The following is a 115,343-nucleotide window of genomic DNA, read 5'->3' on the forward strand; positions in this document are numbered from 1 at the left end:
GCGCCGTGCACCACACGGGAGTAGATGTCGCGCCCGTTCTCGTCGGTGCCCAGCCAGTGGTCGGCGCCGGGCGGCAGCAGGGTGCTTGCCGGGTCGGCCGCGTCCGGGCCGGTGCCGGTGAACAGGCCGGGCGCCAGCGCGGCCAGCAGGAGCAGGGTGCAGGCGGCGAGCGCCAGGATGACGCCGGGGCGCCAACGGGTGATGGCCACGGTTTCCTCCTCAGGCCCCTCGGGTGCGCAGCCGCGGGTCGATCAGGCGGTACGACAGGTCGACGGCGGTGTTGACGACGGTGTAGACCAGCCCGGCCACCAGCACGATGCCGATGACCAGCGGCAGGTCCTTGTTGCGGACGGCGGTGACGGCCAGCGTGCCCAGGCCCTGCCGGGAGAAGACCGACTCGACGACCACCGCCCCGCCGATCAGCGAGCCGGTGAGCCAGCCGACCAGCGTCGCCACCGGCAGCAGTCCGTGCCGCAGTCCGTGCCGCAGCCGGACGGCCGCCTCGCCGACGCCTCGGGTACGGGCGGTGGTGACGAAGGGCTCGTCCAGGGTCTGTTCCAGCCCTCGGCGGAGCACCCGGGCGATCACTGCGGCGGGTGCGGCCGCGAGCGCCAGCGCGGGCAGCACGAGGCCGTCGAGGCCGGGTGCGCCGAGGGCGGGGAACCAGCGGAGCTTGAACGAGAACACCCCGAGCAGCAGGGTGCCGAGCCAGAAGGCCGGCACCGCCACGCCCAGGCCCTCCAGCAGCGAGACCGGGGTGCGTACCCAGGGCCGGCGGCTGGCGCCGAGCAGGGCCGCCGGCACCGCGATCACGACGGTCACGACCACGGTGGCGGCGAGCAGTTGGAGGGTGGACCCGAGCTGCTGGCCGATCGCGGTGCGCACCGGCAGGTGCAGCACATACGAGTCGCCGAGGTCGCCCCGGAGGATGTGGGACAGATAGGTGAGGTACTGGAGCGCCAGTGGGCGGTCCAGGCCGTACTCCCGGACGATCTCGGCCCGCACCCCGTCGCTGTTGGCCCGGAGGCCGGTGAGCAGGTCGACCGGGTCGCCGGAGGTGAGGTGGAGGGCGAGGAACGCGACGGTCACCGCGCCCCACAGCACCAGGACGGAGCCGCCCAGCCGCCGGGCGACCGCGCCGATCACTGCGACAGCCAGGCGTCGGCGAAGTTGGGGAAGCTCTGCTGCTCGAAGACGACGCCGTGCACCTTCGCGGACGTGCCCAGCACATAGGCGTTGTTGAACAGGGGCAGGATCGCGGCGTCGTCGGTGACCTTCTGCTGGACCTCGGCGTAGAGGCTGCTCTGCTTCCGCGGGTCGCCCGCGGCCAGTGCCTCGGCGAGCTTCGCGTCGACGCCGGCGTCGTGGTAGCGGGCCGCGTTGTTGTCGATCTTGGTGGTGGGGATGTGCGCGCTGCCGAAGATCAGCCGCAGGGTGTCCGGCGAGAAGTTGTTGTTGCTGCTGTTGAGCAGGTCGTAGTCGCCCGCGAGGACGCGCTTGACGTAGCTGCCGGCGTCCAGGTTCTGGTTGCGCAGCTCGATGCCGAGCTGCTTGGCGGCGGCCTGGATCTGGGTGGCCAGGGCGATGTGCGGGCCGAAGTAGTCCCCGACGTAGAGGAAGTCGAGGGTCAGGCGCTTGCCGTCCTTGGTGCGGTAGTTCTCCGCGTCACGGCCGGTCCAGCCCGCCTCGTCGAGCAGGGCGGCAGCGGCCGCCGGATCGTAGGTGTACTGATCGGCGATGGCCTTGCTGTAGCCGGGCGTGGTGGGGGAGAGCGGGCCCCGGGCGACGGGGTACACGCCGAAGTAGAGCTTCCGGACGATCAGCGGCCAGTCGATGCCCGCCCGCAGGGCCTTGCGCAGACGGACGTCGCTGAGCGTGCCCTGCTCCGTGTTCGGGCTGTAGCTGAACGGGACACCGGGGGCGACGGCGCTCTGCACGGCGAACGCAGGGTCGGCCTTCAGCTTGGCGACGTTGACCGGGGCGATGGCCGAGGCGGCGTCCGCCTGGCCGCTCGTCAGGGCGCCCAGGCGCGAGGAGTTCTCGGGGACGACGCGGACGGTCAGGCCGTCCAGGTGTGCCGGGCCCTGGTTGGCCGCGCCCTCCGGCGCCCAGGCGTAGCCGTCGCGGCGCTGGTAGGAGATGCCCTGCTGCGGAGTGAATCCGGCGGCGCTGGTGAACGGCCCGGTGCCGACAATCTTCGAGCAGAGTGCCTTGGGGTCACCGGTCAGCGTGGCGGGGGACTCGATGCCGAGGCTGGGGGAGGCGAGCCCGGAGAGGAAGGAGGAGGCGGGGGCGGCGAGCGTGACCTCCACCGTGTGGTCGTCGACCACGGTGGCCGAGCGGTAGTTCTCGATCAGCTGCGCGGCACCCGCGGACTTGGTGGCCGGGGCCACCACGTGGTCCAGGTTGGCCTTCACGGCGGCGGCGTCGAAGGGCGTGCCGTCGCTGAAGGTGACGCCGGGGCGCAGGGTGAAGGTGTAGGTCCGCTGGTCGTCGGATATCTTCCAGGACTTCGCGAGCCAGGGGTGGATGGCGCCCTTGTTGTCCTGCCACACCAGCGAGTCCAGCACCGCCCGGGAGAAGAGCGCGTCCGCCTGTCCCTGGTGCGGGTCGAGGCAGGTCGGGCCGTAGGGGACGGCCAGGGTGAGGTTGCCCCCGGCCCTCGGCGAGCCGCCGGCGGCCGGGTGGGCGGCGTCCTTCTCGGTGCTGGAGCAGGCGGCGGCCAGCGGCAGGAGGGTGGTGAGGGCGGCGACGGCGACGCCCGGTCTGAACGTGAACCGCCGGATGCGGGAGGTTCGCAGTCGCTCGGCGGCGGGGGCGGTGTCGGGCGTGGCGGGGTCGGTCGTGGCAGTGCCGGGCAAGGCAGTGCCGGGCAGGGAAGTGTCGGGCGTGTGCATGGCAGGGCTTCTCTCCGAGGCGCGGGATCGGCGGCCTTGGCCACCGGGTTGACGTGTCGGGATCGCCGCGAGGGCCACCGCCCCCGCCCCTCGGTGAGCGCAGGGCGGTGCGGTGGCTCAACGCGGCGAAAGACACAGCGCGCTGTCGGTACGGGAGAGGTCGATCGCCCGGCGGGTGGCTGCGAGCAGCAGGCGCATGCCTGGCAGGCCACGGCTGGCGGACACTCCGTACTCCTCGGACTGCGGCTCCGGAACCGGAGCGTCGATGGACCGTCAGCGGTTGCGGTGAGCCATCTGTATCACCGGCCTGCTGATCTTTACAGTTAATCAGACTGAACTTACTTGTTCAATCCCTGTCCGGGCAGCGGGACGCAGGGCGCGGCGCAGCGCGTCGACCTGCGTGGCCAGCGAGTGCCGGCTCAGTGCCGCCTGCGGGTCCTTGATGTCGAAGCCGTGGTACGCCCCGGGGAACACGTGCAGTTCCAGCGGCACCCCGGCGCGGGTCAGCCGGAGGCCGAAGTCGATCACCTCGTCCCGGGACAGCTCCAGGTCCCCGACCGACAGGTAGACCGGGGGCAGTCCGGTCAGGTCGTCCGCCCTGGCCGGCGCGGCGTGGGCGGGCACATCGGGGTGGCCGGGCGGCAGCGGGTGCAGGTAGGCGCCCCAACCGGCCAGCGAGGCCGCCCGGTTCCAGGTGCGGGGGTCCAGCACGAGCCGGCTGGACGGTGTGGTGTGCCGGTCGTCCAGTACGGGGGCGTGCAGCAGCAGCAGGCTCGGCAGCGGGCCGCCGCCGTCGCGCAGCGTCAGCGTCAACCCGGCGGCGACCGCCGCTCCCGAGCTGCTGCCCGCCACCGCCACCCGCGAGCCGTCCACGGCCAGCCGGTCGCCGTTCCGGCGCAGCCAGTTCAGAGCCGTCAGGCAGTCCTGCCGTGCGGCCGGGTAGGGGTGCCGGGGTGCCAGCCGGTAGCCGACCGAGACCACCACCGCGCCCGCACCTTCGGCGTACAGGTCGCACAGCGGGTCGAACCACTCCAGCCGCTCGCCGGCGGTGAATCCGCCGCCGTGCACGAACAGCACCGCAGGCCGTTCCGGGGCGGGGCCGGTGGGCCGGTAGATCCGGACGGGCACCGGCGGCGCACCCGGGTCGAGCGGATCGCGCACCACCAGGTCCTCCCGCTCGGGCGCCGCCGCGCCGGGCCGCAGCGATGCCATGCCGGAAACGGGGGAGAGGAAGCCTCCCAGCAGTTCCGGGTCCAGTCGGGGGGCGATGTCCTGCATGGGTTCTGGCCTTCTTCCTGTGGTGGCGGCCGGACGATCGAGGGCGCAAAACTGAACTCATCAGTTCAAGTGAGTTGTAGCAGTAATCTGTGCGCTACCGTAGGTATGTGACCGAAAGTGGACGCTCGGCTGCGGGGCGCGGCCGGATCGACAAGCGCAGCGCCATCCTCGAAGCCGCCGTCAAGGTGTTCACCCGGGAGGGCTACGCCCAGGCGGGCATCGACGCCATCGCGGCGGTGGCCGGCGTGGCCAAGCCCACGGTCTACAACCACTTCGGTGACAAGGAGAACCTGTTCCGGATCGTGATGCGGGACGGCGCCGAGCGCACCTCCAGCCGCATCATCGCCGCCCTCGCGAGCCTCCCCGACGACGGCCAGGACCTGGAGGGCGAGCTGGAGCGCGTCGCCCACCGGGTGATCGAGTGTCAGCTCGGCGACGAGGGGTGGGGACTCCAGCGGCTGCTCTACGCGGAGGCGGCCCGGCTCCCCGACCTCTACGACCAGGTGGTGGCCCGGGGCTCCCAACCGGTGCTGGACGTCCTCTGCGGCCGACTCGCCGGCCTGGCCAACCGCGGTCACCTCGACTTCGACGACCCCGCCGTGGCGGCCACCCAGTTCATCGCCCTGGTCTCGGGCAATCTCCCCGGCCTGTCCGCGCTCGGCACCCGCCCCGTCGACCGCGCCGACCTCGACGCCGCCGTCCGCACCGGGGTGGACGCCTTCCTCCGCGCGTACGGCACCCAGCGCCGCCGCCGACCCCGCCGGGGCTGACCGGCCCGACGGCGCCGGACGCCGACCCGGCCACCCTCACCCCGGAGGGACCGGTGCTCGGGTGGGCCGACGCGCCGGCCGGACCGTCAGCGGGTGCCGAAGGTGTCGCACTGGTCCATGTCGCCGGTCTTGTACCCGGTGCTGAACCACTTCTGCCGCTGTGCCGAGGAGCCGTGCGTCCAGGTTTCCGGGGTCACCTTGCCCTCGTACTGCTTCTGGAGGCGGTCGTCGCCGATCGCCGCCGCCGCGTCCAGGCCCTCGTTGATGTCGGCGCGTGACAGCTTGCTGATCAGCGGGCGGCCGGTGGACTTCTGCGGGGTGGTGGTCGCGTGCTTGGCCCAGACCCCCGCGTAGCAGTCGGCCTGTAGCTCCAGCTTCACCGAGTCGCTGTCCGCGCCCTCGTCGTCGTCCGCCTCGTCCATGGTGCCCAGCAGGTTCTGGACGTGGTGCCCGTACTCGTGGGCCACCACATAGGACTGCGCGAACGGTCCACCGCTGGCCCCGTACTCGGTGCGCAGTTCCTCGAAGAAGGTGAGATCCAGGTACACCTTGTTGTCCCCGGGGCAGTAGAAGGGCCCGTCGTCGGACGACCCCTTGCCGCATGCCGTCGGCACCGTGCCGGTGAAGTAGACGGTCTTCGCCGGGGTGTAGCCGTCGAGTTCGCTGTCCCAGAAGTTCTGGAGGCTGTTGACCACCGCGGTGATGCGGCAGTCGTCCTTGGTGTTGGCGTCCGCGCCGGTGCGGCAGTCGGACTTCTCGACGGCCTTGGCCGGCGCCGCATCGGTGACCGAGTCGCCGGACAGCCCCACATCGTCCGCGTCGACCCCCAGCACCAGCGCGACCAGCAGTCCTATGACCCCCAGGACCCCGCCGCCGGCCGCGACCTTACCGCCGGATATTCCGCGCCGGTCCTCCACCTGGGAATTGTCGAGTTCTGCGTCATCGTCAAACTTCATCGCGTTCCACCTCGATAGGAGCACCAGCTGTGCGAAGTGGAACACTATCCGGAACGTGACAGTCCGTCGGTCATGGACATGGTCGATCAATCGGCAACTGCACAGGTCAACGGGCGAATCACCGGCGCTTCGTCACATCCGTTAACAAGAGGACGGGACCGCTGGTAAATCCCTGTGGTGTCCAGCCCGGAAATCCGTGGCGGGCGTCGACCGGTCTCCTCTCCTCAGGCCGAGAGCAGCATCGCGACCACCACCATGGCAAGCAGCCCGATGTACGACCAGGCGTAGGTACGGTCGGGGATCCGCGGCGGGCGCCGCCGCAGCACCGCGATCACCGGCAGGGCTCCGAGGAGCAGCGCCGAGGCGGCGCGGAGGTCGATGAGACCCACCAGGTGCAGATGCGCGTCTGCGGCGGCGGGGAGGGCTGCGGCGCTCAGGGAGACTGCGGTGGCCGGGAGCGCGATGGCGAGGGTGAGAGGGTTGGCCAGCGCGGTCGCCAGGTGCATCGTGTGCCCGGCACGCCGCATGGCGGGGACGGTCATGACGCTGCCTCCCACGCCGAGGAAGGCCGCGACCGCGCCGACCGGCACGCCGAGGACGGCCGGCAGCGGACGCGGAGCATCGGAGGCCGCCTCGGCCCGGGTGCGCGGGCGCAGGAAGCCGGGGCGCAGGAGCAGGTCGGCGATGGTGAGGGCGACGTACGCGACAAACGCCCAGCGGACCGGACCGGCCGGGGCGAAGCGCGTGGCGAGAGCGCCGGCCGAGGCACCGGCGGCCAGCAGGAGGAGCAGCGCGCCGCTGCCGCGGAGCGCGAGGAGCACCCGCCGTGGTGTGACGGCCGTCGCGAACCCCGCGTTCACCACCATCACCAGGGCCGAGGTGGCCGTGGCCACCCGCATCGCGTCCGCGCCGAGTGCGGCGTCCGCCCACACCACGACCGGCACCGCGACGAACCCGCCGCCGAACCCGAACAACACCGTGGTCACCCCGGTGAGGAGTCCGATCCCGATCAATGCCACAACATCCACAGACCCCACTCCACCAGCTGCGACAGACCTCTCGCATGCGATGGTCGGCATCATTCCTTCGCGTCTCGGCCAGTAGGGTGGCCAGGTGAAGAACGTCCCCCTGGCCGACGTCGACCACATCGACCGGGCCGTCCTGCCGATCGGCACCGACTACCCGCCCGGCCACGTACTGGACTGGCACGCCCACCGCCGCGCGCAGTTCCTCTACGGCGCCACCGGGGTCATGGTGGTCGACACCGCCGACGGCACCTGGACCGTTCCGCCCGAGCGCGCCGTACTGATTCCGGCCGCTACCCGGCACCGGGTCCGCATGCTGGGGGTGAGCACCCGGAGCCTGTACATCGAGCCGGATGCTGTCCCCTGGTGGCCCGCCACCTGCACGGTCGTGGACGTTCCGCCGCTGCTGCGCGAACTGCTCCTGGCCGCTGTCGACTTCGAGGTCGACTACAGCCTGTCCGGGCGCGAAGGCTGCATCGCCGCGCTCCTCCTGTACGAGATCGCCGAGCGCGCCCCGCTCCCGTTCCACGTCGGAATCCCCGCCGCCGCCGACCTCGCGAAACTCTGCCGCGAGTATCTGGCCGCCCCGGACGTCGGCGTCACCAACGCCGTCTGGGCCGCGAGGACGGCCATGAGCGAACGGGCCTTCACCCGGCGCTTCCGCTCCGAGACCGGTGACAGCCCCGCCGTCTGGCGGACCCGCGCCCGCCTGCTCGCGGCCGTCCCGCTGCTGCGCACCGCGTCGGTCAGCGAGGTCGGTGGCCGTCTCGGCTACGCCTCCCCCGCCGCGTTCACCGCCGCCTTCACGCGCGCCTTCGGCATGCCCCCGTCCCGCTTCGCCAGTAGCAGTGGAGTTCACGCGGGACACGACGGGCGATGAGGCCGAGGTTGAAGAGGACGCTGGGCCCGGCTGTCACCGCGACCAGTGCGCCCATGGCGTCGGCCCGGCGGTGATCAGCGGGTCGTGCAGATGGGCCAGGCACAGCGCCCCAGGCACAGCGCCCCAGCCACGGCGTCCTTCCGCAGGTCAGGACAGGAGCCACGCCTGGTTCTGGGTACCGGCGCACGGCTCGGTGTGAACCGTGTCGGAGTTGGTCACGTTGGCGAGGCAGTACGCCTGCGCATAGCCGAGCTTGATCGTGGCGTTGCGGTTCCCGGTGGCCGACACCAGCCAGGCCTGGTTCTGGGTACCGGCGCACGGTGCGGTATGGATCTTGTCGGTGTTGGTGTCATTGGTCAGGCAGTAGCCCTGCGCATAGCCCAGCCGGATCGTGGCGTTGCGGTTGCCGGTGGCCGACACCAGCCAGGCCTGGTTCTGGGTACCGGCGCACTGCCCGGTGTGGATCTTGTCGGTGTTGGTGTCATTGGTCAGGCAGTACGCCTGCGCGTAGCCGAGCCGGATCGTCTCGTTCGGGTCGCCGGTGCCGGCGGCGGCGCTGCCGGTCAGGCCCGTGGAAGCCATGACCAGGACCGCCGCAGCCGCTCCGGCGGTGCGGGTCCTGGTGCGGAGGGCGGCGGTGCGGAGGGTGGCGGTGCGGAGGGTTGCGGTGCGGATGCCGACGGACACAGGGCGACTCCCGGAAGCGGACAGGACCGTGCGGGCACGGGGGAGGGCCAGGCCCTCGCCCGCTGGGACACGGAGCGGATGCGCATCACCGTAGCCAGCGCATCGAGCCACGCCCGGGTGAGACCCGAGGACGCCACCCGCATGGCGCAGCACACCCCGGTTGCAGCAGGGAGCGGCGGGCACGGTGCCCGCCGCTCCCTGCTGGTCCGGGAAAGCCCGGCAGTACCGCGCCCCTCTGCCGGAGCGCCCGGGTCAGGGCGTCAGTCGGTGATCTCGATCTTTCCGCTCGGGGCCTCGGCGGGTGCGGCGGGCGCCGCAGGGGTGCCGGTGCCGCGTCGGGTGAGGTTTCCCAGGAGCTGTGCCAGGTCGACACCGGTCGTGGAGCTGAGCAGTTCGACGCCCTGGGCGACGTTGTCCGCGACCGTACGGGAGAGTTGGCTCGCCCCGTCGGTGGAGATCACCGTCAGCTTGTCCACGGCGGCCAGCGGCTCCGACGCCTTGGCCACCACCTCCGGCAGCACCTCGACCAGCATCTGGAGCACGGCCGCGTCGCCGTACTGCGCGAACGCGTCCGCCTTCTTCTGCATCGCCTCGGCCTCGGCGGACCCCTTGGCGGCGATGGCGGCGGCCTGCGCCTCGCCCTCGATCCGCACGGCGTCGGCCAGCGCCGCACGGTGCGCCTTCTCGCCCTCACCGGTCAGCCTGGCCCGCTGTGCGTCCGCCTCGGCCTCCTTGACCAGGGCGATACGACGCGCCTCCGCCTCCTGCTCCGCCTGGTAGCGGGCCGCATCGGCCGGTTTGCGGACCTGGGTGTCGAGTTCGCGGTCCGTCAGGGCGGCCCGCCGCTCGGCGACCTTCTCCTGCTCGGCGAGGATCTGCTGCTGGCGGTCGGCCTCGGCCAGCGGACCGGCGGCGTTCGCCTGCGCCTGGGCCTCGTCGGTCTGCGCCTTGATCTCGGCCTGCTTCAGGTACAGGGTCCGCTGGGCGATGGCGATCTCTTCCTCGGCCTTGAGACGGGCCTGCTCGGCGGCCCGGCGTGCCACCGCCTCCGCGATGTCTGCCTCCTGCTTGGCGCGCGCGGCCTCGGGGCGGCCCAGGTCCTCCAGGTACGAGCCCTCGGTGGTGATGTCCTGGATCTGGAAGGCGTCGAGCACCAGGCCCTGCCCGGAGAGGCTGGCCTCCGCCTCCTCCGCGACCTGCCCGGCGAAGGCGGCCCGGTCCCGGATGATGTCCTCGACCGACATCCGGCCCACGATGGAGCGCAGCGCGCCGGAGAGCACTTCCTGGGTGAAGCCGACGATCCCGTCCTGCTGCATCAGGAAACGCTGGGCTGCGGCCCGGATCGAGTCCTCCGTGCCGCCGACCTTGACGATCGCGACGCCTTCGAGGTTCGCCTTCACTCCGCGCAGGGTGACGGCGCCGCGCACGGCCACCGGGATGTGCCGACTGGACAGGTCGAGGCTGAACTTCTGCTGGACGAACGGCACCACGAAGACGCCACCGCCGACCACGACCTTCTGCCCGCTGTTGTCGGTGAAGACCCGTCCGGTCTCCGGGTCCGTGGCCTTCTTGCCGCGCCGCCCGGTGATGATGAACGCCTCACTGGGTCCGACGACCTTGTAGCGGCTGACGACCACGAGGGCGAGCAGGACGACGAGTACGACTATCCCCACCACCGAGGTGAGTACAGGGCTCATGACGAATTCCTTGCGTTGGCAGACAGAACAGACAGGGGGCGAGGCTGCGAAAGGCAGCGGTGCGGATCGGGACGGAACGGGTCAGCGTTCCACGGCGCGGACCGTGACGGACGTGGGCGAGAGCGTCGACTCCACCCAGACCTCGGTGCCGCGTGCCACGGGAACGATGCTTTTCGCCGCGTACTTCACCCGCTGGCCCGCAAGGTACACGAGCACCTCGCCGTAGCCGTCGGCCGGAATCCCGGTGATCACGGTCCCGGAACAGCCGACCAGATCAGCGCCGCGCGGCGCCCCGGCACCCCGGTCGCTCATCAGCGCCCGGCTCAGCCGCCACGTCAGCCACCCCGCCCCGGCCCCGGCGCCCACCCCCACCGCGATGGCGGCGGGCACCCCGAGCCCGGTGGTCCCCAGCACGATCGCCCCGGCGAACCCGAGCATCGACAGGAACCCGGCGATCACCGGCAACGACAACAGCCCGTCGAGCCCGCCGGCCAGCCCGTCGAAGACGCCCTCCATGACCCCGTCGAAGATCAGGGACACCAGGAGCAGCCCCAGACCCGCAAGGCCGAGCCCGAGAAACCAGCCCATCCGTACCACCCCGCGTCTCCGGAAAACCCTGAAGCCAGCCTGATGCTTTCACACGTGGGTGGTGCGGGTCATTGCCCGGGTCCAGCAGCCCTCGCCCGCCTCCGCTGCCGGGCTCTGCCCGATCCCTCGGCCCCGTCACCCGGTGAACCTTCGCCCTGCGGCCGGCACCGAGACGGCCGCCACGGCAGCGCTCCCGGGGCGGCCGCCGGCCCGATGTCGAACTCGGCGATGCCGCGCTGGCCCTGCTTCGGCGGTGATCACCCGTGCGGTCTGGGCGACGCCGGTGAGCACCGACCGGGCGTTGGCGCGGGTGCGCGACCACCCGACCATGCGATGTCGTCGACCGCCAGCCATGGTTCACCGGCCACGGCCGACGGGGTCACTCCGGTGAACGCCACGATGTCCCGGTGCAGATGGGACTGGTCGGCATAGCCGCTCTCCGCCGCGACCCGGGCCGCGCCTTCACCCGCAGCCAGGCGGTGGACGGCATGGTCGAAGCGGACCAGATTCGCAGCGCGCTTGGGAGGCAGGCCGACCTGCGAGTGGAACCGGGACCACAGGCGCTTACGGCTCCAACCGACCTCGGCCGCCAGTTCTACGACCCGGACCAGGCCGCGGCTGACGACGATTCGGTGCCAGGCCCAGGCCACCTCCGGGGCCACGGATGGCACCGCCGCACATCGGCGGGCGAGCAATGCGTCCGTCAGCGCGAAGCGTTGCTCCCAGGAGGAGGCATCGTCCAGTTGTTCACGGATCCGAGACGCCTCCCGGCCCCAAAGGTCGTCGAGGGCCACCACGGCACCGTCCAGGTCGGCCGGGGAGACACCCAGCGTCGCGCGTGCGACCACTGGGGACAGGCGCACCTGGACGCCCTCGAAGTTCTCCCCCCGCAGCCGGACCGCGCCTCGGCGCCCGGCCCCCGGCCCGGCGACGAAACTTCCCCGATGCCGACGCCCGGCGGCATCGTCCACGAAGGGCGAGCCGGAACCGAACTCCAGAGCCAGCATCACGGTGGGATGCGGGATCACCCTGAGGTCAACCGGGGTCAGGCCACGGTCGCGGAACCCAGCCATACGGACACCGGCCACCCTGCTGGGCCGCTCCGGACAGGCAACGTCCAACCAGGCCGTATGGTCGCGTTCCCCCGCGCCGGATCGCATCCTCGAATGCTACGCGAGCCGACTGTCCGGAACACTTGTCCAATCCATCCTGTGCCGCTCGAAAAGTCGTCGCCGACGCGCTCCAGAAGTCCTCGGACGTGCACCTCAACCCATCGGCTGGTGGCAGCAGGCGTCGTGGCACAGGGTGCGGCCGACCTCCAGCCAGGCGGCGTGCTCGGCGGGGCCGTGCCGGTGAGCGGGGTGGGTGGCGAGCAGGTCGGCCTGGTGGTGGGGTACGCCGTCGCGGACGGCCATGGGGGTGCGGACCAGGGAGGCGAAGTCGGTGAAGGGGTCGCCGTCGACCACGGTGAGGTCGGCGATCTTGCCGGGTTCGACGGTGCCCAGGTCGTCCTGGAGGCCGAAGAGCCGGGCCGGGACGGTGGTGGCGCAGTGCAGTGCCTGGGCGGGGGTGAAGCCGTGGGCGTGCAGGGCGCGCAGTGCCAGGTGCAGGTGGAGGCCGACCGGGACGAGGGGGGCGTCGGTGCCCAGCGCGAGGGTGGCGCCATGGGCGACGAGGGTGCGGTAGTCGCGGATCTCGGTGGCGAGGGCGTGCAGCTGCTGGGCGGTGGGGGCGGTTCTGGCGGCCTCGCGCACGGTGGCGGTGTCCCAGGGCGGCATAAGGGCGGTCACCCGCGGGTCGTCGGCGAGGGCGGGGTCCGCGCCGAGCAGCGGCAGGGCGGTGAAGGGGGTGGCGATGAGGGCGAAGGCGCCGTCCGCGTACTCCTGGAGCAGGTCCTGGTGGATGTGGCCGAGGGGCGTGGTGGCGTGCCCGTACTCCAGGCGCTGGGTGGCCTGGAGGTGGGTGGTCAGGTCCTGGCCGGCGTCGCGGCCGGGGAAGCACAGATGGCTGCCGCAGGGCACGCCGAGCCGGTGGGCGGCGCGGGCGGCCAGGGCCATGGTCCAGCCGGGCGCGCGGACGTAGGTCTTGACGAAGTCGGCGTCCAAGGCGGCGGCGCGTTGCATGGTGCGGCGGACTCCGGCGCCGGTGCGGTGGGCGCGGCCCATGCTGTACGCGACGCGGGAGCCGTCGATCAGTTCGGCGGTGGCCAAAAGCCGGGGGCCCGTCGAGCGGCCGGCCGCCAGGGACTCGCGCAACCGGGCGCCCTCGTAGGCGAAGCCGCCCATGGAGGCGGTGGTGGTGATGCCGTAGGCGAGCGCGAGCAGGTTCTGCCGGCCGCCGTAGATGTCGGGCCACGGGTGGGTGTGGCTGTCGAACAGGCCGGGGATGACGGTCCGGCTGGAGGCGTCGATGGTGCGGCCGGCCGGCCGGTGCGCGCGGTGCGGTTCGACGGCGGTGATCCGGTGGCCGGTCAGCACGATGTCCACGTCGTGCCGGGGGTGCTCGGCGGTGCCGTCCCACAGCTGGCCTGCATGGATGCGGACGGTGGTGCGGCGCGGCGGCAGGCTGCGGCGGGCGGTGAGGGCGACCGGGACGGTGCGCCGCTCGGTGCCCTCCCGGTCGGTCAGGCGCAGCCTGCCGTTGGAGAGGTAGAGCAGGGTGCGGGAGTCGGCGGCCCAGGTGGGGTGGTCGGCGGGCTCGTCGGTGAGTTGGCGTGGCGATCCGGCGGGGGCGCCCTCGGGAGTGACGGGCAGCAGCCACAGGGCGGACTCCAGGACGAGCGCCATCCAGCGGCCGTCCGGGGACCAGACGGGCCCGGCGGCGCAGCGGTCGGAGAGCGACTGGTGGCGGGCGGGCAGGTGGCGGGCGTCGGCGCCGGTCGCGGTGTCGATGACCCGGATGAGGTTGTACCCCTCGCGGAAGCGCCGGTTGAGCCGGTTGCGGTCGCAGAACGCCAGATACCGGCCGTCCGGGGACCAGCTGGGGGCGCCCGGTAGGCCGCCGCCGCCGAGCGGCGCGGCCAGGACCCGGTGGGTGCCGGTGGCCAGGTCGTGCAGCAGCAGGTTGCCGGTGGTGTCCTGGCAGGCCAGGCGGGTGCCGTCCGGGGAGAGGGCCGGGTGGACCCGGCCACCGGTGGCGAGCACTGTCTCGCTGCCGTCGGCGATGTGGTGGCGGTGGACGGCGGCGAGCCCGTCGCGGTCGGTGCAGTACAGGATGGAGCGGCCGTCCGGCGCCCAGGACGGCATCTGCAGGTAGCGGGCGGGGTCCTCCCGGACGAGCCTGCGCGGCGCGGCCCCGCCGAGGGGCATCAGCCACAGGTCGTTGAGCGCCGCGAAGGCGACGTGTCTGCCGTCCGGTGCGAGGGCGGGCAGGTGGATGCCGCGCACCCGGGCGGGCGCGGTGGAGTCCAGGTCGCGGCGCTTCGGCTGGTAGCGGGGGCGGTGTACCGGCTGGCGGGCGGTGAACGGGATCTCCTCGACCGTGTGCGAGGACAGACTGCGGACCCGGATGCGGCCGTCGGCGAGGTACAGCAACCGGTCCGCACCGATCCACTGGGGCGGCGCCGCGGCGAGGTCCTCGGTGGTGGTGACCGGTCGGCCGTCCACCATGAGCGCGGCGCCGGCAGCGGGCAGGGACGGGGAGTCGGTGGTGCTGGTCAGATGGAGGTGGGCGACGCGGCCGTCCGGGGAGAGGGACGGGCACAGCAGGCGGCCGGCGGCCACGGAGCGCAGGAGGGTGACCCGGCCGCCTTGGGCGGAGACCCGGGCGAGGGTCAGACCGCCGTCCGTCCCGCCGCCCGTCCCGGCGGCTGCGGCGCGGACGAACACCACCTGGCGGCCGTCCGGCGTCCAGGCGGGGTCGTAGTCCTCGTACGGGCCGCCGGTCAGGCGGGTCAGCCGGCCGCTGCGCAGCTCCAGGGTCCAGATGCCGTAGGAGCTTCCGGTGACCGCGTCGCCGCCGCGCTCGGAGGAGAACGCGAGCCGGGTGCCGTCCGGTGACCAGGCGGTGCCCCGGTCGTCCCAGGGGCCGCCGGTGAGCTGCCGCAGGCCGGTGCCGTCCGGCCGCATGGTCCAGAGGTGGAAGCCGCCGCCCCGGTAGGCGCAGAGCGCCACTGCCGAGCCGTCCGGGGAGAAGGCGGGGCGGGTCGGCTCCAGGTCCCAGTCCGTCAGCCGCACCGCTTCTCCGCCGTGGCGCGGGATCCGCCACAGGATGCCCTGCACCTCGGCGATCAGCCATGCCCCGGTCGGGCAAGCGGTGACGGACCCTCCCGTCGCGGCGGTGCGGACCAGGGTCGTACGACTTGTGTCGGCGGCGGACGCGGGCGGTGCGGCCGGGGGCGTTGCGGCGGCCAGTCCGGCGGCGGATGCCGCGTGCAGGGGAAGCCGCGCCGGCTGACGCCATGGGTCTCCACCACAGGTGCTCCTCACCGGGCAGGGGGCGGGCGGGTCGCGCGGCGGCGCTGAACCGGACTGGAGCGTTCCACCCGGGCGGCTCCCGCCAAACAACGGGTCGAGGCCGACGAACGGCTGAAGATATCGTCCGAGGGCCCGCAGAATGCGGGGGGAATTCGCATAGCAAATGGGTCGAGCCAGTTTTGGAAGCCTGCGCGGATTTCGCGAGGCTGCTTCTTGCGGTGACTTTATCCATAGGCGGTCGGGGAATTGAAGAACATTCTGGCCGAGGCGCGGGAAAGGCGGTTAGGGTGTCGCTCATGATGGACTCGTACGCTGACCCGGGAACTCCGGATCACCGAAGCGCGGCGCGTTACCTGTGGTGGCTGACCATGAGTCAGCGCCGACGGGTCGTGGGCGGCGCGGTGCTCGGTACCCTCTGGATGGTCTGCCTGATGCTGCCGCCGTACCTCATGGAGCGTGCGATCGACGACGGGCTTCAGCCGGGGAGGACCGCTGTCCTGGTCGGGTGGGTGGCCGCGCTGATCGGCGTCGCGCTGCTCAACGCCTGGCTGGGCATCATGCGCCACCGCACCATGACGCGAGTCCGGATGGACGCCACCTTCCGGACGTTGACCGACTCGCCCTGGGCATCCTCTGCTTCGCGCTGGCGCAGCTGCTGCTGGGCCGCTTCGCCCGGTACATCGGGTACCGCTTCGGTGAGCGGACCCTGGCGCGGATCCGCGAGCGATTCGTCGAGCGGGCACTCGCCCTGCCCGCCTCGGTGGTCGAGCGCGCGGGCGCCGGTGACCTGATGACGCGCGGCACCGCCGATGTCGCCACCGTCGGCACCACCCTGCGCGACGCCGGGCCCGAGGTCTTCGTCGCGCTCGTCCAGGTCGTCTTCATCCTGGCCGCCATGCTTGCGATCAACCTGCCGCTGGGCATCTGCGGGGTGCTCTGCCTGTCCGGGATCTGGTTCGCCACCCGCTGGTACCTGCGCCGTGCCCACGCCGGCTACCTCGCCGAGGGCGCCGCCGCCTCCGGGCTCGCCGAAGTGCTCAGCTCCACCGCCGCCGGGGCCCGGACGGTCGAGGCGCTGGGCCTGGAGGAGCGCCGGATCGCCGCCGCCGCCGAGGCGATCGAGAGCTGCCGCGTCACCCGCACCCACACGCTCCACCTGCGCAGCGTGCTCTTCCCGGTGGTCGAGTTCTCGTACATCGCCCCGGTCGCGGGCATCCTGCTGATCGGCGGGGCCCTGCGCGGCAGCGGCGCGGTCAGCGTCGGCGCGGTGATCTCCTGCGCCCTCTACTTCTGGAAGCTCGCCGAGCCGCTGGACAAGGTCCTGATGTGGCTCGACCAACTCCAGCGCAGCAACGCCTCCTTCGCCAGGGTCGAGGGCATCGGCCGGATCGAAGCGCCGGTCGTGACCGGCGGCGAGCAGCCCGCCGACGACCGGATCGACGTGGTCGGCGTCCGGTACGCCTACCAGGGGGAGCGGGACGTCCTGCACGGTGTCGACCTGACGGTCCGCCCTGGCGAGCGACTGGCGGTGGTCGGCCCCTCAGGTGCCGGAAAGTCCACCCTGGGCCGACTGCTGGCCGGAGCGGAGGCGCCGCGCACCGGCCGGGTGACGGTGGGGCAGGTGCCCGTCGCCGAGCTGGACCCGGCACAGCTGCGCCGCCATGTCGTCCTGGTCTCCCAGGAGCACCACGTCTTCCTCGGCACCGTCCGGGACAACCTCCGGATCGCCGCGCCCGGCGCCACCGACCAGGAGCTGCACGCGGTGCTGGCCGCCGTGGACGTCGACTGGGTGGATGAGCTGCCGGACGGGCTGGACACCGAGGTCGGCTCCGGCGGGCACCGCCTGGACGCCCAGCAGGCTCAGCAACTCGCCCTGGCCCGCGTGGTCCTGGCCGATCCGCACACGCTGATCCTGGACGAGGCGACCTCCCTGCTCGACCCGGCCACGGCCCGGCACACCGAGCGCTCGTTGGCGGCCGTACTCAAGGGCCGCACCGTGATCGCCATCGCCCATCGCCTGCACACCGCGCACGACGCGGACCGGGTCGCGGTCATGGACGGCGGCCGGGTGACCGAACTGGGCAGCCACGCCGAACTGTTGGCGGCCAACTGCGGCTATGCGGCGCTGTGGAGGTCCTGGCACGGCGCCTGACCGCGCACCTCACCCCTCTCGACCAGTAGCCGAAGCAGCACGGGAGCGAGCCCGCTCCCGAATGCGACCGCAAGGCCTGGCCGCGTTCCTACGCGGCCAGGCCCAGGCCCAGGACAAGGCCGGGGCTATGCCGACCGCAGGGTGAGCAGCGTGATCTCGCTCGGCGCGAAGACGCGGAACGGCGGCCCCCAGAAGCCGGCGCCCCGGCTGGTGTAGAGCTGGGTCCGCTCCCCGTGTCGGCTCAGGCCGTGCACCACCGGCTGGTCGATCCGGACCAGGAAGTTGAACGGCCAGATCTGGCCGCCATGGGTGTGTCCGGAGATCTGCAGGTCGATACCGGCGTCAGCGGCCTGTCCCACGTACTTGGGCTGGTGGGCGACGAGCAGGACCGGCTGGTCGGGGTCCGCCCCCGCCAGTGCGCCGTGCAGGTTCGCGCGGTGTCCAGCCAGGCCGGAGGACTCCGCCGTCACGTCGTCCACACCCGCGAGCACGAGGAGGTCCCCGCCGCGCTCCACCACGACATGGCGGTTGTGCAGCGGTTCCCAGCCCAGTTCCGCCATGCGGTCAAGCCAGCCCTGGGCCTCCCCGAAGTACTCGTGGTTCCCCGTGACGTACACCTTGGCCAGCCGCGACCGGATCGTCCCGAGCGGCGCGGACTGCTCCCGGCGCTGGGCGGGGGTGCCGTCGGCGATGTCGCCGGCGTGGACCACGACGTCGGCGTCGAGCGCATTGACCGCCTCCGCGACCCGCGCCGACCAGTCGGCCCGGTCGATCGGCCCGTAGTGGGTGTCGGCCAGTACGACGACACGCGTTCCGTCCAGACCCCCGCCGAGCCGCGGGACGACGAGGTCGAGCCGCTTCACCCGTGGTACGCGCATGGCCTCGTGGTGTCCCCAGGCCAGCAGTCCGGCCGAGACCACGGCCACGGCCACGGCGATGATCCTGGCCGGGCCCACGCCGCCGACGCCTAGCCCCATCAGTACGAGGTGCAGCAGCCCGCCCAGCGCCGACCAGGTGAACAGTACCCAGACCACCCCGAGAGCGCTGTCGGCCACGCGCGCCGCCCGGTCGGACCGCCGCTGCCCGTGGCCCGCGGCCATCAGGAAGGGGAAGGAGACCAGCCCGGCGGCGAAGACGAGCGTGCCGGTCAGGACGACCGGGAAAGGCCAGTCGACGCCGGAGGCGAACAGCGTCCACCAGGGCAGGAGGAACAGCACGGTGAGGACGAGGAGCACCACGCCCCCGCCCAGCCGCCTCCGAAGGGACCGCCGAGCGCTCGGCACCCCGGTTCCAGTCTCGGCCTCAGGGGGCGCGACGGCCACGACGGCCTCCGTCCCGCCGGCACCTGCCGACCGCGGGTCCGACTCCGACCAAACGGATTCGCCCTCTGACACTGCGCTGCCCCTCACATCCGCTGTCCGTCCGACCAGTCGCTCCCCATCATCCGCCACGCGGTGTGCGATGGGGCGGCCCGGGTCCTGCCGTACCCCTCAAGCGACGTGCCTCGGCAGGACCGGCGGACGGCACAATCCGACCGCTGGGGCACATGGAGCCGGCAGTGGCCTTCTGCCATTCCGCTTGCCATGCCCGCACGACATGGAATGATCACTCCAAGTAGCAGAAGAGGGACCATGGGTGACGGCCATCGGCAAGCCGGGGTGGGCGCGCAGGCTCCGGAACAGGTCGGCAAGAGGGTCGCGCGTTCCGTGGCTGCGACGCTCGCCGCAGCTGCCACGCTCACCCTCGGTACGCCGGGGGGCAACGCCTTCGCCATCGACCACGTCCACTGTGTCGGCGGGGAGAAACTTCGGCGGGTGGTGGGTCGACCGGGCCGACTTCTACGGCAGCTTCGGCCCAGGCGCACAACCAGCGGCGGAATCAGCCGCAACTGCTCTGCACCACGCAGCCAGACGCGCCCGCGACCGGGGGTTTCCACCCACCAGCTGGGCGGCCCATATCCACATGGGGGCCTGATCCCACCGGCCGAGCCCGGGACCCGGCGATGGCCGGGTCAACCGGGTCGTGCCCGCGATGGGTGCGCTGTCAGGGTGGGCGGCTGCTGACCTGCCGTCGGTCGGTTACTCCGGCTTGGTGGCCGGGGTGGGCGCCGGGGCTGTGGGCTCGGGTGTGGTGGCCGGGGTGCTGGCTGCTCGTGCGGCCTTGCGGCGGCGCAGTTTGCGGTGGACGGACCAGCCGATGGCCGCGAGGACGATCAGCAGGCCGATGAGCCAGGTCCACGGCATGGCCCACACGCTGGTCTGGCCGACGGCGGGGGCCGGGGGCGATGCGAGCGTGAAGATCGTCGTGTAGGGGGCGAGTTCGACCTTGGTGCGCAGTCGGCCGCCGGGCCAGACGTCCGTGAGCTTCTGGGTCAGCCGTACCGAGTTGCCGGGCAGCAGCAGCGGGACGTCGGCTGCCTCGGTGGTCTTGGCGAACGCCCCGAACAGGCCGTCCGTACGCAGGCTCTGCCGGGCCTGGAGCGGCACATTGCCGGTGTTGGCCACCGTGTAGCTGACCGTCGCCGTACCGGGGCCGGTCGGGTTCCAGCCTCCCTGGTAGTGCACCGAGAGGTTCTGCACCGCGAGGGTCGGATGCAGGGGCCCGGAGACCTGGAGGTACATCCGGATGCCGACCCGCCGGTCGACCAGGACGTTGTTGCCCTTGGTGTCGAGCGCGGTGCCGGACGAGGAGGCCACGATGCCGCCGACGTGGAAGCCGGGGGTGGCGTTCCTCGGTACGGCGACGGTGAACGGGACGACGACGCTGGAGCGGGCGGGGACCCGGACCACGGTCTTGGCCATCCGGATCCAGCTGCCCACATCGACCGACTTGCGGGCGGCCGGCAGCACGTCGAAGCCGCCGACCTGGGTGTTGAAGGCGTCGCTGGGATACACCGTCAGGCTGAGTGGCTTGTCGCCGAAGTTGTCGACCGCGACAAAGTCCTCGCGTGAACTGCCGGGCTTGAAGTCCTGGTAGGTGAGGGTGGGCCGGGTGTCGGGCTTGTGCTTGGTGGCTCCCTGGATCGACCAGGCGACCTGGTTCGGTGCGGGCTTGCCGGGCGAGGGGCTTGCCGTGGGGGAGGGGCTTGCCGTCGGGGACGGCGATGCCGGTGCGGCGGTCGCGATGCCCGCCGGCAGCACCGTCGCGCCCAGCAGCACCAGCAGCGCGAGCAAGCCCGCTACAAGGCATCGGAAGGAGCGGTCTTCCGGATGATCCGTGTCGGCGACGCGCTCTGCCAGCATCGTTGCCCCTTCTCTGCCGTGATGGTGGCTGTTGTGGTGGTGGGGTCCGGTCGGGGGTGGGGGGTCGCCTCCGACCGGACCCTGGTGTGGGGGGTTTAGATGGCGGTGAGGGTCATGGTGGCGGTGTAGGTGCCGGTCTTGGTGGTGGTGGGGGCGAGGAGGTTGAGGGTGGCGCCGATGTGGGCGGTGCCGTTGGCGGTGCCGACTCCGGCGGTGGCGAGTTGCTGGGATTTGGCGAGTCCGCCGTTGGTGCCGGGGTTGATGGTGGTGCCGGGGGTGACGGTCTGTCCGGTGGCGGTGTCGAGGACCTTGGGGGTCCAGCCGAGGTTGGTGGCGGCGATGGTGTCGCCGTTGGTGCTGGTGAAGTCGGCGACCTGGCCGACGACGTTCCAGCCGGGGCTGTGGGTGCGGGTGTCGGTGACGGTGACGGGGTTGATGTCGCCGCTGGTGGTGAGGGCGGTGGCGTCGCCGGTGAGGACGGGGGTGGGGAGGGTGACGGCGGCTGCGTTGTCGACGCTGATGGTGAGGCCGCCCTGCTGGGTGACGGTGGTGGTGATGTTCTCGGTGGTGCTGCCGTAGGCGATGGTGACGCCGATGGTGGGGGAGGTGGTGGTGCCGTTGCCGTCGGTCTGGTTGGCGGTGAGGGTGTGGCTGCCGGGGGCCAGGTCGGTGTTGGGGGTGCAGGTCCAGGAGCCGTCGGTGGTGACGGTGGTGGTGCAGACGGTCCTGCCGGTTTCGTCGGTGACCTTGATCGTGGCGCCGGGGGCGCCGGTGCCCGAGATCGCCGGGGTCTTGCCGCCGCTGATCGTCCCGTCACCCGGCGAGCTGATCACCGGAGCACCCGGAGCGTCCGGACCGGTCGACTTCACCGTGAAGTCCTTGCTCTGGTTGAGCAGCATGCTGGTCACGGCCACCGTGTGCCTGCCGGCCGCGAGCCCCTTGCCGTTGGGCGTGAAGGCGTAGCTGAAGTTGCCCGACGTGTCCGCCGTGACCGTGGCCAGCGGGTTTCCGTCGAGGGTCAGCTTCACCGGGTGGTCCGGCAGGAAGCCGGTGGAGGTGATGTTCACCATGCCGTTGGGCAGCACGGTGGTCGAGGGCGACAGTGTCAGCGTGTCCTCCAGCTCGCGCTGGGCGGCCTGCGCCTTGGCTGTCATCGGGTTCCCCGCCGCTGCGGCCGAGGCGAGAGCGGGCACGAACTTGCTGGCGTCCACCGTGCCCCAGCCAGATGCCACGTCATAGCCCGGTGCGGCGTAGTAGCCCGGGACGGTCTTGTAGGTGTTGTTGCCCGTGGTCACGTCGACCAGGCCGTTGGCCACCGGGTCCTTGGCGAGCCTCTGGTACAGCAGCTCGTTGATCGCGCCCAGCGGAGCGCCGTGGATCTGCGTCGCCATGGCGACCACGCCGGCGAACAGCGGGGCGGCCTCGGAGGTGCCGTTCTGGCTGTTCATCGTGATGTCCGGCAGCGAGCGCATCTTGCTGCCGCTGATGGAGGCGATGCCGTCCTGGTAGCTCGGCCGGGCGTAGATCTCCGACAGGCCGGCGCCCTCGATCGGGTCGAGGGGGAAGACGTCGTTGCCGCACGGCGGGCACGGCGCGGTGTGCGACGGCCGGCTGCCGCCGACCGCGGTGACCCACGGCGAGTCCGCCCAGGTCGCCGACGCCGGACCGGAGGAGACCGTGCCGCACTGCTTGGTCGCGGTCGTCAGGTTCTGCGCGGCGCCGCAGTCACCGGTGGCGTTGACGATCGGCACGCCGTAGGCCGCGGCCATGACCTCGCCGATGTCCTGCGCGGTGATCTCCTGCTTGCCACGGCTGTAGTCGGTCTCGCTGCTGCCGTCGCTGATGGACATCACGTCGGCCAGGTGGTTCTGGCTGACGAACTCCATGCCCTTGACGATCTCGGGCATCGCGACCTCGCTGGACGCGTCACCGACGATCTCGCTGTCGGACGGCGTCGCCACGATCAGGATCTTGGCGTACGGCGCCAGCATGTGCGCCGCCTCGACATCCAGCCGCAGCTCGCCCTGCCAGGCGCTGCACGAGCCGTACGAGCCGAGCGCCACCATGCCCGCCGGGCAGGTGCTGGGCAGCGAACCGCTCGGGTAGACCGTCTCGATCGTGGCGTGCGGCAGCCCGACCGTGTCGTCGAACGCGTTCATGGTGGCCTGGATGTTGGGGTCCTCCCAACCCTCCATCAGCGCGATCGTCGTGCCCGCCCCGTCGATGCCCTGCTTCCACAGGGAGTCGACGTGGTACGAGAAGATGTCCCGCAGATCGGCGCTGCCGTAGGACTGGGGGTTCCGGCCGCCGGAATTGATCTTGGCGGTGATCTTGTCGAGCGCCGTGGTCAGCGTGGCGATCCGGTCGTCCTTGCTGGGGCTGTCGCTCGTCGCCGACGTGCTGTGCGCGGTGCTGGCCAGGGCTGCTGTCGCATTGGACAGCAGCATGCCTATCGCCACTGCGGCACCTACCGCAGGGGCGATGGCCCTGCGTGGCACTTTCCGCATTCATGCCTCCGGAAGAATCGAATGACTGGTGGTGCTGATGGGGTCCTGCGACGCCGGATCTGTTCGATGCGCGGCGGTCTGAGGGGCGCTCGCCGGATCAGGACACGGCTGAGCTGTTGTGGTGGTGGGGTCCGGTCGGGGGTGGGGGGTCGCCTCCGACCGGACCCTGGTGTGGGGGGTTTAGATGGCGGTGAGGGTCATGGTGGCGGTGTAGGTGCCGGTCTTGGTGGTGGTGGGGGCGAGGAGGTTGAGGGTGGCGCCGATGTGGGCGGTGCCGTTGGCGGTGCCGACTCCGGCGGTGGCGAGTTGCTGGGATTTGGCGAGTCCGCCGTTGGTGCCGGGGTTGATGGTGGTGCCGGGGGTGACGGTCTGTCCGGTGGCGGTGTCGAGGACCTTGGGGGTCCAGCCGAGGTTGGTGGCGGCGATGGTGTCGCCGTTGGTGTTGGTGAAGTCGGCGACCTGGCCGACGACGTTCCAGCCGGGGCTGTGGGTGCGGGTGTCGGTGACGGTGACGGGGTTGATGTCGCCGCTGGTGGTGAGGGCGGTGGCGTCGCCGGTGAGGACGGGGGTGGGGAGGGTGACGGCGGCTGCGTTGTCGACGCTGATGGTGAGGCCGCCCTGCTGGGTGACGGTGGTGGTGATGTTCTCGGTGGTGCTGCTGTAGGCGATGGTGACGCCGATGGTGGGGGAGGTGGTGGTGCCGTTGCCGTCGGTCTGGTTGGCGGTGAGGGTGTGGCTGCCGGGGGCCAGGTCGGTGTTGGGGGTGCAGGTCCAGGAGCCGTCGGTGGTGACGGTGGTGGTGCAGACGGTCCTGCCGGTTTCGTCGGTGACCTTGATCGTGGCGCCGGGGGCGCCGGTGCCCGAGATCGCCGGGGTCTTGCCCCCGCTGATCGCTCCGTCACCCGGCGAGGTGATCACCGGAGCGGCCGAAGCGTCCGGAGCCACGGTGCCGTGGACGACCTGGGTGAACTCCTTGCCGCTGACCGTGAGGTTCAGCTTGACGTCGATCTCCCACATGCCCGCGGCCGGGTTGGCGACGTGCAGCGTGCCGGTCGCCTTGGTGACACCGTCGACCGTGGTGGCCGCCGAACCCACCGAGGTGGAGAGCTTCCCGCTCGGGTCGACCAGGTAGAAGGTGTACGGGTTGTCGGTGCCGGCGTCGTCCGTCTGGAAGGTCACGGTGAGGTCCTTGCGACCCGCCGCGACCGGGAAGTTGAACGTGCTGGTCTGGCCCTGGTCGCGCCCCACCGTGCTGGTGATCAGGGTGTCGAACGGGCCGCCGGCCGCCGGGATCAGAGTGCGGCGGGACACCGGCAGCGAGGTCGCCGCGCCGCTGTCGGCGGTGAACTGCACCGACTGCGGGTGGTCACCCGGCTCCGCCGGCATCGCGATGTGCAGCGGGACGCCGACGCTGCTGTGCGCCGGGATCACCACCGGGCCGGACGCGGGCGCGGTCACGAAGTGCCGCCCAGAGGCCTTGAACGACACCGAGCCGGTGTACGTGCCCGGCACATTCGGCGGGTCCTGGAGGTGCGAACGGCCGTTCGCCCAGAGGATCTTCGCCGTCCACTTGCCCGCCTCGGGGTGGGCGATCTCGGTGTGCTGGAGGTTGGGGACCGTACCCAGCCTCCCCGCCCTGGTCGACGGCGTGCCGTAGTCGTACGAGATCTGCCGCAGCCGGCCCTTGGGGTCGACCAGCGTGAACGACAGCACCGCCCCATGGGTCGGGTCCGGCCAGATCATGTCGGCGTCGAGCCGGTCGAGGCCGGCCGGCACGGTGAAGGTGACCGGGGCGGCGGCCCTGGCGCCCTCGGCGGGGACCGGCAGGCTCGGGTCCGGAGCGCTGACGTCCTCGGTGACCACATCACCGATCTGCGTGGGCGTGCCCAGCGACCGGTAGCTGCCGGTCACCGTCGTCGCCGTGTCGCCGGTGTTGTACAGCTGCACGGTCTGGTCGTTGGTCGTCCCGGGGTTGCCGGTCAGGTCCAACTGGGTCTGCGGGGTGACCAGGGCGGGGGAGTCGCCGCCGCCCGTGGCCAGCGTGCTGCCGGGCATCTGCTGCGCCGCCTTGACGGCGGCGTAGATGTCCAGCAGCCCGGAGCCCTGCTGGTCGGCCGGTGCACCGATGTCGGTGGCCGTACCGGTGAGGATCTGCTTGACCATCGCGGGCGTCGGGCTGGTGCCGCTGTGCGAGTCCCGGTACGCCTGGATCACATCGGCCGCCGCGCCCGCCACGAACGGAGCCGACTGGCTGGTGCCGCCGAACGCCTCGGTCGCCGTGTTGGTCGGGCAGCCGCTGCCCGCCGGGTTGCAGGCCGCCTGGCCGCCGTAGCCCGGGGCGACCAGGTCGACGACCTTGTTGTTCGGCGTCACACCGCCGGAGGAGAGCGGCGTGATGTCGCCGTTGCCCCAGCCGGTGTAGCCGTACGCCTGCGCGTTCAGCCGCAGGGTGTTGGTCGCGCCCACCGCGATCACCTGCGGGTCGTCCGCCGGCGAGGAGATGGTGCCGGAGACACCGCTGTCACCGGAGGAGACCACCACGGTCACCCCGGCGGCCACCGCAGCGTCGTTGGCCGCCCAGTGGGTCTTGTAGCTGCCCGGTCGGGGCGAGTAGCCGTAGGACTCCGAGATCACATCGACGTGGTACTTGGTGACCGCGGTGTCGATCCCGGCCACGATCTGCGACTCGGACCTGGTACCGGAGTCGGACTGCCCGGCGATGCTCTCCGGCGTGTCCATGTTGCCCGCGTCGACCAGCGACGCGTCCGGCGCGTCGCCCCTCAGCACGAAGGTGCAGCCGGTCGGCAGACCGGAATACGGCAGCTCCTTGGCGAAGTCGTAGACGACCGTGCCCTGCGCACCGATGGACGAGGCGTCACCGTACGCCTCGTCGTTGCTCTTGTCCTTGGTGTAGTCCGGGGCGCCGATCACCACGTGCGAGCCGTCCGTGCGGGTGAAGTTCGGGTTGCCGGCCAGGCTGTTCATCCCGTCGATCCCGATGAGCACCCCCTTGCCGGTGGCTATCGAACTCGCCATGCGCGGGGCGTTCGGGTCGTCGCTCTGGTAGTGGATGTCGGCCAGCGCCTCCGGCTCGTTCAGCGGCTTGGCCGGGTCGCTCGGGCAGAGCGCCGGGTCCAGCGAGGCCGGGTCGTCCACGGTGGCGGTGGTGGCGGTGGCCAGCACCTCGACCTGCGCATCGGGGACGATCTTGCTGACCCCGGAGTTCCGGCTGAGCCGCTTCACCTCGTCCGCCGACAGCTGGGCGGCGACGGCGTTCACGCTGACCAACTGCCTGATGTCCGTACCGCCGTGGCTCTTGATGTCGGACACGATCGACGCCTGGTCCGAGTGCGCGGCGGCGATCCGCTGCGCCCCCTGCGTCCTGAGGTTCAGGTTCGCGTGCTGGTCCTTCATCCAGACGATCACCGGACCGCCGGCGCCGGCGCCGTCCAGTACCGGAGCCGGGGAGACGGTGGCGGTCGCGGCCGCTGCGGGAAGCATCGAGCTGCCCCACGCGGTCACCAGTGCTGCGCTCAGCGACAGGATCGTCGCGGTCCTGAGGAGGTGACGGCGCTCTGATGGAGAGCCCGAACCGCCCGGTGGTGCATTGCGCATCGGTACCCCTTCTCGTGGAGGGAGTGCCGAGCGGGAGGGATCGCCCGTTCGGCTGCGCGAGCGTGGCACGGGGCGTGGCGTCACAGGAACGAGCGATTAATGGCGGAAACGCGACAGGCGACAGATCCGCCACATCTCCGCCACATGCTGACTGGGGCGTTCCGTTGCGGGGGTGGCCGCTGAGCTGGGCGAATCCGATAAAGGACCATTCGCGGTACCGTAATTTTCCGTATGTATCCGACTTAAGCGGGCATCCGGACAGATCGGGCGGCCGCCCCCTTGCCGTCGGTTCCCGGCGGTCCGGACGGCGTGGACGGCCCGGGACGGTTGCGGGGCTGCGCAAGTGGGGACAAAGCTGACGTTCCATCAGTCCGGCCCGATTGGCGGAACGCCGCCGCGCCGATGACTTTGCCGGTGGGCGTGTCCAGGGCTCGCCGCCGTCTCCGGGACCTGGGGTCGCTAGGGCTTGTTCAGGTAGGTGAGGACGGCGCGGACGCGGCGGTTGGTGTCGTCGTCGTCGGTGATGCCGAGCTTGCCGAACATGGAGGTGGTGTACTTGCCGATGGCACTCTCACTGAGAAAGAGCCGGCGGCCGATGGCCTGGTTGGACAGCCCCTCGGCCATGAGGCCCAGCACGGAGTACTCGCGTTCGGTGAGCCGCTTGAGTCCCCGGGTCGGCGAACTGCCGGACAGCAGCCTTGCGATGACGGCCGGGTCCATGGCGGTCCCGCCGCCCGCGACGCGCTCCAGGGCGCCGATGAACTGGTCGGCGTCGAACACGCTCTCCTTGAGCAGGTAGCCGACACCGCCGGAGCCGTCGGCCAGGAGTTCCCGGGCGTACAACTGCTCGACGTGCTGGGAGAGGATGAGGACCGGCAGTCCGGGCATCTCGTCGCGGGCGGCGAGGGCTGCCCGCAGGCCCTCGTCCGACTGGTTCGGCGGCATGCGGACGTCGATGACGGACACATCCGGGCGCCACGTCCGCAGCGCCGCGAGCGTCTCGGGCCCGGTGGCCGCCGTCGCCACCACCTGATGCCCGCATGCCTCGATCAGGCGGACCATGCCGTCACGCAGGAGGTAGAGGTCTTCGGCTACAACGATTCGCATGGCACCGCCATCCTGACATGGGTCGGACCGCCCGGCGGGCTGCTGATCTCCAGGGTGCCGTCGAAGACCGCGAGGCGGCGGCGCAGGCCCGCGAGCCCGCCGCCGGTCCGGACGTCGGCTCCGCCCCGGCCGTCGTCCTCGACCTCGGCGACGATGCCGGTGCCGTCCCGAGTGAGGGAGATGTGCGCCCGGGACGCCTGGGCGTGCCTGACCGCGTTGGTGAGCAGCTCGGCGATGCCGAAGTAGACGGCGGACTCGATCGGCGGGTCCAGACGCAGCGGGGTGTCGGCGCTGACGGCCACATCGAGGGGGATGTCCAGGGCGAGGGCGCGGACGGCGTCGACGAGCCCGCGCTCGCTCAGTACCGGCGGGCTGATCCCCCGGATCAGCTCGCGCAGCTCGGCCAGCGAGGCGGTGGCGCCGGCCTGCGCGTGCCGCATCAGTGCCCTGGCCTGGTCGGGGTCGGACTCCATCAGTTTCCCGGCGGTCGCCAGGGAGAGCCCGAGCGCGACCAGGCGGGCCTGCGCTCCATCGTGCAGATCCCGCTCGATCCGGCGGATCTCGGCGGCTTGGGCGACCGTCGTGTCCGCGCGTTGGGCGGTCAGCTCCTCCACCCGGTCGGCCAGCGCCATCGCGGGCGACGGGCGCAGGAACCGTACGGCCACCGGCTTGATGGGCCGCCAGGCGTACGGGGCGGAGGCGATGGCCACGACCGCACCGAGCGCCCCGAGGAGGCGCGCGGCGGGCTCCGGTCGGCCGAGCCCGAGGACCGCCGCGGCCACCCCGGCCGGCGGCAGGGACGCGACCACACCGGCGGTGAGCGGCGCGATCCCCGTGAACCGCAGGTCGCGCCAGGTGGCGGGGTCGCTCCACCGGACCCGCCACCGCTGGTCCATGAGGGCGTCCCGACGGGTGCGCTCATAGGAGAAGCCGTTCCACCAGTACCCGGTGGACATCCGCGTGACCTGCCCGGCCTGCCGGTATCCGGCGGGGATGACGGTGGCGGTCCACCTCGCGACGAGGAAGCGGACGATCCGGCAGACCGGGCGGGACAGGGCCAGCGTGCCCACGCAGACCAGCATGAACGGCGCCACCCACGACCACGGGTTTCCCGCCCCCCACCAGATCCCCAGCGCCACGGCGGCGGCCCACACGGCCGGGACCAGCATGCTCACGGCCGCCACGACACACGCCCGCACAAACCCCACCCCGGCGCTCGCCACCCACGAACCCAGCTGTCTCATGACTCTTCCCCCGCCTTCCGTTCGGTGCTCCCACTCTGCACCGCGCGGAGCCCGCTGCCGCCCTGATCAGCCGGAGAGTGGGGCCGGCCCCACCCACCCGTGTGTCCAGGCCGATACCGCCCCGGCCCGGCACTTCGTAGCGTCGGTGAGCATGGAAACCGACAACGTCAGACCCCGCTGCTACGGTCCGTGGATGACAAGAATCGTGCCCTACACCGGTGGCGAGAAGGAAAGCCTGCACGCCAGCCTCGACCGGCATCGCGATGTGATCCTCTGGAAGCTCGACGGCCTTGACGACGAAGCACTGCGGCGACCCATGACTCCGTCAGGGACCAACCTGCTGGCCATGGTGAAGCACTTGGCAACCGTCGAATACGGGTGGTTCTGCACAACGTTCGGGCGCGAGACCGAACCGTTCTGGTTCGATGCCTACACAGAAGACATGACCGTGGAACCGCACGAGTCCACCGCAGACATCGTGGAGTTCTACGGCCGCGCCCGAGCCGCCGCCGACCAAGCGATCGACGAGATCCACCTTGACGGCCTCGGCACATCCTGGAACGGCATCACCGTGTCCATGCGCTGGGTGCTGATCCACATGATCGAAGAGACCGCACGACACGCGGGACACATGGACATCGTGCGAGAGCTCATCGACGGAGCAACCGGCGACCACCTGCGCGCCTGACACCCCAATCCGGCCACGGCGGACGGGGGAGGGGCTCCGTCCGCCGTCTTTGCTGCTCCGGGTGACAGGGCCTCTCGCGGCAACCCGCAGGCCGCCGACCACCGGCCCCGGCGGTTGCGAAAGTTTCGCCGTGGTGGGTGGTCGTGGAGCCCTTGTGGGGCTGGGAGTTGCGGCTTCCGAAATGTTTCGACTGATAGCCCTGGTGATCACTGGTGAGTTTCGGTGAACTTTCGGAAACAACTCATTGACGGGCGCTTTGATCCGGGCGCATACTCTCCAGCGATTGAAATGTCCGCGTAACGAAGAAGCGCCTTCGTACGGCCATCGGTCTGCTCTTCCCGGCTGCGTTGCATGACGTGGCGTGCGCTGTGCCGTCCCCTTCGGGGACCGGTCGTCATTCCCGGGTTGCCCCTGGCCCCGGGCCGTTCGTTCGGCTCTGCCGGCTCGTATCGCGCCGTCCGGATGTTCCCCTGTCAGCCTTCATCAGGAGGAAGCACGCTCATGGGTCATGTCTCTGCCCGTTGGACGGGCGGTATACGCAACCGTGTCAGGCTGCTGGTCGGTGCCACGTGTGCCCTGGCGCTGGCCGTGGCCGCGCTGGCCATGCCCAGTACCGCCAGCGCTGACACGACGATCACCTCGAACCAGACCGGTACCAACAACGGCTACTACTACTCGTTCTGGACCGATGGCGGCGGTTCGGTCTCGATGAACCTGGGTTCCGGTGGCAACTACAGCACCACCTGGAGCAATGTCGGCAACTTCGTCGCCGGCAAGGGCTGGAGCACCGGCGCGCGCAAGAGCGTGAACTACTCGGGCAGCTTCAACCCGTCCGGCAACGCGTACCTGGCCCTGTACGGCTGGACGACCAACCCGCTCGTCGAGTACTACGTCGTCGACAACTGGGGCACCTACCGGCCCACGGGTACCTTCAAGGGCACCGTCACCAGCGACGGCGGCACCTACGACATCTACCAGACGACGCGGACCAACGCCCCGTCGATCGAGGGCACCAAGACGTTCAACCAGTACTGGAGCGTCCGGCAGTCGAAGAAGACCGGCGGCACCATCACCACCGGCAACCACTTTGACGCCTGGTCCAAGTACGGCATGAACCTGGGCAGCTTCAACTACATGATCCTCGCCACCGAGGGCTACCAGAGCAGCGGCAACTCCAACATCACGGTGAGCGACGGCGGCAGCGGGAGCACCACGGGCGGGACCACCACGGGTGGCACGACCACGGGTGGCACCACGACCGGTGGCACCACGACGGGTGGCAGCACCACCGGTGGGGCGACCACGGGTGGTACCACGACTGGTGGTTCCACCACGGGTGGGGGCGGGACGCCGGGTGGTTGCAAGGTCGCCTACAACCCGAACTCGTGGCCGGGCGGTTTCACGGCCGATGTGACGATCACCAACACCGGTTCCTCTGCGATCAACGGGTGGAACCTGGGCTTCACGCTGCCCAGTGGCCAGTCCGTGGCCAACGCCTGGAACGCCAACATCTCGCCCAGCAGCGGTGCGGTGACGGCTTCGAATGTCTCGTTCAACGGCCAGATCCCGGCGAACGGCGGGACCGCGTCGTTCGGCTTCCAGGGCACCTGGAGCGGATCCAGCTTCAGCAAGCCTGGCTCATTCACCCTCAACGGCACCGCCTGTTCCGTGGCCTGACCGCGCACCAGGCCATCCGAGGCTCGGCATAACCAGAGCGGCCGAGGTATCCGCGTTCCTCGGCCGCTCGCCGCCACCCCCACCCGCGGTCCGCCGCCTGCACGAGTAGGAACCCCCCATGCGCATCGCCCCCCATCTGTCGATACGCGGCCTGGTCACGGGTCTGGCCGTCGCCGCGATGGCCATGGCAGGCACCGTCTCCCTCGGTGTCAACGCCACCCCGTCGCACGCCGCCACCTGCAACGGATACGTCGGACTCACCTTCGACGACGGCCCGTCCAACGACCACACCCCGGCCATACTCAACGCACTCAAGCAGAACGGCCTGCGGGCCACCATGTTCAACGAGGGCCAGTACGCCGCCTCCTACCCCGCCCAGGTCCAGGCCGAGATCAACGCCGGCATGTGGGTCGGCAACCACAGCTACACCCACCCGCACCTGACCCAGCAGAGCCAGGCCCAGATCGACTCGGAGATCTCCCGGACCCAGCAGGCCATCTCCAGCGCGGGCGGCGGCACGCCGAAGCTCTTCCGTCCGCCGTACGGTGAGACCAACTCCACGCTGAAGTCGGTCGAGGCCAAGTACGGCCTGACCGAGATCATCTGGGACGTCGACTCGCAGGACTGGAACGGCGCCAGCGTCGACGCCATCGTGCAGGCCAATGCGCAGCTCGGCAACGGCCAGGTCATCCTGATGCACGAGTGGCCCGCCAACACGCTCACCGCGATCCCGCGCATCGCGCAGGGCCTGGCCAGCCGTGGACTGTGCGCCGGCATGATCTCCCCGCAGACCGGCCGCGCCGTTGCCCCCGACGGCGGCGGCACCACCACGGGTGGCACGACCACGGGTGGCACCACGACCGGTGGCACCACGACGGGTGGCAGCACCACCGGTGGGGCGACCACGGGTGGTACCACGACTGGTGGTTCCACCACGGGTGGGGGCGGGACGCCGGGTGGTTGCAAGGTCGCCTACAACCCGAACTCGTGGCCGGGCGGTTTCACGGCCGATGTGACGATCACCAACACCGGTTCCTCTGCGATCAACGGGTGGAACCTGGGCTTCACGCTGCCCAGTGGCCAGTCCGTGGCCAACGCCTGGAACGCGAACATCTCGCCCAGCAGCGGTGCGGTGACGGCTTCGAATGTCTCGTTCAACGGCCAGATCCCGGCGAACGGCGGGACCGCGTCGTTCGGCTTCCAGGGCACCTGGAGCGGTTCCAGCTTCAGCAAGCCCGCTTCGTTCACCCTCAACGGCACCGCCTGCTCCATGGCCTGACGCTGCACCAGGCCGTCACGGGGCCCGGATCGCTTCCACGCGGTCCGGGCCCTGGCCGTTCACGCAGGTATCTCCCGCGCGCCTGAGGATCACTCCATCCCGGGGTGCTCAGACGCCGCTGCCCGAAGTCTCCACCGGATAGGGGACGTCCCATGGACGTCCTGCGGACCGCCGTCAGCTTCTTCGGCGCCGAGGACCCCGCCGAGGACGACGGCAGCCCGACCGCCAACCGGACCAAGTCCCTTGCCCTGCTGGCGAAGCCCACATCACCGCGCAGCTGGCCCACAACGCCCTGGTCCGCCCGCTGGCCTCCTACGGCGGACAGGGCCAGCGACCCGTGCGCGGCGGGCCTCCTGACGGAACGGAACGGAACGCAGCCGGCGCACCGAGCCGAAAAACGCTTGGACTCCGCAGACACCGTCGCGGGACACTGGGGTTCCTGGCTCCTCCGTACTCGTACGAATGCGTCGCCACGAGCCGCGTGGTGGCTCCGTCGTCGTTCCCGAGGGCATTCACTCGAACCGAAGCTCCCGCGGCCAGTGGAGCAACCGCTTCTCCCGGGAGAAGCGCGTGGCGGGCTGCCGCACGACACCACGGGGTTGGGATGGGATCGCCTACATCGCGCGGGGGTACTCCCGGCAGGGGCTCGGTGCTCCTCGCACTTCGCTACTACGGACGGGAGTTGCTCCGGCTCCGGCGGCAGACGGTGCCCGCGATGCTGCTGCCGGCACTGGGCAACATCGGCATCAACTACATCGCGCCGCTGGTCGTCGCCAAGCTCGTCGGCCGAATCGCCGGCGACGCCGGAATCGACCTCGGCTCGACGCTGCCCTACATCCTCGTCTTCGCCTGTGTCCTGCTGCTCGCCGAGACACTGTGGCGCATCGGCCTGCACAACCTGAACCGCCTGGACGCCCTCGGTATCGAGCACCTGTATGTGATCGGCATGGACGAGCTGTTCGCCAAGGACGCCGCGTTCTTCCACGACAACTTCGCCGGATCGCTGACCAAGCGGGTCCTGAGCTTCGCCTCCCGCTTCGAGGCGTTTGTCGACACGCTGACGTTCTCGGTGGTGGGCAGCCTCGTCCCGCTGATGTTCGGGTCGGTGGTGCTGTGGCGCTACGAACCGCTGCTCGTCGTCGGACTCCTGGCGATGATCGCGCTGACGGCGCTCTGTGTGACGCCCCTCATCCGCCGCCGCCAGGCGCTCGTTGCCCAGCGCGAGGAGGCGATTGCCCGGGTTTCGGGCCACGTCGCCGACAGCCTGACCAATATGGACACCGTCCGGGCGTTCGCCGCCGAGGAACGCGAGGCCGCCGAGCACCGGTCCCGCGTCGCGGAGTCGCGGCGGCTCTCGCTGCGGTCGTGGGACTACGGCAACCTGCGTATCGACACGCTGGTCGCGCCGCTGTCCGTGCTGACCAATGCGCTGGGCCTGCTGCTCGCCATCGCACTCGGCGGCGGCAGGCACGGCGTGGAGGCGGTCGTGGTCGCCTTCACGTACTACACCAACGCGACGCGGATCATGTTCGAGTTCAACCAGATCTACCGCCGCCTGGAGAGCTCGATGACGGAGGCCGCACAGTTCACCGAACTGCTGCTGACGTCGCCGACCGTACTCGACCCGGCGTCGCCGGAGCCGCTGCTCTCCCGGGCCGCCGAGGTCCGCTTCGAGCAGGTGACCTTCGCCCACGGGGGCGCCAAGCCGCTCTTCGAGGGCCTTGACCTGGCCGTGCCCAGCGGGGCGAAGATCGGGCTGGTCGGCCGGTCCGGCGGCGGCAAGACCACGCTCACCCGGCTGCTGCTGCGTATGACGGATATCGAGGCCGGCCGCATCCTGATCGGTCGTCAGGACATCAGCCGGCTGCGCCAGGCCGACCTGCGCAGTCTGATCGCCTATGTGCCGCAGGACCCCGCGATGTTCCACCGCACGCTGCGGGAGAACATCGCGTTCGCCCGACCGGACGCCACCGAAGCCGAGATCCGCCGGGCGGCCGAGGCGGCACACGTCACGGAGTTCGCCGACGCGCTGCCGGACGGCTTCGACACCATGGTGGGCGAGCGCGGAGTCAAGCTGTCCGGCGGACAGCGCCAGCGGGTCGCCCTCGCCAGAGCGATCCTGCGCGACGCGCCGATCCTGCTGCTCGACGAGGCGACCAGCGCCCTGGACTCCGAGAGCGAGCTCCTCGTCCAGGAGGCGCTGTGGCGGCTCATGGAGGGGCGCACGGCGCTGGTGGTGGCGCACCGGCTGAGCACGGTCGCCAATATGGACCGGCTGGTCGTCCTGGACCGTGGACGGATCGTCGAGCAGGGCACACACCAGGAGTTGCTTGCATCGGACGGCTCCTACGCCAAGCTGTGGCAGCACCAGTCGGGCGGCTTCCTGGACGACAGCCCCGCCGCACGAGCCGACCTGAACTGAACGGGCAAGGCTCGGCAGCCCGGGTCGGCGCCCGGAGTCGGCGTGCACGGCCGGTCAATTCCGCGGCGGCGGCTCCGGCCTCGGGATTGGTGGGGACGACCATCTGCGAGGACCAGCCGTGGAAGTCCTCGCGGTCGGCCGCCGGGACCCCGAGGAGTCCGCAGATCACCGCCATCGGGAGCGGCAGCGCCAGGGCTGCGACCCGCCGGGCGGTGAACTCCTTGGACACCAGTCGCCGCAGGCGGGTGTGGAGCGGCGGATCGACCTGGCGCATATCGTCGGCCCTGGCATGATGCACCTGGTGATGACCGATCAGCCCCGAACCTCAACCTCCGAACCTCTCTTCGACGCACCTCTCTTCGACCACCGTTCCGCCGCGTGTGACGCACTGCATGGCCTGGCCGTCGGTGATGCGTTCGGCGCACAGTTCTTCGTACCCGAGAACCGGACCGCCCTGGACGAGCGCTGCCTCCCGCCCGGCCCGTGGCCGTGGACGGATGACACCGAGATGGCCTGCTCGGTCTTCGACGCGCTGCGGCTGCGGGGCTCGGTGGACCAGTGGGGGTTGGCGCGCTCCTTTGCGCGGCGGCATGACTTCGACCGAGGGTACGGCCCGGCGATGAACCGGCTCCTACGGCAGGTCCGCGAGGGCGGCTCATGGCGAGACCTCGCCGCCGGGCTGTTCGACGGGCAAGGGTCCTTCGGCAATGGCTCGGCGATGCGGGTGGCGCCGCTGGGAGCCTGGTTCGCCGTGGACCTGGAGGAGGCCGCCTGGCAGGCCGCGCGCTCGGCCGAGGTCACGCATACCCACCCGGAGGCGGTGGCCGGAGCAGTGGCCGTCGCGGTCGCGGCCGCCTGCGCCGCGCGCAGCCGTGGCCGCCGCATCACGCCGCAGGAGCTGTTGCAGCCAGTGGTGGAGCTGACCCCGGCGGGAAAGGTGCGCGACGGTGCGGCCGAGGCGCTCTCCCTGACCGACCAGCCGCATGTGGAGCTGGCCGCCCACCGGCTGGGCAACGGGCGGCTGGTCAGCGCGGTGGACACCGTGCCGTTCACGCTGTGGTGCGCGGCCAGGCACTTGGACGACTACGAGGCCGCGCTGTGGGCCACGGCCTCGGCGGGCGGGGATGTCGACACCACCTGCGCGATCGTGGGCGGAATCCTGGCTTCCCGCCTGGGCGTTGACGGCATCCCGAGGCACTGGCACGACACCGTGGAACCGCTGCCGCCATGGCTGGAGCCGGATCGGCTCGGCACCGACGCGAGCCCAACGGACTTCCCGCAGACGGTGCCGATCAAGCACCCGAAGCCGATCCAGCCTCCCGACCTGGTGTGGACACCCGGCGAGTGGCAGCGGATCCGCCATGGCGTCCGGGCCCAGGCCATGGAGGAGAAATGGAACGCCTACCTTGCAGATGACCGGCTCCTGCTCAGCCGCAGCTCGACCGACCACTGCCTCTTCGAGGTAGCCGTCGAGCCGACTGCGGACGGTTGGCGGCCGGTGAGCGCCTGGGTGGAGTCCGCCCGCGACCGATACCGGCGCGGGACCGACGAGGCGGAGAGCGCCTTCCTGGAGATGCTCCTGAACATGTACTTCGGCAAGGCCGACCGACCGGAGCTGTGGGAGCGCTACCGCCGGCTGCGCTTCGGCGGTTGACCCACCTGCCCGACCTGATGACCGACGCCGCCGACGCGTTCCGTTCGCGACCGGGTGTGGTTACGGCTCCGCCCGGATGCGACGCGGATCATGGTTGCAGTGCGTGCGGCGGAAGACCGTCACCGGGTCGCCTCCGGGTGAGGCTGCGGCCGGAACTCGTGGACCACCTCGATACGGCCGACGATGTGCTGGTTGAACGCGTCCAACTCCTCCGCCGGCACCCACAGCTCCAGGATCGTGCTGCCGCCCGCCTGCTGAACCGGATGTCTCCTGGCCGCGCGGCGACTCCAGGGTCTGGCGGGTGGCCTCGGGCGCGGACGAGGCGTATGTGAAGCTGAGCCCGACCCCGGGGGACTGCGCGCGCGAGGTGCGCGCCTACCGGTACGCGGACCGCTCCCTCGCCGCCTGCGGGCCATTATGACCTCGCCGCTGCCGGGCCGTGCCGTCAGGGGTCTCTCCCTCACGGCCGAGGCTGAATCCCGGGTGCACGAGTCCGCCGGCCGACTGCGCGGACGGTGGCACGATCACCCCGAGTCGGTCTCGCCCCGGGTACGCGACGGCATCAGGGCGTCTATGGCCGAGCAGGCGGACGAGGCCGCAGTCTGTCTGGAGCGCACCGCCGAGCACCTCACCGAGGCTCAGCGCGCCCTGGTGCAGCGGGTGGCCCGAGAGCTTCCTCGGCTGGTCGAAGCGCCCACGGCTGACCGACGCGAACCCGGTACCGCCTCCGCCGAATCAGGCGGGAGACAACTTCCAACCCGGACTGTTTACACGCCGTTGATCTGCTGTTATGTTCCTCAATGGGAGCGCTCCCATGACGCTTCATTCACCCCACCCCCCACCCCCGAAGCGGCTGCGGTGGGCTACGGCTTCGGGGGATGTCGCCGGAAGGTCTCCACCTTGAACAGAAGCAGAAAACTGTCCTTAATCTCAGCGGTTGCGACCCTCTTCTCCTCATTGGGCCTGCTCTTCCTCGGTCAGGGCACCGCTGAGGCGCATGGCGTCGCCATGATGCCGGGTTCGCGCACGTACCTCTGCTACAAGGACGCCGTCACCTCCACGGGTGCGCTCAGCCCGACCAACGCGGCCTGTGCCGCTGCGATCGCCCAGAGCGGCACGACGCCCCTGTACAACTGGTTCGCGGTCCTGGACTCCAATGCGGGTGGCAAGGGTGACGGCTACGTCGCCAACGGGACGCTGTGCAGTGCGGGCAACAAGTCCCCGTACGACTTCTCCGCCTACAACGCGGCTCGTGACGACTGGCCCAGGACCCACCTGACGTCCGGTTCCACGATCCAGCTCCAGTACAGCAACTGGGCCGCACACCCGGGCAGCTTCCGGGTGTACGTCACCAAGCCGGGCTGGTCGACGTCGAAGGCGCTGGCCTGGGCGGACCTGGATCTCGTCCAGACCGTCACCAACCCGCCCCAGGTGGGCACCCCGGGCACCGACGGTGGCCACTACTACTGGGACCTGCCGCTGCCCTCGGGTCGTTCGGGCAACGCCATGGTCTTCATCCAGTGGGTGCGTTCGGACAGCAACGAGAACTTCTTCTCCTGCTCCGACGTCGCCTTCGACGGCGGCCACGGTGAGGTCACCGGCATCAGGGGCGGCTCGACGCAGCCGCCCACCAGCCCTCCGCCCACCACCGCCCCGCCGACCACGCAGCCGCCCACCAGCCCCCCGCCCACCACGAAGCCGCCGACCACGCCTCCGCCGACCAACCCCGGCAACGGCTCGTGCATGGCCACCTACTCGATCACCAGCTCCTGGAGCGGCGGATTCCAGGGCCAGATCGAGGTCATGAACCACGGCACCTCGCCGACCAGCAAGTGGTCGGTGAGCTGGACCCCGGGTACCGGAACACAGGTCACCAGTCTGTGGAACGGCAACCTCGCCAGCGGCAGTGGTGGCGCCGTGACCGTCACCAACCTCGCCTACAACGGAACCATCGCCCCCAATGGCTCCACCACCTTCGGTTTCCTCGCCAACTCCACCGGAAACAACCTCCCGGTCGGTTCGATCAGCTGCAGCTTCTGACAGGCTGACCGACTGACGCCGGTGTCCGGGCCGCGTTGTCGCCGTCGTGCAGACCGTCCCCACCGACGACGCCGGCACCCTCACTCACCGACCGAGCCTGCTGTCCGAGGCCGTTGACCACCGGGCCCTGGGCGGAGCCGGTACCGGGCGCGGCACCCGACCAACGGCGCGGAACTGGAAGAAGACCTCCTCGACCGCCGAGCACGTTCCGAAGCCGAGGGCTGGACCGGTGAGACCGAAGGCATCGACCTCACCCTCACCTTCCTCCGGGCCAAGCGCGACGAGACGCAACGCCGAGCCCAGCGACCACCCGTCGACCTCACCGCCGCCACCCTGCACACCCTCACCGGCGCCTATGTCCTGCACACCCTCGACCGGTTCGAACGCTGGCCGCCACCGCCGAACGGCTGGCCACCGCCGCCGCCAGAAGCCCCGACCCGCAGCTGGCTGAAGTCGCTGGTGCTGAGCCGCATCGCCACGGTACGGCAGGAGCCGCCGCAGACCTTCCCGTCGGCCCTGGGACGGGGGGCCCTGGTGCGCGGCCTCTGCCTCAGGGTCCGCTCGCTGCCGCGCTTTGCGCTTGCCGCGTGCCTGGTCGCAGCCGGGTTCGGCGGGGTGGCGGTCTGGCAGCACCGCCAGGCGCAGGACGCCCGGGTCCAGGCGGCGCAGGTGCGGCGCTCCACCGCAGAGCTGTCCCGGGTCCTGACCGCGCCCGACGCCGCTGTGCGTTCCGCCCGGCTGTCCGGCGCCGGGACGGGGACCGTGGTGGTCTCCCGCAGGGTGGACAGGGCGGTGTTCCTCGCCGCTACGCTGCCCTTGCTGCGCAGCGGCGAGGTGTACCAGCTCTGGTTCGACGACGCGGGGACGATGCGCCCGGCCGGACTGCTCCCGGCGCCGCGTTCCTCCGCCGTCGCCGTCCTGCTGGACGGCCCGGTCGGCCGGGCGACCGGCGTGGGCATCACCGTCGAGGCGGCTGGTGGCTCGACCCGGCCCACCACCGCTCCGCTGGCCCTGGTCCTCTTCTCGTAGCGGCGGCGCCGGGGGGAGATCCCCGGTGCCACGACCCGTCCTGGCGGCCTGATGTGACCTGTCGGTGAGCAGCTGGTGAGGCGGAGGGTTTGATGCCATCGGGGCGATTTCGGGCGGCGGGGCTGCGCGGATCGGTATCAACCCGGACGTACCCGGCGTCGCCGCAGCGTATGGGCTGCCCAAGGGGGTGTTTTGCACGGCTGAGGGCAAGTACGGTTCTCCGACCAGGTGATCAGATCCGGTCACCCTGTCCCTCTGTGTTGGAGACCGGTTTATGCGAAGACAGTCTGTGGGGAGCCGTGCCGCGGCGGTGGTTGCCGTGGTACTCGGTCTGGTGGGCACGGCGATACCGGCGCAGGCCGTGTCGGCCAAACCCGGTGTGCGGGTGTCGCCTTCGGGTGGTTCCCTGACCCGGGCTCAGGCGGTCAAGGTGTGCCCGGAGAACATCCGCGACGCCGTGACGATCCGGGCGCGGGTCCTGGTGGGCAAGGCATGGAAGACCACGTCGGCGAAGCCGAAGACCGGCAGCGCCTGTGCCTCCCTGGTGCCGGGCAAGCTCGTGGCGAAGCCGGGCACCTACAAGATGCAGTTCCAGGTGGTGCGGCCGAAGAACGTCACCGTCACGGCGGCCAGGACCGCCAAGGTCGTGGCGTCGGCGGTGAAGGTCTCCAAGCCCGCGGTGACCACCGCGAAGGTGTCGGCGGCGGTCTCGCCGGTCTTCGGGCAGAAGGTGGCCCTTCAGGTCAAGTCGGGCTCCTCCTGGAAGGCCGTCTCCACGGTGACCGTGAAGACGACCGGCGGGTCGCAGACCGTCTCCTATGCCCGCCCGAAGGCGGTCGGGACGTATCGGATCCTGTCGCAGAAGGCGACATGGGCCTTGGAGAAGGCGTCGTCCTCCTTCACCATCGCCGCCCCGAAGCCCACCCCGACCCCGACGCCCACCCCCAAGCCCACCCCGACCCCCACTCCCACCCCGACTCCCACCCCCACGCCGACTCCCACGCCCACCCCGACGCCGGAGCCGTCGTCCGAACCCTCGATACTGCGGCTTGTCTTCGACACCTCCGCCGAGGACTGCGACATCGACGATCCGGTCACGCTGTCCACCCCCGGCGCCGACGGGACCATCTCCTGGGGTGACGGCGACGACCCGGTCGCGCTGTCCGCCGCCCCGACGTGGACCTTCACCACCGAGGGCGTCCATGAGGTGACCCTGACCGGCACCATCCCGGCACTGCACGCGCTGGCCTCCGGCGCGGACTGCCTGACCCGGGTGGACCGTTGGGACGCCGAGACCGGCACGACCGACCTCAGCGGGGCGTTCCAGGACGCCTCCAACCTCACCTCGGTGGCGACGCCTCCGCCCGGTGTGACCACGCTCGCCTACACGTTCAGCGGCGCCACCTCGTTCAACGGCGACATCAGCGGCTGGGACACCTCCCAGGTGACCTCCCTCCAGGGCACATTCCGCTGGGCCTCGTCGTTCGACCAGCCGATCGGCGGTTGGAACACCGCGAAGGTGACCAACCTGGACGACACGTTCTACAGTGCGTCGTCGTTCAACCAGCCGATCGGCGGTTGGAACACCGAAAAGGTGACCAGCCTGGACGGCACGTTCTACGGAGCCTCGTCGTTCGACCAGCCGATCGGAGGCTGGAAGACCTCGAAGGTGACCAGCCTGGACAGGACCTTCGCCACGGCCACCGCGTTCAACCAGCCGATCGGCGGTTGGAACACCGCGAAGGTGACCAGCCTGGACGGCACGTTCTACGGAGCCTCGTCGTTCGACCAGCCGATCGGTGACTGGGACACCTCCCACGTGACCAGCCTGAGTGCGACGTTCTCCAGGGCCACCGCGTTCAACCAGCCCATCGGCGGGTGGAACACCTCCCGCGTGACGGACATGAGCAACACGTTCTCCAACGCCCTCTCGTTCAACCAGGACCTGAGCCGCTGGAACGTCGGAGCGGTCGTCGTCATAACGGGCTACGACGCGGGTGCCACCTCCTGGCAGGAGAGCGGCAAGCCGCACTTCTCGTAGTACCGGCCCGGTCATCCGACCGGGACCAGGCCGCAAGGCCACGCACATCGGGCAGACGGAGGCAGTAGCCGCCGGACGCCCGGGGCGGTCCGCCACCTCCCGGCGGACCGCCCCTTTGCATGGAAGCCCCCGTCCGGGCAGCAGAGTCTGTGACGGTGCTCTGTTACAGAGACGACGGCCGACCGTGACGACTCCTACGGAGGGCCGCGACGAGGCGCACCTAGCGTCAGCGGTGTCAGGCTCCCGGCCATCCGGGTCGGGGCCGCACACCAGGAGATCGCCCTATGCCCCGTATCACGGTTTCCCGCTTCACCCTGCCGCTGGCACTGACCGGCGTCGCGGCGGCCGGCATCCTGCTCGCCCCCGCCGCCGCTGCGGACAGCGGCACGGGAGCGCAGCCGTCCGCAGCCCCTGCCCGGGCGGTGCCCACCCTGACGGAGCCTTCGGCCGTTCCGTCCGCCGTTCCGTCCGCCGTCCCGGCGCCGGCTCGCCCCGACGCCACCGGCGGCCAGGTCCGGGCCGTTCCGCGCGGCGGTGCGCAGGCCGGAGAGGCCGACACCGCTCCGTCGGTCGCGATGATGGCGGGCGGTGCCGGGCTGGCCGCCGCAGGCGCCGCCGCCGTGGGCTTTGCCGTCCTGCGTCGCCGTGCCGGTGCACAGGGCTGAGCACGGCCGCAGCCGCCGTGGCCGACACCCCGCGTGGGTGCCGGCCGCGGCGGTCGGCCTGCTTCTGCTCCTGCTGGGCGGCTGCCTGATCGACCGGGCGGCCGACCGGCCCGCGGTGCGGATCGCCGTCTCCACCGCCGAGTCCGGCCCGGGTACATCGGGCCCGGTGCGCGGCGGCGGCTCGCCCCGCCCGGCGGGGCCGTCGGTGCTGGCACCGTCCCGGCCGACCAGGCTGGTGATCCCGGCGGCCGGGGTCGACGCCCCTGTACGGGACCTCGGCCTCAGCCCCGACGGCACGCTCGAAGTACCGCCCATGGACCGGGCCGACGAGGTGGGCTGGTACCGCAATGGACCCACCCCGGGCGCGCTCGGACCGGCCGTCCTGGTCGGCCACTACGACACGGTGCACGGCCCTGCGGTCTTCCACCGCCTGCCGGCGCTGAAGCCGGGCGCCCGCATCCGCATCCTGCGGGAGGACGGGACGACGGCAGTCTTCCGCGTCAGCCGGCTGTTGCAGTACCCGAAGAGCGGCTTCCCCACCGACCTCGTGTACGGCGACACGGACGGCGCCGAGCTCAGACTGATCACCTGCGGCGGCACCGTCGGGGCGGACGGTCACTGGACCGACAACATCATCGTCTTCGCCGACCTCCTTCCGCCCCGGCCGTAGGCTGCGAGGGGTTCCCCGCTCGGCGACCCGCCCGGCGACCCGTCCGGCGAACCCGCCCGGCGACCGGCCCGCGCTCGTGGGCCGGACCCGCAGCGTCCCGCGAGCGCCGGACGCTGCGGGCCGGTGAGGGCGTACACAAGCGCAGGACACAAGCGCGAGAGAGGCGACAGCACGGTGAGGACAGACGGCCGCACAGCCTGGCGGCGGATCACGGGCGCGGTGGCCCTCGCGATGGCGGGCGCGGTACTCGCGGTCGGCTGCGGTGCCCCGGGCCAACTGCACGACGGGGGCCGTACCCGGCCCGTGGCCGTGCGCCCGACCCCGCAGCCGCTCTGGCCGGCGGCCAAGGTCGCGGCCACGCCCACACCCCGGGCCCGGGGCGGGCTGTCGGCCCCCTCGCCCATACCGGGCATCACGGTGGCCTCGGCCGACATCCGCACCGTGTCCGTCACCAAGCTGCTCGCCGGGGACCCGGCCCTGGAACGGGACGAGCGGGCCGTGCTGCCGACCTGCCCCAACTGCGACCTGCTGCCGCCGCAGTACCGGGACCTGACGGGCGACGGCCGACCCGAACTCATCACCGCCCTGGTCACCCCGGGCGACCGCGCGGTGCTGCATGTCTACACCCTGAAGGGGACGCAGATCGTACCCATCCTCAACCTCCCGGTGTCGCCAGGCTTCACCGCCGACACCGTCGGCCGCGACCTGGTCGTCCAGGAGCCGACCACCGCGTCCATCGAGACCAGCAGCCGCTACCAGTGGGACGGCAGCCGACTCGCCTTCGCCGCCCGCCAGATCAAGGCCACCGGGCCCGGCTCCGCAGTGGACGCCCTGGCCTGCATCCCCGGCGTCGCCGACGGCACGGGGGCCGACGCCGAGCCCAGCGCCGTGCCCAGCCCGGCGCCGGTCCGGATGCCGCCCCCGACGGCGGCACCGGAACTGCACCCGGCCTCGCCCGTGCAGCGCGGCCGGGCGGCGCAGCCCGTGCCGTCGGCCGCTCCGGGCCGGGACGGCGGGGTGGCACGATGACCGGCGCCCGACCCGACCCGCCGCGCATCCTGCTGGTGGAGGACGACGAGGTGATCCGCGAGGCCACCCGCATGGCCCTGGAACGCTATGGATTCCCCGTCACCACGGCGGGCGACGGCCTGGAGGGGCTGGAGCGCTTCCGGGCCGACCGGCCCGATGTGCTGCTGCTGGACGTGATGCTGCCGCTGCTGGACGGCGTGGGCCTGTGCCGCCGCATCCGGGAGGAGAGCCAACTGCCCATCCTGATGATGTCGGCCCGCACCGAATCGGTCGACGTGGTCTCCGGGCTGGAGGCCGGGGCGGACGACTACATCGTCAAGCCCTTCGAGAGCGCCGTCCTGGTGGCGCGGATCCGCACCGTGCTGCGCCGCACCCGCGCCGTCGCCGCGCCCCCGCCCGGCGCGGTGGACCCGGCCGGGATATCCGGGACACCCGAGTCGCCCGGGTCACCCGCGTCCCCGGGTACGGCCGTCGAACCGGCGGCGGCTGCGGAACCGGCGGCGGCCGCCGAACCGGCGGGCGGACCGCCGGGCAGGGTGCGGCTCATCGCCGGGCTGGAGGTCGACACCGAGGGCATGGAGGTCAAGGCCGACGGCCGCCGGGTGCCCCTCACCCCCACCGAGTTCCGGCTGCTGCTGGAGTTCACCGCCGCCCCCGGCGTGGTGCTGGAGCGCCAGACCCTGCTGGAGCGGGTCTGGGACTACGCCTGGGGCGCCGACAGCCGGGTCGTGGACGTCCATGTGCAGCGGCTGCGGGCGAAGATCGGCGCCGACCGGATCGAGACCATCCGGGGCTTCGGCTACAAGCTGCGGCGCCCCCGATGACGCTGCGCCGCCAGATCGCCGCCACCGTCGCCGTGGTCTCCTGCCTGGTCGCGCTCACCGTCGGCCTGCTGGTCCACCGGGCCTCCGTCCGCCAGCACACCGACCAGGCGCGCAAGGCAGCGGAGACCGCCCTGACCGCGATGCTCGACCTGTACGACCGCACCGGCGACCTGGCCGGCTGGAACAGCGCCCAGGACTCCGCCGACCTGCCGGACCCGCTGCGCCGACTGGCGCAGCGCGGCCACCGGGGATCGATGCTCGGCCCGGGCCCGAACGGCACCGCGATGTGGGCCGCCGCCGGGACCGGGGGCAAGGTGCTCTCGGTCCGCGTGGACTACGCCGACGACGAACGGGCCATCGCCGACCTGGACCGGGCCATCCTGGTCGCCGTCGCGGCCTCCGTCTTCGTCACCGTGCTCGCCGGAATCCTCGTCGCCGACCGGATCAGCAGCCGGCTGCGCACCGCCGCCCGCAGCGCCCGCACCATCGCCGGCGGCGACTTCACCGCCCGCATCGGACCGCTGGGGCGCACCCGCGACGAGGTCACCGAACTCGCGGCCGCCGTCGACTCCATGTCGGCCGCGCTGCACCGCAGACTGCGGAACGAGCAGCGCTTCACCGCCGATGTCGCCCATGAACTGCGCACCCCGCTCACCGGGCTGGTGACCGCAGCCGAACTGCTGCCCCCGGGACGGCCCACCCAGCTGGTGCGCGACCGGGTACGCGCCCTGCACCGCCTCGTCGAGGACCTGCTGGAGGTCTCCCGGCTGGACGCCCACGCGGTGGCGCCCGACCTGGCGGACGTACGGCTGGGCGAGACGGTGCGGCGGATCGTCGGCGCCACCGGCCTGGACGTCGAGCTGCGGATCGTCTCCGACACCGTCGTCACCACCGATCCACGCCGGCTCGACCGGGTGGTCTCCAACCTGGTGGTCAATGCGCACCGGCATGGCGCACCGCCCGTAGAGGTGGTCGTGGAGGCCGCCGCCGCAGGCCCGGTGATCACCGTGCGCGACCACGGGCCGGGCTATCCGGAACCGCTGCTGCGCGACGGACCGCAGCGGTTCCGCACCGGCGCCGAGGCACGTGGTCGCGGCCACGGGCTGGGCCTGACGATCGCCGAGGGCCACGCCGCTGCACTGGGAGTGGGGATGGAGTACGCCAATGCACCGGGCGGCGGCGCCCGTACGGTGCTGCGACTTCCTCGGCAGCCGGGCCCATCGGCGCCCTGAGCGGACCTCTCTCCTCCGATGGCGTGAATCTGCTTCGGCGACAGTAGACATGCGGGCTCCCCCTGGCTAAGGTTTCTCGTGTAGCCAAGCAAGTCAGCGATACGCGGCAGACACGAACTGGCGCGTGCGGTGTGCGGTACGGCAGTGGAACCCCGGGGCCGGGAAGTAGTCGAAGGCGCCGGAGTTGGCTGCCGGACCGGGCGGCCCTCGGGGTCGCCATCCAGCACCGCAGGAGTTCAGCAGTGCCCGTCCACAGCAGTGACAAGTAAGGAGAGGAGAGCACGCCATCAGGATCGCCCGCCCCGCGGCGACAGCCCGGGCGGGTACCGCAGGCCCCGGATTGGAAGGTGGTCCCCGGTCACGCATCCGCGATCCCCGCATCCCCGCCCCAAGAGGCGGCCGTGCGGACAGAAGGCCGACGGTCTCCGTCGGTAGATGGTGTTGAACCCCTCGGGGCCCCGGTGCTGTACGGCATCGGGGCCCCCTCGACGCGTCCGCATCCCCACGTCCAGATCCCCATCGTCCAGATCCCGACCCCAAGAGGTTGAATGACCCCCGATACCCGCCCCAACCCGGCCGACCGACTCGATGACGACGACTACCCCGCCTACACCATGGGCCGCGCCGCAGAGATCACCGGCACCACCCCGGCCTTCCTGAGGAGCCTCGGCGAAGCCCGCCTGATCACCCCGCTGCGCTCGGACGGCGGCCACCGCCGCTACTCCCGCTACCAGCTGCGCATCGCCGCCCGTGCCCGCGAACTGGTCGACCAGGGCACCCCCGTCGAGGCCGCCTGCCGGATCATCATCCTGGAAGACCAACTCGAAGAGGCCCTGCGGCTCAACGAGGAACTACGCCGCCGCCCTGCCGACGACCCTCACTAGCCGATCTTCTTGGGAGGGCCCATTCGCCCCACCCGGACCGCCCCCGGCGTCGTGGCTCCCGAGCGGGCGGCAGTGAGGATCAGGCGGGTGACGGCCTCGGGGCGGGCGATCATCGCGAGGTGCGGGGAGTCGACCTCGATGGTGTGCGAGTGGGCCCGCCGGGCCTCGAAGCGCTCAAGGGCCGGGGCGATGGTCCTGTCCCGGGTGGCGACCAGGGTCCAGGAGGGGATGGTCTTCCAGGCGGCGGGACCGGCCTTGTCGGCGAACGCCGAGGCGCTGATCGGGCGTTGAGTGGCCGCCAGTACGGCCGTGGTGACCGCCGGAATACCGGCGGCGAACACTGCTCGGAACCTGTCGGGCCTGATGGAGAGTTGGGTGGCGGTGGTTCCGTCGGGCTTGGTGAACGGTGTCGAGGTGAGGGCCGCGTTGAGTTGGCTGCCGGGGAACTTGGCGGACAGGACCGAGAGCACCTCACCCTCGTCGGGGACCAGGGCGGCGATGTAGACCAGCGCTTTGACCTGGGTGTTGCCGAACGCGGCGTTGCTGATCACCGCGCCGCCGTAGGAGTGGCCGACCAGGACGATCGGGCCTCGGATGGTCCGCAGGACGCTGGCGATGTACGCCGAGTCCCCGGGCAGGCCCCGCAGCGGGTTGGCGGGGGCGATGACGTGATAGCCGTCCCGCTGGAGGCGCCGGATGACCGCGTCCCAGCTGGACCCGTCGGCGAAGGCGCCGTGCACCAGCACCACCGTGGGCTTGGCGGCTGCGGCTGCGGCTGCGGTTCCGGTTCGGGCTGCGGTTCGGGCTGCGGCTCCGGCTGCGGCGGGGGAGGCGGTGGCGGCGGCGCCGGCGGTGGTGGCGGCCAACGCGGTTGCCGTGAGCACGGCGGCGAGCACAGAGGCGCGACGAGGACGCGGACGTATGTCAGCGGTGGTCGGCATGGCCATGTGGTCTCTCCTTCGAACGCCTGGTCGACCGTACGACCAGCGTTGCGGACGCCCGCCGACCGGGCGCGCGCAGCGGACCACGCGGGTGAACCGGGTCCGCCGCCCGACCAGGAGTTCAGCGCGGCCCGCCCCCGTCGGTACGGGCCTCGATGGCGTGCAGCACCGCCACCATGTCGGACCCGCCGTACCCCAACGCCACGGTCTCGCCGAAGAGGGCGTGGCAGACATCCAGCAGCGGCGATGCCAGGTCGGACGCCCTGGCGGCCTCGGCGATCAGCCGGTTGTTCTTGAGGACGTCCAGGGCGGCGGCCTGGACGGCGAAGTCGCGGGTCAGCAGCTTGGGGGCCTTCATTCGGGACACGCTGCTCGCCATCGGGCCGGCGTCGAGCACCGCCAGGAACTGCTGCCGGTCCAGGCCGTGCCGATCGGCGAAGTGGAACGCCTCGGTGAGGCCGGTGACCATGGTGATCAGAAACAGGTTCACCGAGAGCTTCATCAGCAGCGCGCTCGGGACCGGTCCGCAGCCGAACGCCTCCCGGCACATCGGCCGGAGCAGCGGGCGGACCGCCTCCACCGCCGTCTGCGCTCCGGCCAGCATCGCCACCAGCTGTCCGGCCTCCGCGGGCTTGCGCGAGCCGGAGACGGGAGCCTCGACATAGCTGCCGCCGGCCGCGTGGATGTCGGCTTCGAGCCCGCGTGAGTAGTCGGGCGAGGTCGTCCCCATGTGGACGATCGTGTGCTGTGCGACCAGGGCGGCGAAGTCCGGTGTGCCACGGCCCAGGGCGGAGTCGATCGCGGCGCCGTCGGCCAGCATGAGGATCACGACGCGGGCCTGCTTGAAGACCTCGGCGGGAGTCGCCGCCACCGTGGCACCGGCCGCACGCAGCGGCTCGCACTTGGCGGCGGTGCGGTTCCAGACGACCAGCGCAGTCCCGGACCGGGCCAGATTGAGGGCCATGGGCTGCCCCATGACGCCAAGGCCCAGGAAACCCACATCCACTGCGCACCGCCCTCTGCTCTGGTCTATGACGCTCGTCATAATAGTGATCCCCATGACGGCCGTCATAGTGGGTCTGTGTGCGTCGTCTATAAGCTGGCCCGGCCTGCGGGGGAGACGACCGTTCCCCCGCCCGTCAGTCGGTTGGAGGTCGGCGATGGCGGTTTCCGAGCGGGGGCCGCGCGAGCGGATGGTGTTCAGCGCGGCGCAGCTCATCCGGCGCGACGGGGTCGCCGCGACGGGCATGCGTGATGTCGTCGCCCATGCGCAGGCGCCGCGCGGATCGCTCCAGCACTACTTCCCCGGCGGCAAGGAGCAGCTTGTCAACGAGGCCGTGGACTGGGCCGGCCGCTATGCCGCCAAGCGCGTCGGCCGCTTCCTCGCCGAGCTGTCCGAGCCGTCCGAGCTGTCCGAGCTGTCCGAGCTGTCCGAGCCGTCCGAGCCGTCGCCGAGCGGGCTCTTCGCCGCGATGGTGCGGCAGTGGACCGATGAGTTCGAGGCGGTCGGGTTCGCGTCGGGTTGCCCTGTTGCGGCGGCGACGGTGGATTGCGCGGAGTCCACCGCCTCCACCAGAGCCGCTGCCGCAGCCGCGTTCGCCCGCTGGAACCGGCCGGTGGCCGAGGCGCTGAGGGAGATGGGCGTCCCGGCCCAGCGGGCCGACGCGCTCGCGACGCTGATGATCAGCGCATTGGAGGGAGCGATCCTGATCGCCAGATCCGAGCAGGACGTCCGCGCCCTCACCACCGTGGCACGGGAACTCGGGCCCCTCCTGGACGGCGCTGTCACCCGAGGGGACTGACGCGGCAGGCGGGGCCCGCCGTGCGGCGGAGGCGTACGGCCTCAGCCGCTGATCCGCAGGGCTGCCACCCCGTCCGGCGTGCCCGCCACCAGCTGCGCGTCCCCGGACAGGACCAGTGCCGTGACGGGGCAGCCGAGCCGCAGGTCCAGCTCGGTACCGACGTCGTCCAGCCGACGCACCCGCAGCAGCCCGTCCGCCCAGGCGGCGGCCACCACCAACCCCCGGTCGATAGCGACGGCGGCCACGGCGGTCACCGGGCAGGGGCGGGCGTCCCACGGTTCGGGCATCGGGTCGGCGCCGGGTCCCCAGAGCCGTACGCAGCCGTCCAGGCCACCGCTGACCAGCAGCGGCACACCCTGGCCGACCGGCGCGTCGGCCGGCAGGGCGACGCCCGAGAGTGCGGTGACCGGTCCCCGGTGGAGCCGGTGCCGCTCCTCCCGCCAGTGCACCCGACCCTCCACGTCGCCCACTGCGGGCGGCTCGCTCGGCAGCCCGGCGAGACAGGCCACCGCGCTCAGCTCGGCGGCGGCCCGCTGCCGCAGCAGATCCAGGGCCGCTGTCAGGTGGTACGGCTCCAGACCGGCCGGTACACCCGAGCCGGCGGCGGCGGCGGGGGCGGCGGTGGCGGTGGCGGGGGCGGCGGCGTCGAAGGCGGCCTGGATACGCGCCCCCACCTGGGCACCCTGGTCGGCGGGGGCCAGCACCTCGGGCACGCCCCAGACGTCCAGCAGGACGACGCTGCCGCCCGGAGCGCAGGCCAGCGACCGCAGCGGCCTGGGCTCGGGGACGGCGATCCGTCCGGTCGGGTGACCGTCGGCCGCCGACAGGATGCGGACGGCGCCCGTCGGGTCGGCCAGCAGCAGCTGCCCGGCGTACGGGCCGGTGCCCGCCGCTGCGGCGGCCACCGGGCCCGGCCAGCGACCGGCCGAGCCCGCAGCGGGACGCCACTGCGCCCATTGCGCCTGCCACCCCGCGCCGGCGGCCGTCGGGGCCAGTCGCTCGGCGGCCGTGTCGTCGCGGCCCAGCAGCCGGGTCCGCAGTACGGCGGCTCGTACGGCCGGGTCGTCCTGCTCGACCAGCGCGGGCCCGGCGGCGTGCCAGGCGGCGGCGAGGGCGGCGTTCGGGGTACCGGCCTCCAGGGCGGCGGTCACCGCCACCGGGTGGGCGTGCACCAGGAAGGCCGGGTCGGAGAGCAGTTCGCCGGAGTTGCCCGCGAGCAGGGTGTGGGTGAGCAGCAGGGACAGCCGGTCGGGGTCGGCCGAGGGCAGGTCGGGGCCTCCGCCGTCGGCCCGGGGCACCGTCCGGGCCAGGGACCGCACCGCTGCGGTGTGGTCCGGTTCGGTGGCCGCGACCACGGAGGGCAGCGGCAGCGGACGCAGCCACCAGCCATCGGCGGCGGGGGTGGCCGCCGGGAGCCATCGGGCGGCCTCCCGGACCGCTTCGGCCTCGCCGTACAGGGCGGTCCAGGCGTCCAGGCCGATGGGGCGGTCCACTGCCGCCAGCGCCGCGACGGCGGCCCTGGCGTTCTCCGGCACCGCCGCCCACCACGCCCGGCAGACGGCCTCCGCCTCCGCGCCGCCCGCCGCCGTGCCCGCAGTCTCTGCGCCGACCGCCCCCGCCGCTGCCTCCGCGTCAACCGCCTTCGCGCTCGCCGCTGCCTCTGCGCCGACCGCCCCCGCCGCCGCGTCGCCCGCACTGGACGGGGCCTGCGGGGTGCGGGCGGCGAGCAGGGCCAGGCCGGGGTTGGGGTACACCTGGTCCGCCGTGAAGGCGGAGTGGCCCCGGGTCGACGCGGCGTACCAGGCGGCGAACCGCTCGCGGTCCGTCCACTGCGGATCGTCCAGGTCCAGCACCGCCGGGTCGGCGACGGCGGTGAAGGCGTCGGCCAGGGCGGAGCCGGTCGCGGCGTCGACGACCATGCGCAGGTGGGGGAGGGCGAGCAGCGGGTCCAGCAGTTCGGAGACCAGGCGCTGCGGCTCGTCGGGCAGCCCGGGGCCGCCCGCCAGGTGCAGGTCGGCGACGCAGACCACGGTGGTGCGGGCGTCCTGCTCCAGCGCGGCGACCAGATCGCCGGGCGTACGGGCGGGGACGTTCAGCTGGGCGGCCATCAGCCAGGTGGCGCTCCGCACCGTGAGACCGGCGGCGGGCAGCAGCGAGTGGACGCGCTGCGTGTGCGGCGTGGCCGGGTCGGTGCAGGCGGCGGCCAGCCATGCCAGCAGGTGGGTGCGGCCGCTGCCCGGCGAACCCGTGACCCGGCAGAGCCGAGGCGCCCGGTCGTCCTGCCGCCAGCCCAGCAGTGCCCGTCCGGCGGGCCGCCGTCCTGCCCGTAGCGGTGGTATCCGGCGCTCTTCCACGGTGCTCTCCTCCCGTGCGCCGGCTACTGCTGCTCGGCCACGTGCATCATCAGGTCCTTGATGCCCTGCTCCCGGGAGTCCGCGGTCTCCCCGTAGTCGAAACTGTGGGTGAACTCGGCCTCCGGGAAGGTACGAGCCATCCACAGCGCACAGTAGTGACCGGGCATCAGACAGGGCTCCAACTCGCAGTAGACCCTGGTGACCGCCTCCGGCTGGACGCCCGCAGCCGAGAGCCGGTGCCACACCAGCTCCTCGGGGTGCGGCAGGCCGGGCGCGGTGGAGTCGGTGACGATCTGGCGTTCGCCGCGCGCGCCGACGTACTCGAAGGCCGCCGAGAAGTGGACGTTCAGCGGGTGGCGGATGTCGTCCAGCACCCGGGGCCACCAGCCCTCGCGGTCCGCGAACGCCGCCTCGTCGATGTCGCGCAGCTCCGCGCGCAGCCGGCGGTAGGTCGCCAGCGCGGCGTCCATGCCATGGGCGTCGTCGATACCGGGCAGCAGCCGGTCCAGGGTCAGCAGCGAGGCGGCGAATGCCTCCGTGGTGCTGTTGACCGGCATCGGTTCGTTCAGCAGCAGCGCCCGTACGCTGCCGTCGTCGGCCAGTCGGAGCTCCGCGCCCCGGTCGCTGCCGAGCCGCAGCCCGCCGTCCTCGGCCTCGTCCCGCACCTCCGGCGCCGCGAAGTACGGCCCCACCTGCACCGGCAGCCCCACGGACCCCAGCAGCCCGGGGCCACCGGCGTACCGGTGCAGTCCACCGGGCCCGAAGTGGGTGGTGAGGGCGGTCTCAAGGTCGCTGCTGCTCATATGCTGAGCCCTTCACTGTCGTCGGCGGCAGGAGCCGACAATACCGGACCGTATGCGGGCGGTTCAGTACAGGAACGAATCGAAGTACTCGCTCCACAGTCCGTCCGGCTGGGCAAACGCGATGGAATCCCTGGTGCCGACCTCATTGCGGACGGATTCCTCGGCCCGGGAGAGATCCTCCTGGTCCGGGTCCTCGCCCGGAATCTCGCGGGCGATGAGGAGAAGGGTGTAGGCAAAGGCGGAGACATCCGCGTTCACCGGCTCGTACAACTCCTCGGCACCCGGCGAGACATAGACGACCCCGGTGTCCCGGTCGATGTAGACGCCGGCGTCGCGGACCGAGATATAGCCGATTTTCAGGAGATCCCGGTCCTCCCAGGCGTCGAGCTCCACCTCGTCCTCGGGCTCGATCGCGCCCCCCGGTGCCCCGGGGTTCGCGGCGGCGACCGCCGAGGTCATCAGGAAGAGACCGGAGCAGTGGGGGATGCCCGTCTCCCAGAGGAAGCGCGCCGTCTCCTGGTGGTGGACCAGGTCGGCGATCTTCTGCTCGTCAGCCCTCAGCAGGTCCCCGGTGGAGGACGCCGGGTCGATGTCGAAGAGCACGTGGGGACTCCCGCCCGCTAGTCGAAGTTCGTGGTGCCCGCGGTGCCGCGGTGGTTTCCGCCCGCATGGTCGGAAACCAGCTGGTCCATATACCTCTGGAACGGCGCATTGCGCAGACCCTTGTCTTTGACCGAGCTGTCGTACTGTACACCATGGGTGACGTCGAGATTGGGGTTGTGATCGGGGTCCTGCACGTACATGTAAAGCCACCGTTCGCATGTTGAACCGCTTTGGCACGGCCTTCGCTCGGTATACAGACCATCGATCCCGTGCTCCTGGCCACCCTTTACGAGCGGGTATCCGATCGAGCGCTCCGAGTGGTTTCTCTTGTTGCTGCTGCGGCCTACCAGTATGTAATCCTTGCCGTCCTCGCCGACATATCGGAGCGACGCGTAGTTGTTGCCCTTGCTGTAGTCCTGCTTGGCCCTTCTGACGTTCTCCACCGCGAGCGAGAGGTCCGACGGCTCGGTGAGGCGCCGGGACTGCACCACATCGGGATCGTCGTTGCCGACGCGCTTCCGGGTCCGCTGGTTGGTGGAGTAGGCCTGCTTCTCCTTCGCGGTCGGGTCGTTGACCTTGCCGTTCGAGGTCACCGAGTCGAGGTGGGTGCCCGTCGTACCGGTCACCTGCGAGAGCTTTCCGTTCTTCAGCTGGTGCACCTGGCCGTCGTCGTCCACGAAGAAGGTCGGGGTGTGCCCGCCGCCCCCTCCCTGCCCGCCGCCGTTGCCGGACCCGCCGTTCCCGGACCCGCCGTTCCCGGACCCGCCGCTTCCGGAGCCCTCGCCGCCGCCGTGTCCGATCCCGCGCGTGTCGTGCTGCCGGTCGAGGCTGTCGAGCTCGGTCCGGTGGTGCTGGTCGGTCTGCTTGGTGTTGCGGTGGTGCTGCTTGACCCGGTCGGCGATGCTGTCGAGGTGGCCGGTGACCTTCCCCAGGCCGTCGTCGAGGACGTCCTCGACCCGCTCGATGGCGCCGACCAGGTGGCCGAAGGCACCTCCCTTGCCACCGCTTCGGCGGCGGCGGGCCGAGCCGGTCCGGAAGTGCGTGTGGCGGTCCCTGGCCTTCTGGCTGGTGGCCTTGAACCCCGAGTGCGCGTTCTCGAAGTCGGCGTCGTCCAGCTCCATCATGTCGCTCATATGCCGAGTCCCTCCCGCACACCGGTCGTACCGGCGTTCAGACCGCTGTCGAGTGCCTTGCCCAGGTCCGGGACGTCGCCGTCACCCAGGTAGCTGTTGAGTCCGTCGGTGGCGAGCTGCACCACGATGCCCTCGATCACCGAGACCACCGCGTCCTCGACCATGCCGGTGGCGTAGTCGATCAGCTGCTGCTCCAGCTCGCGCAGCAGCCGGCGGCAGATCTCCCGGCAGACCGTGGTCTCGGCCAGCGCCGCCGCCTCCGAGAGCCCGAAGGTGAAGGCCGCGGCCGCCGTCGCGGCGGCGATCGAGGCGGCCAGGATGCCCAGCTGGACGACGACCGCGCCCTTGGCTATCTCCACGGCCACCGCCGCCCCGTCCAGCACCGTGCCCATCACCCGCAGGGCGTCGGCGAAGTCCTGGAGGTGCCCCTTGGAGGTCTTCTCCCAGGCGGCGGCGAACGCCTCGATCGCCTCACCTTTGCTGGACCCCGCAGTGAGGTGGTACGACGCCTGCGTCCCCGCCACCCGCAGGTCCTCCAGGTGGTCCGCCATCGCCCGGTAGTCGTCGGCCGAGGCCCGCAGCTCGTCCTCGTCCACATCGGGCCAGTCGATGCCGATCACGTCCAGGAGCCACACCAGCTCGCTCGGCAGCATCACGGACATGCGCTCCCACCCCCGTACTCGCCCACCTGATGTCCAGTCAAACTATCGCGTATCCCACCCGCTTTCACGTGCACATGCCGGATCCGGTTTCCCCCGGGCCCTGTCCTGCCCGCCCATGCCGGGAAGGGAGTGGCGTCGGTGCCGGGGCTGGTGGGGTTGTGCTGTTCGACGGGGGCGTGAATTCGGGCTTTTCGGGGGCGGATGTGACGTGGGTTATATGGCGTGGGTCACATATGGGGCGGTTTGGCATGGTCTGCGGTGTGATCTGGGCAATATGACCTGCCTCACTATGGGCTCGCGTAGTGGATATTTGGGGCGTTCCGGTGCTGTTCGGGGCGGGTGCGGGGTGCTGGAGCCTGCTGGGTGTACGAGGCGCCTTAGTAAGAAGTGGTGATTGACCTGAGGTTTGAGCGCCGTCAACACTCGCTGATATCCCCCGACGGAAGAGGTAATTCCCGTATGCAGTTCTCCGCGATGTCCAAGTTCGGTCACCTGGTCAAGGCCAAGAGGATTTCCGTGGGCGTCGGCGCAGCCGGCGTCGCCGTTCTGGCCGGTGTTGTCGGCGCTTCGCCGGCCTCCGCTGCCACCGCCTCCAGCGCCTCCGCCGCCTCCGCCCGCAGCGGCAGTGTCGACGGCTGGATCAAGCAGTCGCTGTCCGTCATGCACAAGCACGGCATACCCGGCAGCTACAACGGCATCTACCGCAACCTGATGCGCGAATCCAGCGGAAACCCGATGGCCATCAACAACTGGGACTCGAACGCGAGGGCCGGCATCCCGTCGAAGGGGCTGCTCCAGGTCATCGAGCCGACCTTCAAGGCGTACCACGTCAAGGGCACGTCCTGGGACATCTACAACCCGGTCGCGAACATCACCGCCGCCTGCAACTACGCGGCCCATGTCTACGGCTCGATCGACAATGTGAACTCGGCTTACTGAGTGTGAGCGACGGGCCTGCTGCGGACGCGGCCGATCCACCGGATCGGCCGCGTCCGCAGTTGCTTCGCATGCGCGCGGTGCCTGCGATTCGGGAATACTGGTCCCTATCAGCAAGCCGCGCACAAGGAGATGGTCACTGATGACCTCCCATCCTCACTCCGCTTCGGCGGTCACGGGCGCCATCGTGCTGACCCTGACGGTGGCCGCGATGCTGGCCCTGGTGGCGATCCTGCTCTCGACCTGACGCCGACCCGTCCCGACCTGCGCGGACGCGGTCGGCGGAGCCCGCTCGGCGGTGGTCCGATTGGCGTAGCGGGACCGCCAGGGTGAGACTGGGATGCGTGAGGCATGTTCGAAGCATGCGTGCACCCGTCCCCGGTCGAACCGGAACCAGTACAGTCCGAAACCCAGCACAGCACGGACGGGTGTGACCGGCCCCAGCTACGCAAAGGCCGCCGTGCGGCCGATCCGACCGGGTCCTCCCCGAGTGCCCGGCAGCGCATCCCACCGGGACCGGTGCAACTTCCCATGGGAAGGGCTCCAGTCAGATGCCGACCCTTTGCCGTCCTGCCGTAGCGGTTCCCGAACACACCATCTCCATGGCGGAGACGCTTGCCCTGGCCCGCCGGCTGCACGCCGCGCACCCGCAACTCGGCCTGGTCCTGAGGCTCATCGAGAACACGGGTGTGCGTGAGCGCCATCTCGTACGCCCCATCGCCGAGACGCTGATCCACCCGGGCTTTGAAGCGCGCAACGCGGTCTATGAAGAGGAGGCCAAGGCGCGCGTCCCCGAGGTGGTCCGGACGGCGCTGGGCAGTGCCGACATCGGCAGCCGGGACATCGACGCGATCTTCTTTGTCTCCTGCACCGGGTTTCTGATGCCCTCGTTGACCGCGTGGATGATCAACAATCTCGGGTTCCGCAATGACACACGGCAGATCCCCATCGCCCAGCTGGGCTGTGCGGCGGGCGGCGCCGCGATCAACCGGGCGTGCGACTTCTGCCTCGCGTATCCGGAAGCCAACGCCCTGATCGTCGCCTGCGAGTTCTGCTCGCTCTGCTATCAACCCACCGACACCGGTGTGGGATCGCTGCTGTCGAACGGGCTCTTCGGCGACGCGGTGGCTGCCGCAGTGGTCAGAGGCGACGGCGGCGTCGGAGTCCGGCTGGAGCGGAACAGCTCCTACCTGGTGCCCGACACCGAGGAGTGGATCTGCTACGCGGTCAAGGCGACCGGTTTTCACTTCCAGCTGGACAAGCGGGTGCCCACCACGATGGCGATGCTCGCTCCGGCCCTGCACACCCTGGCGGCCAGCCACGGCTGGGATGCCTCGGCGCTCGACTTCTACATCATCCATGCGGGCGGCCCCCGGATCCTCGAAGACCTCCGCCAGATCCTGGGCGTCGAGGCATCGGCCTTCCGGCACAGCAGGGGGACGCTCACCGACTACGGGAACATCGCCAGCGCCGTGGTGCTGGACTCGCTGCGCCGCATGTTCGACGAGGATTCCCTCCCCGACCGGGCCCAGGGGGTGATCGCCGGGTTCGGCCCCGGGATCACCGCCGAGACCTGCGTGGGGACATGGTCGGCGTGACCGAAGACCAGACGACAACCCCCGTGCTGGGGCTGGGAAGAGGAGCACACAGTGGCGACCGAGACCCGCGTATGGGACTGCCCCTTCAACCACAACCAGGCGCTTGAATTCGACCCGCTGCTCAAGCAGTTGCTCACCGAGGCGCCCATCGCCCGCATCAGCATGCCCCATGGCGACGGCCACGCCTGGCTGGTGACCCGGTACGAGGACGTCTCCACCGTGGTCACGGACCAGAGGTTCAGCCGCGCCGCCGGTATCGGGCGAGACCTGCCGAGGATGACGCCCGAGCCGATCGCCCAGAGCGAGGCGATCAACCTGATGGACCCGCCGGCGCACACCCGGCTCCGCAAGCTGGTGGCCAAGGGGTTCACCCCCGCCCAGGTCGAGCAGATGGAGCCCAAGGTGCACGCCATCGTGGACCGTCTGCTGGACGAGATGGCCGCGCAGCCGGCTCCGGTCGACTTCACCCGGCACTTCGCGTCACGGCTGCCGATCACCACCATCTGCGAGGTCCTGGCCATACCCGAGGCCGACCAGCCGCGCATCCGGCAACTCGCGATGGCGATGATGTCCACCTCCTCGGGGCGGCAGGCGACGCGCGAGGCCAAGGCCGAGCTGCGGGCGTACTTCCTGGACCTGTCGGCCCGCCGCAGGGAGCAGCCCGGTGAGGACCTGATCAGCGCGCTGGCCATGGCCCGGGACGGGGACGAACTGCTCGACCCGACGGAGCTGGCCGTTATGGCCATGGTGCTCACGGTCACCGGGCATGACACCAGCACCTACCAGCTCAGCAACATCCTCTACACCCTGCTCACCCACCCCGAGCAGCTGGCACTGCTGCGCTCCCGTCCCGAGCTGCTGAACCAGGCGGTCGAGGAGCTGCTGCGGTTCATCCCGTTCCGCCATGGAGTCGGCATCGCCCGGGTCGCCACGGAGGACGTGGAACTCGGCGGGGTGACGATCCGGGCAGGCGAGGTCGTGCATGTCTCCTACCTCACCGCCAACCACGACCCCGAGGTGTTCGAGCGGCCGGACGAGCTGGACATCGAGCGTCCCCCCGCGATGCATATGACGTTCGGTCACGGCACGCACTACTGCATCGGCGCCAACCTGGCCCGCGCGGAGCTGCGCATCGCCTTCGCATCGCTGCTCCAGCGCTTCCCCGAGCTGCACCTCGCCGTCCCCGCCGAACAGGTCCCGTGGCACATCGGCTCCATCTGGCGCTACCCCGAGGAGCTGCCCATCGCGTGGTAGCCCCGCAGCCCTCCCGTCGGTATCCCGTCACCGGTCCAGCAGGGGTTCGCTCAGCATGGAAGACCTTCATCGTGATGCATCCGGCCTCCCGGCCGACACCCGGGGGCGGCTGGCGGAACTCAATGACACCAAGCGGCGGGCGCGTTGCGGCCCGAGCGGTCGGGCGACCGAGGTGCAGCATGCCAAGGGGAAGCTGACGGCTCGGGAGCGGATCGCGCTGCTGCTGGACGAGGGTTCGTTCAGCGAGGTGGAGCCGCTGCGGCGGCATCGGGCGTCCGGTTTCGGGCTGGAGGCCAACAAGCCCTACACCGATGGTGTGGTGACCGGGTGGGGGACGGTGTACGGGCGGACGGTGGTGGTCTATGCCCATGACTTCCGGATCTTCGGTGGTGCGCTGGGTGAGGCCCATGCGCAGAAGATCCACAAGATCATGGACATGGCCATCTCGGTGGGGGCGCCGCTGGTCTCGCTGAACGACGGCGCGGGTGCCCGGATCCAGGAGGGCGTGACCGCCCTCGCCGGTTACGGCGGCATCTTCCAGCGCAACAGCCGGGCGTCGGGGGTGATCCCGCAGATCTCGGTGATGCTCGGCCCGTGCGCGGGCGGTGCGGCGTACTCGCCGGCGCTGACCGACTTCGTCTTCATGGTCCGCGAGACCTCGCAGATGTTCATCACCGGCCCGGATGTGGTCAAGGCGGTCACCGGCGAGGACACCTCCCATGACGGGCTGGGTGGCGCGGATGTGCACGCGGAGCTGTCCGGGGTGGCGCACTTCGCCTACGACGACGAGCAGACCTGCCTGGAGGAGGTCCGCTATCTGCTCTCGCTCCTCCCGCAGAACAACCGCGAGACACCCCCGGCGGTGCCGGCCGACGACCCGGCCGACCGGCGCTGCGAGGCGCTGCTGGACCTGGTCCCCGCCGACCCGGGCCGCTCCTATGACATGCGCAAGGTGATCGAGGAACTGGTCGACGACGGCCAGTACATGGAGGTCCACGAGCGCTGGGCCACCAACGTCATCGTCGCGCTGGCCCGCCTGGACGGGCGGGTCGTCGGCCTGGTCGCCAACCAGCCGCAGTCCCTCGCCGGGGTGCTGGACATCGAGGCATCCGAGAAGGCCGCCCGCTTTGTGCAGCTGTGCGACGCCTTTGACATCCCGCTGCTCACCCTGCTGGACGTGCCCGGCTTCCTGCCCGGCGTCGACCAGGAGCACGGCGGCATCATCCGGCACGGCGCCAAGCTGCTCTACGCGTACTGCAACGCCACCGTGCCGCGCATCCAGCTGATCCTGCGCAAGGCGTACGGCGGCGCCTATATCGTGATGGACTCCCGCTCCGTCGGTGCCGACCTCTCCTACGCCTGGCCCACCAATGAGATCGCCGTGATGGGCGCCGAGGGCGCCGCCAACGTCATCTTCCGCCGGGAACTCGCCGCCGCCGACGACCCCGAGGCCATGCGGATCCGCATGGTCAAGGAGTACAAGTCCGAGCTGATGCACCCCTACTACGCCGCCGAACGCGGCCTGGTGGACGACGTCATCGACCCCGCCGACACCCGGGCGGTCCTCATCCGCGCCCTCGCCATGCTGCGCACCAAGGACGCGGCCCTGCCGCACCGCAAGCACGGCAACCCGCCGCAGTGAGGACGCGGGTCGAGTCCTCACTGCGGCGGGTGAGGCTCAGCTGCCCGGCTCCGCCTCGGTGAAGAAGCCGCCGAGCAGGCGGGCGTCGACATGGTCCGGGGCCAGCTCGCCGTGCTCGGCGATGACGGCCTCCGCATGGACCTCGGCGTTGTCCTGCGGCTCATAGCCCAGGGCGCGGGCGGTGGAGAGGTCCCACCAGGCGCGGGTGTTGGCGCTGATGCCATTGACCACGGTGTGGCCCACCTCGGGCGCGGTGAGTGCGGCATGCACCAGCCGGCCGCAGTCGTCCGGGCTGAGCCAGGTGGAGAGCATCCGGGTGGAGCGGGGCTTGGGGAAGCAGGAGCCGATCCGGATGGAGACCGTCTGCACGCCGTACTTGTCGGCGTAGAGCGAGGCCAGACCCTCGCCGAACACCTTGGAGAGGCCGTAGTAGGTGTCGGGCCGGGTGGGGACGGAACTGCCGATCAGCTCGCCGCTGCCGGGGGCGGGCAGCGGCACGAAGCCCACCGCGTGGTTGCTGCTGGCGAAGACGATGCGCGGGACGCGCTCCTGCCTGGCCGCCTCATAGAGGTGGTAGGTGCCCTCGATATTGGCGTGCAGGATCGCCGAGAAGCGGTCCTCCAGCGAGATGCCGCCGAGGTGCACGATCGCATCGACGCCGCGTACGGCCCGGCGCACCGCGTCCGCGTCCGCGAGGTCGAAGGTGAGCGCGTCCGGTGCGTCCTCGATGGGCTTGATGTCGGCCAGGCGCAGCTGGTAGCCGTACCCGGGCAGTCGCTCGCGCAGCAGGGTGCCGACGCCGCCGGCGGCACCGGTGAGCAGGACGGTTCGGGGCTGGGACATGACGGGTGGTGCTCCTTACCAGCTGGTGACGGTGTGCGCGCTGATGTGGTCGAGGTCGAAGTCGTCGCCGAGGCCGGGGCGTTGCGGCAGCAGGACCGTGCCGTCCTTGTCCATGGCGTCGACCTGGGAGTGCAGGTGCGGCGGGACCTCGTCGAAGTCGACCTGCGGGTGCAGCAGTCCGCGCTCGTACCAGCGTCCATTGAGGGTGGCGCCGAGCAGCGAGAGGTTGCCGGAGCCGTTGCCGTGCACCTCGCAGTCCATGTTGAACGCCTCGGCGAGGTGCAGGGTGCGGACGGCGGGGGTGATGCCGCCGACGTCGGTGACCCCGGTGCGCAGGATGTCGCAGGCTCCGGCGGTGACCCACTCGGCGCGGGTGAAGTTCTTGCCCCAGCTGGTCTCCGGGCCGATGACCGCGATGTCGAGCTGGTCGGCGAGCCAGCGGTAGGAGGAGACGGACGCCTCCTCCATGGGCTCCTCGAACCAGTAGTAGTCCAGCTCCTGGAGGGCTCGGCCCAGCTTGAGGGCCTCGGTGCGCGAGTACCAGTGGTTGGCGTCCAGCATCAGCTCGATGCCGGGGCCGACGGCTTCGCGGACGGCGGTGCAGGCGGCGATGTCCAGCTCGACGGAAGGGGCACCCGCCACCGGGGGCATCCAGGTGTGCAGCTTGATGGCCCGGTAGCCGCGCTCGACCAGCTGCTCGGCGAAGGCGGCGTAGTCGGCGGGGGTGGCCAGACCGCCGGGGATCTCGTCGCCGCACATGGTGGAGGCATAGGCGGGGACCCGGTCGCGTGCGCCGCCGAGCAGCTTCCACACCGGCAGGGCGGTGCGCTGCCCGGCGAGGTCCCAGAGGGCGAGGTCGACAGAGCCCAGGGCGCGGTCGGTGAGCCTGCCGTGGCCGCCGCGCTGCTTGCGGGCGAGGGAGGTCCAGAGCCGCTCGCGGTCCAGCGGGTCCTGGCCGAGCAGGGCGGGGCGGATGTAGCCGTCCAGTACGGCGGGGCGCAGATGGTCGGGGTGGACGAGGACCCGGCCGCTGACCCCGTCGCTGTCGGTGACGGTGAGCAGCGCCTCCTTGACCTCGTGGGCGGCGGAGGGGTGGCGGTGGCCGTGGGTGTCGACGGCGGTCCTGGCGACGGTGGTGAAGACCGACACCTCGATGCGGGCGATGGTCGCGGACACGGTCGGCTGCCTCCTGGGCGGTGCGGTGGGGGTGGGGGGGAGCCGGGCCGTCCGCAGTCCTCCGGCTGCGGACGGCCCGGCGGGCGGGGCACCGGTCAGTGCTGGGCGTCCCACTTCTTCTTGGCGTCGGTGAACGCGTCCGCGACGGTCTTGGCGAAGTCGGCCGCGCTGAGCCGGCCGAGCAGCACCTTCTGGAACTCCGGCTCGCTGTCGGCCTTGGTGATCTTCGAGTACTGGGGAAGGTACACCGGGGGCTGGACCAGCGTGGTGGTGGTGCCGTTCAGCAGGTCGCCGGCCTGCTTGGTGATGCCGGAGGAGGTGTACCAGCCGTCCTGGTAGGCGTCGGTGTTGGCGGGGATCTGGCCGACCTGCTCGTTCCAGTAGCTGTTGGCGGTGTGCGAGTCCAGGAACTCCATGAACTTCCAAGCCTCGGCCTGGTGCTTGCTGCTCTTGAAGATGCCGAAGCCGTCCACCGGGTTGGCCAGGGTGCTGGTGCCGGCCGGTCCGGCGGGCAGCAGCAGACCGGCCACCTTGTCGCCGAACGCCTTCCTGACGTCGGAGGTGGAGCCCAGGTTGTGGTGCACCATCGAGACCTGGCCGGCGGTGAACTGGGCGATCATCTCCGGGTAGGCGTTGTTGACGTCGGCCTCCGGGGTGGTGGCCTTGTACTGCTCGGCGATCCTCTTGATGAACTCCACGTTCTTGGGGTCGTCCACGGTGGACTTGCCGGAGGAGTCGAACATCTCGGTGACGCCGGAGTAGGCGTATGCCTCGGAGAGGACCTGGAAGACCGAGCCGGCGCCGCCGCGGATGGTCCAGCCGTACTCGTTCCTGCCCTTGTCGGTGAGCTTGGCCGCGTCGGCGAAGAGTTCGTCCCAGGTGGTGGGGGCGGTGAGCCCGGCGGCCTTGAAGCGGTCGGCGCGGTACCAGATGACATCGGTGTTCCCCGAGGACGGCAGGGTGTAGAGCTTGCCGTCGCCGCCCGCGCTCCTGACCGTGGTGAGGAAGGACTCGGAGATCTTTCCGTCGAGGCTGCTCTTGGCGAGCAGGTCGTCCAGCGGGATCAGCGCCTTCTGCGCGGTGAGGGTGCCCAGCAGCGAGGTGGTCGCGCCGCCGATGTCGGGGGTGCCGCCGCCGGCGATGGCGGTGTTGTACTTCTCGCCGATCTCGGAGCTGGTGACGCCGACGTACTTGACGGTGATGTCCGGGTTGGCCGTCTCGAAGTCCTTGATCAGCTTCTTGTAGAGCGGGGTCCGTGCGGGACCGGCGTTGTTGTCCCAGAAGGTGATGGTGACCTTGCCGCCGGATTCCGCGCCGGAGTCGCCGGACGAGCCGCAGGCGGCGAGGGGGAGGAGGACGGCGGCCGTGGCCGCAGCGGCAACCGTGCGCAGCAGGCGCGAACGGGACATGGGTGGGGTCCTTTCGGGGGCGGCTCTGTCAAAGATGCGGGGCGGGGCCTGGGAGTGCGTCGTGGTGCGCGGGGTTGTGGTGCCGTCAGCCCTTTACGGCGCCGGCGCTCAGGCCCTGGACGAGGTAGCGCTGGACCACGGCGAAGACCAGCACCACCGGGACGGCGGCGACCACGCCGCCGGCGGCCAGCGCGCCGAAGTCGACCGTGTTCTCGCCCATGGTGGTGGAGAGGCCGACGGGGACGGTCTGCTTCTCCGGGTCGTTGAGGAACATCAGGGCGAAGAGGAAGTTGTTCCAGCTGCCGATGAAGGCGAAGGAGCCGACGGCCACGATGCCGGGCCGGAGCAGTGGCAGCACCACGGCCAGGAAGGCGCGGATCCGGCCGCAGCCGTCGACCATCGCCGACTCCTCCAGCTCGACCGGCACATTCCTGACGAAGCCGCTCATCAGGATCATCGCCAGCGGCAGTTGGAAGGTGGTCTCGGCGATGACCAGGCTCCAGCGGGAGTCGATCAGGTCGAGGGTGCGGAAGATGTTGAAGAGCGGGATCAGCATCATCGCGCCCGGGACGAACTGGGTGCAGAGCAGCGCCAGCATGAAGGCCCGGCGGCCGCGGAACCGGAACCGGGCCAGCGCATAACCGCCCATCAGGGCGAAGACGGTGACCACGGCGAGCGTCGCCACGGCGACGGCGACGCTGTTGCGGAAGAAGACCGCGAAGCCCATGGTGTCCCACACCGTGTGGAAGTGCTCCGTGGTGAGCGGCCAGGGCAGCAGGCTGGTCGAGCCGACCGGGCGCAGCGCGAAGAGCAGCATCCAGTAGAAGGGGACGACGGTGAAGACGGTGTAGACGGCGAGCGGGAGGAAGAGCCGCAGGGCGCGTCCGTCGCGGCCCCGCCGCCGGGCCGGCGTCGCCGTGGGAGCCGGTGCTGCCTCGGCGGTGCCGCTGGTGCCGCTGGTCGCGCTGCTCGCGGTGGTCATGGCGGGGGTCTCCGGGGAGGCGGTGGTGGTCATGGCGGTCCGCTGGCTCACTTGTCCTCACCGAACTTGCTCAGCCGCAGATAGAGGATCGAGCAGAAGAGCAGGATCACAAAGGCGGCCGTGGTCAGTGCCGAGCCGTAGCCGAAGTCGTAGGACTTGCGGGCGGTCTGGGCCACATAGAGCGGCAGGGTGGTGGTGGCGCCGGCCGGGCCGCCGCCGGTGAGGGTGTAGAGGAGGTCGACGTTGTTGAACTCCCAGACCCCGCGCAGCAGGGTGGCGAGCACGATGGCGTCCCGCAGGTGCGGCAGCGTCACATGGCGGAAGCGGCGGATCCGTCCGGCGCCGTCCACCGAGGCCGCCTCGTACAGCTCCTTGGGGACGGATTGCAGGTCGGCGAGGATGAGGATGGCGAAGAAGGGGACGCCGCGCCAGAGTTCGGCGACGACCGCGGCGGAGAAGACCGTGTCGGGATCGCTGAGTACCGAGGTCCCCTGGCTGCCGAGGCCGGCGTCGGCGAGGTAGTGGAAGACGCCGGTGGCGGGGTTGTAGAGCAGCATCCAGATGCTGGTGGTCAGCACGCCGGAGACGGCCCAGGGGGAGAAGACCAGGGCGCGGGCGACGGCCCGGCCGATGAAGGTCTCATTGACGATCAGGGCGAGTGCCAGGCCCAGCAGCAGTTGCAGGCCCACCTCGGCGACCACCCACTTGGCGGTGAAGCCGAGGCTGTGCCAGAAGAGTTCGTCGTGCAGCAGCCTGCGGAAGTTGCCGAGGCCGGCGAAGCCGTCGTCCCAGGGCTCGGTGAGGTTGCGGTGCTGGAGGCTGTAGTAGACGACGCTGCCGATCGGGAGCAGCAGGAAGGTCGCCAGCAGCAGCAGCGTCGGGGAGATCAGCGCATAGGGGGTCAGCGCCCGCCGCAGCCTGGGCGCCGAGGTGCGTGGGCGCGGTGCCGGCGGGGCGGGTTTCGGCCCGGTGCTTTCGATCCCGGTGTCGGCGAGAGCCATGGCTGTGCTCGCCTCCTTTCTTCCCAGGGCCGACGGTGGTCCGGCGGCGGTTGACGACAGTTCAGGATTGCCGTGACGCCGGTCATCCTCGCCCGTCGCCAGCGCAACATCACCTTGGACGGCGTTCACATGCGTGGACACATTAGGCAGGTGCTGTAGCCGCGTCAAGACCCTTCTTCCGGAGAGAAGTATCAGGTTGTGCGAGGTGTTGGAGATCCCGTCGGCTCTGTGAGGCAGGGCTTTGCTGCTCATCCAGCGTTCAAGGATGTGTACAGCGGTCACAATGGTGTATAACGCTGTTGCGGTGGCCGCCCTTCGGGCCGCGTTCCCACCGAACCGACACCTAGGGAGAACCAACCCCCATGTCCGAAAGCACCCAGCCCCTCGCCGACCGTCTCGACGGACTGCTGTTCTTCCCCGTCACCGCCTTCGGACCGGACGGGACGGTGGACCTTGCGGCGTTCCGGGCGCATGTGCGGGCCCGCGTGGACGCCGGTGCCGCCGCCGTCTTCGCCGCCTGCGGCACCGGCGAGTACCACGCGCTGGACCTGGACGAGTACGAGGCCGTGATCGCCGCCGCCGTCGCCGAGGTCGACGGCGCCGTCCCCGTGCTGGCCGGTGTCGGCCATGGCACCGCGCTGGCGCTGAAGTTCCTGGAGCGCGCCGAGCGGGCCGGTGCGGACGGGGTGCTCGCCATGCCGCCCTACCTGGTCAAGCCCGACCAGGCCGGTCTGCTGCGCCACTACACCGCGCTCGCCGACGCCACCGGCCTCGACATCATCGTCTACGGCCGCGACAACGCGGTGCTGATGCCCGAGACGGTGGTCGAGCTGGCCCGCCTGGACAATGTCATCGGCTACAAGGACGGCGTCGGCGACCTGGACCTGATGCAGCGCATCGTCAGCGCCGTGCGCACCGCGCTGCCCGGCGAGCGGTTCCTCTACTTCAACGGGCTGCCGACCGCCGAGCTGACCGCCTACGCCTACCGGGGCATCGGCGTCTCCCTGTACTCCTCCGCCGCCTTCTGCTTCGCCCCCGACCTGGCGCTGGCCTTCCACGCCGCACTGCACAGCGGCGACGACGAGACGGCCAACCGCCTGCTGGACGGCTTCTTCGGCCCGCTGGTGGAGCTGCGCAACCGGGGCCGTGGCTACGCTGTGGCCCTGGTCAAGGCCGGGGTGCGGATCGAGGGGCTGGAGGTGGGCGAGGTCCGGCCGCCGCTCTCGGAGGCGGCCGAGGAGCACGTCAAGGAGCTTGCCGCGCTCATCGCCCGGGGCCGCGCCCTGCTCTGACCGGCCGCCACCGGCCCTCAGGCTCGCGGGCGCCCGGAAGACCGAGGACAGCCCGGGCGCCCGCGTTCCCCCCTGCGCCGCCGGACCACTCCGACCGCCCCCGCCCACCACCCCCGAAAGGCACCGATGCGCACCTCCGCCTTCCTCTACCCCTGGGACGTCGTCGGCGACCCGGCCGCCGCCCAGCGCATCGCCGACCTGGGAGTCCAGCAGGTCACCCTGGCCTCGGCCTACCACAGCACCAGGGCGCTGACCCCACGTCACCCCGGCCACCGGATCATGGCCGCCCGCCACTCCGCCGTCTACTACCCGCCCGACCCCCGGCGCTGGGCCGACCGCGCGCTGCGACCCCAGGTACAGGGCTGGATGCCCGGCGACGACCCCTTCGGCGAGGCCGCGGCGCGGCTGCGGGAGGCCGGTCTGCGGGTGCACTCCTGGGTGGTGCTGGCCCACAACTCCCGGCTGGGCGCCGACCACCCCGGCACCTCGGTGCGGAACGCCTATGGCGACCCCTATCCCTGGGCCCCGTGCATCGCCCGGCAGGAGGTGCTGGACCATCTGGTCGACCTGGCGGCGGAGGCCGCCGCGCGGCCCGGAGCCGAGGGCACGGAGCTGGAGTCCTGCGGCTGGTACGGGCTGGCGCATCTGCACGCCCACGACAAGATCTCGGGTGTCCCGCTCGGCGGCGCGGCGCAGTATCTGATGTCGCTCTGCTTCTGCGGCGACTGCCGGCGCGGCTATGAGGCCGCCGGGGCCTCGGCGGTGGAGCTGCGCGCCGCCGTGCGCACCGCGCTGGAACCGCTCTGGCGCGGGGAGCCCCCGGCTGCGGGGGACCGCCCGGCTGCGGGGGACCGTCCGGTGCGGGACGCGCGGAGCGCGGAGTGGGCCGAGGTGGAGCGGCTGCTCGGCGCCGACCTGGCCGGGGTGACGCTGGCCCACCGCGCCGCCGTCGCGCTCCGCTTCCAGCAGGCGGCGGTGGCGGCGGTACGGGAGGCGGCGGGCCCCGGCTTCCGGGTGATGCTGCACGCCGACCCGGCGCCGCACCGCAGCGGGCCCAACCCGGGCGTGGACCCGCAGCGCATCCTGGCGGCGGCCGACGGTCTGGTGCTGCCGTGTACGGGCGGGGCCGAGGAGCGGGCCGAGATCCTGCGCGCCGTCGGGCCGCACCGGCGCCTCGGAAGTGTCCTGGCCGCCAATCTCACCGTGGTCTCCGGAATGGGCGGACGGCCGGGCGAACTGGCCGCCGCCGCACGGGAGGCAACGGCGCTCGGCGCCGGCGAACTGCGGCTCTACCATGCGGGACTGGCCTCCGACCAGGATCTGGAGCTGGTGCGCGGGGCCCTGAAGGAGCTGTAGCAAGCCCAGCCCGCAGGGCCGTGCCCCTTGCCGGGCCGCCGCTTCGCGCGGCGGCCCGGGAGGCGGCTACAGCCGCCCGGCGCCGGAGAGCAGCCCGACCACGGCGGGTAGCAGGGCGGTCGGGGTGACCTGGGCGCGCAGCGTCGGGGTCCATCCGGCGTCGGTGCCCAGGGCCAGATCCGGGTTGGCCGCGTTGAAGGCGCCCACGATGTCGGTCCGGACGCCGTTGACCAGGTTGCCGGAGGCGGTGATCGCGGTGCCGCCCCAGTTGTGGATGGCCTGGGCGGCCTTGGCGCCGCGCGTCAGGGTGAAGTAGTTGTGCTCCGCGACGATCTGCGACTCCTTGCCGACGCCCCAGCTGTACTCGTACTCACCGGGGTTGTCGACCACGTAGTGGTTGTTGTAGACGTCCACCTGGCCGAACCGCACCCGGGGCGCCCGCTGGATGGTGCTGTCCCACTTGTTGTGGTGGAAGGTCACCCGCAGATGGCCCGGGTCCACGGTGGAGCTGTTGCTGCTGCCGACCAGGTTGGTCTTGTCGTGGTCCTTGAAGACGTTCCAGGACGCGGTGACGTAGTCGGAGCCGTTGGTGATGTCCAGCTGGCCGTCGTGCACCTGGTAGGGGCGGCCGAGGTGGAGGGGCTGGGCCGAGTCGGGGTTGCGCCCGTCGGTGAAGGTGTTGTGGTCCACCCAGACATGGGTGGCGGTGGCGAGGGCGAGCGAGTCGTACTCGGAGTTCCAGTTGCCGGTGGCGTCGTCGGTCGGGTCCCAGGCCGGGAAGCAGTCGGCCGCGTCCTCGAAGGTCAGATTGCGGATGATCACATTGTCGACGTTCTTGACCAGCAGCCCGCCGCCCAGGATGCGGGCCTTGCCGTCGATCCCCACCAGGGTGGTGTTGGAGCCGACCCGGATCTGCACCTGGGCGGCCTGCTTCTGCTGCGACGCCTTGCGGGCGTCCTCCAGCGGGCCCGTGGGGACCCGGTCGGTGCCCCAGGTCTGCTGGTTGTAGGCGGCGAGGTAGTCGGCCAGGTTGTAGCCGTCGGTGGCGTAGTCGGCGCAGCTCAGCGCGGTGCCGGCGTCGTCCGTGTTGAGGTCGATGGTGCCCTTGACGTAGATGATCTTCGGAGTGGCGTTGGAGCCGTTGCCGGAGTTCTTGCCGCCCAGTGCCGCGACCAGTTCGGCGCGGCTGGTCACCACGGAGGTGTGGGCGGCGTCGGCGGCGGCGCCTCCGGTGGTCCCGGTGGTGGCGGCGCCCCAGCCGTCGCGGGGGGCCAGGGCCGCATGGCCGACGCGGTCCCAGTGCGGCTGCACCGACTGCTTGCCGCCTGCGGCGGCGGGCGCGGCGGTCAGGGCCAGGGACAGCACGGCGCAGCCGAGAGCGGTCCCGGCGAGGCGGGCGCGGGGGTGGAGGCGCACAGCGGTTCTCCTTATCCGTGATTCATATGTATGAACGCCATTCGCATTCATGGCCGGGACCCTAGGGAGGGCGCCACGCTGATGTCAATGCGTCGGTCACAGAGCGTTCGCTGACCAACCGTCAGGACATGTGAAAGGCGGCGCACCCCCGTCTCACGGGGATGCGCCGCCGGGTCGGGGCGGAGCGGCCGGCTACAGGTGCCGGCAGGCCAGGGTGAGCCGGTCCCGGGCGTCGAAGAGGGCGTCCCGGATCATCTGCTCCCGGCCGGGGGTGAGCCTGGCCACCGGCACCGAGCAGCTCACCGCGTCCCGGGCGGGGCTGCGGTACGGGACGGCGATGCCGAAGCAGCGCAGGCCGGCGGTGTTCTCCTCGCGGTCGACCGCATAGCCGTGCTCCTGGACCGTCCGCAGCTCCTCGATCAGCCGCTCGCGGTCGGTGATGGTGTGCTCGGTGACCGCCTCCAGCCGCTCCGGCAGCAGCTGCCGCACCTGGTCGTCGGTGTGCGTGGCCAGCAGCGCCTTGCCGAGCGAGGTGGCATGCGCGGGCAGTCGCCGCCCCACCCGGGTGAACGGCCGCAGGCTGTGCTGGGACTGGCGGGTCGAGAGGTAGACCACGTCCGTGCCGTCCAGCCGGGCGAAGTGGATGGTCTCGGTGGTGTCGTCGGCCAGCCGGTCCAGGACCGGTCGGGCCGCCGCCACCGCCTCGTCACCGTCGATGTACGAGGCGCCCACCAGCAGCGCCCGCACCCCGATCCCGTACCGGGTGCCGGTGCCGTCGGTCTCCACCCAGCCCAGCTCGACCAGGGTGCGCAGCAGCATGTAGAGGCTGCTCTTCGGGTAGCTCAGAGCCGCCTGTACCTCGGCGAGGCTGTGCATTCCGGGCCGGCGGGCGAAGAACTCCAGCAGCTCGACCGTCCGCAGTGCGGACTTCACCTGGGAGCCGCCCGCTGCGGCGGTGCTCGGCACGGACATGCCCTTGACCCCTTCTGTCACGCAACGTATTGTCCTGCAAGTTCAGCAAGATGTACGTCGTTCAGTATACGGAACGCCAGTGTGCGGGCGAGTCGGGGTGTGCGGCGACGAGCAGAGAGCGCGCCCCCTCGCCCCGCAGCACAGCAATCGGGAGGTTGCGACTGTGGATACCGCCCCAGTATGGAGCGCCGACCCGCGCACCGGAGAGCAGCGCGAACAGGTCGCGGTGGAGTCCTCGGCCGCCGACGTCGACACCGCCGTACGCGCGGCAGCCGCCGCCCTGCCCGCCCTCGCGGACCGGGCCGTACGCAGGGAGCTGCTGCGCACCGCCGCCGCCCTGCTGGAGGAGTCGGCCGACGAGGTGATCGCCACCGCCGACGCCGAGACGGCGCTCGGCACCGGCCGCCTCACCGGGGAACTCGCCCGCACCTGCTACCAGTTGAGGGCCTTCGCCGATGTGGTGGCGGACGGCTCCTACCTCGGCGTGGTGATCGACCACGCCGACCCCGCCGCCCAGCCCGCGCCCCGCCCGGACCTGCGCCGGATCAAGGTGCCGCTGGGCGTCGTCGCGGTCTTCGCTGCCAGCAACTTCCCGCTCGCCTTCAGCGTCCCCGGCGGGGACACCGCCAGCGCCCTGGCCGCCGGCTGCCCCGTGGTGGTCAAGGCCCACCCCGACCACCCGGCCACCAGCGCTCTCTGCGCCCGCATCCTGCGCCGCGCCGCCGCCAAGGCCGGACTGCCGGAGGACGTCGTCGGCCTGGTCCACGGCTTCGAGGCGGGCCCCGCGCTGGTACGCCACCCGCTCACCGCCGCCGTCGGCTTCACCGGCTCGGTGCGCGGCGGGCGCGCGCTGTACGACATCGCCGCCGCCCGGCCCCGCCCCATCCCCTTCCACGGCGAACTGGGCAGCCTCAACCCGGTGGTGGTCACCGAGCGGGCCGCCGACACCCGCGCCGAGGAGATCGGCACCGGCCTGGCCGGGTCCTACACCCTGGGCATGGGTCAGTTCTGCGTCAAGCCCGGCCTGGTGCTGCTCCCGGCCGGCGCAGCCGGCGACGCGGTCGCCACCGCGACCGCCACCGCGGCGGCCAAGGCCCCGACCGGCCCGCTGCTGGACCCCCGGATGCGGGAGGCGTTCCTGTCCGGCGTCCGCACCCGGGCCGGACTGCCCGAGGTGGAGCGGCTGCTGCCCGCCGACGAGACCCCCGCCGACGAGACCCCCACCGGCGGCGCCCCGCTCGCCGTGCGCCCCGCCCTGCTTGCGGTGCCCGCCGCCAGGCTCGCCGACGGCGGCGCCCACGACCTGCTGCTGGACGAGTGCTTCGGCCCGGTCACCGTGCTCGTGCGCTACCGCTCCACAGCGGAGCTGACGGCGGTGCTCGCCCGCCTGGAGGGCAACCTCACCGCCACCGTCCAACTCGCCCCCGACGAGCACGGCGCCGAGACCGCCGACCTGCTCGCCCGGCTCACCCCGCTGGCCGGACGGGTGGTGGTCGACTCCTGGCCCACCGGCGTCACGGTCGCCCCCGCCATGCAGCACGGCGGCCCCTACCCCGCCTCCACCAGCGGCTCGACCTCGGTCGGCGCCACCGCGATCGAGCGCTGGCTGCGCCCGGTCGTCTACCAGAACACCCCGCAGCCGCTGCTCCCGGCGGAGCTGCACGACGCCAACCCGCTGGGCATCACCCGCCTGGTGGACGGCGTCCTGGAGGGCTGACCACACCAGTGCCCCGCACGGTCCCCGGCCGCGCCGCCCACGGCCGGGGACCGCACACCGCCGCGCCGGACGCGGGCAGGCGCGGCGGACGTCAGCGCTCGATCGGCAGGTGGCGGGGACCGCGCAGCACCGGGCTGCTCCGGTACGGGGGCGGATCCTCGACCAGCCGGGGCCTGTCCAGGTGCCGGAGCAGCGCATGAAGCGCGATCTGCGTCTCCAGCCGGGCGAGCGGGGCGCCGAAGCAGTTGTGGATGCCGCTGCCGAAGCCGAAGTGCCGGTTGTCCTCGCGGGTCGGGTCGAAGCGGTCGGGGTCGCGGAACCGCACCGGGTCCCGGTTGCCGGAGGCAAGCATCAGGATGAGCGGGGCGCCCCGGGGGACGGCGGTGCCGGAGACCTCGAGGTCGGCCAGCGGGGTGCGCTGCGGCAGCATCTGCACGGGCGGCTCATAGCGCAGCAGCTCCTCCACCGCCCGGGGCATCAACTCGGGTGCGCCGCGCAGCCGTTCCAGCTCCTCGGGGTGGCGCAGCAGGGTGAGCATGCCATTGGTGATCAGGTTGACGGTCGTCTCATGGCCGGCGATGAGCAGCAGGACGGCGGTGGTCATCAGCTCCGGCCGGGTGAGCCGCCCATCGGGGCCGTCGTCGTTGACGAATGCGGAGAGCAGGTCGTCGGACGGGTGGCCGCGGCGCCCCTCGGCCAGCTCCCCCAGGTACAGGCCCATCGCCCGGCGGGCCTCCCGGCCCGCGTGCCGGTGCTCCTCGGGGTTCTGGCCGGGGGAGGGGTCGAGGCTCTCGACGATCGTGTTCGACCAGGCGTGGAACCGGGGTTCGTCGTCGCGCGGTACGCCCAGCAGCCGGCAGATCACGGTGACCGGGAGCGGATAGGCGAAGTCGTCGACGATGTCGATCCGGTCCCTGCCCTGGAAGCCGGCGATGAGGTCCTCGGCGACCTGGGTGATGGCCTCGTACATGCCATCGATCCGGCCCGGGGTGTGGGGCGGGCCGAAGGGCCGCATCGCGAGGCGGCGGAGCCGGTCGTGTTCGGGGTCGTCGACCGCGATGAAGGACGGCGGCAGCCCCTCGTCGGCGGTGTCGATCAGGTCCGGGACGGTGCGGTTGCGGCGGTCGGAGCTGATGCGCGGGTCATGGAGCAGGGCTGCGATGTCGTGGTAGGTGCCGACCAGATAGCTGCCGTCGTCCTGCCGCGCCACCTTGCTCTCGCGGAGTTCGGCGTAGAGCGGATAGGGGTCGGCGCGGTTGGCGTAGTCGGTGATCCGGTGCAGCAGGGTGTCCGCAGCCATGCGCGGGGGCTCCTCATCGGTGGGGGAAGGCGGTGGTCTCAGCCGGCCGGCCGCAGCAGGGTCAGGCGCCGGTCGGGCAGATGACCGGTGAGGGCGACGGTCGGGCCGTGCGAGAGCACCTTCGGGTCCGGCACGGCGGAGGGGACGGGGGCCAGGGTCTCCGGCCGGTCGGCGGCGCCGGGCTCGGGCGGGAACGGGGCCGCCGTCTCGATCAGATGCCGGTAGTACTCCAGCCACTTGGCCCGGTTGACGCTCACGGCCGCCGTGACGCGCCCCCGGTAGCCGTAGACGGCGACCAGCCGAGCCTCCCTCAGCGAGCCCTGGGCGATGACCACCTGGTCGGAGAAGGTGGGCACGCCGACCGACTTGATGTTGAGCCCGAACTGGCTGGACCAGAAGGCCGGTACCGCCAGGTGCGGGAGTCTGCGCGGCCCGGGGTTGACCATGTTGTGCGCCGCCACCTCGGCCTGTGCCACCGCATTGCCCCAGTGCTCCAGGGAGAGCATCTGGTACTCGAAGAGCGGGTGCGGGAAGCGGGCCACGTCCCCGGCGACGAAGATCTCGTCGGTGACGATGCCGTACATGTCGAAGGCGCGGCACCCCGCGTCGCAGGCCACCCCGAGCCGGCCTGCGGCGAGCCCGGAGTCGGCCAGCCATTCGGTGTTGCGGACGGCTCCCAGGGCGACCACGGCGACGTCGGCGTCGATCGTGGAGCCGTCGGAGAGCTCGGCGCCGGTGAGCCGGCCGTCGCCCTTCAGCGCGGTGACCGTCACCCCGCAGCGCAGATCGACGCCATGGGCGCGCTGCAAGGTCGCGGCCAGCGCCCCGAGCGTCCCGCCGAGCGCGCCGACCAGCGGGGCGGGGCCGCGCTCGGCGACCGTCACCTCGATCCCGCGCTCCCGGCAGGCGGAGGCGATCTCCGAACCGGTGAACCCGGCGCCGATCACCAGCACCCGTCGCGGCCCGGCGGCCAGCCGCTCGGCCAGACCGGCCGCGTCATCGCTGGTGCGCAGCGTGAAGACGCCGTCCAGGGCGGCCTCGGCGGGGTTGGGCCAGGGCCGGGCCCGGGTCCCGGTGGCGATCAGCAGCCGGTCGAAGGGCAGCTCCCCGCCGTCGGAGAGCAGGACCCGCCGCTCGATGGGGTCGACCCCGGTGGCGCGTACGCCGAGCCTCCACCGGGCGTCCACCGCACGGCGCCGGGGCAGCCGGGTGTCCGCTGCCGCCACCCGGCCGAGCAGCACCTGCTTGGAGAGCGGCGGCCTGTCGTACGGGCCGTGGGGCTCCTCCCCGACCAGGGTCAGCGAGCCGGTGAAGCCCTCCTCGCGCAGCGTCTCGGCGGCGCGCAGCCCGGCCAGCGACGCGCCGACGATGACGATCCGCCCCTTGCGCAGGTCATCGGACATCGGCGTCCGCCTCCCCGTCGTCCACCAGGATGGCCTGCACCGGGCAGGCCGCCACGGCCCGGCGGACGCGTTCGCGCTGCTGCTCCGGGGCGACCGGGGTGTACAGCAGGGCCTCCTCGCCATGCATCTCGAAGACGTCCGGGGCGAGGAACGCGCACTGCGCATAGCCCTGGCAGCGGTTGAGGTCGACGACGATGTTCATCCCGAGCCACTCCTCCCGCCCCTCCCGCCGCGACGCCCGCCGCGACACCCGTCGTCTCCGTCGTACCTCCGATCCGGCGGCGGCGCGGGCGGTGGTACTCCGTCGGTGGGTTTACGCAGGGTGAGCGGGAGAAGGGCGCCCCTCGTTTCGAAACTTTCGAAGCCGCCCTCCGGAGGGCGTGGAGCCACTGGCTCGCACGCCGTTCAGGACTCGCCGAAAGTCGCGATGGGGCCGGTACGGGTGTGACTGCTGGTAAGGGAGGAAGTGTCGTGATGATCACGAATCTTGACGCTCCGCAAAACTTGGCCATACGGTTCCCGGAAACATTCGCCATATGGGCGAAACCTTCGATGGGGAGCAGCCGTGGGGTCGGGCGTGGCGGGCAGCAGGACACACAGACAGAGATGGCTCGCGGTGGCAGCCGCGATGGCGATGGCAGGTGCCCTCGCCGGATGCGGCTCCGGCAGCACCGAAGCACGCGACACGGGCGGCACCATCACCGCCTACATCTACGGCGACGACTCGGTGGACGTCCAGCGGGCCGCCGTGGCCAGCTTCAACAAGACGTCCTCGGTCAAGGTGAAGCTGGTCGAGATACCCGGCGCCGACTACGTCGACAAGCTGCGCGAGGCGATGAACTCGACCAGCGCCCCGGACATCTTCTTCAACTGGGGCGGCGGCTCCATCAAGCCGTATGTCGACAAGGGCCAGCTGGTCGACTTCACCGACCTGATCCAGGACGACCCCAAGCTGAACAGCGCCTTCCTGCCCTCCGTGCTCAAGGCCGGCGGCCTGAAGGACCGGATCTACGGCATCCCGATGCGAGGGATGCAGCCGGTGATCCTCTTCTACAACAAGTCCGTCTTCGCACAGAACCACCTCAAGCCGCCCAAGACCTGGGACGAGCTTGAGCAGATCATGGCCACCCTCAAGGGCAAGGGCATCACCCCGTTCGCGCTGGGCGGCGCCAACACCTGGCCCGAACTGATGTGGCTGGAGTACCTGGTGGACCGCATCGGCGGCGCCAAGGTCTTCGCCAAGATCCAGGACGGTGACTCCTCCGGCTGGGGCGACCCGGCAGTGCTCAAGGCGGCCGAGACCGTCAAGCAGCTCGTCGACGACGGCGCCTTCGGCTCCGACTTCACCCGTGTCTCCTACACCACCGGCGCCGCCCCGACCCTCTTCGCCAAGGGCAAGGCGGCCATGCACCTGATGGGCTCCTGGGAGTACTCGACCCAGCTGGGCAAGTACCCGGAGTTCGCCAAGAACAACATGGGCTGGACCGCCTTCCCGACCGTGGCCGGCGGCGCCCGCAACGCCGCCGACGTGGTCGGCAACCCCAGCAACTACTGGTCCATCAACACCCACACCAAGCACAAGGACGCGGCGATCGAGTTCGTCAAGACCATGGCCTCCGAGGACTATGCGATGTCCCTGGTCAAGAACGGCGACATCCCCACCTCCTCCATCGCCGGCCTGATGCTCACCTCGGCGCCCAACCCGGAACTCGCCTCCTTCCAGTACGTGATGGTGCAGACGGCGCCCGCGTTCACCCTCTCCTGGGACCAGGCGCTGCCGGCCGACCGCTCCACGCCGATGCTGGAGGAGGTCAGCAAGCTCTTCTCCGGCAAGACCACGCCGAAGGAGTTCGTGGCGGCCATGAAGGCCGTCAAGTAGCACTGCCGACGCCTCCCCATCTCCCCGGCGGAGCACGAACGTTGCTCCGCCGGGGACCTGCCCGGGAGCGGTTCGCCCCCACCCGGCCCTTGCGCCCGGGGAGCAGGACATCCATGGTGGGAAGGACAGCGTTCCCAGGCGGGGACCTTGATCCGGTGCGGGGGAGGGAGAACCGTGGTCGGCGATGGCGCATGGGAGTTCGTGGATGACCGGGGCAGGAGGACGGGTGCCCCCGAGCGTCCCGAGCGGATCGTGGGGTATGCCCGGTCCGCCGCCACCCTGTGGGACTTCGGGCTGCGCCCCTGCGGGCTGTTCGGCTCGCAGCACGACGGCGCCCGGCCCGACCCGGTGAAGACCGGCGCGATCCCGCCGGGCGAGGTGGCGTACTTCGGGTCCGGCGGCAGCCTGGACGAGACCGCCCTGCGCGAGGCCCGGCCGCAGCTCGTCGTCGGCGTCGTCTACGACGACGACGCGCTCTACGGCCTCCCCGCCGAGACCGCCCGGCGGCTGGAGAGCGACCTCCCCACCGTCGCCCTGCGGGTCGGCGGCGGCAGGTCGCTGCCCGCCATCCTGGACCGCTTCCGCGACCTGGCGGTGGCCCTCGGGGCCGACCCGGCGGCAGCTCCGCCCGCAGCGGCGCCGGAACGCCTCACCGCCGCCGAGAGCACCCTGCAACAGGCCGCGCGGGACCACCCCGGCCTGCGGATCCTCGCCCTCTCCGGAGACGGCGGCGACTCCGTACACCTCGCCCGCCCCGACGCCTGGCCGGACCTGCGCCACCTGGCCGACCAGGGAGCCGACCTGCTCGACCCCGGAGCGGGCGCAGGGAAGAGCTGGCGGTCCACCGACTGGGACGCGGCCGTGGAGCTGCGCCCCGACGTCATCCTCCACGATGTGCGCGGCAATGCGTCCGGCGCCGCAGAACTGGACTCCATCCCGCAGTGGCGGCAGCTGCTGGACGGCGCGCACGGCCGCACCGTCGCCTGGAACCCCGAAGCCCCATGCAGCCCCGGCGCCTACGCGGACTTCCTGGAGGCCGTCGCCACGGGCATCAACGGCTGACCGGCGCTGCACGGTCGCTGCGGCTGCGGCTGCGGCTGCGGCGGCTGCGGCTGGGGCTGCGGCGGCTGCGGCGGGTCGCGGCGGGCGCTAGGCCGGGTTCTGGGCCTCGGCGTCGTCGGGTGGCTTGGCGGTGCCGCGAGGCTTGCCGAAGAGCATCTGGAAGACGCCCGTCCGGAAGAGCGTCACATGGGTGGTGACCTGGAGGACCAGCCAGGTCACGGCATACAGGGCGCCGTCCAGCGCGGGCACCGTGTCGACCGGAAGCGTGTACGCCATCACCACCCGCAGGACGGCGTCGACCAGGAGCCCGCACCCCCAGAGCACGGTGAGCCCCCGCCAGACCCTGCGGAACGACGCCTCGGTCTCCCAGAGCCGTTCGAGCAGGTCGGACTTGCCCGGCAGCAGGGCCTTGAGTGCCCGGTAGGTGAACGGCCGCGCGGCGAAGAGGGTCCCCAGCAGCCACAGCGCGGCCAGCGCCGTGAAGGCGCCGTTCCTCGCCAGAGCGACCCGAGGGCTGCCGGTGATGAGGGACCCCAGGGCGCCGAGCACCAGGATGGCGACGGTGAAGACGCCGATGGAGTCGATCTTCCGGTGCCGGATGACGGAGTAGACCGTATGCAGCGCCGGCGCCGACCCGCTGATCAGCAGCGAGGTGATCTCACCGCGCCCCGAGGCCCGGAGGAGGTAGTACAGCGCCACCGGAAGCACGATGTCGCAGAGGATGGTCACCAGAAAGTGAACGCGCGAGGTGTCCTTGCCGCCGGCCGCCCGGCCGTCGGTCGGATCGGCACGGTTCACGGGGGCCGCGGACATCGCAGGCATACTCCTCAGGTTCTACGGCTGGCTGTCCCCCGTCGATTCGGACGGTGGATCGGTGCGGGTGCAGCGGTCGAATATCTCCGCGATCTCTCTGCCGCATCTCGCGAGGTCGATATCGGGATCGAACATGTGCTGCCGCAGCGCGTTGTCGATCGCGCCCCGGATGGCGATGGCCATCACCAGCGGGTCGAACTCCCCGAACTCGCCCGCGCTGCGCCCCTTGTTGAGGCAGTCGACCAGCGCATCGACGGAGGCGACGGCCTGCTCGACCGGCCCCATGGCCGCAACGTCGCGGAACCGGGAGCCGATGACGATCTCGATCAGGGCCATCGTGTGCGCCGGATACCGCTCCATGAAGGTGAAGCTGGACTCGATGTAGGCCCGCAGTTTGCCCCGGTACGTCCGCTCGCGCTCCATCCTGGGCACCGTGATCTCTCCGGCGACGCGGAAGATGGTGGCCATCACTTCGGCGATGAGTTCGGACTTCCCGGCGAAGTAGTAGGAGATCATCCCGGTGCTGCTCAGCCCCGCGCGTTTGGCGACCCGGCTGAAGGAGGCGTAGGGATAGCCGAGTTCCGCGACGGTCTCGATCGCCGCCTGCACGATCTGCGCCCGTCGGGCCTCTTCCGTGAGGGTGCGGCCGCCGTGCGCCCCGCCGCGCTTCGTACCCACGGGTAGAAAGTAGCACGGTCAAGAAATCGGTCACCAGCCTTGTGCCGTCGGGGTATCGGGGCTGCCCGGCCGCCCTGCGGCTCAAGGGCGGTCGGCGACCGGCACGCGCAGCGCCTGTTCACGGATCGCGTCGACCAGCTCCATGCAGGCCACCGCGTCGTCGCGCCGGCGGATCTCCTCGGGAGCGGACGCCGCGCCGCCGGTCCGGACCGCCTCGGCGAAGTCGGTGAAGCAGCGCCGCAGTTGGTCCGCCGCAGGCAACGTGAAGTGCTCCACATGGTCCTGCTCCTCCAGCACCAGCGTCGGCTGGTACGCGGGAGGCGGAGTGAAGGCCCGGTCCACCGTGAGCCGGGCCCGGTCGCCCCAGAGCGAGTACGACGACCGATAGCTGTGCTCGAATCCGAAACCGATGTCGGCCAGCACCCCCGAGGGGGAGACCAGCAGCGCCTGACCCGACAGGTCGAGCCCGTCCGACGCCCGGGTGCGCAGCGTGGCCCCCGCCACCCGGAGCCCGCCGCCCAGCAGCAGGCAGGCCGCCCGCAGCGGGTAGACCCCGACGTCGAGCAGAGCACCGCCGCCCAGCTCCGCCACGTACCGGATGTCGTCCGGCGGCAGCGGCGGGATGCAGAACGCGCTGTGCAGCGCGCTCGGCTCACCGAGCCGCCCCTTCGCCAGCAGGTCCGCCACGGCGCTGTGCTGCGGGTGGTGCAGGAACATGAAGTTCTCGCGGAGCACCAGGTCGCGGGCCTCGGCAAGGCGCACCAGGTCACGCGCCTCGGCCGCGTCGACCGCGATCGGCTTCTCGACCAGGACGTGCTTGCCCGCGCGCAGTGCCTCGGCCGTCCAGGCGTGGTGCAGGGAGGTGGGCAGCGAGATGTACACCGCGTCGAGGTCGTCGCGCTCCAGCAGGGCCTCGGGGGCGGATGCCTCGCAGCCGAAGCGGGCGGCGAACCGCCCGGTCTTCTCCGGGCTGCGGCCGGCCACCGCCACCAGGTCGATCCCCGGGGCGGACGCCAGCGTCGGCAGCGCGCGCCGCCAGGCGATGGAGGACGTGCCGAGCGCGCCGAACCGCACTGGCCTGGCCTGGGCCGGTTCCGTTTGGGCCGGTTCCACCTGCGGCGCTTTCACAGCGACCGGAGTGCCGCGACCAGGGTCCTGGCCTGCACATTCAGGTGATGGCTGTACCGCAGCAGGGTGTCGAGCTGGCACCGTGTCATCCAACGGAAGTCCTCGGGGACCGCGGTGGGGAAGTCGTCCCCCACCTCGATGATCAGATAGCGGCTCTGGGCATGCTGGAAACGGCCGCCCTCCTCCGACAGTACGGTGTCGAACCAGGTCCGACCGGGCTGCCGCCGTCGCACCTCCTCCAGGAAGGGCGGCTGGTCGTCGGCGGGCAGGTGCGCGTAGTTCTCCGGCGTGCACTGCACGGTCGGCGCCAGCTCCAGGACGTCCAGGAAGCCCGGCTCCACCCGCGCATTGACCAGCGCATGCAGCACGCCGCCGATCCGCTTCACCAGCAGCGCCGCGATGCCGATCCCGTGCGGTTCCAGCAGTGGCTGCGACCAGGCGGGCACCTCCCGCCGATGCGAGCTGACATCCACCGCCACGACGCTGAAGAACAGCCCGCGCTCATGTGCGATGGCCTTCTCCGTACGGTGCCAGCCGGTCGCCTCGGCCAGCGGCAGCGGCTCCGTGGCGACCTCGTGCTCGGCCCGGCGGCGGGTGATCCAGCTGCGGATCTCGGTGTCGGTGTGGAGACTGCCGGTCCGTGCGCTGTCGGCTGCCTCGCCGTCGCCGTCGCTGCCGCTCTGCCAGTCCGGTATGCAGGAGAGCACCGTCCGCGCGTCCATGTTGACCAGGTTCTCGGACCCCAGCAGCGCATTCACCTGGCCCAACGTCAGCCAGCAGAAGTCCTCGGTCGCCTCGACCTCGGGACCGACCTCGACCACCATGTTGCGGTTGCGCTTCCGGAAGAACCACGAACCCTGCTCCGACTGGAGCACGTCCGCCAGCACCCGCCCCGGCGGGCAGTCCCGGAAGCACCCCAGATACGGGACGGCCGAACCACCGTGCACCCGGGTGTAGTTGCTCTTGGTCGCCTGCACGGTCGGCGACAACTGCACACCGTTGACATTGCCCGGCTCCGACTTGGCCTGCATCAGCAGATGGAGCACCCCGCCGATATCGCGGACCGCAATCCCCAGAATGCCGATCTCCGGTTGGTGGATGATGGGCTGCGCCCATTCACGGACCGGCCCGAAATCGGAACGGACCCGCAGACCCTGGACGGCGAAGAACCGTCCACTGCGATGCCGGAGATCCCCGGTATCGGGGTCGAATCCCCAATCCCGCAGCTCGGCAAAGGGAATCCGGCTCACCTGCTGGGCCTGCTCCCGCTGCCGCTCCCCGAACCAGGCGAGGAATTCCGCGTTGCTCATCACCCCGCCGTCGACAGCGGCGGCGGAAGCCGCAAGCCGCGCCGCCAACCGGACATCGGGATGGCGCAACGGTGGCGCTGCGCTGGTGTTGTGCATCGCTCTGCCTCTCGCTGGCTCAGGCTCCGGGGCCGGACACCGGGCGGATCCGCCTCGTACGCGGACCGCCCACTGCCACCGCAGCCTGCCTCAGGGAATTCGGGCGTACGCCTAGACTCTGCCACTTGTCCGTGGCGGCACACCCGGCTATGGGGGCGGGCCGATCCACCGGTTAGGAGTTCCCCTAGAGCTGGCGGTGAGAGCCCTTTGCGTGCTCTGCGCTGTGTAACGGTGAAGCGGCCGTGATCCTGTCACCCGGGTGTTTGGAGCGCTGTCGATGACCGAGTCGGTAACCGTGGACTCCTCGATTCCTTCATCGTCGCCGTCGGAGCCGATCGCGGTCGTGGGTCTCGCCTGCCGCCTCCCCGGGGCAGCAGACCCCGACGCGTACTGGGAACTGCTGGAACAGGGCCGCAGCGCGATCACCGACGTCCCGGAAGGCCGATGGGACCGCACCCTCGCGGCACAGGCGGCAGTCGCACCCGATGGGCGGAGCATTCCGGCACGGGGTGGATTCCTGGACGCCCCGGGCGCCTTCGACGCCGCCTTCTTCGGTATCTCGCCGCGCGAGGCCGCAGCCATGGACCCGCAGCAGCGGCTGGTCCTCGAACTGGGCTGGGAGGCCCTGGAGAACGCCAGGATCGCCGCCGACGGGATACGGGGCCGCCGCGCCGGAGTGTTCGTCGGAGCCACCGTCGAGGACTACGCCGCCCTGGTCCACCAGCAGGGTCAGGAGGCGGTCGGGCACCACACCATGCCCGGACTCAACCGGGGACTCATCGCCAACCGCCTCTCCTACGCCCTCGGACTGCGCGGCCCCAGCATGACCGTGGACAGCGCGCAGTCCTCCTCGCTGGTCGCCGTCCAGATGGCCTGCGACAGCCTGCGCAACGGCGACTGCGACCTGGCACTCGCGGGCGGGGTCCACCTCAACCTCGCACCCGAGACCACCATCGCGGCGGCCCGCTTCGGCGCCCTGAGCCCGGACGGGCAGTGCTTCACCTTCGACGCCCGTGCCAACGGCTACGTCCGGGGAGAGGGCGGCGGCCTGGTCGTCCTCAAGCCGCTGGCCAGGGCCCTGGCGGACGGCGACCGCATCCGGGCCGTCATCCGCGGCGGCGCGGTCAACAACGACGGCACCGGCGAGAGCCTGACCACGCCGGACCCCGCCGCCCAGGAAGAGGTCCTCCGCCTCGCCTGCGCCCGCGCCGGAGTCGACCCCGGCCACATCGGCTATGTCGAACTGCACGGCACCGGAACCCGGGTCGGCGACCCGATCGAGGCGGCGGCGCTGGGGGCCGCCTTCGGCACAGCCCCGAGCCGCAAGTCCCCACTGCGGGTCGGCTCGGCCAAGACGAACATCGGCCACCTGGAGGGCGCGGCCGGGATCGCCGGCCTGCTCAAGGTGGTGCTGTGCCTGGAGCACGGCCGGTTGGTGCCGAGCCTGAACTTCGCTGCGCCGAACCCCGACATTGCCCTGGAGCAGCTGCGACTGCGGGTGCAGCAGGAGACGGCCGAGTGGGCTTCGGGAGGGGGACGACGGCCGCTGGTGGCGGGTGTGTCCTCCTTCGGCATGGGCGGGACGAATGCGCATGTGATCGTCGAGCAGGCCGAGCCGGTGGGGGAGCCGGAGCGTTCCGGTTCGGCTGGTGGTGTGGTGGTGCCGTGGGTGGTGTCGGCGCGGTCGGGTGAGGCGTTGCGGGGGCAGGTGGAGCGGCTGGGGTTGGTGGCTGGTTCGCCGGTGGATGTGGGTTGGTCGTTGCTGCGGTCGCGGTCGGTGTTTGAGCATCGGGCGGTTGTGGTGGGGGCTGGGGTGGTGGCTGAGGGTTCGGTCGCCGATGTTGGGCGTGGGCCGGTGTTTGTTTTTCCGGGTCAGGGGGCGCAGTGGGTGGGGATGGCGGTGGGGTTGTTGGATGCCTCGCCGGTGTTTGCTGCGCGGTTGGGTGAGTGTGAGGGGGCGTTGGCGCCGTTTGTGGATTGGTCGCTGGCGGATGTGTTGCGTGGGGTTGAGGGTGCGCCTGGGTTGGACCGGGTGGATGTGGTGCAGCCGGTGCTGTGGGCGGTGATGGTCTCTCTCGCTGAGTTGTGGCGGTCGTTCGGGGTGGAGCCTGCGGCTGTGGTGGGGCATTCGCAGGGGGAGATCGCTGCGGCTGTGGTGGCGGGGGGTCTGAGTCTGGCGGATGGTGCGCGGGTGGTGGCGTTGCGGAGCCGGGCGATTGTGGCGTTGGCCGGGCGCGGCGGGATGGTGTCGGTGGCGTTGCCCCGGCTGGACGTTGATGAGTTGCTGGGTGGGTTTGCGGGTCGGGTGTCGGTGGCGGCGGTGAATGGTCCGTCGTCGGTGGTGGTCTCCGGTGACGCGGATGCGCTGGATGAGTTGATGGCTGTGTGTGAGGGGCGGGGGGTGCGGGTTCGGCGGATCGAGGTGGACTATGCGTCGCATTCGGCCCATGTGGAGGCGATCCGCGAGGAGTTGGCGGAGGTCCTGGCACCGATCGCGCCTATGTCCGGCACGGTGCCGTTCTTCTCGACGGTGACGGGGGACTGGCTGGACACCTCCGGTCTGGACGCGGAGTACTGGTACACCAATCTGCGGCAGACGGTGCAGCTTGAGCCTTCGGTGCGGGCCCTGCTGGGTGAGGGGCATGGGGCGTTTGTCGAGGTGAGTCCGCATCCGGTGCTGACGATGCCGATCGAGGAGACCGTTGAGGCCGTAGGGTCCGAGGCGGTGGTCACCGGGACGCTGCGGCGTGGTGAGGGTGGCCCCGAGCGGTTCTATGCCTCGCTCGCCGAGCTATGGGTCCGTGGCGTGGCGGTGGACTGGACTCCGGCGTTTGCCGGGCTTGAGCCGCGTACGGTCGACCTGCCGACGTACGCCTTCCAACGCGAGCACTACTGGCTGGGTACTGCCGAGGAGCCCGTACGCGAACTTGCGGTGAACCCTGCCGACCAGGGTCGGGCGACGCTGGACCTGGTACGGGAGCACGCGGCCGTGGTGCTCGGCCACAGGGACCCGGATGCGATCGACCCGAAGCGCTCCTTCAAGGAACTCGGGTTCAACTCGGTCACCGCCGTCGAGCTGCGCAACCGCCTGAACACGGCCGTCGGGCTGAAGCTCCCCACGACCGTGTTGTACGACCACTCCTCGCCTGCACGGCTCGCGCAGCACATCGACAACGAACGGCAGGGAACCGGTCACCCCGAGCAGAGCGCCGTGCCGGTGGCCGCCGCACCGGGTGAGCCGATCGCCATCGTCGCGATGAGCTGCCGTTACCCAGGCGGTGTGCAGTCGCCCGAGGATCTGTGGCGGGTGGTGCGCGACGGGCTGGATGTGGTGTCGGAGTTCCCGACCGACCGGGGATGGGATCTGGACTCCCTGTACGACCCCGATCCTGAACTCTCGGGCAAGACCTATGCGCGCGAAGGAGGCTTCCTGGACGCGGGCAGTTTTGATGCCGCGTTCTTCGGGATCTCGCCGCGTGAGGCGTTGGCGATGGATCCGCAGCAGCGGTTGCTGCTGGAGACCTCGTGGGAGGCGCTGGAGCGGGCCGGTATCGAGCCCGGATCGGTGCGCGGCAGCCTCACGGGTGTCTTCATCGGTGCGATGTCGCAGGAGTACGGGCCGCGACTGCACGAAGCGGGCGAAGGGGTGGAGGGCCACGTCCTCACCGGGACCACGACCAGTGTGGCTTCCGGACGCATCGCGTACACGCTGGGTCTGGAAGGGCCGGCGGTGACGGTGGACACGGCGTGCTCGTCGTCGTTGGTGGCGATGCATCTTGCGGTGCAGGCGCTGCGGTCCGGTGAATGCTCGCTGGCGCTCGCGGGTGGTGCCACCGTGATGTCCAGCCCTGGTCTCTTCGTGGAGTTCAGCCGGCAGCGGGGTCTGGCTCCGGACGGGCGGTGCAAGCCCTTTGCCGCGGCGGCGGATGGAACCGGTTGGGGCGAGGGTGTCGGTGTGCTGGTGTTGGAGCGGTTGTCGGATGCGCGGCGCCTTGGGCATGAGGTGTTGGCGGTGGTGCGGGGTTCGGCGATCAATCAGGACGGTGCGAGTAATGGGTTGACGGCGCCGAGTGGGTTGGCGCAGCAGCGGGTGATTCGGGCTGCGTTGGCGGGTGCGGGGTTGTCGGCTGCTGATGTGGATGTGGTGGAGGCGCACGGTACGGGGACGACGCTGGGTGATCCGATCGAGGCGGAGGCGTTGCTGGCCACGTATGGGCGGGGGCGGGATGCGGGTCGTCCGTTGTGGTTGGGGTCGGTGAAGTCGAACATCGGGCATGCGCAGGCTGCGTCGGGTGTGGCTGGTGTGATGAAGATGGTGCTGGCGATGCGGCATGGGGTGCTGCCGGCGACGTTGCATGTGGATGAGCCGTCGTCGCATGTGGACTGGTCGTCGGGTGCGGTGGAGTTGCTGTCGGAGGCCAGGCCGTGGGAGGGGTACGGGCGGCCTCGGCGGGCGGGGGTGTCGTCGTTCGGGGTGAGTGGGACGAACGCGCACGTGATCATCGAGCAGGCCGAGCCGGTGGGGGAGCCGGAGCGTTCCGACTCGTCCGATGGTGTGGTGGTGCCGTGGGTGGTGTCGGCGCGGTCGCGTGAGGCGTTGCGGGCTCAGGTGGAGCGGCTGGGGTCGGTGGCTGGTTCGCCGGTGGATGTGGGTTGGTCGTTGCTGCGGTCGCGGTCGGTGTTTGAGCATCGGGCGGTTGTGGTGGGGGCGGGGGTGGTGGCCGAGGGTTCGGCTGCCGATGTCGGGCGTGGGCCGGTGTTTGTTTTTCCGGGTCAGGGGGCGCAGTGGGTGGGGATGGCGGTGGGGTTGTTGGATGCCTCGCCGGTGTTCGCGGAGCGGGTTGCGGCGTGTGAGGGGGCGTTGGCGCCGTTTGTGGAGTGGTCGCTGGCGGATGTGTTGCGTGGGGTTGAGGGTGCGCCTGGGTTGGACCGGGTGGATGTGGTGCAGCCGGTGCTGTGGGCGGTGATGGTGTCGCTGGCCGAGCTGTGGCGGTCGTTCGGGGTGGAGCCTGCGGCTGTGGTGGGGCATTCGCAGGGGGAGATCGCTGCGGCTGTGGTGGCGGGGGGTCTGAGTCTGGCGGATGGCGCGCGGGTGGTGGCGTTGCGGAGTCGGGCGATTGTGGCGTTGGCCGGGCGTGGCGGGATGGTGTCGGTGGCGCTGCCCCGGGTCCAGGTTGATGAGTTGCTGGGTGGGTTTGCGGGTCGGGTGTCGGTGGCGGCGGTGAACGGTCCGTCGTCGGTGGTGGTCTCGGGCGATGCCGATGCGCTGGATGAGTTGATGGCCGTGTGTGAGGGGCGGGGGGTGCGGGTTCGGCGGATCGAGGTGGACTATGCGTCGCATTCGGCGCATGTGGAGGCGATCCGCGGGGAGTTGGCGGAGGTCCTGGCGCCGATCGTGCCGGTGAGTGGTGGGGTGCCGTTCTTCTCGACGGTGACCGGGGAGTGGCTGGACACCTCGGGGTTGGGCGCGGAGTACTGGTACACGAATCTGCGGCAGACGGTGCAGCTTGAGCCTTCGGTGCGTGCTCTGCTGGGTGAGGGCCATCGGGTGTTTGTGGAGGTGAGTCCGCATCCGGTGCTGACGATGCCGGTGCAGGAGACTGCCGAGGCCGTTGACGCCGAGGTGGTGGTGACGGGGACGTTGCGGCGTGGTGAGGGTGGCCCGGAGCGGTTCTATGCCTCGCTGGGCGAGCTGTGGGTGCACGGCGTGTCCGTGGATTGGGCTCAGGCGTTCGCTGGGCTTGAGCCGCGCAGGGTGGAGTTGCCGACGTATGCCTTCCAGCGTCAGCGGTACTGGCTGGAGTCTGGGCGGCCTGCGGCGGCGGCTGATCCGGTGGATGCGCGGTTCTGGGAGACCGTCGAGCGTGAGGACCTGGAGGGTCTGGCGGCGACGCTGGGTCTGGCGGACGGCGGTTCGCTGGGTGAGGTGCTGCCCGCGCTGTCGTCCTGGCGTAAGAACCACAAGCAGCGCAGCACGGTGGACGGTTGGCGGTACACCATCGCCTGGCGGCCCCAGCCCGCACCGCCCCGTGCCGAACTCCATGGCCCCTGGCTGCTGGTCACCTCGGCCGCGCTCCAGGATGACCAACTGGTCCAGGGAACCTTGCGGGCGCTGGAAGCAAGCGCGTCCCAGGTCCGGACGCTTGTCGTGGATGCGCAGGATGCCGACCGGGCGCGTCTCGCCGAGCGTCTCGGGGCGGAGGCGTACGCCGGAGTGCTGTCCCTCCTGGCCCTGGACGAGACCCCGGATGCCGTGCAGCCTGCCGTACCCGCCGGCCTGGCCATGAGCCTCGCGCTGGTGCAGGCCCTGGGTGACGCCGGGGTCGCGGCTCCGCTGTGGTGCGTCACACGGGGAGCGGTCGCGGCTGCGGGCGACGTGGCACCGGCCAACCCCGTACAGGCCGGGGTCTGGGGCCTCGGCAGGGTCGCCGCACTTGAGGACCCCACTTGCTGGGGCGGCCTGGTGGACATGCCCGGCACGGCCGACCAGCGCGCGGCGGAACTGCTGGTGGACGTGCTGGCCGCAGGAGGTGCGGAGGACCAGCTGGCGATACGCGGCTCCGGGCTGTTCGGGCGCCGACTCGTCCGCGCACCCCTCGGCGGAAAGCCCGCGCGGCGGGCCTGGCATCCGCGCGGCACGGTGCTCGTCACCGGGGGCACCGGCGCGCTGGGTGCCCGGATGGCCCGCTGGCTGGCCGCAAACGGCGCGGACCACCTCGTCCTCACCGGCCGCCGGGGCGCCGAGACGCCCGGGGCCGCCGAGCTGCGCGACGAGCTCCAGGCGCACGGCACCCGGGTGACCCTGGCCGCCTGCGATGTCGCCGACCGGGAGGCGCTGGCCGACCTCGTACGCCGGGTCGAGCAGGACGGCGGCGAGGTGATCCGGGCCGTGGTGCACGCCGCCGGGGTCAGCGAACTGGGCGCACTGACCGAGGCCGGGACGGCGGATCTGGCTGCCGCCCTCGCCGGAAAGGTCGCCGGTGCCGCGAACCTCGACGCCGTACTCGACCCCGCCGAACTCGATGCCGTCGTCTACTTCTCCTCCATCTCCGGCACCTGGGGCGTGGCCGACCACGGCGTCTACGCCGCTGCCAACGCGATGCTCGACGCCCGTGCCGAACAGCGGCGCGCGGACGGACTGCCCGTACTGTCGATCGCCTGGGGGCCCTGGGCGGGCGGCGGCATGATCGCCGACTCCATCCAGGACGTACTGCGCCGCCGTGGCGTACCCGTCATCGATCCGGAGACCGCCGTCGCGGCGCTCCAGCAGGCGTTGGACCACGACGAGACCCTGGTGGCCGTCGCGGATGTGGACTGGCAGCGGTTCGGGGCGGTGTTCACCTCCGTCCGGCAGAGCCGACTGCTGGAGGAGATACCGGAGGCACAGCCCGCCGCCGAGGAGGAGGACGCCGGTCAGCCGCCGGCGGCAGCGCTCGCCCGGCAGTTGGAGGGCCTGGACAGCGGACAGCGCTCCCGGATGCTGCTCGACCTCGTACGGGAGCATGTCGCCCTGGTGCTGGGGCACGGCAGCGCCGGGGCCGTGGATGCGGAACGGGCCTTCAAGGACCTGGGCTTCGACTCGCTGACGGCGGTCGAACTGCGCAATCGCCTCGGCCGGACCACGGGGCTGCGCCTGCCCACCACGGTCGTCTTCGACCACCCGAACCCTGCGGCGTTGGCCGACTACCTCGGTGCACAGGCCCTTGGGGAGCGTAAGCCGGAGGCGGCCCCGGTCGCGGTGCCGACTCCCGCCGCCGATGGGGACGACCCGATCGCGATCGTCGCGATGAGCTGCCGCTTCCCTGGCGGGGTGCGGTCGCCCGAGGATCTGTGGCGGGTGGTGCGCGACGGGCTGGATGTGGTGTCGGAGTTCCCGACCGACCGGGGATGGGATCTGGACGCCCTGTACGACCCCGACCCGGACCGGGCCGGGACCAGCTATGTGCGGGAGAGCGGATTCCTGCATGACGCGGGTGACTTCGATGCCGCGTTCTTCGGGATCTCGCCGCGTGAGGCGTTGGCGATGGACCCGCAGCAGCGGCTGCTGCTGGAGACCTCGTGGGAGGCGCTGGAGCGGGCCGGATTCGACCCCAAGTCCCTGCGCGGCAGTACGACCGGCGTCTATGTGGGCCTGGCCGACCAGGAGTACGGCAGCCGACTGCGCGCTGCGGCCGGTGAGGCGGAGGGGTACCTCGCGACCGGCGCCGCATCGAGTGTGGCTTCCGGGCGCATCGCGTACACGCTGGGTCTGGAAGGGCCGGCGGTGACGGTGGACACGGCGTGCTCGTCGTCGCTGGTGGCGATGCATCTGGCGGTGCAGGCGCTGCGGTCCGGCGAATGCTCGCTGGCGCTGGCCGGGGCTGTGATGGTCATGTCCGACCCGGGGCCGTTCATTGCGTTCAGTCGGCAACGGGGTCTGGCTCCGGACGGGCGGTGCAAGCCCTTTGCGGCGGCGGCCGACGGGTTCGCGCTGTCGGAGGGCGCCGGGATCGTCGTACTGGAGCGGTTGTCGGACGCGCGGCGCCTCGGGCATGAGGTGCTGGCGGTGGTACGGGGTTCGGCGATCAACCAGGACGGTGCGAGCAACGGTCTGACGGCGCCGAACGGCCCTTCGCAGCAGCGGGTGATCCGGGCTGCGCTGGCCAATGCCGGACTGTCGGCCGCTGATGTGGATGTGGTGGAGGCGCACGGCACGGGGACGACGCTGGGTGACCCGATCGAGGCGGAGGCGCTGCTGGCCACCTATGGGCAGGAGCGCGAGGCCGGGCGGCCGTTGTGGCTGGGGTCGGTGAAGTCCAACATCGGGCACACCCAGACGGCTTCGGGTGTGGCCGGGGTGATGAAGATGGTGCTGGCGATGCGGCATGGGGTGCTGCCGGCGACGTTGCATGTGGACGAGCCGTCGCCGCACGTCGACTGGTCGTCGGGCGCGGTGGAGCTGCTGTCGGAGGCCAGGCCCTGGGAGGAGTACGGGCGGCCTCGGCGGGCGGGTGTCTCGTCGTTTGGGATCAGTGGGACGAATGCGCATGTGATTGTCGAGCAGGGGGAGTTGGTTCCTTCCGGCTCGTCTGGTGCTGCTGCTGCTGCTTCGGCGGCTGGTGGTGTGGTGGTGCCGTGGGTGGTGTCGGCGCGGTCGGGTGAGGCGTTGCGGGGGCAGGTGGAGCGGCTGGGGTTGGTGGCTGGTTCGCCGGTGGATGTGGGTTGGTCGTTGCTGCGGTCGCGGTCGGTGTTTGAGCATCGGGCGGTTGTGGTGGGGGCGGGGGTGGTGGCTGAGGGTTCGGCTGCCGATGTTGGGCGTGGGCCGGTGTTTGTTTTTCCGGGGCAGGGGGCGCAGTGGGTGGGGATGGCGGTGGGGTTGTTGGATGCCTCGCCGGTGTTCGCGGAGCGGGTTGCGGCGTGTGAGGCGGCGTTGGCGCCGTTTGTGGACTGGTCGCTGACGGGTGTGTTGCGTGGGGTTGAGGGTGCGCCTGGGTTGGACCGGGTGGATGTGGTGCAGCCGGTGCTGTGGGCGGTGATGGTGTCGCTGGCTGAGTTGTGGCGTTCGTTCGGTGTGGTGCCGTCTGCGGTGGTGGGGCATTCGCAGGGGGAGATTGCTGCGGCTGTGGTGGCGGGGGGTTTGAGTCTGGCGGATGGTGCGCGGGTGGTGGCGTTGCGGAGCCGGGCGATTGTGGCGCTGGCCGGACGCGGGGGCATGGTGTCGGTGGCGTTGCCCCGGCTGGACGTTGATGAGTTGCTGGGTGGGTTTGCGGGTCGGGTGTCGGTGGCGGCGGTGAACGGTCCGTCGTCGGTGGTGGTCTCCGGTGACGCGGATGCGCTGGATGAGTTGATGGCGCTGTGTGAGGGACGGGGGGTGCGGGTTCGGCGGATCGAGGTGGACTATGCGTCGCATTCGGCGCATGTGGAGGCGATCCGCGGGGAGTTGGCGGAGGTCCTGGCGCCGATCGTGCCGGTGAGTGGTGGGGTGCCGTTCTTCTCGACGGTGACCGGGGAGTGGCTGGACACCTCGGGGTTGGGCGCGGAGTACTGGTACACGAATCTGCGGCAGACGGTGCAGCTTGAGCCTTCGGTGCGTGCTCTGCTGGGTGAGGGCCATCGGGTGTTTGTGGAGGTGAGTCCGCATCCGGTGCTGACGATGCCGGTGCAGGAGACTGCCGAGGCGGCCGACGCCGAGGTGGTGGTGACGGGGACGTTGCGCCGTGGTGAGGGTGGTCCGGAGCGGTTCTATGCCTCGCTGGGCGAGCTGTGGGTGCACGGCGTGGCGGTGGATTGGGCTCCGGCGTTCGCTGGGCTTGAGCCGCGCAGGGTGGAGTTGCCGACGTATGCCTTCCAGCGGCAGCGGTACTGGCTGGAGCCGACGCGGCCTTTGACGGCGGCTGATCCGGTGGATGCGCGGTTCTGGGAGACCGTCGAGCGTGAGGACCTGGAGGGTCTGGCGGCGACGCTGGGTCTGGCGGACGGAGGTTCGCTGGGCGAGGTGCTGCCCGCGTTGTCGTCCTGGCGTAAGAATCGCAAGCAGCGCAGCACGGTGGACGGTTGGCGGTACCGGGTCGTCTGGCGGCCCCAGCCGGAGCCGCCCCGCGCCGAGCTCCATGGCGCCTGGCTGGTCGCTGTCCCCGAGGGTCACCAGGACGACGACCTCGTCCAGGGTCTGCTGAAGCAACTCCGTGGCACCCAGGCCCAGGTGGCCGAGGTGTCCGTGCCCGCCGACGCCGACCGCGCAGGGCTCGCGAAACTGCTGGCCGCCGGGGTTGGTACGGCCGAACCGCCCGTAGGTGTCCTGTCGCTGCTGGCCCTGGACGAGGCGGACAGCAGCCATGGCGCCGGTGTCTCGCGAGGGCTGCTCGGCACCATCGCCCTGGCCCAGGCCCTGGAGGACGCCGACCTGCGCGCCCGGCTGTGGTGCGTCACCCGGGGCGCGGTCTCCACCGGGGCTGCGGATGGGGCCGTCAGCCCCGCCCAGGCGGCGGTGCGGGGGCTGGTCCGGGTGGTCGGACTGGACGACCCGGAGCGGCGGGGCGGGCTGGTGGATCTCCCCGCTGTGCCGGACGAGTTGTCGATGCAGCGCCTGGTCGGCCTGCTGAGCAGCGGCGGCGCCGATGGCGGTGAGGACGAGTTCGCGGTACGCCGGTCCGGCGTCCAGGTACGGCGCATGGTCCGTGCGCCATTCGATCCGGCGCGGGGTAGCGGCGAGCCATGGCGTCCCCATGGCACCGTCCTGGTGACCGGCGGGACCGGCGCGCTCGGCTCCCATGTCGCCCGGTGGCTCGCCCGCAGCGGCGCCGAGCACCTTCTGCTGACCAGCCGAAGCGGCCTCGACGCCCCCGGGGCCACCGAGCTGTACGACGAACTCACCGGCGCGGGCTGCCGGGTCACCGTCGCCGCCTGCGATGTGACCGACCGGGCGGCGGTCGCCAGGCTGCTGGACACCGTCCCCGACGGCCTCCCGCTGACTGCGGTCGTGCACACCGCCGGAGTCGTGGGGGAGGCCCGGCCACTCGCGGAGACCCCCGTGGACGAGGCGGTGGCGGCGGTACACGCCAAGGTCACCGGCGCGCTCAACCTCGATGCGCTGCTGGCGGACCACCCGTTGGAGGCGTTTGTGCTCTTCTCCTCCGGCGCCGGTGTCTGGGGCAACGGCGGCCAGGGCCCGTACGCGGCGGCCAACGCCCACCTCGACGCGCTGGCCGAACGGCGCCGCGCCCAGGGCAGGCCCGCCACCTCCGTCGCCTGGGGTGCCTGGGCGGGGGGCGGCATGGTGGACGAGGCCGTGGCCGAGCAACTGCGCCGCCGTGGCGTACCCGGGATGTCGCCCGAATCGGCGGTGCAGGTCCTGCACGAGGCCGTGTCCGCCGAGGAGACCGCGCTGGTGGTCGCCGACATCCGCTGGGAACGGTTCCTGCCGGCCTACTCCGCGCACGGGCACCGTCCGCTGCTGGACGAGGTGCCCGAGGTACGGGAGCTGCTCGCCGCCCGGCAGACGGCGGCGGACACCCCCGCGCCCGAGGACGACAGGGGATCGGAGCTGCTGCGGCAGCTGACCGCTCTCCCGGAGCCCAAGCGCCGGCGCAGGCTGGTCGAACTGGTCCGTACGCACGCCGGTGCCGTGCTGGGCCACTCCTCGGCGAGCGCGGTCAAGCCGGGGCGGGCCTTCCGCGAGATGGGCTTCGACTCGCTGACCGCCGTCGAACTGCGCAACCGGCTCGCCACGGCAAGCGGGCTGAAGCTTCCGGCGACGCTGGTGTTTGACCACCCGACGCCGAATGCGCTCGCCGAGTATCTGCACGCCGAACTGCCGCTCCCACTGCCCGGCTCCGACGCGGTACCCGCCGAACTCCAGCAGGTGGAGACCGCCCTCCGGCAGGCGGCGGACCCGGACACCCGGCGGGCGATCACCGAAGGGCTGCGCGCCCTGCTGGACGCATGGGCGGGTCCGGACGGCGAACCGGCCGAGGAGACCGCCGCCGTCGACGACGAACTCGTCGCCGCCACCGACCAGGACATGTTCGACCTGATTGACAGGGAACTCGGGATTTCCTGAGCCGACACCCCGTCCAGACTTCCCGTTTCTCGAAGGGCTGACGCTTCCATGGACAACGAGGACAAGCTCCGCGAATACCTCAAGCGGGTCACCACCGAGCTGCGGCAGACCCGCAGCCGGTTGACCGAGGTCGAGTCGCGTGAGCACGAGCCCATCGCGATCGTCTCGATGGCGTGCCGCATGCCCGGCGGCGTACGCACTCCCGAGGAGCTGTGGCAGTTGGTGGCCGAGGGCACCGACGCCATCGCGCACATGCCGACAGATCGCGGTTGGAACCTCGACACGCTGTACGACCCGGACCCCGACCGACCGGGGACCAGCTATGTGCGCGAGGGCGGCTTCCTGTACGACGCCTCCGAGTTCGACGCCGCGTTCTTCGGCATCTCGCCGCGCGAGGCCGTGGCGATGGACCCGCAGCAGCGGCTGCTGCTGGAGACCACATGGGAGGTGTTCGAGCGGGCGGGCATCGACCCCGACTCGGTACGCGGCAGCCAGTCCGGCGTCTTCATCGGGTCGAGCAACCAGGGCTATGCCGTCGACGGCAGCGTCGCGCCGGACGGTGTCGAGGGCCATCTGCTGACCGGTGGGTCGGCGGCCGTCTTGTCGGGGCGGCTGGCCTACAGCTTCGGCCTCGAAGGCCCGGCGGTCACCGTCGACACCATGTGCTCGTCGTCGCTGGTGGCGCTGCACCTGGCGATACAGGCGCTGCGCCACGGCGAGTGCTCCATGGCACTGGCCGGCGGCGCCACGGTGATGGCCTCCACCCGCAACTTCGTGGAGTTCAGCAGGCAGCGCGGCCTGGCCACGGACGGGCGGTGCAAGCCCTTTGCCGCGGCGGCCGATGGAACCGGCTGGGGCGAGGGCGTCGGCGTACTCCTGCTGGAGCGACTGTCGGATGCGCGGCGCAACGGGCATCAGGTGCTGGCGGTACTGCGCGGCTCCGCGATCAACCAGGACGGTGCGAGCAACGGCCTGACGGCGCCCAACGGCCCCTCGCAGCAGCGGGTGATCCGTGCCGCGCTGGCCAGCGCCGGACTGTCGGCCGCCGATGTGGATGTGGTGGAGGCGCACGGTACGGGGACCACGCTCGGCGACCCGATCGAGGCCCAGGCGCTGCTGGCCACCTATGGGCAGGAGCGGGCGGAGGGGCGTCCGCTCTGGTTGGGGTCGGTGAAGTCCAACATCGGGCATGCCCAGGCCGCTTCGGGTGTCGCCGCCGTGATCAAGGTGGTCGAGTCGCTGCGGCACGGTGTCATGCCGAAGACGCTGCACGCCGAAGAGCCGTCGCCGCACGTCGACTGGTCCGCCGGGACGGTGAAGCTGCTCACCGAGGCGCAGCAGTGGCCCGACACCGGGCAGCCCCGGCGGGCGGCCGTGTCGTCCTTCGGCGGGAGCGGCACCAATGCGCATGTACTGCTGGAGCAGGCCCCGGCCGAGGAGGGCGGGGATGCGGCCGAAGGCGACGGCGCGGTTGAGGGCCGGTCGCCGGGTGCGCTGCCGTGGGTGGTGTCGGCGCGGTCCGCAGAGGCGTTGAAGGCGCAGGCGGACCGGTTGGCGTCGTCGCTGGACGGCAGCGGGCTCTCCCCGGTGGATGTGGGCTGGTCGCTGGCGACGACTCGGGCGGGCCTGGAGGAACGCGCCGTCGTGGTCGGGGCCGACCCGGAGGAACTGGTTGCCGGGCTGCGGGCGGTGGCCCGGGGGGAGAAGCCCAAGGGCGTGGTGCGGGGTGTCGCCGAGAACCCGGGCGAGGGCGCCGAGGTCGTCTTCGTCTTCCCGGGGCAGGGGGCGCAGTGGGTGGGGATGGCGGTGGGGTTGTTGGATGCCTCGCCGGTGTTTGCTGCGCGGGTTGCGGCGTGTGAGGCGGCGTTGGCGCCGTTTGTGGATTGGTCGCTGACGGATGTTCTGCGCGGGGTTGAGGGTGCGCCCGGGTTGGACCGGGTGGATGTGGTGCAGCCGGTGCTGTGGGCGGTGATGGTGTCGCTGGCCGAGTTGTGGCGTTCGTTCGGGGTGGAGCCTGCGGCTGTGGTGGGGCATTCGCAGGGGGAGATCGCTGCGGCTGTGGTGGCGGGGGGTCTGAGTCTGGCGGATGGTGCCCGGGTGGTGGCGTTGCGCAGTCGGGCGATTGTGGCGCTGGCCGGGCGCGGGGGCATGGTGTCGGTGGCGCTGTCCCGGCCGAAGGTCGATGAGCTGATCGGGCCGTGGGATGGCCGGGTGTCGGTGGCGGCGGTGAACGGGCCGTCGTCGGTGGTCGTCTCCGGTGACGCCGATGCCCTGGATGAGTTGATGGAGGTCGCCCGGGAGCGGAAGGTCCGGGTTCGGCGGATCGAGGTGGACTATGCGTCGCATTCGGCGCATGTGGAGGCGATCCGCGAGAAGTTGGCGGAGGTCCTGGCACCGATCGCGCCGACGTCCGGTGGGGTGCCGTTCTTCTCGACGGTGACCGGGGACTGGCTGGACACCTCCGGCCTGGACGCGGAGTACTGGTACACCAACCTGCGGCAGACTGTGCACCTGGAGCCAGCGGTGCGGGCCCTGCTGGCTGAGGGGCATGAGGCGTTTGTCGAGGTGAGCCCGCATCCGGTGCTGACGGTGCCGATCGAGGAGACCGTCGAGGCCGTGGAGGCCGAGGCGGTGGTCACCGGGACGCTGCGCCGTGGCGAGGGTGGCCCGGAACGGTTCTATGCCTCGCTCGGTGCGCTGTGGGTGCACGGGGCGGCTGTGGACTGGACCCCGGCGTTCACCGACCATGGTCCCCGCAGGGTGGAGCTGCCCACGTATGCCTTCCAGCGGCAGCGCTACTGGCTGGAGTCTGGGCGGCCTGCGGCGGCCGATCCGGTGGACGCGCGGTTCTGGGACACGGTCGAGCGTGAGGACCTGGAGGGTCTGGCGGCGACGCTGGGCCTGGCGGATGACGACGGTTCGCTGGGTGAGGTGCTGCCCGCGCTGTCGACGTGGCGCAAGGGCCGCAAGCAGCGCAGCACGCTGGACGGTTGGCGGTACCGGGTCGTCTGGCGCCCCCAGCCCGAGCCGCCCCGCGCCGAACTCCACGGCACCTGGCTGGTCGCCGTCCCCGAGGGCCACCAGGACGCCGACCTCGTCCAGGCGGCACTGCGGAGCCTCCGCGACGCGGGCGCCGACGCGGCCCTTCTCCCACTGGGCGAGGACGGGATCGACCGCCGGGCGGTGAGCGCGCGGCTGGACGAGTGGACGGCTGTCAGCGGAGTCCTCTCCCTGCTCGCACTCGATGAGCGGCCCCAGCCCGGCTACCCCGGGGTCACGACCGGGCTCGCCCAGTCGGTCGCCCTGGCCCAGGCCCTGGTCGACGCCGCATCCGAGGTGCCGCTCTGGCTGGCCACCACCGAGTCCGCCGCGACCGGTGCTTCGGACGATGCGGTGCGCCACCCGCTCCAGGCCGCGATCTGGGGCTTTGGGCGGGTCTTCGCGCTGGAGCACCCCAAGCTGTGGGGCGGGCTCATCGATCTCCCCGGCCTGCTGGACGACCGCAGCGCCGCCACGCTGTCCGCAGTGCTCGCTGCGGACAGCGACGAGGACCAGCTGGCGATCCGCGACTCGGGCCTCTTCATCCGCCGGCTGGTCCGCGCTCCGCTGAGCGGCCGGACGAGCGCAGCGCCCTGGCGTACCAGCGGCAGCGCGCTGGTCACCGGCGGTACCGGAGGGCTGGGCGCGCACACCGCCCGCCTGCTGGCCCGCAATGGCGCCGAGCACCTGGTACTCACCAGCAGGCGCGGCCCCGACGCGCCCGGCGCCGCCGAACTCCGCGACGAACTCGCGGCCATGGGCGTGCGGGTGACCATCGCCGCCTGCGATGTGACCGACCGCGAGGAACTGGCCGGGCTGGTCGAGCGGGTCGAAGCCGAGGGCCCGGCGTTCCGTACGGTGGTGCACACGGCTGGCGTCGGCCTGCTGGTCCCGCTCGCCGACACCTCCCTGGAGGACTTCGCCGAGGGCGCCCGCGCCAAGCAGCTGGGCGCCGAGAACCTGGACGCGCTCTTCGACCGCGACGGGCTGGACGCCTTTGTGCTGTACTCCTCGGTCGCCGGAACGTGGGGCAGCGGTGACCACGGCGCGTACGCCGCGTCCAATGCGTTTGTCGACGCCCTGGCCGAGAACCGCCGTACCCGGGGGCTGACCGGTACCTCGATCGCCTGGGGGATCTGGAGCCCCGAGGGCGGCGGAATGGCCGTCGACGTGGTGCAGGAGCAACTGCGCTGGCGCGGCATCCCCTTTATGGACCCGCAGTTGGCGGTGGCCGGGTTGCAGCAGGCACTCGACCACGACGAGACGTTTCTCGCGGTGGCCGACATCGACTGGGAGCGCTTTGTCCCGGTCTTCACGGCCGCGCACCCGCGACCGCTGCTGCATGAGGTACCGGAGGTGGCACGGGCGCTCGAAGCCGACCGGGCCGTCGCGGACACCGCCGTCGATGTGTCCGCCACGCTCCGCACCGAACTCGCCGGACTGCCGGCGGCCGAGCGGGAGCGCAGGCTGTCCGACCTGGTGCGCGGGCAGGTGGCGAGCGTGCTGGGCTACGCGGAGAGCAGCGACATCGCGCTCGGCCGGGCCTTCCGTGAGCTGGGCTTCGACTCCCTCACCGCCGTCGAACTGCGCAACCGCCTCAACGCGGCCACCGGCCTCAAGCTGCCCGCCACCGTCGTCTTCGACTACCCGAACGTGAAGGAACTGGCCGGACACCTCCGCACCCACCTGGTGGACGAGGACGCGGCACCGCTCGCACCCGCCGTCGTCATCGCCCGCTCGGACGACGAGCCGATCGCGATCGTCTCGATGGGGTGCCGCTTCCCCGGCGGCGTGCAGTCGCCGGAGGACCTGTGGCGGCTGGTACGGGACGAGGTCGACGCGGTGTCGGGGCTCCCGGCCGACCGGGGCTGGGACCTGGAGAGCCTCTACGACCCGGACCCGGACCGGGCGGGGACCACCTACGCCCGGGAGGGCGGCTTCCTCGACTCGGCCGGTGACTTCGACGCCGGGTTCTTCGGGATCTCGCCGCGTGAGGCACTGGCGATGGATCCGCAGCAGCGGTTGCTGCTGGAGACCTCGTGGGAGGCGGTGGAGCGGGCCGGTATCGACCCGAGGAGCCTGCACGGCAGCCGGACCGGCGTCTTCGTGGGCGCCGCCTACCAGGGCTACGGCAGTGGGCTGGAGGCCCCCGAGGGACTGGAAGGACACCTGATCACCGGCACGGTGACCAGCATCGCCTCCGGCCGGATCTCCTACACGCTCGGCCTGGAAGGGCCGGCGGTGACCCTGGACACGGGCTGCTCGTCGTCGTTGGTGGCGATGCATCTGGCGGTGCAGGCGCTGCGGTCCGGCGAATGCTCGCTGGCGCTCGCCGGCGGCGCGGCGGTGATGGCCGAACCGATCGGACTGGTCGGTTTCAGTCGGCAGCGCGGACTCGCCTGGGACGGGCGGTGCAAGGCGTTCGCGGCGGCTGCCGACGGCATGGGCATGGCCGAGGGTGTCGGTGTGCTGGTGTTGGAGCGGTTGTCGGATGCGCGGCGCCTTGGGCATGAGGTGTTGGCGGTGGTGCGGGGTTCGGCGATCAATCAGGACGGTGCGAGTAATGGGTTGACGGCGCCGAGTGGGTTGGCGCAGCAGCGGGTGATTCGGGCTGCGTTGGCGGGTGCGGGGTTGTCGGCTGCTGATGTGGATGTGGTGGAGGCGCATGGTACGGGGACGACGCTGGGTGATCCGATCGAGGCGGAGGCGTTGCTGGCCACGTATGGGCGGGGGCGGGATGCGGGGCGTCCGTTGTGGTTGGGGTCGGTGAAGTCGAACATCGGGCATGCGCAGGCTGCGTCGGGTGTGGCTGGTGTGATGAAGATGGTGCTGGCGATGCGGCATGGGGTGCTGCCGGCGACGTTGCATGTGGATGAGCCGTCGTCGCATGTGGACTGGTCGTCGGGTGCGGTGGAGTTGCTGTCGGAGGCCAGGCCGTGGGAGGAGTACGGGCGGCCTCGGCGGGCGGGGGTGTCGTCGTTCGGGGTGAGTGGGACGAATGCGCACGTGATCATCGAGCAGGCCGAGCCGGTGGAGGCCGTGGGGGAGTTGGAGCCTTCGGATTCGGCTGATGGTGTGGTGGTGCCGTGGGTGGTGTCGGCGCGGTCGGGTGAGGCGTTGCGGGGGCAGGTGGAGCGGCTGGGGTTGGTGGCTGGTTCGCCGGTGGATGTGGGTTGGTCGTTGCTGCGGTCGCGGTCGGTGTTTGAGCATCGGGCGGTTGTGGTGGGGGCGGGGGTGGTGGCTGAGGGTTCGGCTGCCGATGTTGGGCGTGGGCCGGTGTTTGTTTTTCCGGGTCAGGGGGCGCAGTGGGTGGGGATGGCGGTGGGGTTGTTGGATGCCTCGCCGGTGTTTGCTGCGCGGGTTGCGGCGTGTGAGGGGGCGTTGGCGCCTTTTGTGGATTGGTCGCTGGCGGATGTGTTGCGTGGGGTTGAGGGTGCGCCTGGGTTGGACCGGGTGGATGTGGTGCAGCCGGTGCTGTGGGCGGTGATGGTGTCGCTGGCCGAGCTGTGGCGGTCGTTCGGGGTGGTGCCTGCGGCTGTGGTGGGGCATTCGCAGGGGGAGATCGCTGCGGCTGTGGTCGCGGGGGGTCTGAGTCTGGCGGATGGCGCGCGGGTGGTGGCGTTGCGGAGCCGGGCGATTGTGGCGCTGGCCGGACGCGGGGGCATGGTGTCGGTGGCGCTGCCCCGGGTCCAGGTTGATGAGTTGCTGGGTGGGTTTGCGGGTCGGGTGTCGGTGGCGGCGGTGAACGGGCCGTCGTCGGTGGTGGTCTCCGGTGACGCCGATGCGCTGGATGAGCTGATGGCGCTGTGTGAGGGCCGGGAGATCCGGGCGCGGCGGATCGAGGTGGACTACGCGTCGCATTCGGCCCATGTGGAGGCGATCCGCGAGGAGTTGGCGGAGGTCCTGGCACCGATCGCGCCGACGTCCGGTGGGGTGCCGTTCTTCTCCACGGTGACGGGGGAGTGGCTGGACACCTCCGGCCTGGACGCGGAGTACTGGTACACCAATCTGCGGCAGACGGTGCAGCTCGAACCAGCGATGCGCTCGCTGCTGGGTGAGGGCCATCGGGTGTTTGTGGAGGTGAGTCCGCATCCGGTGCTGACGATGCCGGTGCAGGAGACCGCCGAGGCCGCCGACGCCGAGGTGGTGGTGACGGGGACGTTGCGCCGTGGTGAGGGTGGTCCGGAGCGGTTCTACGCGTCGCTGGGCGAGCTGTGGGTCCGTGGCGTGGCGGTGGATTGGGCTCCGGCGTTTGCTGGGCTTGAGCCGCGCAGGGTGGAGTTGCCGACGTATGCCTTCCAGCGTCAGCGGTACTGGCTGGAGCCGACGCGGCCTTCGACGGCGGCCGATCCGGTGGATGCGCGGTTCTGGGAGACCGTCGAGCGCGAGGACGTGGACTCCCTCGCGGACACCTTGCAGACCGACGTCCGCGAGTCGCTGCGCGATGTGCTGCCCGCGCTCTCCGTGTGGCGCAGGAACCGCAAGCAGCGTGACACGGTCGACAGTTGGCGGTACACGATCGCCTGGCGCCCCCAGCCCGAGCCGCCCCGGACCGAACTCGACGGCACCTGGCTGGTCGTCGTCCCGGTGAGCCATGAGGACGACGACCTGGTCCAGGCCACCCTGCGGGCCCTGGAGTCGGCGGCTGCGCAGACCCGGGTGATCGCCGTCGGACCGGAGGACGCCGACCGGGCGTGGCTCGCCGACCGGCTGCGGGCGGTGCCCGGCGGTGGCGGGGAACCGTTCGCGGGGGTGCTGTCCCTGCTGGCGCTGGACGAGCGGCCGTGGACTCCGCAGTCCGCGCTGCCCGCCGGCATGGTGCTGACGACCGCGCTTCTCCAGGCGCTCGGCGACGCCGGGGTGGATGCTCCGCTGTGGTGCGCGACCCGGGGTGCGGTCTCGGTCAACCGCTCGGACCTGCTGGACCATCCCGTACAGGCGATGGCGTGGGGCCTCGGGCGGATCGCCGCCTTGGAGTACCCGCAGCGCTGGGGCGGTCTGCTCGACCTGCCCGAGGCGCTGGACGAGCGCGCCGCGCGGCGGCTTGCCACGGTCCTGTCCGGCCGGCTCGGCGAGGACCATGTGGCGCTGCGCCCGTCGGGGCTCTTCGCCCGCAGGCTGCTGCGGGCCGGGGCTGGGCGGCCGGTCGGTGACGGGTGGGTGCCGAGCGGCAGTGTCCTGGTGACCGGCGGGACCGGCGCGCTGGGCGGCCATGTCGCCCGCTGGCTGGCCCGCCGTGGCGCTGAGCATCTGGTGCTGGTCAGCCGCCGGGGCGCGGACGCCCCCGGGGCCGGGGAGCTGGTCGCGGAGCTGGCCGAGTTGGGTACTCCGGCGACCGTCGTCGCCTGCGACGTCTCCGACCGGGAGGCGGTGCGCCGGTTGGTCGACGAGCTGCCGGGCGGGCTGCCGCTGACGGCGGTGGTGCACACCGCAGGTGTGATCGACGACGGTGTGATCGACGCGCTGACCCCTGAGCGCGCGGCGGGTGTGCTGCGGCCCAAGGTCGATGCGGCGCAGGCGCTGCACGAGGCGACCCGCCATCTGGACCTCTCGGCGTTTGTGCTCTTCTCCTCGATGGCCGGGACGCTCGGCGGCCCGGGGCAGGGCAGCTACGCGGCGGCCAACGCCTTCCTGGACGCCCTGGCGCAGCAGCGCCGGGCCGACGGGCTGCCGGCGACGTCCATCGCCTGGGGTGCCTGGGCGGGCGGCGGGCTGGTCGATGAGCGGATGGGGCAGCGGCTGCGCCGTGACGGTGTGCCGCCGATGGCCCCGGAGTTGGCGCTCTCCGCCCTCCAGGGCGCCCTGGACCAGGGCGAGACGTTCCTGATCGTGGCCGATGTCAACTGGAAGGTGGCCGCCGCCCGCGCTGTGGCGGCGCTGCGGGAGTTCCCGGAGGTGCAGTCGGCCAATGCCGGCGCGGCCAAGGAGGCCGCCGGGCAGGACGGCCCGCCGCTGGTGCGGCGGCTCGCGGGCCTGGCGCCGGGTGACCGCAGGGCGGCGCTGCGGGAGGAGGTGCGGACGTACGCCGCTGCGGTGCTCGGCCATGACACCTCGGACGCCGTGCCGGACGGCCGGGCCTTCCGTGAGCTGGGCTTCGACTCGCTGACCGCCGTCGAGCTGCGCAACCGGCTGGCCGAGGCGACGGGGCTGCGGCTGCCGGTGACCCTGGTGTTCGACCACCCCAGCGCGTCGGTGCTGGCGGCGTTCCTGCATGACGAGCTCTTCCGTACGGCGGACCGGGCCGCCGGTGCGGCGCCGGTCCCGGTGGTCGCGGTGGACGACGATCCGGTGGTGATCGTGGGGATGGGCTGCCGGTTCCCGGGCGGGGTGCGTTCGCCGGAGGACCTGTGGCGGCTGGTGGCGGACGGTACGGATGCCATCTCCGCCTTCCCGGAGAACCGTGGCTGGGATGTGGAGCGGCTCTACGACCCGGACCCGGACAAGGCGGGCCGCTTCTATGCGCGCGACGGCGGGTTCCTCTACGACGCGGACCACTTCGACCCGGCGTTCTTCGGGATCAGCCCGCGTGAGGCGCTGGCCATCGACCCGCAGCACCGGCTGCTGCTGGAGACCTCCTGGGAGGCGTTCGAGCGGGCCGGGATCGACCCGGCGACGGTGCGCGGAACGCAGGCCGGGGTGTTCGTCGGGTCCAACTACAACGACTACGGCTCGCGGGCGCGACGGGCACCGGAGGGCCTTGAGGGGTATCTGGCCACGGGCAGCGCGAGCAGCGTCGCCTCGGGGCGGATCGCCTACACCTTCGGCCTGGAGGGGCCTGCGGTGACGGTGGACACGGCCTGCTCGTCGTCGCTGGTGGCGCTGCACCTGGCGGCGCAGGCGCTGCGGTCCGGTGAATGCTCGCTGGCGCTGGCCGGCGGTGTCACGGTGATCTCCACGCCGGACACCTTCATCGAGTTCAGCCGGCAGCGGGCCCTCGCCCCCGACGGCCGCTGCAAGGCGTTCTCGGCGGACGCCGACGGTGCCGGCTGGGCCGAGGGCGTCGGCCTGGTGCTGCTGGAGCGGCTGTCGGACGCGCGCCGCAACGGGCACACCGTACTCGCGGTCGTCAAGGGCTCGGCGGTCAACCAGGACGGCGCCTCCAACGGCCTCACCGCTCCCAACGGCCCGTCGCAGCAGCGGGTGATCCGGCAGGCCCTGGCGGGCGCCGGGCTGACCCCGTCCGAGGTGGACGCGGTGGAGGCGCACGGTACCGGCACCCCGCTGGGCGACCCGATCGAGGCGCAGGCGCTGATCGCGGTCTACGGCCAGGACCGGCCCGCCGACCGCCCGCTCTGGCTGGGCGCGCTGAAGTCCAACCTCGGGCACACCCAGGCGGCTTCGGGTGTCGCCGGTGTGATCAAGATGGTGATGGCGATGCGTCACGGGGTGCTGCCCAAGACCCTGCACGCGGAGAACCCGTCGCCGCACATCGACTGGTCGGCGGGCGCCGTACGGCTGCTGGACGAGCGGCGCGACTGGACTCCCGGGGACGGCCCCCGCCGGGCGGGTGTCTCCGCCTTCGGTATCAGCGGCACCAATGCGCATCTGATCCTGGAGGAGCCGGAGCGCCAGACCGAGCCCACCCCCGAGCCCACCCCCGAGGCCCGGCCCGAACGACGGCAGCCCGTCCCCTGGCTGCTCTCCGCACGCGGCAAGGCCGCCCTGCGCGAGCAGGCGGAGCGGCTGCTGGCCCAGGTCACCGCCGACCCCGGCCTCCGCGCGGCCGACATCGCGCTGTCGCTGGCCACCACCCGCGCGAGCTTCGAGGACCGGGCAGCGGTCGTCGGCACGGACCGGGAGTCCCTGGTCGACGCGCTCACCGCGCTCGCCGAGGGCCGTGACCACCCCCGACTGGCCGTCGGCCGCAGCCGCCCCGGCAAGGTGGCGTTCCTCTTCACCGGCCAGGGCTCGCAGCGGCCCGAGGTCGGACGGCGGCTGTACGCCACAAGCGAGGACTTCGCCGACGCGCTGGACGCGGTCTGCGCACACATGGACACCCATCTGGAACGTCCGCTGCGCCAGGTCCTCTTCGCCGAGGCCGGTACCCCCGAGGCGGCGCTGCTGGACAGGACCGCATACACCCAGGTCGGCCTGTTCGCCCTGGAGGTCGCGCTCTTCCGGCTGCTGGAGGGCCTGGGCGTGCGCCCGGACTTCCTGCTGGGCCACTCGATCGGTGAGCTGGCCGCCGCCCATGTCGCCGGGGTGCTGTCGCTGGAGGACGCCTGCCGGCTGGTCGCCGCCCGGGGACGCCTGATGCAGGCACTGCCCGGCCGAGGAGCCATGGTCGCCGTCCAGGCGTCCGAGGAGGAGCTGCTGCCGCTGCTGGCGGGCCGCGAGGCCGAGGTGAGTATCGCCGCGCTCAACGGCCCGACCGCCACCGTGATCTCCGGTGACGAGGACGCGGTCACCGCGATTGCCGACCGGCTCTCGGCCGAGGGGCGCAAGACCCGGCGGCTGCGGGTCAGCCACGCCTTCCACTCGCCGCACATGGAGGCGATGCTGGAGGAGTTCGGCGCCCTGGCAGCCGAGTTGCAGTACCACGAGCCCCGGCTGACCGTGGTCTCCAACGTCACCGGCCGGCCCGCCACCGCCGACGAGCTGTGCGACCCGCAGTACTGGGTGCGGCAGGTGCGGGAGGCGGTGCGGTTCCACGACGGCGTCCGGGTGCTGGAGCAGGAGGGCGTCACCACCTTCCTCGAACTCGGCCCCGACGGCGTCCTCACCGCCCTGGCCGGCGACTGCCTGACCGGCGCCGACCCGGCGCTGATCCCGCTGCTGCGCCGCGACACCGAGGAGGGCGACGCCCTCACCACCGCGCTGGCCCAGCTGCATCTGCGCGGCCACGGGCCGCAGTGGGCACGCTACTTCGCGCCGCTCGGCGCGCGGACGGCGGAGCTGCCCACCTATGCCTTCCAGCACCAGCGGTACTGGCTGGAGGCCACCGGGGAGCCGGAGGACGTCTCGTCCGCCGGACTTGAGGCGGCAGGGCATCCGCTGCTCGCCGCCACCGTCCCGCTGGCCGGTTCCGACGGAGCGCTCTTCACCGGCCTGCTCTCCACCGACCGGCACCCGTGGCTGGCCGACCACGCCCTGGACGGCCGGGTGCTGCTCCCGGGCACCGCGTTCCTGGAACTCGCCCTCCAGGCGTGCGAGCGGGTCGGCGCGGGCCAGGTCGAGGAACTGGCCCTGGAGGCCCCGCTGGTCCTGCCCGACGGCGGCACGGTGCAGTTGCAGCTCGCCGTCGGCGGTGCCGACGACTCCGGCAGCCGCACCCTGACCGTCCACTCCCGGCCGACCGCCGAGGACGACGGCGGCGACCTGCCGTGGACCCGGCACGCCAGCGGCACCCTGGCACCCGCACCCGCGCCCGCACCCGCACCCGCACCCGCGTCGGACGGCGGCGACGGCGACGGCGGAGACCCGGCCGCCTGGCCGCCGCCGGGAGCGCACCCGGTCGAGGTGTCCTCGCTCTACGAGCGGATCGCGGAGAACGGATTCGCCTATGGACCGGCGTTCCGTGGCCTGCGGGCCGCCTGGCGCGACGGTGACGAGGTCTTCGCCGAGGTCGCCCTGGACGAGGAGTTCCAGCCGGACGCGGCGGACTTCACCCTGCACCCGGCGCTGCTGGACGCGGCGCTGCACACGGTCGCCCTGGCCGCACCCGGCGCCGACCGGACCGTGGTGCCGTTCAGCTTCGGCGGTGTCTCGGTGACGGCCGCAGGCCCGGCCGCACTGCGGGTACGGCTGACACCGCAGGGGCCGGACGCCTTCTCGGTACGGGTCGCCGACGACTCCGGTACGCCGGTCGCCGCGATCTCCACCCTGGTGCTGCGGCCGGTGGACTCCGGCCGACTGGCCGCAGCCGGAGCCGGACCCAGCGCGCTCTACCGGGTCCAGTGGACGCCGCTCGCCCTCCCCGGCCGTACCGACGCCCCCGTCGCCGTGCTCGGCGACCCGGCCGGATACGCCGACCTGGCCGCACTCCGCGCCGCCGTCGACGCGGGCACATCCGTACCCGCCACGGTGCTGGCGCACCTTCCCGGGGACGATGTGGCCGACATCGCCGAGGCGACCCGGCGGGCGACCCACCGGGCACTGGAACTGGCGCAGTCCTGGCTGGCCGACGACCGGTTCGCCGACGCGCGGCTGGTCCTCTGCACCCGGCACGCCGTGGCCACCGGCACCGCCACCGCCTCCGGCGACGCCGACACCAGCCCCGGCATCAACCTGCCGCAGGCCGCCGTCTGGGGCCTGATCCGCACCGCCAAGGCGGAGAACCCCGGCCGGTTCGCCCTGCTCGACCACGACGGCTCCGCCGAGTCGCTGCGCGCCCTACCCGCCGCCACGGCGACCGGCGAACCCGAGGTCGCCCTGCGCAACGGCGCCGCCACCGCACCCCGGCTGGTCCGCGCCCGGACCACCCCCGCCGGCCCGCTCCCCGGGTTCGACGGCCGGGGCACGGTCCTGGTGACCGGCGCGAGCGGCATGCTCGGCCGCCTGGTCGCCCGCCACCTGGTCACCCGGCACGGCGCACGGTCCCTGGTACTCGCCGGACGGCGCGGCGCCGCCGCCGAGGGCATGCCGGAACTGCGCGACGAACTGCGCGGCCACGGCGCCGATGTCGAACTCGCCGCCTGCGACGCCGCCGACCGCGACGCCGTCGCCCGGCTGATCGACGCCATCCCCGCCGACCGCCCGCTCACCGCTGTGGTGCACACCGCCGGAGTGCTGGACGACGGCGTCTTCGACGCGCTGACCCCGGAGCGGCTGGACCCGGTGCTGCGCGCCAAGGCCGACGCCGTACTCACCCTGGACGAGCTGACCCGGGACCTGGACCTCTCCGCGTTTGTGGTCTTCTCCTCGCTCGCCGGGACCTTCGGCGGCGTCGGCCAGGGCAACTATGCGGCGGCCAACGCCTTCCTGGACGCCTTCGCCCACCACCGGCACGCCGCCGGACGCCCGGCGGTGTCGCTGGCCTGGGGCCTCTGGGCCGAACGCAGCGGGATGACCGGCAAGCTCGGCGAGGCCGACCTGCACCGGCTGGCCCGGGGCGGAGTACGGCCGATGGACTCCGCCGAGGCCCTGGCGCTGCTCGACACCGCCCTGGCCGGGGACGAGCCGCTGCTGGTCCCGGCCAAGCTGGACACGGGGGCGCTGCGGGCCGCCGACGGCTCGGTCCCGCATCTGCTGCGCACCCTGGTACCGGTCCGGGCGCCGCGCGTCGCACCGGCCGGCCGGTCGCTGCCCGGACGCAACGGGCAGCAGCCCGGGGCGGAGCAGGGGCCACAGAGCGGCGGCCTGGGCGAGCGCCTGGCCGGGCTGCCGGCCGAGCAGCGGTTGCGGACGGTGCTGGACACGGTGCTGGGGCAGGCCGCCCTCGTCCTGGGCCATGCCTCGGCCGACGCGGTCGACCCGGAGCGCGGCTTCCTGGAGTCGGGCTTCGACTCGCTGACCGCCGTCGAACTGCGCAACCGGCTGGGTTCCGCCACCGGGGTCCGGCTGCCGGCCACGCTGCTCTTCGACTACCCGGCGCCCACCGCACTGGCCGGGCATCTGCTGGAGAAGCTGGCCCCACCGGTGGCGGCGGCCCGGCCGCAGGACCCGGAGGCGCTGCTCGGTCAACTCGACGCCTGGGAGGCCGAGTTCACCGGACCGGTGGCCGACCCCCGGGTCCAGGAGGGGCTGCGAGAGCGGTTGCAGCGGCTGCTCGCCAAGCTGGACGGCAGCGCGGCGCCCGAGGACGCGGCCGTGGAGAGCCGCCTGGACGAGGCGTCGGACGACGAGCTGTTCGACTTCATCGAGAACGAACTCGGGGGCTCCTGAGCACCCGCCGCGGTGCGGGCGGACCGGGGGCCTCGGCGACCGGCCCGCCCGCACCGCACCCCATTGTCTGAGCGATTCCCCAGACCCTCCCGGCGCTGCTCGGCAGCGGGCCGCCGACCCAGCACGATGGGTACCGGGCCTGCCGGACGCCGAGGGCGGACCGGGCAGCAGACGGGCGGGCGGCGGGGCGGCTCTGCCCGGTCCGCGCAGTCGCAGTGGACCGTCGTCCACCGCCAACCGACAACCCTCGTCCCCTGGATGGAAACGTGAAGGCTCTCGTGCTCGCGGGAGGATCGGGTACGCGCCTGCGGCCCATCACCCACACGTCCAGCAAGCAACTGGTGCCGGTCGCCAACAAACCGATCCTCTTCTACGGCCTCGAAGCCATCGCCGAGGCCGGAATCATCGAGGTCGGCGTCATCGTCGGCCACACCGCCAAGGAGATCGAGCAGGCGGTCGGCGACGGCTCCGACTTCGGCCTGGAGGTCACCTACATTCCGCAGAGCGCGCCGCTGGGACTCGCCCACGCCGTGCTCATCGCCCGGGACTTCCTCGGCGACGACGACTTTGTGATGTACCTCGGCGACAACTTCGTCTTCGACGGCATCAGCGATGTGGTCGACCAGTTCCGCAAGGAGCGGCCGGACGCCCAACTGCTGCTCACCCGGGTGCCCAACCCCACCGCCTTCGGGGTCGCGGTCGTCGACGAGCAGGGCCGCATCACCGGGCTGGAGGAGAAGCCGGAGCGCCCCAGCAGCGATCTGGCGGTGGCGGGCGTCTACCTGTTCACCCCCGCCATCCATGAGGCGGTCCGCGCCATCGCCCCCTCCCGGCGCGGCGAGTTGGAGATCACCGACGCCATTCAGCGGATGGTCGACCGGCGGCTCGATGTGCGCTCCACGGTGATCTCCGGCTACTGGAAGGACACCGGCAACGTCACCGACCTGCTGGAGGTCAACCGCACGCTGCTGGAGGGCCTGGAGACCCGGATCGAGGGCTTTGTCGACGGCGAGAGCGAGATCATCGGCCGGGTCCGGATAGCGGCCGGGGCGGAGGTCCGCGGCTCACGCATCGTCGGCCCGGTCATCATCGGCGCCGGCAGCGTCGTGGTCGACTCCTACATCGGCCCGTCCACCTCCCTCGCGGAGAACTGCCGGATCAGAAACAGCGAGATCGAGTTCTCCATCGTGCTGCGGGACTCGTCGTTCGACTCCATCCGCAGAGTCGAGGCGTCGCTCGTCGGACGCAACGTCCGGGTGACCCTGGCCCCCCGGGTGCCCGCCACCCACCGGCTCATCATCGGCGACCACGGACAGGTCCAGATCTCCTCATGACGGCGACGCGGACCATCCGACTGCTGGTGGTGACCGCCGTGGCGGCCGAACGGGACGCCATCGCAAAGGGGCTCGGCGGCACCGACAGCAGCCTTGACGCCGGACCGCTCCGCGCCGACCTGCTGGCGGCCGGCGTCGGCCCGGCCGCAGCGGCGGCGGGGGCCGCCACCGAGCTGACGGCGGCCGGGCTGCGGAACGACCCCTACGACCTGGTGATCACGGCAGGCATCGGCGGCGGGTTCCTGCCGCTCGCCCCCGTGGGTTCCCTGGTGGTCGCCGACGCGATCGTCGCCGCGGATCTGGGCGCCGAGTCCGCCGAGGGCTTCCTGCCGGTCGAGACGCTCGGCTTCGGCCGATCGGTGCACCGGCCGCCGCAGCCGCTCTGTGCGGCGGTGGCCCGGGCGCTGGGCGCCGTACGGGGGCCGGTCCTGACCGTGTCCACCGCCACCGGCAGTGCCGCCCGGGCCCGGGAGCTGTCCACCCGCCACCCCGGAGCCGCAGCCGAGGCGATGGAGGGCTTCGGCGTGGCCGAGGCCGCCGCCGCCCACGGTGTGCCCGTACTGGAGATCCGTGCGGTCTCCAATGCGGTCGGCCCCCGCGACCGAGCCGCCTGGCGGATCGGCGACGCGCTGACGGCACTGACGGCGGCCTTCGCCGAGCTGCGGGACGGCGCCTGCCTGGACGCTCTGGAGCGCCCGGAAGACCGCCCCGAGGGCCGGGCGGGCGGCCGGGCGTCGGACCCCCGCTGACGGAGACTGCCCTGCTCGGAGCGGTGATTCCAAGGGTTTCCCCAGAGAACGAGGCCAGGGCACTCATCCACGGCCGCCTTCGGGACATGCTGTCGGAGTGGGACGACTCGGAGTGCACGGCACCGTCCCCCACCAGCTCGGCGCGGCGCGAGCCAGGCAGTCCAGCAGTTCCGCAGTCCCGCAGTTCCTGAAGGCCGCGAGTTCCTTTCCGTCACCACGACAGCATGGGGCAAGTTCCAATGGCTAATGAGGCGAAGCTTCGGGACTACCTCAAGTGGGTCACCGCTGACCTGCATGATGCCCGGCGAAAGCTCCAGGAGTTGGAGTCCAAGCAGCAGGAGCCCATCGCGATCGTCGGCATGAGCTGCCGGCTCCCCGGAGCCGTACGCTCACCCGACGACTTCTGGGAGCTGCTGGCCACCGGCACCGACGCCATATCCGACTGGCCCGCTGACCGGGGCTGGGACGTGGACGGTGCCGACCATGCGCGCGAGGGCGGGTTCGTCTACGACGCGGCCGAGTTCGACCCGGCGTTCTTCGGGATCTCGCCGCGCGAGGCCCTTGCCATGGACCCCCAGCAGCGCCTGCTGCTCGAAGCCTCCTGGGAGGCGTTCGAGCGCGCCGGCATCGACCCCGCCTCCGTGCGGGGCAGCCGCAGCGGCGTCTTCGTCGGATGCAGCGAGCAGGGCTACAGCAGCGGCCTGCGGGACGTCCCCGACGATGTGCGGGGACACCTGCTGACCGGCAACTCCATGTCGGTCGTCTCGGGACGCGTGGCCTACACGCTGGGCCTTGAGGGCCCGGCGGTGACGGTGGACACGGCCTGCTCGTCGTCGCTGGTGGCACTGCATCTGGCGGCGCAGGCGCTGCGGTCCGGCGAATGCTCGCTCGCCCTCGTCGGCGGGGTGACGGTGATGTCCACGCCGGGTGCCTTTGTGGAGTTCGGACGGCAGGGCGGTCTTGCCTCCGACGGCCGCTGCAAGGCGTTCGGTGAGGGTGCGGACGGCACCGGCTGGTCCGAGGGCGTCGGCATGATCCTGGTCGAGCGGCTGTCGGATGCGCGGCGCCTCGGGCATCAGGTGCTGGCAGTGGTGCGGGGTTCGGCCGTCAACCAGGACGGCGCGAGCAACGGCCTGACGGCGCCGAATGGCCCGTCGCAGCAGCGGGTGATCCGGGCTGCGCTGGCGGGTGCGGGTGTGTCGGCTGCCGAGGTGGATGCGGTGGAGGCGCATGGTACGGGGACGGCGCTGGGTGATCCGATCGAGGCGCAGGCGCTGCTGGCGACATACGGTCAGGGGCGCGAGGCCGGGCAGCCGTTGTGGCTGGGGTCGGCCAAGTCCAACATCGGGCACACGCAGGCTGCGGCCGGTGTCGTCGGCGTCATCAAGATGGTGCTGGCGCTGCGGCACGGGGTGCTGCCCGCGACGCTCCACGCGGACCAGCCGTCCTCGCATGTGGACTGGTCGGTGGGCGAGGTACGGCTGCTGACCCAGCCGGTGGAGTGGCCGGAGAGCGGTGACCGGCCGCGCCGGGCCGGGGTCTCGGCGTTCGGCGTCAGCGGCACCAATGCGCACGCCATCCTCGAAGAGGCTCCTGCGGTGGGCGAGGAGGAGGCGGCGGAGCAGCAGGCCGCCGCTGCTCCGGAGGTGCTGCCGGTGCTGCCCTGGGTGGTGTCCGGGCAGGATGAGAAGGCGCTGCGTGAGCAGGCCGCCCGGCTGATCGCCCATGTCACCGCGCACCCCGAGGACGACCTGCACCACCTGCACGACCTGGCCTGGTCGCTGGCCGCCACGCGCTCGGCGCTGCGGCACCGGGCTGCGGTGCTGGGCAGCGGCCGGGACGACCTGCTCGCGGGGCTGGCCGCAATCGCCCAGGGCGAGCGGGCCGATGGTGTCGTCACGGGTACCGCGCAGCCCGAGGGGAAGACGGCGCTGCTCTTTGCGGGGCAGGGTGCGCAGCGGGTGGGGATGGGGCGTGGGTTGTATGAGGCGTTCCCGGTTTTTGCGGGGGCGTTTGATGCGGTGTGTGCCCATGTCGACGGGGAGTTGGGGCGTTCGCTGCGTGAGGTGGTCTTCGGTGACGATGCGGAGCTGCTGAACGGGACGGGGTTGACTCAGCCTGCGTTGTTCGCGGTGGAGGTGGGGCTGTTCCGGCTGGTGGAGTCGTGGGGTGTCCGGGCGGATTATCTGGTCGGGCATTCGGTCGGTGAGCTGGCGGCTGCGCATGTGGCGGGGGTGCTGTCGCTGGAGGATGCCTGCCGGTTGGTGGTGGCGCGTGGTCGGTTGATGCAGGCGCTTCCGTCCGGGGGCGCGATGGTGTCGGTGCAGGCTGCTGAAGCTGAGGTACTGCCGCTGCTGGCGGGCCGTGAGGCCGAGGTGAGTATTGCGGCGCTGAACGGCCCGACCGCCACGGTGATCGCGGGTGATGAGGCCGCCGTCCTGGAGGTCGCCGCGCACTTCGCCGAACTCGGCCACAAGACCACGCGGTTGCGGGTCTCGCATGCGTTCCATTCGCCCCGGATGGAGCCGATGCTGGCGGACTTCCGGGCGGTTGCGGAGAGTGTGGAGTACCACCAGCCTGCGATTCCGGTGGTCTCGAACGTCACCGGTCGACTGGCCACGGCCGAGGAGTTGACCTCGCCGGAGTACTGGGTGCGCCATGTCCGGCAGGCGGTCCGCTTCGCCGACGGCATCGGCTGGCTGGAGCAGCACGGGGTCACCCGCTTTGTGGAGCTGGGCCCGGACGGCACCCTGACCGCCATGGCCCAGGGCTGCGTGGAGGGCGCCGACCATCTGCTGGTCCCGGCGCTGCGCGGCAACCTCGCCGAGGCGACCGCGCTGGCCGTCGCCGTCAGCCGGCTGCATGTGCACGGCTTCGCCCTTGACTGGGCGGCGCTCCTTCCCGGGGCCCGGCGGGTCGAGCTGCCGACGTATGCCTTCCAGCACGAGCGCTACTGGCTCGAACGGTCCTGGCAGCAGGCGCGGCATGAGCTGCCCGCCGCCGACGGCCGGAGCTACCGGGTGACGTGGAAGCCGCTCTCCGGGCTGCCTGGTGAGGTACGGGTCGCCGGGCGCTGGCTGGTGGTCGCGCCGGAGGGCGCCACCG

At 71.6% G+C, this 115,343-nt stretch carries 70 protein-coding genes and 1 pseudogene (2 of these 71 cut by a window edge); 33 read left to right on the plus strand and 38 right to left on the minus strand.

The features are described from left to right. From C7M71_RS32200 to C7M71_RS25365, 4 genes are all read right to left on the minus strand, one after another. On the minus strand, window positions 1–209 hold the 5' end (the start) of the coding sequence (locus tag C7M71_RS32200; RefSeq protein ID WP_111490406.1) for an ABC transporter permease. 610 nt of this gene lie to the left of the window's left edge; the window shows 209 of its 819 coding nt (coding positions 1–209); the start codon lies at window positions 207–209; its stop codon lies beyond the left edge, outside the window. Between the two features lie 10 nt (window positions 210–219). Continuing rightward, window positions 220–1,146 carry an ABC transporter permease gene (locus C7M71_RS25355; RefSeq protein ID WP_111490405.1) on the minus strand — a complete coding sequence of 309 codons (927 nt, stop codon included), beginning with the start codon at window positions 1,144–1,146 and terminating at the stop codon, window positions 220–222. Next, a complete protein-coding gene (locus tag C7M71_RS25360; protein WP_111490404.1) occupies window positions 1,143–2,897 on the minus strand; it encodes an ABC transporter substrate-binding protein in 1,755 nt (584 codons plus the stop codon). The genes C7M71_RS25355 and C7M71_RS25360 overlap by 4 nt, the downstream gene beginning before the upstream one ends. A gap of 327 nt (window positions 2,898–3,224) precedes the next feature. Further along, a complete protein-coding gene (locus tag C7M71_RS25365) occupies window positions 3,225–4,175 on the minus strand; it encodes an alpha/beta hydrolase (RefSeq protein ID WP_111490403.1) in 951 nt (316 codons plus the stop codon). Window positions 4,176–4,282: 107 nt separating this feature from the next. On the opposite strand from C7M71_RS25365, the gene C7M71_RS25370 reads away from it, so the two are divergent. After that, window positions 4,283–4,945: a TetR/AcrR family transcriptional regulator gene (locus tag C7M71_RS25370; protein ID WP_111490402.1), complete on the plus strand. Its 663-nt coding sequence runs from the start codon at window positions 4,283–4,285 to the stop codon at window positions 4,943–4,945. 86 nt (window positions 4,946–5,031) lie between these two features. Here C7M71_RS25370 and ypfJ read toward each other — a convergent pair whose 3' ends face one another. Beyond that, window positions 5,032–5,901: a KPN_02809 family neutral zinc metallopeptidase gene (gene ypfJ, locus C7M71_RS25375; protein WP_111490401.1), complete on the minus strand. Its 870-nt coding sequence runs from the start codon at window positions 5,899–5,901 to the stop codon at window positions 5,032–5,034. A gap of 224 nt (window positions 5,902–6,125) precedes the next feature. Further along, window positions 6,126–6,929: a sulfite exporter TauE/SafE family protein gene (locus tag C7M71_RS25380; protein ID WP_175607743.1), complete on the minus strand. Its 804-nt coding sequence runs from the start codon at window positions 6,927–6,929 to the stop codon at window positions 6,126–6,128. An 85-nt stretch (window positions 6,930–7,014) separates the two neighbouring features. Here C7M71_RS25380 and C7M71_RS25385 point away from each other — a divergent pair, with 85 nt between their 5' ends. Beyond that, window positions 7,015–7,806, plus strand: a complete 792-nt coding sequence (locus C7M71_RS25385; RefSeq protein WP_111490399.1) for an AraC family transcriptional regulator — start codon at window positions 7,015–7,017, stop codon at window positions 7,804–7,806. A gap of 147 nt (window positions 7,807–7,953) precedes the next feature. Here the strand turns inward: C7M71_RS25385 and C7M71_RS25390 are convergent, their stop codons facing one another. The 5 genes from C7M71_RS25390 to C7M71_RS25415 form a co-directional block, all read right to left on the minus strand. Then, window positions 7,954–8,493, minus strand: a complete 540-nt coding sequence (locus tag C7M71_RS25390; protein WP_162824363.1) for a ricin-type beta-trefoil lectin domain protein — start codon at window positions 8,491–8,493, stop codon at window positions 7,954–7,956. Between the two features lie 260 nt (window positions 8,494–8,753). Continuing rightward, on the minus strand, window positions 8,754–10,190 hold the full coding sequence (locus C7M71_RS25400; RefSeq protein WP_111490396.1) for a flotillin family protein: 1,437 nt from the start codon (window positions 10,188–10,190) through the stop codon (window positions 8,754–8,756). Window positions 10,191–10,271: 81 nt separating this feature from the next. Beyond that, window positions 10,272–10,778 (minus strand): hypothetical protein, encoded by a 507-nt coding sequence (locus C7M71_RS25405; RefSeq protein WP_111490413.1) that lies wholly within the window; start codon window positions 10,776–10,778, stop codon window positions 10,272–10,274. A gap of 257 nt (window positions 10,779–11,035) precedes the next feature. Then, a complete protein-coding gene (locus C7M71_RS25410; protein ID WP_111490395.1) occupies window positions 11,036–11,851 on the minus strand; it encodes an AraC family transcriptional regulator in 816 nt (271 codons plus the stop codon). Between the two features lie 192 nt (window positions 11,852–12,043). Further along, window positions 12,044–15,205: an amidohydrolase family protein gene (locus tag C7M71_RS25415; RefSeq protein ID WP_407675944.1), complete on the minus strand. Its 3,162-nt coding sequence runs from the start codon at window positions 15,203–15,205 to the stop codon at window positions 12,044–12,046. 412 nt (window positions 15,206–15,617) lie between these two features. Here C7M71_RS25415 and C7M71_RS25425 point away from each other — a divergent pair, with 412 nt between their 5' ends. Beyond that, window positions 15,618–17,345, plus strand: coding sequence for an ABC transporter ATP-binding protein (locus C7M71_RS25425; RefSeq protein WP_407676000.1), 1,728 nt, complete (start codon window positions 15,618–15,620; stop codon window positions 17,343–17,345). Window positions 17,346–17,470: 125 nt separating this feature from the next. On the opposite strand, the gene C7M71_RS25430 is transcribed toward C7M71_RS25425, so the two are convergent. The 6 genes from C7M71_RS25430 to C7M71_RS25460 form a co-directional block, all read right to left on the minus strand. Further along, on the minus strand, window positions 17,471–18,583 hold the full coding sequence (locus C7M71_RS25430; RefSeq protein ID WP_322975201.1) for a metallophosphoesterase: 1,113 nt from the start codon (window positions 18,581–18,583) through the stop codon (window positions 17,471–17,473). Between the two features lie 840 nt (window positions 18,584–19,423). Then, window positions 19,424–20,518 (minus strand): WxL protein peptidoglycan domain-containing protein, encoded by a 1,095-nt coding sequence (locus C7M71_RS25440; RefSeq protein WP_162824364.1) that lies wholly within the window; start codon window positions 20,516–20,518, stop codon window positions 19,424–19,426. 164 nt (window positions 20,519–20,682) lie between these two features. Next, window positions 20,683–23,046, minus strand: a complete 2,364-nt coding sequence (locus C7M71_RS25445) for an Ig-like domain-containing protein (RefSeq protein ID WP_162824365.1) — start codon at window positions 23,044–23,046, stop codon at window positions 20,683–20,685. A gap of 228 nt (window positions 23,047–23,274) precedes the next feature. Continuing rightward, entirely contained in the window at window positions 23,275–26,595 is a 3,321-nt protein-coding gene (locus tag C7M71_RS25450) for a S8 family serine peptidase (RefSeq protein ID WP_162824366.1), read from the minus strand. A gap of 573 nt (window positions 26,596–27,168) precedes the next feature. Further along, window positions 27,169–27,816, minus strand: a complete 648-nt coding sequence (locus tag C7M71_RS25455) for a response regulator transcription factor (protein ID WP_111491341.1) — start codon at window positions 27,814–27,816, stop codon at window positions 27,169–27,171. Further along, window positions 27,801–29,060: a sensor histidine kinase gene (locus tag C7M71_RS25460; protein ID WP_111491339.1), complete on the minus strand. Its 1,260-nt coding sequence runs from the start codon at window positions 29,058–29,060 to the stop codon at window positions 27,801–27,803. Before C7M71_RS25460 ends, C7M71_RS25455 begins: the two co-directional genes overlap by 16 nt. A 151-nt stretch (window positions 29,061–29,211) precedes the next feature. On the opposite strand from C7M71_RS25460, the gene C7M71_RS25465 reads away from it, so the two are divergent. The 15 genes and pseudogenes from C7M71_RS25465 to C7M71_RS25540 all read left to right on the plus strand — a co-directional run bounded on the left by C7M71_RS25465 (window position 29,212) and on the right by C7M71_RS25540 (window position 47,194). Further along, window positions 29,212–29,748 (plus strand): DinB family protein, encoded by a 537-nt coding sequence (locus tag C7M71_RS25465; protein WP_229758903.1) that lies wholly within the window; start codon window positions 29,212–29,214, stop codon window positions 29,746–29,748. 501 nt (window positions 29,749–30,249) lie between these two features. Beyond that, window positions 30,250–31,425: a glycoside hydrolase family 11 protein gene (locus C7M71_RS25470; protein WP_111491336.1), complete on the plus strand. Its 1,176-nt coding sequence runs from the start codon at window positions 30,250–30,252 to the stop codon at window positions 31,423–31,425. 118 nt (window positions 31,426–31,543) lie between these two features. Beyond that, a complete protein-coding gene (locus tag C7M71_RS25475; protein ID WP_111491335.1) occupies window positions 31,544–32,704 on the plus strand; it encodes a polysaccharide deacetylase family protein in 1,161 nt (386 codons plus the stop codon). A gap of 134 nt (window positions 32,705–32,838) precedes the next feature. Next, window positions 32,839–32,964: pseudogene (locus tag C7M71_RS33290) on the plus strand (bifunctional 2-methylcitrate synthase/citrate synthase); the annotation flags it as partial. A 344-nt stretch (window positions 32,965–33,308) separates the two neighbouring features. Next, window positions 33,309–35,126, plus strand: a complete 1,818-nt coding sequence (locus C7M71_RS25480) for an ABC transporter ATP-binding protein (protein ID WP_111491334.1) — start codon at window positions 33,309–33,311, stop codon at window positions 35,124–35,126. A gap of 118 nt (window positions 35,127–35,244) precedes the next feature. After that, on the plus strand, window positions 35,245–36,780 hold the full coding sequence (locus tag C7M71_RS32215; protein ID WP_407675945.1) for an ADP-ribosylglycohydrolase family protein: 1,536 nt from the start codon (window positions 35,245–35,247) through the stop codon (window positions 36,778–36,780). 957 nt (window positions 36,781–37,737) lie between these two features. Then, complete coding sequence (locus C7M71_RS25495; RefSeq protein ID WP_229758904.1) at window positions 37,738–38,820, plus strand: lytic polysaccharide monooxygenase auxiliary activity family 9 protein; 1,083 nt, start codon at window positions 37,738–37,740, stop codon at window positions 38,818–38,820. 360 nt (window positions 38,821–39,180) lie between these two features. Continuing rightward, window positions 39,181–39,849, plus strand: coding sequence for an anti-sigma factor (locus C7M71_RS25505; protein ID WP_456107181.1), 669 nt, complete (start codon window positions 39,181–39,183; stop codon window positions 39,847–39,849). Window positions 39,850–40,168: 319 nt separating this feature from the next. After that, window positions 40,169–41,890, plus strand: a complete 1,722-nt coding sequence (locus tag C7M71_RS25510) for a BspA family leucine-rich repeat surface protein (RefSeq protein ID WP_114914561.1) — start codon at window positions 40,169–40,171, stop codon at window positions 41,888–41,890. Between the two features lie 284 nt (window positions 41,891–42,174). After that, on the plus strand, window positions 42,175–42,555 hold the full coding sequence (locus C7M71_RS25515; protein WP_229758906.1) for a hypothetical protein: 381 nt from the start codon (window positions 42,175–42,177) through the stop codon (window positions 42,553–42,555). 37 nt (window positions 42,556–42,592) lie between these two features. Continuing rightward, a complete protein-coding gene (locus C7M71_RS25520; RefSeq protein WP_114914562.1) occupies window positions 42,593–43,225 on the plus strand; it encodes a class F sortase in 633 nt (210 codons plus the stop codon). Between the two features lie 174 nt (window positions 43,226–43,399). Continuing rightward, on the plus strand, window positions 43,400–44,254 hold the full coding sequence (locus tag C7M71_RS25525; RefSeq protein WP_162824368.1) for a hypothetical protein: 855 nt from the start codon (window positions 43,400–43,402) through the stop codon (window positions 44,252–44,254). Next, window positions 44,251–45,078, plus strand: coding sequence for a response regulator transcription factor (locus tag C7M71_RS25530; protein WP_111493585.1), 828 nt, complete (start codon window positions 44,251–44,253; stop codon window positions 45,076–45,078). The genes C7M71_RS25525 and C7M71_RS25530 overlap by 4 nt, the downstream gene beginning before the upstream one ends. Next, window positions 45,075–46,310, plus strand: a complete 1,236-nt coding sequence (locus C7M71_RS25535) for a sensor histidine kinase (RefSeq protein WP_111493587.1) — start codon at window positions 45,075–45,077, stop codon at window positions 46,308–46,310. Before C7M71_RS25530 ends, C7M71_RS25535 begins: the two co-directional genes overlap by 4 nt. A gap of 548 nt (window positions 46,311–46,858) precedes the next feature. Beyond that, window positions 46,859–47,194, plus strand: a complete 336-nt coding sequence (locus C7M71_RS25540; RefSeq protein WP_111493589.1) for a MerR family transcriptional regulator — start codon at window positions 46,859–46,861, stop codon at window positions 47,192–47,194. Here C7M71_RS25540 and C7M71_RS25545 read toward each other — a convergent pair. Beyond that, window positions 47,191–48,078, minus strand: a complete 888-nt coding sequence (locus tag C7M71_RS25545) for an alpha/beta fold hydrolase (RefSeq protein ID WP_229758907.1) — start codon at window positions 48,076–48,078, stop codon at window positions 47,191–47,193. The two genes, C7M71_RS25540 and C7M71_RS25545, sit on opposite strands and share 4 nt — an antisense overlap. Window positions 48,079–48,256: 178 nt before the next feature. Further along, on the minus strand, window positions 48,257–49,141 hold the full coding sequence (locus C7M71_RS25550; RefSeq protein ID WP_111493593.1) for an NAD(P)-dependent oxidoreductase: 885 nt from the start codon (window positions 49,139–49,141) through the stop codon (window positions 48,257–48,259). Window positions 49,142–49,295: 154 nt separating this feature from the next. On the opposite strand from C7M71_RS25550, the gene C7M71_RS25555 reads away from it, so the two are divergent. Continuing rightward, the gene (locus tag C7M71_RS25555; protein WP_111493595.1) at window positions 49,296–49,937 is read left to right on the plus strand and encodes a TetR/AcrR family transcriptional regulator; all 642 of its coding nucleotides are present in this window, start codon (window positions 49,296–49,298) and stop codon (window positions 49,935–49,937) included. A 41-nt stretch (window positions 49,938–49,978) separates the two neighbouring features. Here the strand turns inward: C7M71_RS25555 and C7M71_RS25560 are convergent, their stop codons facing one another. From C7M71_RS25560 to C7M71_RS25580, 5 genes are all read right to left on the minus strand, one after another. Beyond that, window positions 49,979–52,291 carry a hypothetical protein gene (locus C7M71_RS25560; protein ID WP_114914563.1) on the minus strand — a complete coding sequence of 771 codons (2,313 nt, stop codon included), beginning with the start codon at window positions 52,289–52,291 and terminating at the stop codon, window positions 49,979–49,981. Window positions 52,292–52,314: 23 nt separating this feature from the next. Then, window positions 52,315–53,094, minus strand: coding sequence for a nucleic acid/nucleotide deaminase domain-containing protein (locus C7M71_RS25565; protein ID WP_111490217.1), 780 nt, complete (start codon window positions 53,092–53,094; stop codon window positions 52,315–52,317). Between the two features lie 63 nt (window positions 53,095–53,157). Then, the gene (locus tag C7M71_RS25570) at window positions 53,158–53,697 is read right to left on the minus strand and encodes an SUKH-4 family immunity protein (RefSeq protein ID WP_162824370.1); all 540 of its coding nucleotides are present in this window, start codon (window positions 53,695–53,697) and stop codon (window positions 53,158–53,160) included. Between the two features lie 17 nt (window positions 53,698–53,714). Next, window positions 53,715–54,830, minus strand: coding sequence for a nucleic acid/nucleotide deaminase domain-containing protein (locus C7M71_RS25575; protein WP_111490215.1), 1,116 nt, complete (start codon window positions 54,828–54,830; stop codon window positions 53,715–53,717). Next, complete coding sequence (locus C7M71_RS25580) at window positions 54,827–55,492, minus strand: WXG100 family type VII secretion target (protein WP_111490214.1); 666 nt, start codon at window positions 55,490–55,492, stop codon at window positions 54,827–54,829. Before C7M71_RS25580 ends, C7M71_RS25575 begins: the two co-directional genes overlap by 4 nt. Window positions 55,493–55,966: 474 nt before the next feature. On the opposite strand from C7M71_RS25580, the gene C7M71_RS25585 reads away from it, so the two are divergent. The 4 genes from C7M71_RS25585 to C7M71_RS25600 all read left to right on the plus strand — a co-directional run bounded on the left by C7M71_RS25585 (window position 55,967) and on the right by C7M71_RS25600 (window position 60,922). Beyond that, window positions 55,967–56,431, plus strand: coding sequence for a transglycosylase SLT domain-containing protein (locus C7M71_RS25585; protein WP_111490220.1), 465 nt, complete (start codon window positions 55,967–55,969; stop codon window positions 56,429–56,431). A 548-nt stretch (window positions 56,432–56,979) separates the two neighbouring features. Further along, complete coding sequence (locus C7M71_RS25590; RefSeq protein WP_111490213.1) at window positions 56,980–58,026, plus strand: type III polyketide synthase; 1,047 nt, start codon at window positions 56,980–56,982, stop codon at window positions 58,024–58,026. A 51-nt stretch (window positions 58,027–58,077) separates the two neighbouring features. Beyond that, window positions 58,078–59,280 (plus strand): cytochrome P450, encoded by a 1,203-nt coding sequence (locus C7M71_RS25595; RefSeq protein WP_111490212.1) that lies wholly within the window; start codon window positions 58,078–58,080, stop codon window positions 59,278–59,280. Window positions 59,281–59,335: 55 nt separating this feature from the next. Next, on the plus strand, window positions 59,336–60,922 hold the full coding sequence (locus C7M71_RS25600) for an acyl-CoA carboxylase subunit beta (RefSeq protein WP_111490211.1): 1,587 nt from the start codon (window positions 59,336–59,338) through the stop codon (window positions 60,920–60,922). Window positions 60,923–60,958: 36 nt separating this feature from the next. Here C7M71_RS25600 and C7M71_RS25605 read toward each other — a convergent pair whose 3' ends face one another. From C7M71_RS25605 to C7M71_RS25625, 5 genes are all read right to left on the minus strand, one after another. Beyond that, window positions 60,959–61,765, minus strand: a complete 807-nt coding sequence (locus C7M71_RS25605) for an NAD-dependent epimerase/dehydratase family protein (RefSeq protein ID WP_111490210.1) — start codon at window positions 61,763–61,765, stop codon at window positions 60,959–60,961. 15 nt (window positions 61,766–61,780) lie between these two features. After that, a complete protein-coding gene (locus C7M71_RS25610) occupies window positions 61,781–62,941 on the minus strand; it encodes an enolase C-terminal domain-like protein (RefSeq protein WP_229758908.1) in 1,161 nt (386 codons plus the stop codon). A 95-nt stretch (window positions 62,942–63,036) separates the two neighbouring features. Further along, window positions 63,037–64,350, minus strand: a complete 1,314-nt coding sequence (locus C7M71_RS25615) for an ABC transporter substrate-binding protein (RefSeq protein WP_111490209.1) — start codon at window positions 64,348–64,350, stop codon at window positions 63,037–63,039. Window positions 64,351–64,435: 85 nt separating this feature from the next. Beyond that, a complete protein-coding gene (locus C7M71_RS25620; RefSeq protein WP_111490218.1) occupies window positions 64,436–65,332 on the minus strand; it encodes a carbohydrate ABC transporter permease in 897 nt (298 codons plus the stop codon). 47 nt (window positions 65,333–65,379) lie between these two features. Continuing rightward, window positions 65,380–66,333: a carbohydrate ABC transporter permease gene (locus C7M71_RS25625; RefSeq protein WP_111490208.1), complete on the minus strand. Its 954-nt coding sequence runs from the start codon at window positions 66,331–66,333 to the stop codon at window positions 65,380–65,382. 362 nt (window positions 66,334–66,695) lie between these two features. On the opposite strand from C7M71_RS25625, the gene C7M71_RS25630 reads away from it, so the two are divergent. Together C7M71_RS25630 and C7M71_RS25635 are read left to right on the plus strand one after the other, a co-directional pair. Next, entirely contained in the window at window positions 66,696–67,625 is a 930-nt protein-coding gene (locus C7M71_RS25630; RefSeq protein ID WP_111490207.1) for a 5-dehydro-4-deoxyglucarate dehydratase, read from the plus strand. A gap of 126 nt (window positions 67,626–67,751) precedes the next feature. Then, window positions 67,752–68,981 (plus strand): serine/threonine-protein kinase, encoded by a 1,230-nt coding sequence (locus C7M71_RS25635; RefSeq protein WP_111490206.1) that lies wholly within the window; start codon window positions 67,752–67,754, stop codon window positions 68,979–68,981. A gap of 66 nt (window positions 68,982–69,047) precedes the next feature. On the opposite strand, the gene C7M71_RS25640 is transcribed toward C7M71_RS25635, so the two are convergent. Both C7M71_RS25640 and C7M71_RS25645 read right to left on the minus strand, forming a co-directional pair. Beyond that, window positions 69,048–70,448, minus strand: coding sequence for a pectate lyase family protein (locus C7M71_RS25640; protein ID WP_111490205.1), 1,401 nt, complete (start codon window positions 70,446–70,448; stop codon window positions 69,048–69,050). Window positions 70,449–70,589: 141 nt separating this feature from the next. Further along, window positions 70,590–71,369, minus strand: coding sequence for an IclR family transcriptional regulator (locus C7M71_RS25645; protein ID WP_111490204.1), 780 nt, complete (start codon window positions 71,367–71,369; stop codon window positions 70,590–70,592). Window positions 71,370–71,532: 163 nt separating this feature from the next. Between C7M71_RS25645 and C7M71_RS25650 the strand changes: the two genes are divergently transcribed. Further along, window positions 71,533–73,086: an aldehyde dehydrogenase (NADP(+)) gene (locus tag C7M71_RS25650; RefSeq protein WP_162824372.1), complete on the plus strand. Its 1,554-nt coding sequence runs from the start codon at window positions 71,533–71,535 to the stop codon at window positions 73,084–73,086. Window positions 73,087–73,177: 91 nt separating this feature from the next. On the opposite strand, the gene C7M71_RS25655 is transcribed toward C7M71_RS25650, so the two are convergent. The 3 genes from C7M71_RS25655 to C7M71_RS25665 are packed head-to-tail and all read right to left on the minus strand — an operon-like array spanning window position 73,178 to window position 75,991. Then, window positions 73,178–74,386, minus strand: coding sequence for a cytochrome P450 (locus tag C7M71_RS25655; protein ID WP_111490202.1), 1,209 nt, complete (start codon window positions 74,384–74,386; stop codon window positions 73,178–73,180). A 38-nt stretch (window positions 74,387–74,424) separates the two neighbouring features. Beyond that, window positions 74,425–75,789: an NAD(P)/FAD-dependent oxidoreductase gene (locus tag C7M71_RS25660; RefSeq protein ID WP_111490201.1), complete on the minus strand. Its 1,365-nt coding sequence runs from the start codon at window positions 75,787–75,789 to the stop codon at window positions 74,425–74,427. After that, complete coding sequence (locus C7M71_RS25665) at window positions 75,779–75,991, minus strand: ferredoxin (protein WP_111490200.1); 213 nt, start codon at window positions 75,989–75,991, stop codon at window positions 75,779–75,781. Before C7M71_RS25665 ends, C7M71_RS25660 begins: the two co-directional genes overlap by 11 nt. 426 nt (window positions 75,992–76,417) lie before the next feature. Here C7M71_RS25665 and C7M71_RS25670 point away from each other — a divergent pair, with 426 nt between their 5' ends. Next, window positions 76,418–77,668 carry an ABC transporter substrate-binding protein gene (locus C7M71_RS25670; protein WP_111490199.1) on the plus strand — a complete coding sequence of 417 codons (1,251 nt, stop codon included), beginning with the start codon at window positions 76,418–76,420 and terminating at the stop codon, window positions 77,666–77,668. Between the two features lie 174 nt (window positions 77,669–77,842). After that, the gene (locus tag C7M71_RS25675; RefSeq protein WP_111490198.1) at window positions 77,843–78,730 is read left to right on the plus strand and encodes a substrate-binding domain-containing protein; all 888 of its coding nucleotides are present in this window, start codon (window positions 77,843–77,845) and stop codon (window positions 78,728–78,730) included. An 87-nt stretch (window positions 78,731–78,817) separates the two neighbouring features. On the opposite strand, the gene C7M71_RS25680 is transcribed toward C7M71_RS25675, so the two are convergent. The 4 genes from C7M71_RS25680 to C7M71_RS25695 form a co-directional block, all read right to left on the minus strand. Then, on the minus strand, window positions 78,818–79,543 hold the full coding sequence (locus tag C7M71_RS25680; RefSeq protein ID WP_175607745.1) for a VC0807 family protein: 726 nt from the start codon (window positions 79,541–79,543) through the stop codon (window positions 78,818–78,820). Window positions 79,544–79,564: 21 nt separating this feature from the next. Beyond that, a complete protein-coding gene (locus tag C7M71_RS25685) occupies window positions 79,565–80,221 on the minus strand; it encodes a TetR family transcriptional regulator (RefSeq protein ID WP_111490197.1) in 657 nt (218 codons plus the stop codon). Between the two features lie 81 nt (window positions 80,222–80,302). Then, window positions 80,303–81,295, minus strand: coding sequence for a Gfo/Idh/MocA family protein (locus C7M71_RS25690; protein ID WP_111490196.1), 993 nt, complete (start codon window positions 81,293–81,295; stop codon window positions 80,303–80,305). Between the two features lie 50 nt (window positions 81,296–81,345). After that, window positions 81,346–82,755 carry an NDP-hexose 2,3-dehydratase family protein gene (locus C7M71_RS25695; RefSeq protein WP_111490195.1) on the minus strand — a complete coding sequence of 470 codons (1,410 nt, stop codon included), beginning with the start codon at window positions 82,753–82,755 and terminating at the stop codon, window positions 81,346–81,348. Window positions 82,756–83,032: 277 nt separating this feature from the next. Here C7M71_RS25695 and C7M71_RS25700 point away from each other — a divergent pair, with 277 nt between their 5' ends. The 5 genes from C7M71_RS25700 to C7M71_RS25720 form a co-directional block, all read left to right on the plus strand. Beyond that, the gene (locus C7M71_RS25700) at window positions 83,033–95,293 is read left to right on the plus strand and encodes a type I polyketide synthase (RefSeq protein WP_114914564.1); all 12,261 of its coding nucleotides are present in this window, start codon (window positions 83,033–83,035) and stop codon (window positions 95,291–95,293) included. Window positions 95,294–95,341: 48 nt separating this feature from the next. Continuing rightward, a complete protein-coding gene (locus C7M71_RS25705; protein ID WP_114914565.1) occupies window positions 95,342–110,155 on the plus strand; it encodes a type I polyketide synthase in 14,814 nt (4,937 codons plus the stop codon). 266 nt (window positions 110,156–110,421) lie between these two features. Next, complete coding sequence (locus C7M71_RS25710) at window positions 110,422–111,489, plus strand: glucose-1-phosphate thymidylyltransferase (RefSeq protein ID WP_111491767.1); 1,068 nt, start codon at window positions 110,422–110,424, stop codon at window positions 111,487–111,489. Then, window positions 111,486–112,238 (plus strand): futalosine hydrolase, encoded by a 753-nt coding sequence (locus C7M71_RS25715; RefSeq protein ID WP_175607746.1) that lies wholly within the window; start codon window positions 111,486–111,488, stop codon window positions 112,236–112,238. The genes C7M71_RS25710 and C7M71_RS25715 overlap by 4 nt, the downstream gene beginning before the upstream one ends. Before the next feature lie 239 nt (window positions 112,239–112,477). Beyond that, window positions 112,478–115,343, plus strand: partial view of a type I polyketide synthase gene (locus tag C7M71_RS25720; protein ID WP_229758911.1) — the beginning only. 11,060 nt of this gene lie beyond the right edge of the window; only the first 2,866 of its 13,926 coding nucleotides appear in the window; it begins with the start codon at window positions 112,478–112,480; the stop codon falls past the right edge of the window.

Origin of the sequence: Peterkaempfera bronchialis, assembly GCF_003258605.2 — a bacterium.
Lineage (GTDB): Bacteria > Actinomycetota > Actinomycetes > Streptomycetales > Streptomycetaceae > Peterkaempfera > Peterkaempfera bronchialis.

What these genes read in the sequence shown, in the direction of transcription:
- C7M71_RS25630 (WP_111490207.1), top strand. Translation starts at nt 66,696, where the DNA reads ATGTCCGAAAGCACCCAGCCCCTCGCCGACCGTCTCGACGGACTGCTG.
- C7M71_RS25455 (WP_111491341.1), bottom strand. Translation starts at nt 27,816, where the DNA reads ATGCGAATCGTTGTAGCCGAAGACCTCTACCTCCTGCGTGACGGCATG.
- C7M71_RS25460 (WP_111491339.1), bottom strand. Translation starts at nt 29,060, where the DNA reads ATGAGACAGCTGGGTTCGTGGGTGGCGAGCGCCGGGGTGGGGTTTGTG.
- C7M71_RS25645 (WP_111490204.1), bottom strand. Translation starts at nt 71,369, where the DNA reads ATGTCCGTGCCGAGCACCGCCGCAGCGGGCGGCTCCCAGGTGAAGTCC.
- C7M71_RS25600 (WP_111490211.1), top strand. Translation starts at nt 59,336, where the DNA reads ATGGAAGACCTTCATCGTGATGCATCCGGCCTCCCGGCCGACACCCGG.
- C7M71_RS25575 (WP_111490215.1), bottom strand. Translation starts at nt 54,830, where the DNA reads ATGAGCGACATGATGGAGCTGGACGACGCCGACTTCGAGAACGCGCAC.
- C7M71_RS25615 (WP_111490209.1), bottom strand. Translation starts at nt 64,350, where the DNA reads ATGTCCCGTTCGCGCCTGCTGCGCACGGTTGCCGCTGCGGCCACGGCC.
- C7M71_RS25625 (WP_111490208.1), bottom strand. Translation starts at nt 66,333, where the DNA reads ATGGCTCTCGCCGACACCGGGATCGAAAGCACCGGGCCGAAACCCGCC.
- C7M71_RS25400 (WP_111490396.1), bottom strand. Translation starts at nt 10,190, where the DNA reads ATGAGCCCTGTACTCACCTCGGTGGTGGGGATAGTCGTACTCGTCGTC.
- C7M71_RS25620 (WP_111490218.1), bottom strand. Translation starts at nt 65,332, where the DNA reads ATGACCACCGCGAGCAGCGCGACCAGCGGCACCAGCGGCACCGCCGAG.
- C7M71_RS25580 (WP_111490214.1), bottom strand. Translation starts at nt 55,492, where the DNA reads ATGTCCGTGATGCTGCCGAGCGAGCTGGTGTGGCTCCTGGACGTGATC.
- C7M71_RS25655 (WP_111490202.1), bottom strand. Translation starts at nt 74,386, where the DNA reads ATGGCTGCGGACACCCTGCTGCACCGGATCACCGACTACGCCAACCGC.
- C7M71_RS25480 (WP_111491334.1), top strand. Translation starts at nt 33,309, where the DNA reads ATGGGATCGCCTACATCGCGCGGGGGTACTCCCGGCAGGGGCTCGGTG.
- C7M71_RS25640 (WP_111490205.1), bottom strand. Translation starts at nt 70,448, where the DNA reads ATGAATGCGAATGGCGTTCATACATATGAATCACGGATAAGGAGAACC.
- C7M71_RS25715 (WP_175607746.1), top strand. Translation starts at nt 111,486, where the DNA reads ATGACGGCGACGCGGACCATCCGACTGCTGGTGGTGACCGCCGTGGCG.
- C7M71_RS25475 (WP_111491335.1), top strand. Translation starts at nt 31,544, where the DNA reads ATGCGCATCGCCCCCCATCTGTCGATACGCGGCCTGGTCACGGGTCTG.
- C7M71_RS25585 (WP_111490220.1), top strand. Translation starts at nt 55,967, where the DNA reads ATGTCCAAGTTCGGTCACCTGGTCAAGGCCAAGAGGATTTCCGTGGGC.
- ypfJ (WP_111490401.1), bottom strand. Translation starts at nt 5,901, where the DNA reads ATGAAGTTTGACGATGACGCAGAACTCGACAATTCCCAGGTGGAGGAC.
- C7M71_RS25705 (WP_114914565.1), top strand. Translation starts at nt 95,342, where the DNA reads ATGGACAACGAGGACAAGCTCCGCGAATACCTCAAGCGGGTCACCACC.
- C7M71_RS25635 (WP_111490206.1), top strand. Translation starts at nt 67,752, where the DNA reads ATGCGCACCTCCGCCTTCCTCTACCCCTGGGACGTCGTCGGCGACCCG.
- C7M71_RS25565 (WP_111490217.1), bottom strand. Translation starts at nt 53,094, where the DNA reads ATGAGCAGCAGCGACCTTGAGACCGCCCTCACCACCCACTTCGGGCCC.
- C7M71_RS25540 (WP_111493589.1), top strand. Translation starts at nt 46,859, where the DNA reads ATGACCCCCGATACCCGCCCCAACCCGGCCGACCGACTCGATGACGAC.
- C7M71_RS25515 (WP_229758906.1), top strand. Translation starts at nt 42,175, where the DNA reads ATGCCCCGTATCACGGTTTCCCGCTTCACCCTGCCGCTGGCACTGACC.
- C7M71_RS25450 (WP_162824366.1), bottom strand. Translation starts at nt 26,595, where the DNA reads ATGCTTCCCGCAGCGGCCGCGACCGCCACCGTCTCCCCGGCTCCGGTA.
- C7M71_RS25670 (WP_111490199.1), top strand. Translation starts at nt 76,418, where the DNA reads ATGGCGATGGCAGGTGCCCTCGCCGGATGCGGCTCCGGCAGCACCGAA.
- C7M71_RS25530 (WP_111493585.1), top strand. Translation starts at nt 44,251, where the DNA reads ATGACCGGCGCCCGACCCGACCCGCCGCGCATCCTGCTGGTGGAGGAC.
- C7M71_RS25410 (WP_111490395.1), bottom strand. Translation starts at nt 11,851, where the DNA reads ATGGCTGGGTTCCGCGACCGTGGCCTGACCCCGGTTGACCTCAGGGTG.
- C7M71_RS25605 (WP_111490210.1), bottom strand. Translation starts at nt 61,765, where the DNA reads ATGTCCCAGCCCCGAACCGTCCTGCTCACCGGTGCCGCCGGCGGCGTC.
- C7M71_RS25535 (WP_111493587.1), top strand. Translation starts at nt 45,075, where the DNA reads ATGACGCTGCGCCGCCAGATCGCCGCCACCGTCGCCGTGGTCTCCTGC.
- C7M71_RS25405 (WP_111490413.1), bottom strand. Translation starts at nt 10,778, where the DNA reads ATGGGCTGGTTTCTCGGGCTCGGCCTTGCGGGTCTGGGGCTGCTCCTG.
- C7M71_RS25470 (WP_111491336.1), top strand. Translation starts at nt 30,250, where the DNA reads ATGGGTCATGTCTCTGCCCGTTGGACGGGCGGTATACGCAACCGTGTC.
- C7M71_RS25665 (WP_111490200.1), bottom strand. Translation starts at nt 75,991, where the DNA reads ATGAACATCGTCGTCGACCTCAACCGCTGCCAGGGCTATGCGCAGTGC.
- C7M71_RS25555 (WP_111493595.1), top strand. Translation starts at nt 49,296, where the DNA reads ATGGCGGTTTCCGAGCGGGGGCCGCGCGAGCGGATGGTGTTCAGCGCG.
- C7M71_RS25660 (WP_111490201.1), bottom strand. Translation starts at nt 75,789, where the DNA reads ATGTCCGATGACCTGCGCAAGGGGCGGATCGTCATCGTCGGCGCGTCG.
- C7M71_RS25360 (WP_111490404.1), bottom strand. Translation starts at nt 2,897, where the DNA reads ATGCACACGCCCGACACTTCCCTGCCCGGCACTGCCTTGCCCGGCACT.
- C7M71_RS25365 (WP_111490403.1), bottom strand. Translation starts at nt 4,175, where the DNA reads ATGCAGGACATCGCCCCCCGACTGGACCCGGAACTGCTGGGAGGCTTC.
- C7M71_RS25590 (WP_111490213.1), top strand. Translation starts at nt 56,980, where the DNA reads ATGCCGACCCTTTGCCGTCCTGCCGTAGCGGTTCCCGAACACACCATC.
- C7M71_RS25695 (WP_111490195.1), bottom strand. Translation starts at nt 82,755, where the DNA reads ATGCACAACACCAGCGCAGCGCCACCGTTGCGCCATCCCGATGTCCGG.
- C7M71_RS25680 (WP_175607745.1), bottom strand. Translation starts at nt 79,543, where the DNA reads ATGTCCGCGGCCCCCGTGAACCGTGCCGATCCGACCGACGGCCGGGCG.
- C7M71_RS25700 (WP_114914564.1), top strand. Translation starts at nt 83,033, where the DNA reads ATGACCGAGTCGGTAACCGTGGACTCCTCGATTCCTTCATCGTCGCCG.
- C7M71_RS25465 (WP_229758903.1), top strand. Translation starts at nt 29,212, where the DNA reads ATGGAAACCGACAACGTCAGACCCCGCTGCTACGGTCCGTGGATGACA.